Source organism: Mesorhizobium sp. WSM4935 (assembly GCF_029625735.1).
In the GTDB taxonomy this organism is placed as follows: Bacteria; Pseudomonadota; Alphaproteobacteria; order Rhizobiales; family Rhizobiaceae; genus Mesorhizobium.
The window spans coordinates 57,106-146,308 of sequence record NZ_JARTVR010000017.1 but is presented as its reverse complement, the minus strand read 5'-3'; the positions used below and the strand labels follow the sequence as shown (position 1 = coordinate 146,308).

Genomic DNA, 89,203 nt, shown 5'->3' with positions numbered 1-89,203 from the left:
TTGTCGCTCTTGATTGCCCTGCTTCAAATCCGGCCGAAGCCGGTCGCCGCTTAGGGCTCGGATTGTTCACGGTCGACGATTTGATGCGGTAGTCGCCTATGAGCGGTCAAAACGAACGCAGCTGGTTCGCCGATCGACCAAACGGCGAGCGCACTGTGCTTTGCTCAGACCGCCACCGAGTGCCTCGCCGTTCCCCCTTTGAAATATGTATCGAACTTGGCCGCGATGGTTCGAATGAAGGGGCGACTTTCAGTCCGTACGAGGAAACTGTCACCATCGAATTCAAGCGCTCGGGCAGGATCGTGGAGTGCGATGGACCTCGAGCGATGAAGGAGCTGCTCGCCGGCTTTGCCGAACCGCTCCACCAGGTCGACTGCCGAGAAGGCAAAATCACACATCAGCCGCTCGATGATCCAGCCACGGACGCGATCGTCGTCGGAAAGGGCAACGCCGCGGACGGCAGCCAACCCGCCATCCGCAACCATGCGCCCGTACCCGGCAGTCGAAGCCATGTTCTGCACGTAGCCTTGGCGAAAACGACCGATGGACGAAGGGCCAAGTCCGATCAGTGTCGGGCAGCGATCCTCAGTGTAGCCCTGAAAATTGCGATGCAAAACCCCTGCGCGGGCCGCTATGGCCAGCGCATCGTCGGGCTTCGCGAAATGATCGAGTCCTATTGCCTCATATCCCTTGGCGACAATTGCCCGCGCCGCGAGTTGAGATTGGGCGAAACGCTCAGTGGGACTCGGCAGCCATGCCTCGTCGATCATCGTCTGATGCTTCTTGAACCAGGGCACATGTGCGTAGCCGAACAGGGCCATCCGGTCTGGCTCCAAGGTCAGTGCCTGCGCCACCGTGGAACAGATCGTCTCGCGTGTCTGATTCGGGAGCCCGTAGAGCAGGTCCAGATTGACCGATTCGACGCCCCGCGAACGAACCCCGTCGACGACTGCCTTGGTCTGCAAAAAACTCTGCTCACGATTAATTGCTTTTTGCACTTGCGGATCGAAATCCTGCACGCCGAGGCTCGCCCGCGTTACGCCGATTTGAGCAAGTGCATCAAGGCGCGCCTTGTCCATGTCGTTGGTTTCGATTTCGATGCTGACCGTAGCATCCGGGAGAAGGTCGAAGCTGTCCCGCAAGGCCGCTCCAAGAGCAACCATATCATCGGGCCTCAGAATAGTTGGCGAACCGCCACCGAAGTGGATTGCACGGACATGTGCCTTGCCGCTCACCAGACCGGCAATCGTGACGATTTCGGCATTCAGCGAGCGCAGATAAGCGGCCACCGGCTCATATTGGTGCGTCTGCTTGGTGTGGCAGGCGCAGAACCAGCAGAGCTTGTCGCAGTAAGGAATGTGCAGGTACAGCGAGATTTCGTCGCCGCTTTCCAGCGTCTCCAACCAGCCACGGTAAATGGCAGCATCGATCCCCGAATGGAAATGCGGCGCCGTCGGATAGCTGGTGTAGCGTGGGACGTTCTCGCTGAGTTTGACAGCTATTTCCGATTGCATCTCGCGTTCACCGTGTTGCCCGCCGGAACACTGCACGCATCGCTGAAGCAGACCCTGATCTCGATCAGCCGCGCTCATGGACAAACCGCCGCAGGATTTCTCTACCCTGGATGGGTATCCTGCCGGCAGTTAGGATCGGGTAAGGCGAACGCATGACCTTTCGGCAAGACATTCATAGTTCCGGCATTCCTGTTCTTTGCTTCCCTTGCGAGGCACGGCGTCGCGGTGTCTGCGGTGCGCTCGATCCAGACAATTTGGTTGGGCTCGCCAAGACTTGCTCGCGTCGCCGGATCGAGTCAGGAATGGAGTTGACCGGCGAGGCACAGAACGTCGACAGCTACTCCAACGTGCTTTCAGGCGTGGTAAAGCTATCAAAGAGCCTGTCGGATGGGCGCCAGCAGATCGTCGGTCTCCAGTTTGCACCGGATTTTCTGGGACGTCCTTTCAAGGAGGAAAGCTCGATCAATGCGGAAGCGGCAACAGCAGTCACGCTGTGTTCGTTTCCGCGAGCGGCCGTCGAACGGATGATGAAGGCGTCACGGGAATTCGAGCATCGCCTGCTCAAACAGACGCTGAATGAACTCGATGAGGCGCGCGAGTGGATGGTGACGCTGGGGCGCAAGACAGCTCCGGAAAAGGTGGCGACTTTTCTCCTCATGATGGCCCGGAATATCGATTCCAGTCTCGATGCGGCTTCCGGGTCGGCCTCCTTCGATCTGCCGCTGACGCGTGCCGAAATGTCTGATTTCCTTGGAATCACCAGCGAGACCGTGAGCCGCCAACTGACGCGATTGCGGGCTGACGGGGTGATTCGGATTGAGAACGCACGCCATGTGACGGTGGACAGCATAAGCCGTCTGGAGAAGCGCTGTGGCGGCGGACGCGAGCGGCCCTAAGCGGCGAGGCCATGTCGCATGACTCCGGGGCGGGCCGTGTTTGCCTTTTAATGCGATGTCGCCGCGCCTTCGACGAAGCGGCGTCACGGTTGTCGAGACAAACAGCTTTCGGGCTTTGATAGGAACGTGACCAATCGCCAGGTGTGTTTCGGCACATACCGGCGAAGCATGGTCCTTAATCTGCCACGGCTCGGCGGAACGATCGCGTTCGTTTCCAATGGGATCCGAACAACGTTTGGCAGGGCATCGGCAATAGCATCCAACGCGCGCAGAGCCTCAGCTTTCGCCTCAGCGATCGCGTCTGCGCCCGCCCAACCCAGGGAACGCCTTCCATGAGGGAGTGAGCCCGCGCTGCGTTCCTCGTTCATTCGCCACCTGCTGATTGCGCCGCACAAAATCGTGCGGCCTGACATAGATCAGGGCGAGGGGGCGGCGGCTGCGCGATTAGTGCGCTGCGGATTTGGCATCCACCAGATTCGAGATCGGGATCTGCAATGAAATTCGGCACAGAGATCGTCCTTCTAAGCGTGTTCGCTTTTGCGGCCCTGGTGGCCGCCGGCTTCGGCGTGGATGAACCTTTCCGCCGACACATGTGGGTGTTGTTCTTCGCAGTGGCTGGTTTCACTGCGATCCTGTTGCGCAACACGGAGTTCAGGCCAGCAGCTCCGATTGACCCATCCGCTTACATGGATGGTCCGATCCGCTACGGCGCGATCGCCACCGTGTTCTGGGGTGTCGTCGGCATGCTGGTCGGCGTGGTGATCGCGCTGCAGCTCGCCTACCCCGATCTCAACATCCAGCCCTGGTTCAATTTCGGTCGTTTGCGGCCGTTGCACACATCCGGTGTCGTTTTCGCCTTCGGCGGCAACGCGCTGCTTTGCACGTCTCTGTATGTCGTGCAGCGCACCTGCCGCGCGCGCCTCTTCGGCCGTGATCTCGCCTGGTTCGTCTTCTGGGGCTACCAGCTGTTCATCGTCATGGCCGCGACCGGCTACCTGCTCGGCATCACCGAGGGCCGCGAGTACGCCGAACCCGAATGGTATGTGGATGTCTGGCTGACCATCGTCTGGGTCGCCTACCTCATTCTGTTCCTTGGCACGATCCTGAAGCGCAAGGAACCGCATATCTACGTGGCCAACTGGTTCTACCTGTCGTTCATCGTGACCATCGCGATGCTGCATGTGGTCAACAACCTGTCCATACCAGTCTCGTTCCCGGGCTCCAAGAGCTACTCCGCCTTTTCAGGGGTCCAGGACGCCTTGACGCAATGGTGGTACGGCCACAACGCGGTCGGCTTCTTTCTCACCGCCGGCTTCCTCGGCATGATGTATTATTTCGTGCCCAAGCAGGCGAACCGGCCAGTCTATTCGTACCGGCTGTCGATCGTCCATTTCTGGGCTATCATCTTTCTCTACATCTGGGCCGGGCCGCATCACCTGCACTACACCGCCTTGCCCGATTGGGCGCAGACGCTCGGCATGGTGTTCTCGATCATGCTGTGGATGCCGTCCTGGGGCGGCATGATCAACGGCCTGATGACGCTGTCCGGCGCCTGGGACAAGCTGCGCACCGATCCGATCATCCGCATGATGGTGATGGCCGTCGCCTTCTATGGCATGTCGACCTTCGAAGGCCCCATCATGGCGATCCGGGCGGTCAATTCGCTGTCGCATTATACCGACTGGACCATCGGGCACGTCCATTCGGGTGCGCTCGGCTGGGTCGGCATGATCTCGTTCGGCGCGATCTACTACATGGTCCCGAAGCTCTGGAACCGTCAACGGCTCTACTCGCTGAGGCTCGTCACCTGGCACTTCTGGCTGGCGACACTCGGGATCGTCGTCTACGCCGCGGTGATGTGGGTGTCCGGCATCATGCAGGGCCTGATGTGGCGCGAATATGGCGAGCAGGGCTTCCTGGTCTACTCCTTCGCCGAAACCGTCGCCGCCATGCACCCCTACTATGTCCTGCGCGCCATCGGCGGCGCCATGTACCTCTCCGGCGCCCTGATCATGGCCTGGAACATCACCAGGACCATCCTCGGCCACCAGCGCGAGGAGGAGCCGATGCCGAGCCCCGTCGCCATCCGACCTGCGCGATCAGGAGCCAGGTAATGGGCTTGATGGACAAACACGCAATCATCGAGAAGAACGCCACGCTTCTTCTCGTTGGCTCGCTGCTCGTGGTGACGGTCGGCGGCATCGTCGAGATCGCGCCTCTCTTCTATCTCGACAACACGATCGAGAAGGTGGAAGGCATGCGCCCCTATTCGCCGCTCGAACTTGTCGGGCGCAACATCTATATGCGCGAGGGCTGCTACCTCTGTCATAGCCAGATGATCAGGCCGTTCCGCGACGAAGTTGAGCGCTATGGCCACTACAGCCTGGCTGCCGAGTCCATGTACGATCACCCCTTCCAGTGGGGATCGAAGCGCACCGGGCCGGATCTCGCCAGAGTTGGCGACCGCTACTCGAATGCATGGCATGTCGCGCATCTTACCGACCCGCGCTCGGTGGTGCCGGAATCGATCATGCCGAGCTATGGGTTCCTGAAAGACACGCCGATCGACGTGAAGGATTTCTCGACGCATCTGGTCGCCAACAGGCTTGTAGCCGTCCCTTACACCGATGACATGATCGCCCACGCCAATGCGGATCTGGCGGCGCAGGCCGATCCCAATGCCGACACATCAGGCCTTGAGGCGCGTTACCCAAAAGCCAAGATCGGCGACTTCGACGGCAACCCGCAACAGGTCACCGAAATGGATGCCCTGCTCGCCTACCTGCAGATGCTTGGCACACTGGTCGACTTCAAAAATTACGACGAAGCCGCCGGCTACCGCTGAGGAGAACGCTGATGACCTACAATTTGATGCGGGCGTTTGCCGACAGCTGGGGCCTGGTTGCGATGGCGCTGTTCTTCGTGGGGTGCATCGCCTTTGCCCTACGCCCCGGCAGCCGAAGGCTGGCCGACGAAGCGGCCCGCATTCCGCTCGAGGACGAGTGATCATGAGCGACGAGCATATCGATGAAATCTCTGGCGTCTCGACCACCGGCCACGAATGGGATGGTATCCGGGAGCTGAACAACCCGCTTCCCAGATGGTGGGTTATCACTTTTTACGTCACCATTGTCTGGGCGATAGGCTACACCATTGCCTATCCAGCATGGCCTCTGTTGCACTCGGCGACAACGGGTGTGCTCGGCTATTCCAGCCGCAACGAGGTCAGGAACGAGCTGACCGCGGCTGAGGCCGCCAAGGGCAAATATATCTCGGCGGTGGAGTCCAAGAGCGTCTCGGAAATCGCCGCGGACGACGGCCTGCGCGAATTCGCAATCGCCGCCGGTGGCGCCGCTTTCAAGGTCAATTGCGTACAATGTCATGGCTCCGGCGCCCAGGGTTCCAAGGGCTTTCCCAATCTCAACGACGACGACTGGCTGTGGGGCGGCAAGGCCGAGCAGATCCAGCAGACGATTACGCACGGCATCCGCTTCGCATCCGATCCGGACACGCGCCTGTCGGAAATGCCGGCCTTCGGCGACATCATTACCGCCGACCAGATCGCACAAGTCAGCGCCTACGTGGCCAGCCTTTCCGGCAAGGTCCGCGATGCAAGTCTGATCCAACCCGGCGCCAAGGTCTTTGCCGAGAATTGCGTGGCCTGTCACGGCGACAATGCAAAAGGCAACAGGGAATTCGGCGCCCCCGACCTGACCGATGCGATCTGGCTCTATGGATCCGGTGAGACAGCCATCGCCGCACAGGTCCGTGCGCCAAAACAGGGCGTCATGCCGGCCTGGGTTGGCCGTCTCGGCGAGATCAAGGTCAAGGAACTTGCAGTTTATGTCCATTCGCTTGGCGGCGGAGAATAGGAATGGAAGGTCCTATTCTTCGGTCCCCCCTGCCAAGCGGACGAGGCCCGGCGTGAGCCGGGCCTCGACACCATCCCTAATGCGATCTGCACAACCCGGCAAGGCTATCCTACGGCGAGGCTTTACGACAGGTGCCCCTGACATTGGCTGGGAAAGTGGAGTTGCACATGCGTGACAAGACGCAGTTGACAGGGCTCGAAACAGAAACTGTCAATTCCGCCAAAACCCGCAAGCCGCTTTATGCCGCGCGTCAAAAGATCTTTCCGAAGCGCGCCTCGGGCAACTTTCGTCGCTTCAAATGGCTGGTGATGACGATCACACTTGGCATCTATTACCTGGCTGCGTGGCTGCCTTGGGCTCGCGGTCCATTTGCCCCGGACCAGGCAGTCCTGCTCGATCTCGCGAACCGGCGCTTCTACTTCTTCTTCATCGAGATATGGCCCCAGGAATTCTTCTATGTGGCCGGCCTCCTGGTCATGGCGGGCGTCGGTCTTTTCCTGATCACCTCGACTGTCGGCCGTGCCTGGTGCGGCTATGCATGCCCTCAGACGGTGTGGGTCGATCTGTTCCTCGTCGTCGAACGTGCGATAGAGGGCGACCGTAACGCTCGCATGAAACTCGATGCAGGCCCCTGGACCGCCCGCAAGCTGATGCTGCGCTTATCGAAGCACGCCGTCTGGCTGGTCATCGGTGCGGCGACCGGCGGCGCCTGGATTTTCTATTTTGCCGATGCGCCGACGCTGGTTGGCGAACTCTTCACCGGCACCGCGCCACCCGTCGCCTACATCACTGTCGCCGTGCTGACGGCTACCACCTACACGTTCGGCGGTCTGATGCGCGAGCAGGTCTGCACCTACATGTGCCCATGGCCGCGCATCCAGGCAGCGATGCTCGACGAAAGTTCTCTCACCGTCACCTACAATGACTGGCGCGGCGAACCGCGTTCTCGCCACGCCAAGAAGGTCCTTGCCGCAGGGCTGCCGGTCGGTGACTGCGTCGACTGCAATGCCTGCGTCGCGGTCTGCCCGATGGGGATCGACATCCGCGATGGCCAGCAGATGGAATGCATCACCTGCGCGCTGTGCATAGACGCCTGCGACGGGGTCATGGACAAGCTCGGCAAGGAGCGCGGGCTGATCTCCTATGCGACACTGTCCGACTACAACGCCAACATGATGCTGGCGACCGCGGGCGGCTCCAGTTCAGTCAACCCGTCGCAGGTCAGGACCGCTGATGGCCTGTTCTCCGACAAGGTGGCGCATTTCCATATCCGCAAGATCTTTCGGCCACGCACCTACGTCTACATGGGTATCTGGTCGCTGATCGGCCTGGGTCTGCTCTATTCGCTGCTGACGCGCGATCGGCTCGAAGTCAACGTGCTGCATGATCGCAATCCGCAATTTGTCACGCTGTCCGACGGCTCGATCCGCAACGGCTACACCGTCAAGCTGCTCAACATGATCCCCGAGCCAAGGACGATCGTTGTCGCGATTCAAGGCTTGCAGGGCGCCGAGATGAGCGTGGTCGGCGACGACATCCCGGAAGGCCGTTCTTTTGCCATTCCGGTCGAACCCGACCGCCTGAAAATGCTGAAGGTCTTCGTGCGCCAGCCGGCGGATCAAATCCAGGGCACAGCGCAGACCTTCAAGTTCCGTGTCGAGGACAAGGCGAGCTTCGAGGCGGACGAATACACCGCCACCTTCAACGCGCCGGAGACTGCCAGATGACCGCTAACGCTGAAAAACCCCGCGTATTCACCGGCAGGCACATGCTGGCCATCATCCTAGCCTTTTTCGGGGTGGTCATCGCGGTCAATCTGACGATGGCAACGCTCGCCAACACGAGCTGGACCGGCCTTGTCGTCGAAAACACCTATGTGGCGAGCCAGCAGTTCAACAAGAAGGCCGAGGAGGGGCGGGCGCAGGCAGCGCTCGGCTGGACCGGCAAGCTGACCATCGCATGGGGCGAGGTCCGCTATAGCCTTACCGACGCCGTCGGCAAGCCGATTGCCTTGCATGGCGTCAAGGTGCTGTTTCGCCATCCCGCCTACGAGAAAGAGGACAAGGCGGTCAACCTCGCCCTCGCCTCCGGCCAGGAATTCGCAGCCCAGCACATGCCGAAGGATGGCGTCTGGATCGTCGAAGTCGACGCTGACGCCGGTCTGGCCGAGCCCTACCGCGAAGTCCGCAGGATCATGATTTCCCATGGAGCGCTGAAATGAGTTGTTGTGCACCGGGCGCCGAAATGGCGCTTGATCTGGGCAGCACCACGTCGGTCCTGCCGTCTAGTCAAGAGATCAGGCTGGCGAGCCGATCGCTTGGAGATGATCTCCGCCAAACCGATCTTTCGGTGCCGAGCGTTCATTGCGCAGCTTGTATCCAGACGATCGAGACGGCGTTGGGAACGCTCGATCGCGTCGAGAGCGCCCGCGTCAACCTGTCGACGAAACGGGTCTCGGTCCGCTGGCGTGGCGACGAGGTTCCACCGTTCGTCGCCGCGCTTGGACGGCTCGGCTACCAGGCGCATCTCTTCGCCCCCGAGATTGATGAAAAGGACAGGACGCTTTCGGAGTTGATCCGCGCCGTCGCGGTTGCCGGGTTCGCGGCGGGCAATATCATGCTGCTTTCGGTCTCTGTCTGGTCCGGGGCCGAAGGGGCTACCCGCGACCTGTTTCACTGGGTCTCCGCATTGATCGCCATCCCAGCGCTCGCCTTCGCCGGCGGCATCTTCTTCCGCTCGGCCTGGAATGCACTGCGCCACGGCCGCATGAACATGGACGTGCCGATCGCGGTCGGAGTGTCGCTCGCTTACGCCATGAGCCTCTATGAGACGATCAACCATGGCGACCACGCCTATTTCGACGCGTCGGTTTCGCTGCTTTTTTTCCTTTTGATCGGCAGGACGCTGGATCACGTGATGCGCGAACGTGCCCGCACCGCGGTGAAAGGCCTGTCGCAGCTGGCCGCACGCGGCGCCATGGTGCTGCGCGGCGATGGCGCGCGCGACTATCTGCCGGTTGGCGAGATCGAACCGGGGATGCAGCTGCTGATCGCGGCCGGTGAAAGGATCCCCGTCGACGGCAAGATCATCCACGGAGCGTCTGATCTCGACTGCTCGCTGGCCTCAGGCGAAAGCGCGCCGAAAAACGTGGCGCCGGGCGAAGCCGTGCAGGCCGGCGTGCTCAATCTTACCGGCCCGCTGACGATCGAGGCGACCGCCGCCGCGAAGGATTCGTTCCTCGCCGAAATGGTTCGGCTGATGGAAGCCGCAGAGGGCGGTCGCGCGCACTATCGCCGCATCGCTGATCGCGTGTCGGCACTCTACGCGCCCGTGGTTCATCTCACCGCCTTCGTGACATTCCTGGGTTGGATGGCGGCGACGGGCGACTGGCACCGGGCGATGACGATCGCCATTGCCGTTCTGATCATCACCTGCCCGTGCGCGCTCGGCCTCGCCGTACCGATCGTTCAGGTGGTCGCCGCGCGGCGTCTGTTCGAGAACGGCATCATGGTCAAGGACGGTTCGGCCATGGAGCGCCTGGCGACGATTGATAACGCAGTGTTCGACAAGACCGGAACGCTCACGCTCGGACAACCCCGGCTCCTCAATGCATCGTCGATCGATCCGGCCATGCTGGCAATCGCGGCAGACATGGCCGCGCACTCGCGTCACCCGTTTTCAAAGGCCATAACCGGCTTTGCCGCTCCTGGCGGGCAACACAAATTCGATGCCGTCACAGAGCATCCGGGGTTCGGGATCGAAGCCACTGTCGCCGGAAGCATCTGGCGGCTGGGTCGACGCGGATGGGCTGGATGGAAGGCCCGGACCGGTGGTGAAGGCAACCATGGCTATGGCGGAACGGTGCTGACAAAAGACGGGTTCATTGTCGCGACCTTCGATTTCGAGGATGCGCTGCGCGCCGACGCGGCGGCGGCGATCAAGCGATTGAACGATACTGGGGTGTCGATGCAAATGCTGTCGGGCGATACCGCAGGTGCCTGCGGTGAAGTTGCAAGAATGCTGGGTGTCGAGGACTTCGTTCCGTGCCTGCTGCCGTCGGGCAAGGTCGAGCGCATCGAGACCCTGGCGAAAGACGGACACAAGGTTCTGATGGTTGGCGACGGCCTCAACGACACGCCGGCGCTGAGCGCGGCGCATGTCTCGATCGCTCCGGCCACCGCCGCCGACATTGGCCGCAATGCCGCCGACTTCGTATTCCTGCGCGAAAGCCTTCTGGCAGTGCCTCTCGCGCTGGACGTCTCGCGCAAGGCGGGACACCTGATCCGCCAGAACATCGCGATTGCGATCGTCTACAATGCCGTCGCCGTGCCGATCGCCATCCTGGGCCACGCCACGCCTTTGTTAGCGGCGATTGCCATGTCTGCCTCATCGGTGCTTGTTATTGGAAACGCATTGCGCTTGCACGGCTTCGGGGCGAATGCGACGCTGCAAGTTATTCAAAAAGTCGGACGCTCCGCAGTCAGCTATTCGGCATAATCCTCGTGACGACGTTGCTCTATCTCATACCAGTGGCCCTTTTTCTGGGTGCACTGGGTGTGTCCGGCTTCGTCTGGGCATTGCGAAGCGGTCAATACGAAGATCTCGACGGAGCCGCCGAGCGGATACTAATTGATCGGGACGACAAACCGGAACGCTGATTTCAATCCGCTGTGCATAAGATGCGCGGATCGCGCTCGTCAGTCGAGCCGGCTCGGTCGGGAACAAGCTGTCCATGCTCCATGCTCCATGCTCCATGCTCCATGCTCCATGACCATCTTGACCTAAGCTGCACACTACATTTGTGAAAAGCCTCTGTCGTGCGAAGGACTGCCTCCCATTGCACCCAGTATGAGGCGTGTGATGCCACGAGAGTACCTCGCGTGGCCGGACGAGAGCTTGGCAATGTGCGCACGGGTTCCAAAGTGGAACGTCACGGTCGATCACCTGACCGTGAACCGCCAGTGCCGATTGGTCATGTCTGGCTGATCCAGATCAGGGTCATACTCATCGGCGTGGTCTATTGACCAGTCTTCGACGGAGAAATGCATGACTTACGGAAAGATTGGTCGTCATTATCAGCACCTTCACGGTTCTGGGTTTTCTGTCGTGTGGTCGGCCATGCCTTGTGCTTACGGCGCAGCCATTAGCTGACCGGCGTCGTGTGTATCTCGCTTGCTGGCTGACCATCCGCGTGGCTTGCGCGGACAGGGGGCCGATCAACAGCTTTCGCCTTTGATGGGTTGTGTGCGTCGTTGCCGATCCATCCCGATTCCCGGCCCGCGCCTTGAGGCTATGCGACGGTACCGGAACCCAGCGCACGTCACGCGGTTCCGCGCGCGTGGTGTCCGCTCGTCACGACGATGAACGAACAAGCGGCTGGAGTACCATGAACACCGTACACATCATCGACTGCCACAATGCAAATGACTACTTCGCCGACAGGCAAGAGGGACCGATCGTGCAGCACTTGTTAAAGGCTGTCAACATCCGCGCGGAGCTCCAAATGGCGTTGAACCGAACGAAATTTGGTGAGGCTGTAGTACGAGCGATGGAGGCGGAGTGCGACGTGCTTCACATCGCCGGGCACGGCAATGGTGACGGGATCGCTTCGTCCAGTGGGCGAAGTGGCCTTCTTTGGGCTGACTTCGTAAAAATGTTCCAGGGCTCGCATCCAGCGCCGAAGATCCTCGTGATGTCAACGTGCTGCGGAGCATCATCGGGGTTGGGACGTGCGTTTTCGAAATCGATCAACCGTCCGAAGTTGATCATTGGTTCGAGTGACGCGCGCTATTTCGACGACTATGTCGCCGCGTGGGCTTTGCTCTATCGGCGACTGAATTGCAAGGACATCGACATCGAAGCCATGCAGCAGGTTCTTGATGAGATATGCGCGGTCGTGGATAAAAGTTTCCGCTACCTTGGCTGGGATGACGAGAGAGAGCGCTACGTTCGATACCCTCACCCTCGCAAGAGAGCCCGCTTCGACGTCGTGGAGCGTGAGTAGTATGCGCAAGGGTTCCAGGTGGAATGTGGCGATCGATGCGGCGCGGCCGTCGCTGACCAGCGTCGCGAGTGTCTCGCTTGCTGGCGGCGATCTGCGCGGCTGCGCGGCGAAAGGGCGGGATCGGTTAGCCGCATCCACCTCTGAGCGCTTTGAGTGCTTCGTTGCCGATCGATGCGAATCTCCCGGCCCAGCGCCTTTAGGCAATGCGGCGGGCACGGAGCTCATGTCACTCGGCTCAGTTCCACCGTTACACGAGGATAGGCGACCGGATGGCGGCACGCTGATGGGCTCTGACGATAATTTTGACATCGTTGTCGTTGGAGCCGGCCCGGTCGGCCTTTCGTTCGCTGCGTCGCTTGCCCAAAGCGAACTCAAGGTGGCAGTTGTTGAACAGAACACATTCGATAGTCTGGCGAATCCGGCTTTCGATGGTCGCGAAATCGCGCTGACCAACGCTTCGATCAGAACCCTTCGCGAGCTCGGCGCCTGGGATGTCATCCCGGCTTCGGACAAATCAGCACTTCAAGGCGCGCGCGTGCTCAACGGCTCGAGCGCATTCGCTCTTCGTTTCGATCCTCCCAGCAACTCTGGAGAACCGCTGGGGGTTTTGGTTCCAAATTGCCGGATCCGCGAGGCGCTGTTCAAAATCGTCCGCTTGCAGGATCGCGCCCGGCTGTTGTGCGGCCACTCGGTCGTCGATGCAACAAACAGCCAAGAAGGAGCAGTCGTAACGCTCTCTAATGGCGCGCGTTTAACTGCTCGGCTGGTTGTTGCCGCGGATTCGCGTTTGTCCGCCACGCGTGATCTGCTAGGCATCGGCGCCGATATCAACCGGCTTGGCCACTCGATGCTGATTTGCCGAGTGAGGCACGAGCGCGCCCACCACCAGATCGCCATCGAATGGTTCGATCACCATCAGACGATAGCGATATTGCCCCTCGCGGAGGGCATGTCGTCGCTGCTGCTCACATTGCGCTCAAACGAGGCCTATAGACTGCTTGCCTTCGATGATGATTTGTTCCTGTCGGAGTTGACGAAACGGTGTCGAGGGCGCCTTGGAAAAATGACCTTGGCAAGCAAGCGCCACACCTATCCGCTGGTCACGACCTGGGCGCACAAATTCCGGGCGCCGAGCGCCGCACTCATCGGCGACGCTGCCATCGGCATGCACCCGGTGACCGCTCACGGATTCAACATCGGTCTCAGCAGCCAGAAGCAACTCGCCCGTGGAATCATGACTGCGTGCCGCGACGGCCGCAATGTTGGCGACCCCGACATGCTGCATATATACGAAAGGCGGCTGCGCCTGTCGGCGGCGCCGCTCTACCATGCAACGAACATATTGGTTGGACTCTACTCCAGAGACCACCTGGCGGCACGGCTTGCAAGGCATCTGGGGCTTCGCTTTGCCCAACATGTTCCCCTTGTCCGGCATGGGATTTCGGCGGAGCTCCAGCGGTGATACTGCACCAGCAGTCGCATTTTTGCGCGTGCTGGGCGAGCGATGAGAGAGTGCATGATGCACCGGAGTAATCCTGCTCCCCGACGCTGATCTCCGATTGAAGAATTAACCCGTCCTTCAGGGGGGCTGCATAGGCTGCGGACAAGCAGGAGTAAGCAAGCTGACCCGTCCAGCCTTGGAAAAAGAAGATCCGCTGGAGGCGAGAATCCTTCAGGACCAGCTCGCTGATCTGAGGGCAGGCCTTTTCGTCTCAATGCCGATAAGCATTGTGCTGTCCGGGCTGATTTTGACCGTGCAGGCCCTTTCCGGGAACGGTCTTGCTGGCGCGGCCTGGTTTTCGGTCGTTAATGCGATAAATGCCGCCCGCCTTGCACTCGCCCGTCATCAGCTGAAGGAACCCGGAGTCCAGGATGATCTGACACGGGTTTGGCTGCGGCTTCGCTGGTTTGGCAGGCTTGCTCTTCTGGCGGGATTCACCTGGTCATTCCTTGCCGTCCTAACGGCTGGATACACGACGTCTCAAGCATCGCTGCATCTAATAATTCTGGCGGGCATTTCAGCTGGCGCGGTCACGTACGGCAGCTCATATGCTGCGGCAGCGATATGCTTCATCACACCGCCACTCCTCATTGCCGCCGCATGTTTGCTGACGAAGGGAGCCCCGGAAAACTACATTCTGGCTTTTGCCGTCCTGCTTTTCGAGGGCGGCCTGGTTCGATCCTCGTTCGTTGGACAAGCGCGCTTCCGTGACGCGAGCCGCCTGAGACATCAAGCCGAGCGGCTTGCCGCGGAAATGGAGCGCAATTCCAGGGAGGACCATCTTACCGCGCTCCTCAACAGGCGGGGCCTCGAACATGCAATCGATCAGTTTGAGAACACCGATGGACCCTTTGTGGCCATGCTGATTGATCTGGACGGGTTCAAATCTGTCAACGATACCTACGGTCACAGAACGGGTGACGAGCTGCTTGCCAGGATCGCCCGCCGAATAGAGGAAGAAGCACCGGAGGGCTCAACGCTCGCCCGCATCGGTGGGGATGAATTCGTGCTGGTTTTTTCTTCGCGAAAGAATTCTCCTTCTCCCACCAATCTCGCGTCCAATCTCATAGCCAAGCTTGCTCGCCCCTATCCTGGGATCGCATCAGTCCGCATTGGAGCGTCTATAGGAATCTACTTGGCTGAAAACCCCGGACTAACGGAAATGTTGTTGCGGGCCGACATCGCCCTTTACACAGCTAAGCGCCGCGGCAGGAATGAATTTTGTCTGTTCGATGCCGAGCTAGCCCGGGAGTTGCAACGCCGCCAGTCAATCGAACGCGATCTTCATTCGGCGATAACGATGAGAAGCTTGGTCGCTTGGTTTCAGCCAATCGTAAGACTCGAAACTGAAGCCGTCGTCAGTTTTGAAGCCTTGCTAAGATGGTCTCACCCGCTTCACGGTCCCATTTCTCCGCCCGAGATCATGACAGCGGCACGCGAAACTGGAATGCTTCAGCTGCTAACTCAAACGGTATTCGCCGACTGTTGCGCTCTTATCGAGGGCTTGGTCAAAGCTGACCGTCGTGATGTTCGTGTGGCGATGAATGTTTCACCGTGCGAGTTGGAAGCTGGCGATATTGACGAGATGATTCTTAATGGTCTGGCGGCAAAAGACCTCCCTGCAACGATGTTCGACATCGAGATTACCGAAGAAGCCCCAGTGGATCCGGACAGAGTGGATGAAAAGCTCGCCCGGCTTTCACATGCTGGCATTTCTATCGCGCTCGATGACTTCGGCACCGGTTTTTCGACGTTGGCATCGCTCAAGGACAGTCGGATCAGGAAGGTGAAAATAGATCAGGGCTTCGTTCGCGGCTTAGCCAAGTCCCGGGAGAATCGGCTGCTTGTCAAAGCGGTGATTGATCTTGGTAGGACGCTCGGGATCGAGGTCATGGCCGAGGGCGTTGAAACAGAGGCAGATCGGCAAACTCTGTACAAGCTTGGCTGCAGAACCGCGCAGGGCTTCCTGTTCTCTAAGGCAGTGCCTCTCCATTTGGCACTTGATTCGGTAGTAAAAGAGCACGCGAAGGAGTTGTGACCGGCCTCTCCGTCCGTGCTGCTCGCGGAACTTTCATGTGGGGTGGACCTGACGCGCGAAAGCCGTTTCGGACGGTAGAGTTATTACGGGGGCGAAACTGAGCACGTGGTTTGGATAGCAGCAATCCGGTCCACCGGCGCACATGCAGCGGCTTCATACAAGCGTTCAAGTTGCGAGATGAGCTTGAGTGAACGACGTCGGAGAATTGCGTCCTTTGGACGCTGGTTTCGCGGTTCCCGTAGGATTCGATTACGGGAAGCGTTCTTGGCTGCTTCTCGGCTCAGCGCTCATCGGGATGAACAACGTACCCGCGGTCAAGGTCTTCGCGACCTCAACCCAGTCACCATCCCGCAACAGCAGCGGTCGGGTCCTGATCAAGCGCTCAGCCTCAGCACAGGTGCTGGAGCAACGGTAGAGCGCGGAAAACGTGTATCGGAATGCGCTGGCTCACCATAGGAAGCTGCCACGGCATGTCGAATGTCCCCAGGGGGCGGACCGTTCCCTTGCATTTGTCTCGATGACGGGCTCTCAAAGCTAAAGCCAAGAGAGCTTTATAAAAATCGCACCCGATCGGCTGCGCAACGACGACCAGCTGAGGCCCGATCGGGTGCTAAGGTCGTGCCAAAAAAGGCGCGTCACTGTCGCATTTCTAGCCGGCTTGCGATCGGACGTCATCTCTTGGCGATCGCTGCCCCTTCTCTCAAATGCGCTTAGCGGCGCCGATGGCGAATAGCGCAAGCTTTTCCACCCGTTTCTACTCCACTACCGAGACTCGTCACCAACCTCCTTTTATTCGCTTCCATATGGCCCATCCTGTCTCCAATCGAGGAGGAGCGCGAACATGGGCCAAGCCGTAGAACGTCTCAGTCTCGGGAATTCTTCTGCTCGCCAAACTGCCGTTGTCGCCGGCACCATATTTGGCAGGGTGACAGTGCACGACAAGATATCAGGCGTTCTTGTCTGGGCTGAACTATGCTTGCAAGCCATAACCCAAAAATCGCCGATCCCTTTGAATTCGAGCCGGATGAATGGGTGTTTCAAAATTTTTGGCGGTTTTAGGCAGAACCCTCCGATGGCCCGCGTACCGGTCAAGCTTCGTGAGCACTTTAGGTTCGTCGATCAGGCATAGGTTTCTTTCCCATGCCACATGCTGGCCGTTTGCCTAGTTCGGAAGCCCTCGAGAGGCGTTGCTCGTCTTGGTATGGCGTCGCCCCTTTTTCCGATCCATCGGCCACGGAGCTAGAATGGTGTCTAGCTGTTGCCGCCTACTTGGTCATCCGGCATGGAGATGCCTATATACCGACCTTCGAAAGGCTGGAATACGAGGTCGAACAAATGCGGCGGAAGCTCGGAAATCGCGAGCGAGCGCAGCGCGTGCTGGCCACGCTCAACCTAAATGGCTCGGACAGCTGGAGCCGTGAGGTTGGTTCTCAAGGCCTGGATGGCGCCGCAATCACATTCGCCCGGGCGGGGTAAAAGCGATTTTTTGGAGCCACTCGCGCTTTTGCGCTAACGAAGGTCCCGCGCCGTATTTGGGCCGGATCCATTTGTGGCCCATCAGAGAAGCAATTACCTTCTCCGGCGCCTCAACTGCCGTCAGCCGGTCCTCGAAAGTGTGTCGCAGGCTATAAAGACTATGCTCGGAAGTCGGCAGAAGTTCCTTGCTGGCGAGCACCTTGTTGACGAGCGCTGAAAGTGACGCGGCCTTGTCGCGATAACGAGGAAAGCCGTCCGGATGGAGCTTGATGGCTGCAAGTGCGCCGCCAACCAAGGGAATGTCACGGGCTGAATGACCGGTCTTCAAGCGACGGCCATTGGGGCGCACCCGCACATGCGGGATTTCTCGATCGAGGTGGATTGTTTCGGTGGTGAGGTTTGCCGCTTCAGAAAGCCTGAGTCCGGTATCGGCAATCACATAGATTAGATGGCGGGCTTCGTCATTGAGTCCGTCGAGCGCGCCTTCAGCGAGTATCTTCTCCTGAATGAACTCCGCTGTGAACGCAGCGCGTTGCCCGGGGACGGCGCCGGAAAGACGCAGGTTTCGAAAAACCGGCTCCAGCTTGAGCTGGTGAGTCAGATCGACGACGCGCAGCATTTTCGAAACATGGCCGATGTCCTTGTTGGCCGTACCGATATCAAGTCCATCCTCAACGATCCGCTTTTGCCACCACTCGCGGAACGCGATTGCGTCGTCCCGAGTGAGGCTTGCGATCTCCTTGTCGCCAATGACTCCAACCAGATTGGCAACTGCGCGCTTTTTGGGGTTACGCCATTTCTTGATTTGGTTGGGCGACATGGTCAGCAAGTTCTGTTGCTCGATCGTCTCGAATTCCTTGATAAGACCGCTCAGGCGGACCGCTGGCCGCTTCTCCCCACCCATGACGGCCGAGACGTCCTGCGCGTCCTCGATCGATTTTTTGTCGAGGAGCAGCTTGATACGGGCCATGAGTTCGTCGAGCGGCCCCGCTGCTAGTTCCTCGTTAGTGCGATAGGCCAATCCAAATGACCGCGCGCGCTTCCTCGCGGCTTCGAAACGCAGCCCCGCCTCGGCGGATTGGCCTTCCCGCAGTCTACGCCAATACGCCTCCAGCCCCGCGCCGAGGCTTTGCACTGCATCTCGCGCCCGTACACCGCGGGGATCGTCAGCCACGGCGACGCCCGTGGAAATGCGTACTAGGCAGCGGCGATCAAACGCCGCGAATTCCTTCGGCACCCTGCGGACGAGATACCAGATGCCTTCACGTTTATGCGGCTTTGGCGCTGCGGAACGTCGCATTATCTTTCTCTAATGTTACACAGTTTGTTACACAGTCTAAGATATGTTTCGCTTCGTGCTGGTCAAGCGCAACAAGGAAGCTTTTGAAAGGAAAGGATTTTTATGGAAGCTAAATGGCGGAGAGGGAGGGATTCGAACCCCCGATACCCTTGCGAGTATGCCGCATTTCGAGTGCGGTGCATTCGACCACTCTGCCACCTCTCCGCGAGGTCATGGTCGGCCGTTGCCGGCGCGGCGCACTAGATAACGGCTGACCGCTCCGGTTACAAGGCCCTATTCGAGCGATTTCCAGCTTCCGCGAAAGCGATCGCGACGCGACGGACCGATATTTGCCGGCAACGTCGCTCGCCGCCCTTCCAAGGACAAGACCGCTTGCCTTGACTCCGGCGCAACCTTCGGTTAGGGACAGCCCGCATTCGGCGTGGAGGCTCTTCCGCGCCGCTTGTTTTTTGAACCCGCAGACTGACAAAAAGACGGCCGAACCGCCAGAGGCGGTTCATCGAGGCCGACCGAACAGCGAAAGGCAAAAAATGTTCGCAGTCATCAAAACGGGCGGCAAGCAGTATCGCGTCGCCGCCAACGATCTCCTGAAGATCGAGAAACTCGAAGCCAAGGTCGGCGATATCGTCGAGATCGGCAATGTGCTCGCGCATGGCGAGGGCGAGAATGTCACCTTCGGCGCGCCGTTCGTCGATGGCGCCATGGTCACGGCGGAAGTCGTCGAGCAGGGCAAGAACCGCACCGTCATCGCTTTCAAGAAGCGCCGCCGCCAGAATTCGCGCCGCAAGATCGGCCATCGCCAGCTTCTGACCACCGTCCGGATCGCCGAAATCCTGCTGGGCGGCGCCAAGCCGTCAAAGAAGGCCGCCGCCAAGCCGGAAGCCAAGGCGCCCGAGGCCAAGGCGCCCGAGGCCAAGGCGGAAGTCGCCGCCGAGGCAAAGGCGGAAGCCGCTCCGAAGGAGCCGAAGGCCAAGAAGGAAGCTGCTCCGAAGGCGGAAGCCGCTTCCGGCGGAGAGGCCAAGGCCGCGCCGCTGTTCAAGGCGCCGAAGGGCGAGCCGGACGACCTGACCGTGATCAAGGGCATCGGCCCGGTCGCGGCGAAGGACCTCGCAGAGCAGGGCATCGTCACCTTCGCGCAGCTCGCCAAGCTCACCGACAAGGACGTCGCCAAGATCGACGAGCACATGCCGTTCAGCACCGACCAGATCAAGGACTGGCGCGAGCAGGCCAAGGAACTGGCGAAGAAGTAATTTTCCGGCGACGATCGTCGCCGGTACGGACTTGAAACGGAACGCGAACGCGTTCATAAGACCATTCAAGCGCCTCAGGGCGCATCGGAGTTAGTCAAATGGCACACAAGAAAGCTGGCGGTTCGTCGCGCAATGGTCGCGATTCGCACTCCAAGCGTCTGGGCGTGAAGAAGTTCGGCGGCGAAGCCGTCGTGGCCGGCAACATCATCATTCGTCAGCGCGGCACGCAATGGCATCCGGGCACCAATGTTGGCATGGGCACGGACCACACCCTTTTTGCGCTCGAGGCCGGCGCAGTCACCTTCAACAAGAAAGCCAACGGCCGAACCTACGTATCGGTGAACCCGATTACCAAAGCAGCGGAGTAGCCGGTTCCGCACCATAACACCGGCGCCCATCTCGGGAACCGGTGTCTGGCCAGGCCAGGAAAAGGATCAGGAGAGATGGGTTTGCCCTCTCTCCTTTTTTCATTTTTTCTTGCCCTGGAGGACTAAAATGGTTGCCGAAGCGGAAGACACCGAAGACGAAAGTTACGCGATCGATTGCCCGGTGCTGGCCACCGAGCGGCTGGTCATGCGCGCCCCGCGCGAAAGCGATCTCGAGCAGCTCGTCACGCTTGCCGACAACCGACATGTCGCCGAAATGCTCGCCCGCATGCCGCATCCCTATGGCGAAGCCGAAGGCCGCGCCTTCCTTGCCATGGCGGCGTCGCGGCGCGCCGGCATCGTCTATGCGCTGACGCTCAAGGACACCGGGACCTTCGTCGGCTGCGCCGGCCTGAACACCACCGATCGCGGCCTGGAACTGGGTTACTGGATCGGCGAGCCCTATTGGAAGCGCGGCTATGCCACCGAGGCGGCGCACGCGCTCGTCGACCTCGCCTTCCAGCGCACCTCGATCCAGGTGCTGCATGCCTCGACCAGGGTGATCAATCCGGCCTCGCGGCGGGTCATCCACAAATGCGGCTTCCAGTATGCCGGCCAGGGCATGCTGAACTCGATCGTCGCCGGCCAGGTGCCGGTCGAGCGCTACCGGCTCGACAGGAAAACGTGGACCAGCCTCAGAAACTGGGTGCACTTTTGATGATTGCCTTCAGGATCTGATCAGTGCCCCCTCACCCAGATTGCCAGCCGAATTGCGAAGGGCAATTCGGGGCGATCCGACCTCTCCCCAAGGGGAGAGGAGCAGGTAGAGCTCAGCTGAGCTCGGCCCAGAGCGGCAGGTGGTCGGAGCCGGCGGCGTCCCGGTCGGACCACAGGCGCTGCAGCGATTTGGCGAGCGATGCGCTGGTGAAGATGTAGTCGATGCATTTGTGCCGGCTTTTGTCGCCGGGCCGATCGGGATCGACCCAGGTGATGAGGTCGGCGACGGCAAGACGCTGGGCGACATCGACGGCGAGATCGGCGGTCAGCGGCATGCCGAACTCATGGTCCGGGCGGCCGGCGAGCTCGACATATTCGGGGGAGCCCGGCAGCATGTTGAAGTCGCCCATGACGATGAAGGCTTCCGGATAGGGCAGGTCCGGCAAACCGATCTCGGGAATGCCCGACAGGCCGCCGCCTTCCAGCGCGTAGTTCAGGAGGCGCTGGCGCAGGAAGCGGATCTGGCCCTGGCGCTCGACCGGGCTGCGATGGTCGAGATGGGTGGAGTAGAAGCGGATGAAGCCGAGCGGCGTTTCGATCAGCGCCTCGAGCGCGCCGCGCTGGAAGTTCATGGTCTCGAGGCTGCGGCTGCGCGGCAGAAGGAGATTGCGCGACAGATGAATGGGCGTCTTCGACAGCACCATGTTGCCGAGTTGGAAGGAGGTCGAGATGGCGCGGCCGTTCTCCAGGCGCGAGCCGATATTGACCTCGAAATTGCTGCCATAGGCGGCAAAATAGTCGGGCAGCGCCTCACCGATCTCGGCCACCATATCGCGGTCGCCGTTGCGCGGGTTGTTGCGGGTCACTTCCTGCAGCGCGATGACATCGGCGCCGCGCACCGCGTCGGCGATGCGGCCGACATCGTATTTGCCGTCGAGGCCGATGCCGTATTGGATGTTGTAGGTGACGATCTTCATTTCCGCGCCCCCCGGTCACGCCCCTGCCTACCGCGTCGCTGGCGAAAGGACACCCGACGCTTTAGTCGCAAATCGGCCTCGCCCTCGGCCCTGCCTTGGTTTAGAGCAATCCCGCAAGTGCAATAACAGAAATTCGAAAATCCGATGAAATTCCTCGATCAGGCCAAGGTATACATACGATCTGGCGACGGCGGCGCCGGATCGATGTCGTTCCGACGCGAGAAATTCATCGAGTTCGGCGGCCCGGACGGCGGCGACGGCGGACGCGGCGGCGATGTCTGGGTGGAAGCGGTCGACGGGCTGAACACGCTGATCGACTACCGCTACCAGCAGCATTTCAAGGCCAAGACCGGCATGCACGGCATGGGCCGCAACATGACCGGCGCCAAGGGCGCCGACGTAACACTGAAAGTCCCGGCCGGCACGCAGGTCTTTGCCGAGGACAATGAGACGCTGATCTGCGATCTCACTGTGGTCGGCCAGCGCTTCCTGCTGGCCAAGGGTGGCAATGGCGGCTTCGGCAACCAGCATTTCAAGACCTCGACCAACCAGGCGCCGCGGCGCGCCAATCCCGGCCAGCCCGGTGAGGAGCTGAGCATCTGGCTCCGGCTCAAGCTGATCGCCGATGCCGGCCTGGTCGGCATGCCCAACGCCGGCAAATCGACCTTCCTTGCGGCCGTCACCGCCGCCAAGCCGAAGATCGCCGACTATCCATTCACCACGCTCCATCCTTGCCTTGGCGTCGCCCGCATCGACGGCCGCGAATTCGTGCTGGCCGACATTCCCGGCCTGATCGAGGGCGCGCATGAGGGGGTGGGCATCGGCGACCGTTTCCTCGGCCATGTCGAGCGCACGCGCGTGCTGCTTCACCTGATCTCGGCGCAGGAGGAAAATCCCGGCAAGGCCTACAAGACCGTGCGCGCCGAGCTCGAAGCCTATGGCCATGGGCTGACCGACAAGGTCGAGATCGTCGCGCTCAGCCAGGTCGACATCCTCGACGCCGAAGCCCGCAAGAAGAAGGCGGCCTCGCTGAAGCGCGCGGCCGGCCGCGCGCCGATGCTGCTGTCGGCCGTCACCGGAGAAGGCGTCGAGGCGGTGCTGCGCGCGCTGATGGCGGTGGTCGCCGAATCGCGCGATGCTGTTCCGGCCCCCGTCGAGACGCGCTGGCAGCAAAACCCATGAAATCGCTGAAATCATACCGGCGCATCACCGTGAAGATCGGTTCGGCGCTGCTCGTCGACCGCGCGACAGGCTTGAAGCGCGACTGGCTGACCTCGCTTGCCGGCGACATCGCGGTGCTTGCCGCGGCCGGCGCGGAAGTGCTCGTCGTCTCGTCCGGCGCGATCGCTCTCGGCCGCACCATTCTCGGCCTCGGCAAGCGCGCGCTGAAGCTCGAGGAAAGCCAGGCGGCGGCCGCCGTCGGCCAGATCGCGCTGGCCGGCGCCTGGTCGGACGCGCTCGGCAAGGACGGGCTGAAATCGGGTCAGATCCTTTTGACGCTCGGCGACACCGAGGAACGCCGCCGCTACCTCAACGCGCGGGCGACGATCTCGACGCTGCTCAAAATGAAGGCGGTGCCGGTGATCAACGAGAACGACACGGTGGCGACGTCCGAAATCCGCTACGGCGACAATGACCGGCTGGCGGCTCGGGTGGCAACGATGATGGGCGCCGATCTTCTGGTGCTGCTTTCCGACATCGACGGGCTCTATACGGCCCCGCCGGCCAAGGACCCGGGAGCAAAATTCATCCCCGTCGTCGATCGCATCACGCCGGACGTCGAGGCGATGGCCGGCGCGGCCGCGTCCGAATTGTCGCGCGGCGGAATGCGCACGAAGCTCGACGCCGGCAAGATCGCCAATGCCGCCGGCACCGCCATGATCATCACCTCGGGCACCAGGCTTTCGCCGCTGATGGCGATCGAGCGCGGCGAGCGCGCGACCTTCTTCAAACCGAGCGCCAGCCCGGTGAAGGGCTACAAGACCTGGATCGCCGGACAGCTCGAGCCGGCCGGCCGGCTCACCGTCGATGCCGGCGCCGTCGGGGCGCTGAAATCCGGCAAGTCTTTGCTGCCGGCCGGGGTAAAGGTGGTCAGTGGCAATTTCGCGCGCGGTGACACGGTGGCGATCCTGTCGCCGGAGGGGCGCGAGATCGCGCGCGGGCTGGTTGCCTATGATGCCGCCGATGCCGTAAGGATCGCAGGTCTGAAGACGGCCGAGATCGAAAACGTGCTCGGCTACGAGGCGCGTTCGGCGATGATCCATCGCGACGACCTTGTGGTAAGCCTTGCCGGCGACCAAGCGGAGGGATGATCCATGCTGAAGCTGCATGAAAAATCCGGCGAAGACACCGTAGCGCTGATGGCCGATATTGGCCGCCGCGCCCGTGCTGCAGCCCGACCGTTAGCGGTCGCTTCAACCAAAGCCAAGGACGATGCGCTTATCGCAATGGCGGACGCCATCCTGCGCAACGAGCAGGCGATCCTCGAGGCCAACGCCATCGACATGTCGAACGGCGAGGAGGCCGGTTTGTCCGGCTCCTTCATGGATCGCCTCAAACTCACCCCATCGCGCGTCAAGGCGATGGCCGACGGCATTCGCGAGATCGCCGCTCTCAAGGATCCGGTCGGCGACGTCATCGCCGAGTGGGACCGGCCGAACGGCCTCCACATCGAGCGCGTGCGCACGCCGCTCGGCGTGATCGGCGTCATCTATGAGAGCAGGCCGAATGTGACGGCGGATGCCGGCGCGCTTTGCCTGAAGGCCGGCAATCCGGTGATCCTGCGCGGCGGGTCCGACTCGCTCAATTCGTCGGCCGCCATCCATGCCTGCATGGTCGAAGGGCTGAAGGCGGCCGGCCTGCTTGAGGATGCCATCCAGCTGGTTCCGACCACGGACCGCGCCGCTGTCGGCGAGATGCTCAAGGGCTTGAGCGGCAATCTCGACGTCATCATCCCGCGCGGCGGCAGGAGCCTGGTCGGGCGCGTGCAGACCGAGGCGCGGGTGCCGGTCTTCGCGCATCTGGAAGGCATCTGCCATCTCTTTATCGACCGCTCGGCCGATCTCGACATGGCGGTCAAGATCGCGGTCAACGCCAAGATGCGGCGCACCGGCGTTTGCGGCGCCGCCGAGACCTTGCTGGTCGACCGCGCGGTGGCCGCCACGCATCTTGTGCCGGTCGTGGAAGCGCTGCGCGCCGCCGGCTGCGAGATCCGTGCCGATGCCGAGGTGATGAAAGCCTTCGCCGATGCCAGCCCGGCAACCGACGCCGACTGGGTGACGGAATATCTCGACGCCATCATCGCGGTGAAGCTGGTAGACGGCGTCGCCGGCGCGATCGAGCATATCGAGACCTTCTCGTCGCACCACACCGAAGCGATCATCGCGGAGGACGCGCAGGCGGTCGAAAAATTCTTCAACGAGATCGACTCGGCGATCCTCTTGCACAACGCCTCGACGCAGTTCGCCGATGGCGGCGAGTTCGGCATGGGCGCCGAGATCGGCATCGCCACCGGCAAGATGCATGCGCGCGGGCCGGTCGGCGTCGAGCAGCTCACCTCGTTCAAATACCGCGTGTGCGGATCGGGGCAGGTGAGGCCTTGACCTTTTTCGCCCGGAAGGCCTGAGGGAGGCCAAGGCGAATGCTTTCCCAGCCCGAACAGCCCGTCCCGGCCCGCTACTTTCGCATGCCGCACGCCGCCAAGGGCCTGACCGTCGGCCTGTTCGGCGGTTCGTTCAACCCGCCGCATGCCGGCCATGCGCTGGTCGCCGAGATCGCGCTGAGACGGCTTGCGCTCGACCAGCTGTGGTGGGTGGTGACGCCCGGCAATCCGCTGAAAAACGCGGGCGAACTGGCGACGCTCGCCGAGCGTATCGAGCTTTCGGAAAAGATCGCCAGGAATCCGAAGATCAAGGTCACTGCCTTCGAGGCGGCACATCATGTTCGCTACACCGCCGACACGCTGGCGCTGGTCAAGGCGCGCAATCCGGGTGTCGATTTCGTCTGGATCATGGGCGCCGACAGCCTGCGCGACTTCCACCGCTGGCAGCGCTGGCGCGAGATCGTGCTGACCTTCCCGATCGCCGTCATCGACCGTCCGGGCGCCACGCTCTCCTTCCTGTCGTCGGTGGTCGCCAAGACCTTCGACTATGCTCGCATCGACGAGGGAGACGCGCCGCTGCTTGCCCGCATGCAGGCCCCGGCCTGGACCTTCATCCACGGGCCGCGCTCGTCGCTGTCGTCCACCGCGATCCGCAAGGCGGCGAAGGGATAGACTTGCGCGGACTTCCCTTCTCCCCTTGTGGGCCTGTTCTTGCTGACTGCGCAACAGGGCCCACAAGGGGAGAAGGGCAAGGCGGGCCATGTCGCTTTTACGGCTGCTTTTCGCCTGAGGGCAGGAGATGCTAGAGCATGCTGCAGCAGGACCAAGCCACAACCGATCGGATACAGGACGCGCAACCGGCGCCGCTGATCGCCATTGCCAGCGTCATCGTGTCGATGGCGCTGATCGCGATCGGCAATGGGCTGATGTTCGCCTATATCCCGGTGCGTCTCGGCGCCGACGGCTTCGATCCCACCTGGGCCGGGCTGATCGTCACCGGCCTTTCGGCCGGCGGGCTGGCCGGCTGCATCCTGACGGGGCCGCTGGTGAGGCGCGTCGGGCACGCCCGCGCCTTCATGGTGCTGTCGGCGCTGATCGCGCTTTCCAACGCGGCTATCGGCGCCGGGCCAATCCCGTTGCTGTGGATCGCCGCGCGGGCGCTCTACGGCTTCGCCATCTGCGGGCTGTTCATCGTCGCGCAGAGCTGGCTGAACGATGCCTTGCCGAATTCGATCCGCGGCCGGGTGATGGCGGTGTTCTATGTCGCCTATATCGCCGGGCTGGGCGTCGGATATGCAACGCTCGCCGCAGTCGACATCCACACGGCAGCGGCAGCGCTGATCGGCATCACCTTCACGGCGCTTTCCATCCTGCCTGTCGGCATGACGCGGCTTGCCCAGCCGCCGGCGCCGCAGGCCGCATCGGTGGCGCTGCGCCGCGCCTGGCGCATCTCGCCGGTCGGCGTCGCCGGCATGCTCGCCGTCGGCGGCCTGTCGATGATCGTTTCCGGCTTTGCGCCGATCCATGCCACCGCCAAGGGCTACAGCCAGGCCGATGTGGCGCTGCTTTTGTCGGCAATGCCGGTCGGCACGCTGATCCTGCAGATCCCGCTCGGCTGGATTTCGGACCGCACCGACCGGCGCTATGTGCTGGCGGGCGCGGCGGCGCTGGCGGTCGTCGCCAGCGTGCTTGCCATTGCCTTCGACGGCGGCGCGCTGATGGCGCTGGTGGTGATCTATCTCATTTGGGACGGAGCCTCGGAATCGATCTATGCGCTCTCCAGCGCGCATGCCGCCGACCGCGCCGCCAAGGACGAGCTTCTGGCGCTGTCGAGCTCGATGCTGTTCGCCTGGTCGCTGGCCGGCTTCATCGTGCCGGGCCTCGTCACCGCGCTTTCCGCCGTTTTCGGCACGGCGACCTTCATCTATGTCGGCATCGTCATCGCATCGGCCTTCTGCCTGTTCGTGCTGTGGCGCGTAATGGCGGGCCGGCCGACGCCAGCGCCCACAAGCAGCAGTTTCGCGCCGATGTCGGCGCAGGCGCCCCTGCCGGTGGAGCTTGCCTTCGCGCCGGACGAGACGGCACCCAAGCACTAATCGGGCTACTGCTTGCGTGCCTCCGGCGCCGGCACTTCCGGCGGCGGCAGCGGGATCGAGATGCCTTCCCTGTCGAAAGCCTGCTTGGCGCGCTTGATCATGTCGATCTGGGTCGAGAAATAGTCGGCGGCGGATGTCCAGTAGCGCAAGGTGAGCGAGACGGTCGCGTCGCCGAGACTGGCCACGAAGGCGATCGGCGCCGGTTCGCGGCGGATGCGCTTTTCGGCCCCGGCGATGGCAAGCAGCGTCTTTTGCGCGCGGTCGATATCGTTCCAGGAGCCGATGCTCAAGCTCACGTCGGTGCGGCGCAAGCCATTGCGGGTGAAATTGCGCACCGGCTGGTTCCACAGCGTCGAATTAGGCGCCAATATATAGACGCCTTCCACGGTGCGCAGCTTGGTGGCGAACAGGCCGATCTCCTCGACCTTGCCGGCTATCGGGCCGACCTCGACATTTTCGCCGATGCGGAAGGGTCTCAGCGCAAGCAGCATGATGCCGGCGGCAATGTTCTGCAGCGTGCCCTGCAATGCCAGCCCGATAGCCAGGCCGGCAGCGCCGATCGCGGCAATGATGGAGGCCGTCTGCACGCCGAACTGGCCGAGCACCATGATGACGACGAGGATCAGGATGGCGTAGCGCACGACCTGCGAGAAAAAGTGCCGCAAGGTCTCGTCGAAGCCGTGGATGTGGCCAAGGCCGGCATAAATCGACCGTTCGGCAAGACCGGCAACGAGATAGCCGACGACGAGGAGGATGACGGCGCCGACTGCCGAGAAAGAGTACGAAACGATCAGCGTGCTCAACTGCGCGAGCCCGGCCTGGATGGTGAGCAAGGCGTTTTGCGGATCAAGCGGCATGGCGGGCGTCCCCTTTTGGTCGTTGAGCCGATAACCCCCGCGATGCAGCGATAGTTCCGATATTTCGGCTCCCGAAGCTCAGGCAAATCGCGGCGTGGAGAGCCCGTCGTCTTGAAACTGCAATGGAACTCTGCCTATCTAAGTGGTGTCGCCCGATTTGCCGGGTGATTTGGTTGTTCTTGTTGGGAAAGGAAACACACTGAGAACAGCACTGCGGAAGAAGGCTGACATCATGCCTTCGCCGGCCGGGATCAGCGGAAACGATGCTGCCTCCCTCGCCATCGACACAGTCCTTGCCAGTCTGGAAGACTCCAAGGCCGAAAACATCGTCTCAATCGACATCCAGGGAAAATCGAGCCTCGGCGACTATATGGTCATCGCCTCGGGCCGATCGCACCGTCATGTCTCGGCTGTCGCCGACCATCTTCTCAAGGCGCTGAAGGATGCCGGCCTTGGCACCGCGCGCGTCGAGGGGCTGGCCAGCGCCGACTGGGTCCTGATCGATTCGGGCGACATCATCGTCCATGTCTTCCGTCCCGAAGTCCGCGAATTCTACAATCTCGAAAAGATGTGGCAGGCGCCGGACCTCGAGGAAGAGACCTTGCACTGAGGCTTGATCCGCCTGCCGTGAGCCGTCACGGTATGCATTAGGATAAGCTCGCCGGGGCGAGGATGAAGATCACTGTCCATGCCGTGGGCCGGATGAAGACCGGCCCCGAGAGAGAGCTCGCCGACCGCTATTTCGAGCGCTTCGCCAAAAGCGGGCCCGCGGTCGGGCTGGAATTTGCGGGCATCGTCGAGGTCCCCGAGAGCCGCGGACAGGGCGCCGACGAGCGCCGCCGCGAGGAAGCCCAGAAACTGCAGGCCCAGTTGCAGGCCGGTAGCGTTCTCATCCTGCTCGACGAGCGCGGCAAGTCGCTTTCCTCGGAGGATCTTGCCGCCCGCATCGGCCAATTGCGCGACGGCGGCCGCAAGGCGCTGGTCGTCGCCATCGGCGGCGCCGACGGCCATGACAAATCCTTGCGCGAGCAGGCGGACCTGGTGCTGTCCTTCGGCGCGCTGACCTGGCCGCACCAGCTGGTGCGGGTGATGCTGGGCGAGCAGCTTTACCGGATCGCGACCATCCTAGCGGGGCACCCCTACCATCGATCGTGAACGGCGTCTGCGATCTACAAAAGCTTGTCGATGCCCGGATTTTCGCCTTAAACGCTGACCATCCCAAGCTTGAGCGGGCGCTTCCAACATGGTTGATGGTTCGTTAACGAAGCGGCGGATAGGTTAGAGGCCTGATGTCTGAAGGCTGGTACCTGATTACGCGCGCCTGGCGCAGCCGCTGCGGCTTGACCCTTGTCGCCGCCCTGGCGGCGCTCGGCCCGGTCCGGGCGGCCGAGAACTCGCTCGACATGGCGCCCGATCCGGATCAGAGCCGGGCCGAATATGAGCAGGTTTCCAAGGAGATCACGCTTTCGTCGGAGCGGCTGGCTAAGCTCGCCGCCGACATTGCCTCGGTGCGGAAGGATTATGCCTCGATCACCGCGGCGCTGATCCAATCGGCGATGACGGAGCAGAAGCTTGGCCAGGACATCGAGGATATCGGCGCCAAGCTCGAGGGGCTGAAGGCCGAGGAAAAGAAGCTCCGCGCCTCGCTCATGGCGCGGCGCGACGTGCTGGCCGAAGTATTGGGGGCGCTGCAGCGCATGGGTCTCAACCCGCCGCCGGCGATCCTGGTCAAGCCCGAGGATGCGCTGTCGTCGGTGCGCAGCGCCATCCTGCTCGGCGCGGTGGTGCCGGAACTGCGCCAGCAGACCGACCGGCTGATGGCCGACCTCAAGGAGCAGACGCGCGTGACGGCCTCGATCGAGGCCGAGCGGGCGAGACTCACCACCGCCGTCACCGACCAGACGGCGGAGAAGAAGCGGCTCACCATGCTGCTCGAGGCCAAGAAGAAGCTGCAGGCCGATACTCAGGCGGCGATCGCGGCCGAGCAGCAGCATTCGCAGCAGCTGGCGGCGAAGGCGAGCAGCCTCAAGGACCTGATCGCCTCGCTCGAAGCCGACAAGGCGCGCAAGGCGCAGGATCAGGTCAAGGCGGGCGAGCGCAAATCGACCGACGCCGACACGACGGCCTCGACCGCCGAGCTCGCCGCGCTGCCGGTGCCGGAGGCCAACCGCCTCACCGGGTCGGCGCCGTTTTCGGCCTTGCAAGGCCAGATCGCGCTGCCGGTCATCGGCAAGATAAAGTTGCGTTTCGGCGCCGATGACGGCAATGGCGCGGCGATGCAGGGTGACATGGTTGCGACACAATCGGGGGCCATCGTCACCGCGCCGGCGGATGGAAACGTGCTTTATGCGGGGCCGTTTCGCTCCTATGGTCAACTCTTGATCCTCAATGCGGGCGACGGGTATCATGTCGTCCTGGCGGGGATGAGCAGAATCAGCGTCGCGACGGGACAGTCGGTGCTCGCGGGAGAGCCGATCGGCGCGATGGGAGAGGCTCGGGTGGCAAGCACCTCGGCCTCGCGGAATGGAAATGCGACGCCGGAACTCTATGTCGAGTTCCGCAAGGATGGAAAACCCGTCGATCCGGCCCCATGGTGGGCGGACCGATTCTCTGGAAGGACGTGAAATGATGCGGAAACTGTCGCTTCTTTTTGCCGGCGCGCTGATGGGCGCATCGGCAATGAGCCTGGTCTACGGCGCACCGGGTTCGGCGGCGAACGCTGCGGGCTCGGAAACCTACAAGCAGCTGGCGATCTTCGGCGATATCTTCGAGCGCGTGCGCGCGAATTACGTGACGCCGCCTGACGACAAGTCGCTGGTCGAGAACGCGATCAACGGCATGTTGTCCTCGCTCGACCCGCACTCTTCCTACATGAATGCCGAGCAGGCGCAGGATATGCGCGTGCAGACCAAGGGCGAGTTCGGCGGCCTCGGCATCGAGGTCACCATGGAAAACGATCTCGTCAAGGTGATCACGCCGATCGACGACACGCCGGCCGCCAAGGCAGGCGTGCTGGCCGGTGACTACATCGCCAAGATCGACGGCGAGGAGGTTCGCGGCCTCACCCTCAACGACGCGGTCGAGAAGATGCGCGGGCCGGTCAACACGCCGATCAAGCTCACCATCCTGCGCCAGGGCGCCGACAAGCCGATCGAGCTGACGGTGGTGCGCGACATCATCAAGGTCAAGGCGGTGAAGTACCGGGTCGAGAACGACATCGGCTACATGAAGATCACTTCCTTCACCGAAAAGACCTATGACGATCTCGAGAACGCTATCGAGAACATCAAGAAGCAGGTGCCGAACGACAAGCTGAAGGGCTATGTGCTCGATCTGCGCCTCAATCCGGGCGGCCTGCTCGACCAGGCGGTGAGCGTGTCGGACGCGTTCCTCAAGCGTGGCGAGATCGTCTCGACGCGCGGCCGCGACCCGAAGGACGTCACCCGCTTCGATGCCAAGCCGAAGCAGAACGACGACATCAACGGCAAGCCGCTGATCGTGCTGGTCAATGGCGGTTCGGCGAGTGCCTCGGAGATCGTCGCCGGCGCACTGCAGGATCTGCGCCGCGCCACCGTGGTCGGCACGCAGTCCTTCGGCAAGGGCTCGGTGCAGACCATCATCCCGCTCGGCGAGAATGGCGCGCTCAGGCTCACCACGGCGCTCTATTACACGCCGTCGGGCAAGTCGATCCAGGGCAAGGGCATCACGCCCGACATCAAGGTCGACCAGCCGCTGCCGCCAGATCTGCAGGGTCGCGACCTGACCCGCGGCGAATCCGACCTCAAGGGCCACATCAAGGGCGCCGACGAGAACGCCAGCGGCTCCGGCTCGGCCGCCTATGTGCCGCCGGAACCCAAGGACGACCTGCAGCTGATCTATGCCGAGCAGCTGCTGCGCGGCGAAAAGACCGACCCGTCCTTCCCGCCGAACCCGGACAAGGCTGTGTTGAACCAGTAACGCGGTTCGGAGCGGGGCTCTGGCCGATCAAGCCAAGCAATGCAATGCTGCCGGGACCGCGAGGTTCCGGCAGTTTGATTCGGGCACAGGGGTTGGGGCGCCACGCGTCTGGGGTATAGCGCCGAAGATTGCGCAGGATTTCACGTTTAACGTGACGTTCACGGGGGGCGGGGTGCTGGGAACTTAACTTGGCAGACATCGGCAAAGATATCGAACGCCCGCTCGGACAGTCGCTGCCGGCCAAGCGCTCCGCGCGCCGCGGCATCGGCGGCGGCACCCTTGCCGCCGCGGTCGCCGTGCTTGCCGTGATCGGCGTCTCCGGCGCGATCGCGCTGCGTGAAAAGCCGTTCCGCAAGCCGGAAGAGGTCGCGGTCTCGACGCCGAAGGTCGTCGCCGCTCCCGCCACACCCGCGCCGCCTCCCGCACCGGCTCCGGTCGCGGCGACGACGCCACAGGCCAGCACGCCGATGAAGAGCGGCGGGCCGCAGATCATCCACGTCCAGACCGAGGAGGGCGACGGGCCACCGAAGGCGGCGATCGTCATCCGCGATCCCTCGACACTCGGGCAGAATCTCAAAATCGCCCACATTCCGGATAGGGCGCTGATCGAGGCCAGCGACACCGGTCCGCTGCCGATGCGGTCCGCTGACGGCAGGCGGCCCTTCGACGTCTATGCGCGGCCGTGGTCGGGGGCGCGCGGGGCGCGTGTTGCGATCGTCATCGGCGGACTCGCCGTGTCGCAGACCGGTACGCAAGCGGCGATCGCCAAGCTGCCAGCCGAGGTGACGCTGGCCTTCGCGCCGCAAGGCAACAGCATTGGCCGCTGGATGCAGGCGGCAAGGCAGAGCGGGCACGAGATCGTCATGCAGGTGCCGCTCGAGCCGTTCGATTATCCCAATGTCAACCCCGGTCGCAACACGCTGACGGTGTCGGCCAGCCCGGACGAGAACCTGAAGAGCCTGCGCTGGGCGCTGTCCAGGACCACGAATTATGCCGGGGTCATGAACTATATGGGCGCGCGCTTTTCAGCCGACACGAAGGCGATGGAACCGTTCATGGCCGAGCTCGGCAAGCGGGGACTTGCCTATGTCGACGACGGGTCTTCCGCGCGCAGCGTCGCGCCTGAGCTTGCCTTGAAGGACGGCGTGCCGTTCGTCGCCGGCGACATGGCGATCGATGCCGTGCAGGATCGCGGCGAAATCCTGAAGAAGCTGGACAGCCTTGAGGCGACGGCTCGGGCCAAGGGCAGCGCGGTCGGCATCGGTTCGGCGTTCGACATCACCGTCGACACGGTGACGTCCTGGATCGCGGAAGCGAAGAAGCGCGGCATCGAGATCGTGCCGATCTCGGCGGTGGCGATCGATCCGCAAAAGGGGTAACAGCCGTCTTGATAATTCTACTCCGGCGGGCATCTGGCGGCGTTTTCTGCGCTTCCGGTGCTCGCGTACTTTAAGTACGCTCCGCTCCGGTTCTCGAAACCACTCGCCACCTGCCTCGCCGGAGCGAATTCTCAAAACGGCTGTATAATCCAATGACTAAGAAGATCGATCCCGAAACGCTGCCTTACCGTCCCTGCGTCGGGCTGATGATCCTCAACAAGGCCGGCCTGGTCTGGGTCGGGCACCGCATCGCCGAGGCGGACAGCGAATTCGCCGGCACGACGCAGCTTTGGCAGATGCCGCAAGGCGGCATCGACAAGGGCGAAGAGCCGATCGAGGCCGCCGGGCGCGAACTCTACGAGGAAACCGGCATGCGCAGCGTGTCGCTGCTTGCCGAAGCGCCGCATTGGATCAATTACGACCTGCCGCCGCATCTGGTCGGCGTCGCCTTCAAGGGCCGCTATCGCGGCCAGACGCAGAAATGGTTCGCCTATCGCTTCGAGGGCGACGAGAGCGAGATCGCGATCAACCCGCCGCCCGGCGGCCACACGGCCGAATTCGACGAATGGGCGTGGCGGCCGATGCGGGAGCTGCCCGAACTGATCGTGCCGTTCAAGCGCAAGGTCTATGAGCAGGTGGTGGCGGCGTTCGAGCACCTGGCTTCCTGACTGGCCTCATCCAGCCCGGTTGTCGCGGCGGCTCCATGGCCGTATTGATGGCCGATGCAATGAGCGGGGGTCGCCATGAGCGACGACACCGGACGCGGTTTTCCGGCACATGACGCAAACAGCGGTTCGACGGTCAGCGAGGCGGCCGCCGGCGGGATCCTGACGATCGACCTTGGCGCCATCCGGGAAAACTACCGCCGGCTGAAGGCGCGGCTGAGCGGCGCCCGCTGCGCCGGCGTGCTCAAGGCCGACGGCTATGGGCTCGGCGCCGCCCAAGTGGCTTCGGCGCTGGCGAAAGAGGGCTGCGACATCTTCTTCGTCGCGCTGCTCGGCGAGGGCATCGCGCTGCGCAAGGCGATCGGCCACGGGCCGGACATCTTCGTGCTGAACGGACTGCCTCCGGGTTCGGAAGCGGAAGCCCTGGCGGCCGGGCTTTGCCCGGTCATCAACAGCGCCGTTCAACTGAAGGCCTGGCGCGAGACGGCGCGGGGCGCAGGGCGGAGCCTGCCGGCCGCCATCCAGGTCGATAGCGGCATGGCCCGACTCGGCATGGCGCCGGCGGAGGTCGAGACGGTCGCGTGCGAGGCCGGCGCCTTCGACGGCATCGACATCCGTTTCGTGATGAGCCATCTCGCCCGCGCCGATGAGCCGCAGCAGGGGGCGAACGAGAAGCAGCGGCTGGAATTCGAGCGGCTGCGCAAGCTGCTGCCCCTGGCGCCCGCCTCCCTGGCCAATTCGTCCGGCATCTTTCTCGGGCCGGAATATCATTACGACCTCGCCCGCCCGGGGGCCGCGCTCTACGGCGTCAACCCGACGCCTCACGCGCCCAACCCGATGCTCCCGGTGATACGCCTGCAGGCCAAGGTGGCGCAAACGCGCGAGATCGGTGCCGGAACCGGCATCGGCTACGGCCACACCCACCAGGCGGACGGACCGCTCAGGCTGGCGACCATCTCGCTGGGCTATGGCGACGGCTGGCACCGGCGCGCCGCTTCGGCCGCCTGGTTCGAGGGCGTGCGGTTGCCCTTCGTCGGCCGCGTGTCGATGGACTCGATCATCCTCGATATTTCGGCGCTCCCGGCCGGCCGGCTCGGCGAGGGCGATCTCGTCGAGCTCATCGGCCCGTCGCAAAGCGTCGACGACGCGGCTGGCCACGCCGGCACGATCGGCTACGAGGTGCTGACCAGCCTGGGTGCGCGCTTTCACCGCCGTTACATCGGCGGTTGAGACAAGGCGCCTTGCTTGACAAGCCGAGGCTTCTCAGCAAGGTTCGGGGCATGAGCAACCTCGCTTACATCAAAACCTGCTTCAGGGTTTGCCCCATCGCGGGAGCGTAGCCCCGGCGTGGCCGCCAATGCCGGCAGCCGCGTGAACCGGGGCGTTTAATTCCAGACATTTTCATCGAGCCCGCGGCCCTTGCGGCCGGGCTTTGTTTGCCGCCTTCAACGTGGCGGCTTGCGCGCATTCGGGCAACCGATGCGCCAGCATATGAGGTATGCCATGCATGCAGCAACGCAATCGCGTTCGCGAAACACCATCCTTGTCAGCGCGGCGGACCACGACCGGCTGAGCAGCCTCGCCAGGGCCTTTCTCGACCGCGTGCCCGATATGGCTGAGGACCTGCTTGCCGAGATGGATCGCGCCAGGGTCGCCACTGAGGCGGCAATGCCTGCCGACGTGGTGCGGATGGGCTCGACGGTGACGCTTCAGCATCCGGAGGGAGGCATTCAGACGGTGACGCTGGTCTATCCGGCGGAGGCCGACATCGCCGAAAGACGCATATCGGTGCTGACGCCGCTTGGAACGGCGCTGATCGGCGCGCGGGCCGGCGGCACGGTTTCCTGGCGCAGCCGCGACAGCCGGGTTCTCTCGGCAACGATCGACGCCGTCGAGCCATCGGGGAGGGTGCCATGACCAGGATCGTCTACCGCCTGACGGCCAAGGACTTCGCGGTGATCGAGGCGATGCTGATGCGCCGTCGCGCGTTTGCCGATCCGATCGCACCGATGCTCGAACGCAAGCTCGCCGAAAGCCGGGTCATTGCGACGGGGGCCGTCGAGCCCGACCTTGCGACGCTGAACAGCCGGGTGATCTTCCGTGTCGACGGCGGTTCATCGCAAACGCGCACGCTGGTGCAGGCCGAAGCATCCGCTCCCGTCGGCTCCGGCCTGCCGGTCGCCACATGGCACGGCCTCTGCCTGCTTGGCATGAAGGCGGGCCAATCGGTATTGGCCGAGCGGCCCGACGGCCCTGCCGAGGAGGTCCTTCTCGAGGACGTGGCCTATCAGCCGGAAGCGGCGCGGCGGGAAGCACAGGAGCGCGCAGCCGAACGCCCTCATCATGTCCTCAAGCTGGTCCACAGCGCACCCGCCAATGACTGGCCACTTGGCGGGCGCGGCAAAATCCGGCAGACAAATGGGGACGATCCGGGCCCTTCCGCGGCATGATCGGCCTTTGAGGGAACCTAGAATGAAAGTCATCGTGCTGGGCGGCGGCGTGATCGGGGTCACCACCGCCTATTTCCTCACCGAGGCCGGTCATGAAGTGACCGTCTACGATCGACAGCCGGGACCGGCGCTCGAAACCAGCTTCGCCAATGCCGGCGAAGTGTCGCCCGGCTATGCCTCGCCCTGGGCCGGGCCGGGCATCCCGGTGAAAGCCGTCAAATGGCTGTTGATGAAATACGGGCCGCTGGTGGTGCGACCGGCTTTCGACCCGAATATGTGGACGTGGCTGCTCAAGATGCTGCGCAACTGCACGGCCGAGCGCTACGCGCTCAACAAATCGCGCATGGTGCCGCTTGCCGAATACAGCCGCGACACACTGAAAGCGCTGCGCGAAGCGACCGGCATCACCTACGACGAACGGGCCAAAGGCACGCTACAGCTCTTCCGCAAGCAGAAGCAGCTCGACGGCACCGGCGGCGATGTCGAGGTGCTGAAGAAATACGGCGTGCCCTACGAGATCCTCGACCGCGATGGCTGTGTCGCCGCCGAGCCGGCGCTTGCGGCGGTGCGCGACAAATTCGTCGGCGGACTCAGGCTTCCGGGCGACGAGACCGGCGACTGCAAGATGTTCACCGACAAGCTTGCCGAGCTGTGCGTGGCGCGCGGCGTGACCTTCGAATTCGGCTCGACCATCCGGCGCATCGTCAGGAACCGCAATCGCCTCACCAATGTGCTTACCGACAACGGATGGAGAACCGCGGACGCGTTCGTGATGGCGATGGGCAGCTATTCGGCACAATTCATGCGCTCGCTGGGGCGGCCGATTCCGGTCTATCCGGTGAAGGGCTATTCGATCACCGTGCCGATCAGCAATGCCGAGGCCGCGCCGGTGTCGACCGTCATGGACGAGACCTACAAGGTGGCGATCACCAGGCTCGGCGACCGCATCCGCGTCGGCGGCACGGCGGAGATTTCGGGCTATGATCTTCGCCTGCATGAATCGCGCCGCCGCACGCTCGAACACTCGGTCGGCGATCTCTTCCCCGGCGGCGGCGACCTCAAGGCGGCGAGCTTCTGGTGCGGCTTGCGGCCGATGACACCCGACGGACCGCCCTTGGTCGGACTGAGCGAGGTTGCCAACCTCTACCTCAACACCGGCCACGGCACGCTCGGCTGGACCATGGCCTGCGGCTCGGCCAAGGTGCTGGCCGACATCATGTCGAACCGGGTGCCGGAGATCAACGCGCGCGATCTGAGCCCGGAGCGGTATCTGAAGCCTATCTAACCGCGTCGCGTCGGTGCGGACTGAAGGCGCGCTTCAATCCCTCAGAACGCCTCCTGGACCCATTTGTTGCTGAACAGCAGCCGGTAGGCCCAGCCGATCGTGACATCGGTGGCGACCGGGCGCGAATGGGCGAGGTAATCGTCATAGACCGGCTTCATGCGGCGATAGAATGCCGGATCGAGCACGACCATGCCGTTCTCCGAGTCATGGAAGAAGCTGCGGTTGTTGAGGTTGACCGAGGAGATGGCGACCAGCCTCTCATCGATCATCATGATCTTGGAATGCAGCACGACATCCGGCGCCTTGAACTCGCGGATGTTGATGCGGTCGCCATATTTCTCGACGAACAGCTTGTTGAGCGCGGTGAGGAACCGGCCGCCGATATCGCCCTTGAGATCGATGCGGCCGACGACGTCGATCTTCACGCCCCTGGCCAGCGCCCGGTCGAAGGCCCGGGCGATATCGGGTGTCAGGTTAAGGTAGGGATTGACGATCTCGATGCTATGCTCGGCGTTGTCGATCAATTCGACGAAATAGGCCTCCAGCGCGTGCCCGTCCTCATAGGGCACGGAAATGAAATGCCGCGCCACGCCGCGCGGGGCCGCGCCGGAACGAACCGGGACGGAGAACGGCCGCGACAGGTTGGTGTTGGCATCGCGCAGCCAGACGGTCGACAAATGCGCGGCCAGCGTCTCGACGGTCGCCGGGTCGGCGATCTCTATGTCGAAGTCGCTCCAGTTGGAATAGTAATTCAGCGAGAGGCCGTCGGTCTTGCCGTATTGTTCCAGCTCCGGGTAGCGGGTCAGGTCGACCGGTTTGTGGAACAGAAAACCGTCATGGATGTTGCGGCCGCCGATGATGACGCGGGACCGGCTGGGGTCTTCGGCCAAAGTCGCCAGCATCTTGACATGATGGACCCTGTGCAGTTGTGCGATCTGCTCGTCAAAGGGCGCGCCGTGATCGGCCTGCCAGCGATATTCCTGCAGCTCGACATTGGGGAATTCGGCTGCCAGCCGGTGCAGCATGGCGTCGTCCTTCTCCCGCTCCAGCACGTCGGTGACCAGGATGCGCACCTTGGTGCCCCGCGCCGCGTGATGGCGGATCAGCCGCTCCATCACGCGACCGGAGAAATCCGCTTTGAATTCCAGCGACGACAGATAGATCAGCCTGAGCTTCGGCGCGTTGGAGAAATCGAGCGGCAGCTCGGGATCGGCCTTCTCGAAGGCGCTGTCCGGCAGCGTCCTGCCGAGCAAGGCTTCGACCTTGGCGTTGAAGCCGTCGCGCGATTTGCGAAGCAAGGTCGGCGACCCCAATGGCAGCGCGCAGGTCTGCGACAGCCAGCGGCCGGCATAAAAGGCGCGGTCGAGCTCCTCCATCCCCGCCGGATCGGGCACCGGACAGCGGTCGTAGCGGCTGTCGAGCTTCGCGATCCATGGATCGGCGGTCTCCTCCCGCAGCAGGATCAGCGGCGCGCCGGCCGGTGCCAGCGCCGAGGTGACGCGAAGATCGCAGCGGGTCAGCGCTTCGGCGGGAAACAGGCTGACCGAGGTTTCCGCGGCCGGCAGCCTCAGATGAAACGGCGAGGCCTTGGCGACCGTGGTGGACCGGCCCGATGCCCGGATCGCGAGCGGGCCGTTGCAGGTGCCGCCGATGTCGACAGGCTGTTGGCCTGCCTGGCGCAGCACGATCTCGACCGAACGCGCCTGCAGGCCGGAGAAACTGAAGGTCTTGGGCGACAAAGGCCGCGCGGCGGCATCGAGATAGAGCGTCTGCCGCGACATGCGCCAGCGGCCGGTGAACCGGCCTTCGCCCGGCTTGCCTTGTGTCGGCGTGAGCTCGGGGTCGCCGAGCGGTCGGGCCAACCGTTGCAGCGCCGCATAGGTAGCATGGAAGCCGCTGTTCTGGACATCGCGCCAGTCGCGGCCGAAGCGGCCTGTGCCGTTGGCGCGGTCGAGCGCATCGAGGCGGCTCTGGGCGAGCAGCGCCTGGAATTGCTTCTCGTAGGCACTGTTGCCGTCGCTCGCGAAATAGTGCGGCGCGGCGATCTGGGCGCCGCTGCCGTCCGCCGAGACGGGCAGGCGGCCGCAGGCGTCGTCGCCCGGAAAGAAGGCGCAGGCCGAATGTCCAGGCATGCCGGCGCAACCGGCAAGTGCCGCCAGCGCCAGTCCAAGCAATGGCTTGGTGAGAGCCGATTTGAGGCTCATCCAGCCGCTCCGTTCATGGCCTTGAGCTCGGCAGGATCGCGCGGCGGCAGGAACCCTTGCGGAAAGATCCTGCAGACGGGAAAGGCGAAGGTGGCGATCAGCAGCTCAGCCTCGCTGCGCATCTTGCGCGGCGCCGTCCTGTCGTCGCGGATCTTCCTGGCGGAGGCGACGAGCGCGCCGTCGCAGTCGCAATGATTATGCCGGGCAATGTAGCAGGCGTCGTGGACCCGGCAGGCGGCATCGAGACGATCGACCGGCTTTGCCGAAAGATCGCCGGTGCGCGTGCCAGGGCCGCAATAATTGCCGATGACGAAAGGCGAGGGGCGCGACATGGCATAGCGGATCGGCTTCGGCAGCTCGGCTTGCGGAAGCTTCGCCCAGGGGTTGGCGCAGCCCGACAGGAAAAGCAGCGGCAGAATGGCAAGAACGGCTCGCATTTCTCCGCCGGCGTTCCGAAGATGTCCCCAGAGCGTTTCACCTTTCACGGAAACGGCGAACAGCTCTATCCCTTTGGTTTGGCGCAATTCCTGGAATTGCTCCAGCGCTCCATCGTGGCATGGCGAAGCGCGCCGGTGCCACAGTCGCCGAATTTGTGGCGCAGGCAAGGCGGCAACGACCAACTGCCTGTGATAGGATCGGCGGCAGCGAGGGGATTTTGGATGCGTCTTTTTCTTTTGACGACGGCGGCCGCATATCTGACCTGCGCCTCGGCGGCGTTTGCCGCGGACAAGACCGTTCACGATAGGGAGCACGGCTTTTCACTGGCCTATCCCGAGGAATGGGCGAGCGAAACCGCCTTTGACAATACCATTCGGCTCAAGGTCAAATCCGGCGAAGGAGGACTCACCTGCCGCGTGTCGGAAAGTGCCTACGATCCGACCGCTCCCGACAATCCACCCGACGTCAGGGCGTTCATGGAGGAAGATTGGCAGGTGAGCAACTGGCAGACCATAGTCGGTGTCGCCTATCAGTCGGCAGCCTTCCGCCAGGACAGGTTGGCGCATTTCCCGGACGGCTATCCGGTGCGGATCGCCGACATGGATTTCCACTATGCTGACGAAAATGTCAGCTTCTACGGCCATTCCCGCATAGCGCTGACGCTGCGCAGCTCGCATTACGGCTTCGTCGATTGCGGGGTCGCGGGCGACAATTCCGAAGAGGTAGAGCGGAAATGGGCGCCGCTTGCGGATGAGGCCGAGAAGATCGTGAGCTCGTTCGTGCTCGACGCGGATTAAACAAACAGGCTGCGTTCCCGCTCCACCGCCTTGGTTATGAAGTTGGCGACCAGCTGGACGCGGCGCAGCGGCCTGACCGATTCATGATAGACCAGCCAGTAGGCGCGGCGGATGGGCGCGACGATGTCGACCGGCACCAGCTCCGGCATCGAACGGGCGACGAAAGTGTGCAGGATACCGATGCCGGCGCCGGAGCGCACCGCTTCGGCCTGGCCGAGTGCCGAGGAGATGGCGAAGCTGGTGCGCCATTCGGGACTGAACTCGGCGGCATAGTCGAGCGAGGGGCTGACGATGAGGTCCGGCACGTAGCCGATCAGCGTGTGCCGGCCGAGCTCGGCCGGCACTTTCGGCAGGCCATTGGCTTCGGCATAGCTGCGGGAGGCGAAGAGGCCCAGCGTATAGTCGACCAGCTTGCCGGCCACCAGCCGCCCTTCGGTCGGCCGCTCGACGGTGATCGCGATATCGGCTTCGCGTCTGGACAGCGAGAAGGAACGCGGCACCGGCACCAGCTGGATGGTGAGCTCGCGGTGCAAAGCGGTCAGTTCGCCCAGCCGCTTTGCCAGGAAAGCGACGCCGAAGCCGTCCGGCGCGCCGATGCGAACCGTGCCCGAAACGTCGTCGCCCTCGCCGGCAATGGTCGAGCGCGCGGCGATCATGTCGCCTTCCATGCGCTCGGCAATGTCGAGGAAGCGCTCGCCGGCCGGCGTCAGCTCGCTGCCGGTGGTCAAGCGGCGGAAGAGCTTTGTGCGCAGCGCCTCCTCGAGCGCGGCGATGCGGCGCGAGACGGTGGCGTGGTTGAGCTCCAGGCGCTTGGCCGCGCCGAGGATCTGGCCAGCGCGCGCCACGGCGAGAAAGATGCGGACGTCATCCCAGTTCATGGGGGTGGTCCTGATTAGGAGCGGGCGCTGCGTTCCCGCCAACCCCCCTCTGGCCTGCCGGCCATCTCCCCCGCAAGGGGGGAGATTGGCAGCTTCCTCGACGGCGCGTCCTCTCAAGCGTTGGTAATTGGCGAAAGCGGGCGTGACGGCCGATCTCCCCCCTTACGGGGGAGATGTCCGGCAGGACAGAGGGGGGTGTGAAGGAACTCAACCTTCGATCCTTTCGACATGTCGCCATTTGCGACAATTAATGCACACGCCCCGGTCGATGTCTATTTTCCGCACAACGGTTGCGATCTTCCTCGCGTTGCCATCGCCGCCGCAAAGGCGGACAATGCGATCATCACCAAGACAGGGAGAGAAGGCATGATCGAATACGGTCATTTCATCGGCGGCAAGCGTGTCGCCGGCACCAGCGGCCGCAAGCAGGATGTGATGCAGCCGATGGACGGCTCCGTGCGCGGCACGGTGGCGCTCGCCTCGCAGGCGGAGCTGCGCGCCGCGGTCGAGAATGCCAAGGCGGCGCAGCCGAAATGGGCCGCCACCAACCCGCAGCGCCGCGTGCGCGTGCTGATGAAGTTCCTCGAGCTGGTCCAGCGCGACTATGACGAGCTGGCCGACATTCTGGCGCGCGAGCACGGCAAGACGATCGCCGATGCGCGCGGCGACATCCAGCGCGGCCTCGAAGTGGTCGAGGTCTGCATCGGCGCGCCGCATATGATGAAGGGCGAGTTCACCGACGGGGCAGGCCCCGGCATCGACACCTATTCGATGCGCCAGCCGCTCGGCGTCGTCGCCGGCATCACGCCGTTCAATTTCCCGGCCATGATCCCGCTGTGGAAGATCGCCCCGGCGATCGCCTGCGGCAACGCCTTCATCCTGAAGCCTTCGGAGCGCGATCCGGGCGTGCCGCTCCGCATCGCCGAGCTGTTCATCGAGGCCGGCCTGCCGGAAGGCGTGCTCAACGTCGTCAACGGCGACAAGGAAGTTGTCGACGCCATCCTCGACGATCCCGACATCAAGGCCGTCGGCTTTGTCGGCTCGACGCCGATCGCCCAGTACATCTATGCGCGCGGCTGCGCGGCCGGTAAGCGCGTGCAGTGCTTCGGCGGTGCCAAGAACCACATGATCATCATGCCCGACGCCGATATGGACCAGACCGTCGACGCCCTGGTCGGCGCCGGCTACGGGTCGGCCGGCGAGCGCTGCATGGCGATCTCGGTGGCAGTCCCGGTCGGCAACGACACCGCCAACCGGCTGATGGAAAAGCTGGTGCCGCGCGTCGAAAGCCTGAAGGTCGGCCCCTCGACGGATTCTTCCGCCGATTTCGGCCCGCTGGTGACGGCACAGGCGCTGGAGCGCGTGAAGGGCTATGTCGATATCGGAGTCAAGGAAGGCGCCAAGCTCGTCGTCGACGGCCGCGGCTTCAAGATGCAGGGCTACGAGAACGGCTACTATATGGGCGGCTGCCTGTTCGACAACGTGACCGCCGACATGCGCATCTACAAGGAAGAGATCTTCGGGCCGGTGCTCTCGGTGGTGCGCGCGCCGCGCTACGAGGACGCCATCAAGCTCGCCAACGACCACGAAATGGGCAACGGCGTCGCCATCTTCACCCGCGACGGCGACGCCGCGCGTGACTTCGCCTCGCGCGTCCAGGTCGGCATGGTCGGCATCAACGTGCCGATCCCGGTTCCGATCGCCTATTACACGTTCGGCGGCTGGAAGGCGTCATCCTTCGGCGATCTCAACCAGCACGGCCCGGACGCGTTCCGCTTCTACACCAAGACCAAGACGGTCACCTCGCGCTGGCCGTCCGGCATCAAGGACGGGGCGGAATTCGTCATCCCGACGATGAACTAGCCGGGCGATTTTCCAATCGACTCTAAGGAAGCGCGGTGCAAACCGCGCTTCTTTTTTGAGTCATCCGCGTTCCGGACGTGGCGCTCCGACTGCCGCTTTTGCTGGTTCGCAGCCCAGCCGGATAAATGATCTACGTCACGGCACGTCGACAGAACATCCGCACCTTCTAATAATTTCCATCGCCGTGTGATGGAACCAACAGACCACCATCCGCCTTAGGCTGTATTCCTGCCATGCGTGCAGGCAACCAAGCAGCGCCGGTTCAAGCCGGGGTTCTCGTCTGGCGCGAGGAGGTGTCAGATGACACGATTTGTTGTGGCAATGTTGGCAGCGGCGGCGATGACTGCTGGAGCCGCGCCGGCGAGCGCGGCGGCGCAATGCGCGGCGCGCGCCGACATCATCAAGGCCCTTGGCGACAAGTTCCACGAAACCGAGGCCGGGCGCGGCCTGATCAATCCGAACGTCGTGCTCGAGATCTTCGTCTCGGAACAGGGCAGCTGGACGGTGCTCGCTTCCGACACCAAGGGCCAGAGCTGCGTGCTCTCCGTCGGCGAGGGCTGGGACAGCCCGACGATCACGGCGGCGATGCCGGGCGCCTGAGGGGCCAGGAACTGGGCTGAGCGCCGCAACGGCCCTGCTGTCGAGTGCCAAGCTGCACCAGGAAAACGCTTTGCGCGGCACCGCTTGTTTGCGGAGCGGGGCTTCACCATATCGAATCCAGGGAGTCATGATCTCCCGACGACAGACCGGAAACCCAGAAGGAGTGACGTGATGAAGACGTCCAATCCGGCCTGGAGCCTTCCGGCACACTGAGGCGGCCGAATGTGCCTCCCTTGCCGGAATGCGAAGGCGAAGGAGGTGCCCCATGGCACGCGAATTTTCGTTTCGATGGATCAAGCTGGCAGCCGCTGGCGCCATGATGGCGCTGCCGGCCGTTCCAGCGCGGGCGCAAGTCATCTGCGGCGGCCATGATTATCTGGTCGCGAGGCTGGCGGAGGCATTCGAAGAGAAGCGGCTGGGCTATGGCGTGGCCGGACAAGCCGCCATCTTCGAGGTGTTCGTCTCGGCAAGCGGAAGCTGGACCATCCTGATGACCGACGTCAAAAACCAGAGCTGCATCCTGGCCGCCGGCGAGGGGTGGGAAGATACGCTGGCCACTCCGGTCTGGCAGCCGGGCGGCTGAGGACGCTTGCTCAGCGCGTCGCGGCGACCTCGGCGTGGCCGCGCAGCAGCGCCATCAGTTTCTTGGCGTCCTTGGCGGCTGCCTCCTCGTCGCCGTCGAGGATGGAACGGATCAGCGCGACGTGGTGCTCGGCCGATTCAGCGAGGCCGGTGTCGGCCTTGTAGCGATACCAGAAGCGGCGGCTGTGGGTCTGCAAGGGGGCGGCGACACGCGCCGCGAAGGGGTTGTCGGCGGCGATGGCCAGCGCCTCGTCGAGCGCCTTGTCGGCCTGGATGAAGGCAAGCACGTTGCCCGAGATCACCGCCTTTTGCATCGCCAGAGCCGCCTCATGGAACAGGTCGGCGGCCTCGCGGGTGACGAAGCGGGCGGCCGAGCGGGCGAGCACGACTTCAATGCCGCGCCGCGCATCCAGCACCCGGAGCCAGTCGCCGGCGTGCAGCGGCGCGACGGCTATGCCCGCGCGGGGCCTGATGTCGAGAAGCCCTTCCCAGGCCAGCCGCTGGATCGCTTCGCGCACCGGCGTGCGTCCGAGACCCAGCCGGTCGATCAGCGCGCCTTCGGTGACGAAGCTCGACGGCGCAAGCTCGAGCGTGACAATCATGTGCTCCAGCGTGCGATAGGCCTTGGTCGCGGCCGGCTCGAACGTCGCGTTCGCGTCAGCGGATATCAGCGGGGAGATCAATGGCAGGCTCCTGATATATTTTTCATATATCATAACGGATTCAGCGTTGACGAGCCAGCTCTTAATAGATATACGGCTGATATATCAATTGGAGAGACTGCCATGTGGAGCGGAGTTTTCCCTGCCGTCACGACCAAATTCACTGCTGACGACCGCCTCGACCACGCCGAGATGGAGCGCTGCTATTCCCTGCAGATGGAGGCCGGCTGCGACGGTATCATCGTCTGCGGCTCGCTCGGCGAGGGGCCGATGCTGTCGCCAGACGAGAAGATCGAGGTGCTGCAGACGGCGCAGAAAGTCGCAGGCAAGAAGCCGGTGCTTTTGACCGTCAACGAGCCCGGCACGCGCGAGGCGGCTGCTATCGCCAGGCGCGCCGCCAAGGAAGGCGCCGACGGGCTGATGGTGGTGCCGAGCCCGATCTACCACACCGACCCGCAAGAGACGGTCGCGGCGCTCCGCGCCGTGGCGGAAGCCGGCGATCTGCCGGTGATGATCTATTCCAACCGGCTCGCCTATCGCGTCGACGTGACCGTCGAGCTGATGGAGGAGCTGGCGTCCGACAAGCGCTTCGTCGCCATCAAGGAATCCTCCGACGACATCCGCCGTTCGACCGAGATCATCAACCGATTGGGCGACCGCTACGACCTCTTCACCGGCGTCGACAATCTCGCCTTCGAGGCGCTGTCGGTCGGCGCCATCGGCTGGGTCGCCGGCCTGGTCACCGCCTTCCCGAGCGAGACGGTCGCAATTTACCAACTGATGCGGCAAGGTCGTCGAGAGGAGGCGCTGGCGATCTATCGCTGGTTCCGGCCCTTGCTCGACCTCGATGTCTCGACCCATCTGGTCCAAAATATCAAGCTTGCCGAAGTGCTGGCGATCGGTACGAATGACCGCGTGCGCATGCCGCGCCAGCCGCTGTCGGGCGAACGCCGCAAGGCGGTCGAAAAGATCGTCCGGGATGCGCTGGCGGTGCAGCCGAAGCTGCCGTCGCTGCAGACGTCTCCCCGATCGACGGACAAGTTGGTGGCGGCCGAATAAGAGGTAGCATTCTCGTGCAGGGAAATTCCGAGGAGGAGAGCGGCCCGTCATCCGCCCTTCGAGCACCTTCTCCCCGTTCGCAGGGAGAAGCGGAAGACATCGCCATCATCGGCGGCGGCATCATCGGCATCTGCGCCGCGACCCTGCTCTCGGAAGCGGGGTGCAGCGTCACCGTCTTCGACCGCACCGGCATTTGCGAGGAGACGAGTTCCGGCAATGCCGCCGCCTTCGCCTTCTCCGACGTGCTGCCGCTGGCGCATAAGGGAATGATCAGGCAATTGCCGAAATGGCTCGCCGACCCGCTCGGGCCGTTGGCCATTCCGCCGGCCTATCTGCCCAAACTCCTGCCCTGGCTGATCCGCTTCTGGCGGGCGGGCGCGGCGAAGCACTATGAGACCAGCCTTGCCACGCAGGCCGGCATGATGAAGCTCGCCGAGACCGAATGGATGGGGCTGCTCGACCGCTCCGGCACGCGGCCGATGCTGCGCGAGGATGGTTCGCTGGAATTTTATGAGAGCGAGGCCGAGTTTCGCGCCTCGCTGCCCGGTTGGGCCGAGCGCCAGCGTTTCGGCATCGGCTTCCGCCATGTCGAGGGCGATGAGATGGCCGCGCTCCAGCCGGGTCTTTCGCCGCGCTTCGTCAAGGGCACGTTCGTGCCGGGTTGGAAGACGGTCGCCGATCCGAAGCTGCTCGGCAAGGCGGTCTGGGCCTATGCGGAAAAACTCGGCGCCCGGTTCGAGCACGCGCGGGTCGAGCGCGTCGAGCCTGGCGCAAACGGCGCCACGATCGTGCTCGCCGACGGCACCAGGCGCAAGGCAAGGAAGCTCCTGATCGCCGCGGGAGCCTGGTCGCATCTTCTGGCAAAACATCTCGGCGACCGCATCCCGCTCGAAACCGAGCGCGGCTACAACACGACGCTGCCGGCATCGGCCTTCGATGTGAAGCGGCAGCTGATCTTTTCCGGACATGGCTTCGTCATCACGCCGCTCCAAACGGGCCTGCGCGTCGGTGGCGCCGTCGAGCTCGGCGGCATCGAGCGGCCGCCGAATTTCGCCCGTTCGAAGGCGATGCTTGAGAAGGCGAAGCGTTTCCTGCCGGGGCTCGACCCGTCGGGCGGCCGCGAGTGGATGGGTTTTCGTCCGTCACTGCCGGATTCCCTGCCGGTGATCGGCGCGGCGCGGGCGCCGAACGTCTACTATGCTTTCGGCCACGGCCATCTCGGCTTGACCCAGTCGGCGGCAACCGGCCGCTTGATCCGCGATCTCGTTCTCGGGCAGACTCCGCCGCTCGATCTCACCCCTTTCCGTCCGCAACGGTTCTGATAGTCAGGAAGCATCATGGCCAAAAAATCCTTCTTCTGCATCGACGGCCACACCTGCGGCAATCCGGTGCGTCTGGTCGCCGGCGGCGGGCCGCCGCTCGAGGGCGCGACGATGATGGAGCGGCGAGCGCATTTCCTCGCCGAATATGACTGGATCCGCACCGGGCTGATGTTCGAGCCGCGCGGCCATGACGTGATGTCGGGCTCGATCCTCTATCCGCCGACGCGCGAGGATTGCGACATCGCCATCCTGTTCATCGAGACGTCGGGTTGCCTGCCGATGTGCGGCCATGGCACGATCGGCACCGTCACGATGGCCATCGAGCACGGGCTGGTGAAGCCGAAGACGCCGGGCGTGCTGAGGCTGGACACGCCGGCCGGCCTGGTTGTCGCCGAATACAGCCAGGTCGGCGAATATGTCGAGGAGGTGCGCATCACCAACGTGCCGTCCTTCCTCTATGCCGAAGGCCTGACCGTAGAATGCCCGGTGCTTGGCGAGATCAGCGTCGACGTCGCCTATGGCGGCAATTTCTACGCCATCGTCGAGCCGCAGAAGAATTACCGGGACATGGCAGACCATTCAGCCGGCGACCTCATCGCCTGGAGCCCGGTGGTACGGCAGCGCCTCAATGAGAAATACTCCTTCGTGCATCCGGAGAACCCCGGCATCAACCGGCTGTCGCATATGCTGTGGACCGGCAAGCCGAAACATGCCGAAGCCGACGCCCGCAATGCCGTGTTCTATGGCGACAAGGCGATCGACCGCTCGCCTTGCGGCACCGGCACCTCGGCGCGCATGGCGCAACTTCATGCCAAGGGCAAGCTCAAGCCCGGCGACAATTTCGTGCATGAATCGATCATCGGCTCGCTGTTCAAGGGCAGGGTCGAAAGAGAGGTCAGCGTGGCGGGCAAGCCGGCGATCATTCCCTCGATCGGCGGCTGGGCACGGATGACGGGGCTCAACACCATCTTCATCGACGACCGAGATCCGTTCGCGCATGGGTTCATCGTGACGTGATCGTCAGCCGGAATATCCAATCGGCTGCGGTCAGGCCTCGGTTTTGACCGAGACCTGATCGCGGAACCATTCGGCGAACCTGGCCTCGGCAGACGAGGGTTGCGCCGACATCGTCAGGAAATAACCCTTGTCGTCGTCGGTCGAAATATCGGAGAGGACAACGAGGTCGCCGCGCCTCAGCTCTTCGCGAAAAACCTCGACCGGGCACAACGCTATACCGTGCCCGGCAATGACCGCCGTCGCCAGTATGTTGAAATCGGCAAAAACCGGGCCGCTCCCAACATCGCGCCCTTTGACCCCGGCCTTGGAAAACCATTCCTGCCAGCCCTGGCGCGTCTCGTCATGCAACAGGTCGGCCGCCGCGATCGCCGCCGCCGTTTCCAGCCGCCCCTTCCGCGCAAGATAGTGCGGGCTGCAGGCAGGCCGGCTTATGCGGGAAAACAGCTTGAGGCTCATGACATGCGGCGAGGGATCTGCGCCGAGGGTGATCAGGACGTCGTTGTCGTCATCGAGCCGATCTTCGGCCTTGGCGTAAGCCACCCGATCGCGATCTCGGGATGGCGCGCCGTGAAGTCCGACAGGCGCGGCACCAGCCAGCGGCTGGCGATCGAGGGAATGCAGCCCACCGACAGCGATGCCTGGGCGGCGTTTCTGCGAATGCGGCGGCAGGTCGCGCCCAATTCCGTCAGCGCCGCGCTCGCGGACGCCTGCAGGATCAGCCCGGCCTCCGTCAGGCGCACCTTGCGGGCGTCGCGTTGAAACAATGCGACGCCGAGCCATTCCTCCAGCCGCCTTATCTGGTGGCTAATGGCAGGGTGGGTGACGTGGAGCTCTTCGCCGGCAGCCGAGAAACTAAGATGGCGAGCGGTCGCCTCAAAGGCTCGGATCGCGTTCAGCGGCAGATAATCCATCTGTAAAATTCTCTAACAGGAAAAGCCAAAATCCGTCATTTGAAGCACGACCTGACCTGAGTCATTGATTAGGGGGCGGCAGCATAAAATCTAGGCGGGCTGGACCAAGAAGTCGATGCCTGTCGGCGAATTCGAGGCGCGCCGCTGCTTCTCAAACCTGATTTCATGGAAGACCACAATGTTCACCAGACAATTGGCTGATGTAGAAAAAACTGACTTCTTCGTCGATTGGGGCAATGGCACCAGCCATCGGCTGCTGACACAGCAGGACGGCATGGGCTTCACCATATGTCACACGGTGGTGCGAGCCGGCAGCGAATCGCGGCTGCAGTATCGGCGGCACCTGGAGGCCTGCTACTGTATCGCCGGCAGCGGCGAAGTCGAGGACATGACCGGCACCGTCCATCGCGTCGAGCCGGGCACGGTCTACGTGCTCAATGCCCATGACGATCATTTCCTGCGGGCCGACGGCGCCGGCGACATGGTGCTGGTGAGTGTCTTCAATCCGCCGCTCAAAGGCACTGAGAGGCACACTCTCAATGGAGAGGGAGGCTCTGCTTACTGAGGCTTCGCTTCAAGGTTTTCTATTGTGGCGCGGCGCCCTCGACCGAAGGCGCGGCGCCGTCACATGCCCGTCGCAGACGAGGGAATCCTGACCTTGCGGAAGGCGCGGTGGCGCGAAACCGAGCGCTTCGGTTCATGCAAGGATTCATCTCATCAATTTATTTTGACGCTGGTTTCTTCGACACGAGGCCCATCATAAGGTTGAATCGTCAAAGACATTGCGTTGTGCCAATGATAGGGTCCGCGATAGTCCAGGGGTCGGGCGCGATAAAACGGGCAATCGGGCGGCGTGCTTCCAAACCGCGCGGAGCGATTGAAAAATCACGTTGCAATCCGGGCTCGAAACTTTACGACTAGGGGAAATACGAAAAGGAATGCGTCCTGAAAGGCGACATTCCAGGGGAGCCGCATAAATATGCAATATTTCGTCCAGCAGCTTATCAACGGGCTGACGCTGGGATCGATCTATGGGCTGATCGCGATCGGCTATACGATGGTCTACGGCATCATCGGCATGATCAATTTCGCCCATGGCGACATCTTCATGGTCGGCGCCTTCACGGCGCTCATCGTCTTCCTGATCCTTGGCGCGATGTTCTACTCGGTGCCGGTCGTGGTGGCGCTTCTGATCATGATGATCGTGGCGATGCTTCTCACCAGCCTCTACAACTGGACGATCGAGAAGGTTGCCTACCGTCCGCTGCGCGGGTCGTTCCGCCTGGCGCCGCTGATCACCGCCATCGGCATGTCGATCGCGCTGTCCAACTTCGTGCAGGTGACGCAAGGTCCGCGCAACAAGCCGATCCCGCCGCTGGTCAGCCAGGTCTATACGATCGACGGCATCAGCGTCTCGCTGAAGCAGATCCTCATCGTGATCGTCACCATCGTGCTGCTGGCGATCTTCTGGTACCTCGTCAACCGGACCGCGCTGGGGCGGGCGCAACGCGCCTGCGAGCAGGACCGCAAGATGGCGGCGCTGCTCGGCATCGACGTCGACCGCACCATCTCCATCACCTTCATCATGGGCGCGGCCCTTGCCGCCGTCGCCGGCACGCTGTTCCTGATGTATTATGGCGTCGTGGTGTTCTCAGACGGCTTCGTGCCGGGCGTGAAGGCCTTCACGGCGGCCGTGCTCGGCGGCATCGGCTCGCTGCCTGGCGCCGTGCTCGGAGGACTGCTGATCGGCTTCATCGAGAGCATGTGGTCGGCCTATTTCTCGATCGACTACAAGGACGTCGCCGCCTTCTCGATCCTGGCGATCGTGCTGATCTTCCTGCCCTCCGGCATCCTCGGCCGGCCTGAAGTCGAAAAGGTCTGATCCTCATGGCCGCTACCGTGTCTTCGGAGCGCGACGCCGTCGCTACTCCTATCCAACGTGCTTTCCGCGAGGCGCTTTACGCGGGCGCCATTTCGCTTGGCCTGTTCGTGCTGTTCATCGGTCTGAGGACCGACCAGAACATCAGCAACGAACTGATCCTGGTGCAGCGCTGGGGCCTGCTGGCCATCGTGGTCGCTGCCGTGACCGTCGGCCGTTTCCTCTATATGGCTTACGCCGTTCCGGCCATGGAGCGGTCGAGGGCCGAGAAGGCCGCGGCGCCCGCCGTCGTCGCCGAGCCCGGCTTCGTCAGGCAGAACTTCAACAAGATCGGCGCTACCTTGCTGATCCTCTACCCGATTGCCATGGTGCTGCTCTTCGGCTTCCAGGGCTCGTTGAAATGGGTCGACAATTTCGGCATCCAGATCCTCATCTATGTGATGCTGGCCTGGGGCCTGAACATCGTCATCGGGCTGGCCGGCCTGCTCGATCTCGGCTATGTCGCCTTTTATGCCGTCGGCGCCTACGCCTACGCGCTGCTCGGCACGCATTACGGGCTGTCTTTCTGGATTCTGCTGCCGGCGGCCGGCGCCATGGCCGCTTTTTGGGGCGTCATGCTCGGCTTCCCGGTGCTGAGGCTGCGCGGCGACTATCTGGCGATTGTTACGCTCGCCTTCGGTGAGATCATCCGCCTGGTCCTGATCAACTGGCGCGAAGTGACCAACGGTTCGGCCGGCATCTCCGGCATCCCGAAAGTGTCTTTCTTCGGCCTGATGTCGTTCAATGTCTCCGACCCGAACTACATCGCCAAGGTGCTGCACATCACCCAATCGGGCGCTTACTACAAGATCTTCCTCTATTACCTGATCCTGGCGCTCTGCTTCCTGACCGCCTTCGTTACCATCAGGCTTCGCCGGCTGCCTGTCGGCCGCGCCTGGGAAGCCCTGCGCGAGGACGAGATCGCCTGCCGCTCGCTCGGCATCAACACCACCACCACCAAGCTGACGGCCTTTGCCACCGGCGCCATGTTCGGCGGCTTCGCCGGCTCGTTCTTCGCTGCCCGGCAAGGTTTCGTCAGCCCCGAATCCTTCGTCTTCCTGGAATCGGCGATCATCCTCGCCATCGTCGTGCTCGGCGGCATGGGATCGCTGGGCGGCATCGCGGTGGCGGCGCTGGTGATGATCGGCGGCACGGAAATCCTGCGCGAACTCGACTTCCTCAAGGCGGTGTTCGGGCCGGATTTCACGCCCGAACTTTACCGCATGCTTCTGTTCGGCATGGCCATGGTCATCGTCATGCTGTGGAAGCCGCGCGGCTTCGTCGGCAGCCGCGAGCCCACGGCCTTCCTCAAGGAGCGAAGAGCGGTCTCAGCCTCCTTCACCAAGGAGGGCCACGGCTGATGAACGCGACTCCTTCCTCGAACGACTTCATCCTGCAGGTCGAGCATCTGTCGATGAAGTTCGGCGGCCTGGTCGCCATCGGCGACCTGACGTTCCAGGCCAGGCGCGGCGAGATCACCGCGCTGATCGGCCCGAACGGCGCAGGCAAGACCACGGTGTTCAACTGCATCACCGGCTTCTACAAGCCCACCGAGGGCATGATCACGCTCAACAAGCGTGACGGCTCGACCTATCTGCTCGAACGCCTGCCCAACCATGAGATCCCGGCGCGCGCCAATGTGGCGCGCACGTTCCAGAACATTCGCCTGTTCTCCGGCATGACGCTGCTCGAGAACCTTCTGGTCGCGCAGCACAACAAGCTGATGAAGGCTTCTGGCTACACCTTCCTCGGCCTGTTCGGCTTCCCAAGCTATCGCCAGGCCTCGGCCGAATCGATCGAGCTCGCCAGGCACTGGCTGGAGAAGGCCGACCTCGTCGACCGCGCCGACGATCCGGCCGGCGACCTGCCCTATGGCGCGCAGCGGCGCCTTGAGATCGCGCGCGCCATGTGCACGGGACCGGAGCTTCTGTGCCTGGACGAGCCGGCCGCCGGCCTCAATCCGAAGGAATCGGCCGCGCTCAACGAACTCCTGATGGACATCAAGAACAACACCGGCACGTCGATTCTGCTGATCGAGCACGACATGTCGGTGGTGATGCAGATCTCCGACCATGTCGTGGTGCTCGAATATGGCCGCAAAATCTCCGACGGCAATCCGGAATCGGTGCGCACCGATCCGCGCGTCATCGCCGCCTATCTCGGCGTCGACGACGAGGAAGTGCAGGAAGTGCTCACCGAAGTCGGCGACGAGGATGTCATCGAGCAGCTCGATACCGGCCCGGATGCGGCGCACGGGCCGGGAAATTCCGCTTCGATGATGGCCGGGCCGGTTTCCGACAGCGTCGAGCATGCCGACGAGGGCGAGCGAGTCACCGTATCGAAGGGCGCCTCGAAAGCGGCCCAGATCGACGCGCGCGCCACGTCAGTTGCCAGCAAACCCACTCCGGCCGCCAAGCCGGCCGCAAAGTCCAGCGCCGCGAAGGCGGAGCCGAAAAAGGCTGCCGCCAAGAGTCCAGCCGCGAAAGCGAGCGGCCCTTCGAAGGGCAAGGAAGCTGCGCCCAAACCCGCAGCGGGCAAGCGTGGAGGGCGTAAGTAATGGCCGGCACAACGCTGCTCGACATCAAGGGCGTCGAGACCTACTACGGCAACATCCGCGCGCTGAACGGCGTCAATGTGCAGGTCAACCAGGGTGAGATCGTGGCGCTTATCGGCGCCAACGGCGCCGGCAAGTCGACCTTGATGATGACCATCTTCGGCGCTCCGCGAGCCCGCGCCGGCACCATCACCTTTGCCGGCACCGACATCACCCAGCTGCCGACGCACGAGATCGCCCGACTGCGCATTGCCCAGTCGCCGGAAGGACGCCGCATCTTCCCGCGCATGACGGTGATGGAAAACCTGCAGATGGGCGCCAGCCTCGACAACCTCAAACATTATGACGAGGACGTCGAGAAGGTGTTCACGCTGTTCCCGCGACTGAAAGAGCGCATCGCCCAGCGCGGCGGCACGCTGTCGGGCGGCGAGCAGCAGATGCTGTCGATCGGGCGCGCGCTGATGGCGCGGCCGAAGCTTTTGCTGCTCGACGAGCCGTCGCTGGGCTTGGCGCCCTTGATCGTCAAGCAGATCTTCGACGCCATCCGCGAGCTCAACAAGACGCAGGGGCTGACCGTATTCCTGGTCGAGCAGAACGCCTTCGGCGCGCTCAAGCTCGCCACGCGCGGCTATGTCATGGTCAACGGCAATGTGACGATGAGCGGCACCGGCAAGGAACTGCTCGCCAATCCGGAAGTGCGCGCCGCCTATCTCGAAGGCGGACATCACTGAGATCGGGGGAGATCAATCATGGGTATTCTCTACGAAGAAGCCTCGATCTGGCAGTTCCTGTTCGTCACCTGCCTGCTCGGCGGCTGGGCGGCGTGGATGACCGGCAAGGCGGCGGCGCAGACCTGGAGCAGCCACTTGCAGCTGTTCTTCTACATGCTCGGCCTCGGCATCGGCGTCAGGTTCATCCATCACGCGCTGTTCGAGGGCACGATGTTCTCGCTGCATTACTATATCGTCGACACCATCGTGCTGATGATCTTGGGCTTCCTCGGCTATCAATACACGCGCACCAACCAAATGGTCACGCAGTATAACTGGCTCTATGAAAGAGCTTCCTTGTTAAGCTGGAAACCGAAGGGTTGACGTTCACCATTACGCCGTTTCGGGACATGAATCGGCGTGACAAGTGCCTGAAAATCGGCATTCTATGCTTTCTGCGATAAGGGTGGGCATCGCATGAAAGTATCATCCACGCCCACTCCGTAAATGGGAGCGTTTCAATGAAAAAATCACTTTTGTCCGCCGTGGCGCTGACCGCGTTCGTCGCGTTCAGCGGCAGCGCGTGGGCCGACATCCTGATCGGCGTCGCCGGTCCGATCACCGGTCCGAACGCCGCCTTCGGCGCGCAGTTGCAGAAGGGCGCGGAACAGGCGGTCGCCGACATCAACGCGGCGGGTGGCATCCTCGGCCAGCAGCTCAAGCTCGAGATCGGCGACGACGTCTCCGACCCCAAGCAGGGCATCTCGGTCGCCAACAAGTTCGTCGCTGACGGCGTCAAGTTCGTCGACGGCCACTTCAATTCGGGCGTCTCGATCCCGGCTTCGGAAGTCTATCAGGAGAACGGTATCCTTGAGATCACGCCCGCGGCGACCAATCCGAAGTTCACCGAGCGCGGCATGTGGAACACCTTCCGCACCTGCGGCCGTGACGACCAGCAGGGCAAGGTGGCCGGTGACTATATCGCCAAGAACTTCAAGGATGCCAAGATCGCCATCATCCACGACAAGACGCCTTATGGCCAGGGCCTTGCCGACGAGACCAAGAAGAACCTGAACGCCAACGGCATCAAGGAAGTGTTGTACGAAGGCGTGAATGTCGGCGATAAGGACTTCTCGGCCCTCATCGCCAAGATGAAGGAAAACGGCGTCACGCTCATCTACTGGGGCGGCCTGCACACCGAAGCCGGCCTGATCATCCGTCAGTCGGCCGACCAGGGCCTGAAGGCGCCGCTGTTCTCGGGCGACGGCATCGTCTCCAACGAACTGGCCTCGATCGCGGGTGATGCCGTTGCCGGCACACTCAACACCTTCGCTCCGGATCCGCGCAAGAATCCGGCCGCCAAGGAAGTGGTCGAGAAGTTCCGCGCCGCCGGCTTCGAGCCGGAAGCCTACACGCTCTACTCCTATGCCGCCGTGCAGATCATCGCCCAGGCCATTGCCAAGACCGGCTCGGCCGACGATGCGCAGAAGGTTGCCGAGACGATCCGGGCCAACACCTGGAAGACGGCCATCGGCGACATCGGCTACGACGCCAAGGGCGATATCACCCGTCCGGACTATGTCGTCTACGAGTGGAAGAAGGGCGACGACGGCAAGTACAGCTACTTCGAGAAATAAGCCGGCAAGTTCAAGCCGACTTTTCGGGGATGCCCGGCGTACGCGCCGGGCATTTTCGTTTTGCGGGTTTGCGGCACTGCCGAAAGCTCCGCGCCGCGCTCGGAATACCCGTCCACCTCCGATCGCCGATGTTCAGAGAACGGCAATGACGGTTTGGCGCAAACAAGCGAGTTAAATCGTTTTAGCTGTCGCGCAAATTTGTTTGCGCTGCAGCATTTTCACGCTAATCATTGCGCCGGTTCATCTCCCTTACGCTGCTGGAGCCCAGTCCTTGGCCATCACGAAGATCCTCGTCGCCAACCGGTCCGAAATCGCCATCCGCGTGTTCCGCGCGGCCAACGAGCTCGGTCTCAAAACCGTGGCGATCTGGGCGGAGGAGGACAAATATTCGCTGCACCGCTTCAAGGCCGACGAGAGCTATCAGGTCGGCCGCGGACCGCATCTCACCAAGGATATGGGCCCGATCGAGAGCTATCTGTCGATCGAGGAGGTGATCCGGGTCGCCAGGCTGTCGGGCGCCGACGCCATCCATCCCGGTTACGGCCTGCTCTCGGAAAGCCCCGAATTCGCCGAGGCGTGTGCCGCGGCCGGCATCACCTTCATTGGCCCGAAGCCGGAAACGATGCGCAGGCTGGGCAACAAGGTCGCCGCGCGCAATTTGGCGATCGAGGTCGGCGTGCCGGTGGTCCCGGCGACCGATCCACTGCCCGACGACATGGACGAGGTGAAGAAGCTCGCCGCGCAAATCGGCTATCCGGTGATGCTGAAGGCATCCTGGGGCGGCGGCGGCCGCGGCATGCGGGCCATCCGTTCCGAAGCCGACCTCGCGCGCGAGGTGATGGAAGGCAAGCGCGAAGCCAAGGCCGCCTTCGGCAAGGACGAGGTCTATCTCGAAAAGCTGATCGAGCGCGCCCGCCATGTCGAGGTGCAAGTGCTGGGCGACACCCACGGCAATGCGGTGCATCTGTTCGAACGCGACTGCTCGATCCAGCGCCGCAATCAGAAGGTCGTGGAACGCGCCCCGGCGCCCTATCTCAGCGAGGCGCTGCGCCAGGAGCTCTGCGGCTATGCGCTCAAGATCGCGCGTGAGACCAGCTATATCGGTGCCGGCACGGTCGAGTTCCTGCAGGATGCCGACACCGGCAAGTTCTACTTCATCGAGGTCAATCCGCGCATCCAGGTGGAGCACACCGTCACCGAGCAGGTGACCGGCATCGACATCGTCAAGGCGCAGATCCATATCCTCGACGGCTTCGCCATCGGCACCAAGCAATCGGGCGTGCCGGCGCAGAAAGACATCAGGCTCAACGGCCACGCGCTGCAGTGCCGCATCACCACGGAGGATCCGGAGCACAATTTCATCCCGGACTATGGCCGCATCACCGCCTATCGCGAGGCGGCCGGCTTCGGCATCCGGCTCGATGGCGGCACCGCCTATTCAGGCGCGGTCATCACCCGCTTCTACGATCCGCTCTTGGAAAAGGTGACGGCCTGGGCGCCGACGCCCGGCGAGGCGATCTCGCGCATGAACCGGGCGCTGCGCGAGTTCCGCATCCGTGGCGTCGCCACCAACCTCACCTTTCTCGAAGCGATCATCAATCACCCGCGCTTCGCCGACAATTCCTACACGACCAAGTTCATCGACACGACGCCGGAACTGTTCGAGCAGGTGAAGCGGCAGGACCGCGCCACCAAGCTGCTCACCTATCTGGCTGATGTCAGCGTCAACGGCCACCCCGAAACGCGTGGCCGGCCGATGCCGAAGGCGCAGGCGGCCGCCCCCGTGGTGCCCTATCTCAACGGCCATATCCCGGACGGCAGCAAGCAGAGGCTCGATGCGCTCGGTCCCGAGAAATTCGCGGCCTGGATGCGTGGAGAACGCCAGGTGCTGGTTACCGACACGACGATGCGCGACGGCCACCAGTCGCTGCTCGCCACGCGCATGCGCACCTATGACATCGTCGGCATCGCCGGCACCTATGCACGCGCGCTGCCGCAACTGTTGTCACTGGAATGCTGGGGCGGCGCCACCTTCGACGTCGCCATGCGCTTTCTCACCGAGGACCCTTGGGAGCGGCTGAGCAAGGTGCGCGAGGCGGCGCCCAATCTTCTGCTGCAAATGCTTTTGCGCGGCGCCAACGGCGTCGGCTACACCAATTATCCCGACAATGTCGTCCAGCATTTCGTCAAGCAGGCGGCGAGCGGCGGCGTCGACCTGTTCCGCGTCTTCGACTGCCTGAACTGGGTCGAGAACATGCGGGTCGCCATGGATGCCGTCGGCGCCGAGGGCAAGCTGGTCGAAGCGGCGATGTGCTACACCGGCGACATCCTCGATCCGGCGCGCGCCAAATACGACCTCAAATATTATGTCGGGCTGGCCAAGGAGCTGGAGGCCGCCGGCGCGCACATCATCGCCGTCAAGGACATGGCGGGCCTGTTGAAGCCGGCCGCGGCGCGCGCGCTGTTCAAGGCGCTGCGCGAGGCGACCGACCTGCCGATCCATTTCCACACGCATGATACGTCGGGCCTGTCGGCGGCGACGGTGCTGGCGGCGGTGGAGAGCGGCGTGGATGCCATCGACGCGGCGATGGATTCCTTTTCGGGCAACACCTCGCAGCCATGCCTCGGCTCGATCGTCGAGGCGCTGAAGGGCACCGAACGCGATCCCGGCCTCGACCCTCAATGGATCCGCCGCATCTCCTTCTATTGGGAAGCGGTGCGCAACCAGTACGCGGCCTTCGAGAGCGACCTGAAGGGACCCGCCTCGGAAGTCTATCTGCACGAAATGCCGGGCGGCCAGTTCACCAACCTCAAGGAACAGGCGCGCTCGCTCGGGCTGGAGACGCGCTGGCATGAGGTCGCGCAAGCCTATCACGACGTCAATCTGATGTTCGGCGACATCGTCAAGGTGACGCCGTCGTCCAAGGTAGTGGGCGACATGGCGCTGATGATGATCAGCCAGGACCTCACCGTCGCCGATGTCGAGAATCCGGCCAAGGACATCGCCTTCCCGGACTCCGTCGTGTCGATGCTGCGCGGCGATCTCGGCCAGTCGCCCGGCGGCTGGCCGGCGGCGCTGCAGAAGAAAGCGCTGAAGGGCGAGAAGCCGATCACCGTGCGGCCCGGCTCGCTCCTGAAGCCCGCTGACCTCAAGGCCAGCCGCAAGGATATCGAGGGCAAGCTCGACCGCAAGCTCTCGGAATACGAGTTCGCCTCCTGGCTGATGTATCCGAAAGTGTTCACCGACTTCGCCGCGGCGCAGGAGACCTACGGGCCGGTGAGCGTGCTGCCGACGCCGGCCTATTTCTACGGCATGAAGCCGGAAGACGAGATCTTCGTCGACATCGAGAAGGGCAAGACCCTGGTGGTTCGCTGCCAGGCGTTCGGCGAAGTCGACGACAAGGGCATGGTCACCGTCTTCTTCGAGCTCAACGGCCAGCCGCGCCGCGTCAAGGTGCCGGACAGGGCGCATGGCGCTTCCGCCGCCAAGGCGCGCCGCAAGGCCGAGCCCGGCAATGAGGGGCATGTCGGCGCGCCGATGCCCGGCGTCGTGTCGGCGCTTGCCGTGGCCGCCGGACAGGCGGTCAAGGCGGGCGACGTGCTCTTGTCGATCGAGGCGATGAAGATGGAGACCGCGCTGCATGCCGAGCGCGACGGCGAGATCGCCGAGGTGCTGGTCAAGGCCGGCGACCAGATCGATGCGAAGGATCTGCTGATCGCTTTCAAATGACGGTCGGAGCGCGATGCCTCACGGGCGGCTGACAGCAGCCGTCCACAGCCGCTCGACAAGTGTCTTGACCCGCCGCGCCCGCTCGGGCAGGGAACCCGCTCCAATTCGCCGTGGCGGGAATCGCCACGGCTTCAAGAAGACGCGGAGAAAAAAATGGCCGACGAAATCACCGAGACCAGCCAGACTGTAGCCGCCGGCCAGCTGCGCACCATCATCGAGCGTATCGAGCGGCTCGAGGAAGAGAAGAAGACCATCTCCGACGATATCAAGGACGTCTATGCCGAGGCCAAGGGCACCGGCTTCGACACCAAGGCGATCCGCACCATCGTGCGGCTGCGCAAGAAGGACCAGGCCGAGCGCCAGGAGGAGGAGTCCATTCTGGATCTCTACAAGGCCGCTCTCGGCATGGTGTAAGCCTCATGGCCGGAGGACGGCCATGAACGAATTCGACTTCGGCGGCCGCCGGGCCTCGGAGTTCCGCCATCGCGGCTTCTGGGCGCTGTTCGCCGAGCGGCACCCGGAGGAAAGGGCAAGGATGGCGCGACGCGGACCGTGGTTCTGGCAGCGCGGATTGCCGGATTTCGCCCTGGTGCTTTCGATGTATGTCGCGCCGGCGCAGAACCATGTCGGCGTCTTCTTCGGGCGCAACGAGAAGTTTGGGGCCACGCAATCCTGGTCGAGGCTGAAGCCGTTCCAGCCGGCGATCGAATCCAGGCTGAAGCTCAGGCCCGAGCAGAGCGTGCAAGACCTCGGCATCAATTCACTATGGCACGTGAACTGCTACGCCGAAGACAATTGGCCGGCCATGACCGACTGGCTGGTGACGGAATGCTCACGCTTCGAAGAAGCTGTGACCGACATTCTGGGGCAAAGATAGGTCGCCGGCGATGACGGGCTTTTTCTCCAAGCGCTGGAGGGGCGAAGCGCCGCTCGACCGGCTGTTCTGGCGCGACATGCTGCTGGTGGGCACGATCTTGAACGTCGCCTCTTCGGCGCTGGCGCTGATCCTGCTCGGGTTGAAGCTGCCGCTCTGGCTGGTGCTGGCGGTGCATTTCCTCCCCGTTCCCTACAACATCTTCCTGACGATCGCCGTCTGGCGAACGGCTGAGAAAACCGGTGGGCTCAAGGGACAGCTGACGATGCTGGGCTCGGCGCTCTGGCTGATCGCGACGGTCGTCGTTTGAGAATCTTCTCTATTGAGCAATTCCGAACGGAAAACCGCGTCACACTTTTCCTGGAATTGCTCCATGCAAAAAAGGGCGGCCGAAGCCGCCCTTTGCGAAGTCATTTCCGAGGCATCAAGCGGCCGGCTCGAAGCGCAGCGCCACGCCGTTGATGCAGTAGCGCAAGCCGGTCGGCGGCGGGCCGTCCTCGAAGACATGGCCGAGATGGCTGCCGCAGCGCGAGCAATGGCATTCGGTGCGGACCATGCCGTAGCTGCGGTCGACGGTGGTTTCGATCGAGCCCGGGACCGGATCGTTGAAGCTCGGCCAGCCGGTGCCGCTCTCGAATTTCAGCTTGGATTCGAACAGCGGCTGGTCGCAGCCGACGCAATAGAAGGTGCCGGCGCGCTTCTCGTAGAGCAGGGCACAGCTGCCGGGGCGCTCGGTGCCGTGATTGCGCATGACGGCATACTGCTCCGGCGTCAGCCGGGCGCGCCACTCGGCATCAGTGCGGGTGACGGGATAGGCGTGGGTGTCCATGGAATCTCCTCGGCCTTGGCGGCTCGTTGTTGCTTGCAATGGGTATTCGCCGAAACATAGGCGTTTGTTACAGGTGCTGCCAGCGAAAGCGTTCAGTGCTTGCGTGACAACTGCCTTGTCGCAGCTTCGAGACCGGCCAATGTCAGCGGGAACATGCGGCCGCCGAAGATCTCGCCGATCATGGCGATCGAATGCGTGTAGCGCCAGTTCTTCTCGGCTTCGGGATTGAGCCATATCGCGTTCGGCCATTGCTGCAACAGGCGCGCCAGCCACACATTGCCAGCCTCCGGATTCCAGTGCTCGACCGAGCCGCCGGGATGCATGATCTCGTAAGGGCTCATCGATGCGTCGCCGACGACGATCACCTTGTAGTCCGGTCCGTATTTGTGGATCAGGTCGAAGGTCGGGATGGTCTCGGCAAGGCGGCGGCGATTGTCCTTCCAGACGCGCTCGTAAAGGCAATTGTGAAAGTAGAAATATTCGAGCTGGCGGAACTCGGCGCGCGCGGCGGAAAACAGCTCCTCGACCCCGCGTATATGGTCATCCATCGAGCCACCGACATCGAAGAACATCAGGAGCTTCACGGCATTGCGCCGCTCTGGCCTGGTCTTGACGTCGAGATAGCCGTGCTCGGCGGTGGCGTGGATGGTGCCGGGCAGGTCGAACTCCTCCTCGGCACCCTCGCGCACCCACCGGCGCAGCCGCTTAAGCGCCACCTTGATGTTGCGGGTGCCGAGCTCGACGGTGTCGTCGAAATTCCTGAATTCGCGCTTGTCCCAGACCTTCACCGCGCGGCGATGCCGGCTTTCATGCTGGCCGATGCGAACCCCTTCGGGGTTGTAGCCATAGGCGCCGAAGGGCGAGGTGCCTCCGGTGCCGATCCATTTCGAGCCGCCCTGATGCCGGCCCTTCTGTTCCTCCAGCCGCTTCTTCAAGGTCTCCATCAGCTTGTCGAAGCCGCCCAAAGCCTCGACCAGCTTCCTTTCCTCCTCGGTCAGGTGCTTTTCGGCGAGCCTGCGCAGCCACTCCTCCGGGATGTTGGCGACCTCCACGGCATCCGGGCCGCCAAGCGTCTCGACGCCCTTGAAGACATGCGCGAAGACCTGGTCGAAACGGTCGATATGGCGCTCGTCCTTCACCAGGGACGAGCGCGCGAGGTAATAGAAGGCCTCGACGTCATAGTCGACCAGCCCGGCCTCCAGTCCTTCCAGCAGCGACAGATATTCCCTGAGCGAAACAGGGACCCGCGCGGCCTTCAGTTCGAGGAAGAAGGGGATGAACATCGCCGGACGCTATCGGTGCCCCTCGATCTTCTCGCGAGCGGCACTTGCAATGAAGGCCGAGCGCGTCAGGCCTCGGCGGCTGGCTTCGGCATCGATCGCCGCAAGCAGACCTGAGTCCAACGACAGATTGGCTCGGACTGGCCGACCGGAGTCGATCAGCAGCGGGATCATGACGGCAGACTCGCCTGCGGCGCTATCGATCTCACCCGATCTTAGCAGGTTCGCCACCGTTCGTGCTTCGGGCAGCGAGACGTGCTTTGCCAACCGGGTTTCAGCCCACTCGCGAACCGCCGCTGTTGCATCGGCGATCGCCTCCTCGGGGCTGGCGCCGCCGCCATGGCAGCCCGGGAGGTCAGGGATCCGAACCCCCCAGACATCGTCAACGCCATCCAGAATTCCGACATAGTGCGTCATGTGATCAGACCTCAAATCCATCCGGCGAGCTTGGCGATCGAGCGTGCAACGCCTGGAGACTGCTCGCGGTGCCGCGGCACGACAATCGTGACATCCGGTTTTCAGTATGCTCGTATTTATCGTGCTTGCCGCCACCGATGTTCGTCCAGCCGTCGCGTAACAGCCTCGCTATGATCTGAGCGGTTTCAACCGATGCCGCCTTATAGCAGGTCGTACTCGATAAAGCCTGTCCGCCTTGCTACGTGTTCGTAGAGCCGGCGCGCGGTGGCGTTGGTTTCGTGCGTCATCCAGTAGACGTTCTTCACGCCGATCTTGCCGGCCTCATCCTGCACCGCCTTGATCAGCGCCGCGCCCACGCCTTTGCCGCGCACCTCCGGGTCGGCGAACAGGTCCTGCAGATAGCAGTTATTTTGCCCGGACCAGCAGGAGCGGTGATAGAGATAGTGAGTGAGGCCGACGGCCTTGCCGTCGAGCGTGGCGATGAAACCCTTCGGCTCGAACTCGCCATCCGTGAAGAGCCGCTTCCAGGTGATCGCATAGACCTCTTCCGGCAGCTTCGTCTCGTAGAAGGTCAGATAGGCGGTCCACAGCCGGCGCCAGTCGGCGTGGTCGGACTGAGCGAGCGGGCGGATGGTGATCTCGGACATTTTTTCCTCCAATATTTTGGCCCGAAGCTGCGGCAGCGGCAGCTTGCCGGCAACGGTCCACGGAAGGGGAAAGCGCTATTGCTGCCGTCTCGCCATAAAGGCCAGGCGCTCGAACAGGTGCACGTCCTGCTCGTTCTTCAGCAGCGCGCCATGCAGTTTCGGCAGCATGTGCTTCGGATCGGCGCGCAAATCCTCGGGCGCTATGTCGTCGGCGACCAAAAGCCGGATCCAGTCGAGCGCTTCGGAGGTCGAAGGCTTCTTCTTCAGGCCCGGCACCTCACGGATTTCGTAGAACTGGGTGAGGGCCGCCCGCACCAGGTTCTGCTTGATGCCCGGATAATGCACCTCGACGATGCGGTGCAGCGTCTCGATGTCGGGGAAGCGGATATAATGGAAGAAGCAGCGGCGCAGGAAGGCGTCCGGCAGCTCCTTCTCATTGTTTGAGGTGATGATGACGATCGGCCGGAACGCGGCGCGGATCGTCTCGTCGGTCTCGTAGACGAAGAACTCCATCCGGTCGAGCTCCTGCAGGAGGTCGTTGGGGAACTCGATGTCGGCCTTGTCGATCTCGTCGATCAACAGCACGACCTTCTTTTGTGCCGCGAAGGCGTCCCACAGCTTACCGCGCTTGATGTAGTTGGCGATGTCGTTGAAGCGCTCGTCGCCGAGCTGGCTGTCCCGGAGCCGCGAGACGGCATCATATTCGTAAAGGCCCTGCTGCGCCTTGGTGGTCGACTTGACGTTCCACTCGATGAAATCGAGCCCAAGTGCGGCCGCCACCTGGCGGGCAAGCTCGGTCTTGCCGGTGCCGGGCTCGCCCTTGACCAGCAAGGGCCGCTCCAGCGCGATCGCCGCGTTGACCGCGACCATCAGATCCTTGTCGGCGACATAGGCCGCTGTGCCTTCGAAACGCATCTTTTCTCCTGGCCGTTTTGCGGCGACCGTAAGGACGCCGGACGGGCCGCGCAAGGGCGGTTGCCGAAGAGCGTCTGATCGGGATGGCCTGCAAGACGAATTACGCGCAAATGGTCGCTCGTTTCTCTGGCGCACGGCCTACCATCCGCCTATATTTGCTCTCGGCGGTCTGCGCTTCCCGGCAGGAGAAACTTATCCCCGGGGCCTTATCGATCCTTAGGGAGCTGTCCCTGGGAAGACCCGTGGGTTTTCTCACACGGCGCCCACCTACTTTGTAGGCACCCGGGATCGACCTCTCCACCGGTTGTGTGGATCGCCACTCTCCCGTTCCTGGGAGACATGCGCTAGAAAAACGTCGCTCCTAAGCCTCCATCCAAATCTGACCTTTTCTAACGTCTCGCGCATGTCACCTTCCAAAGACCTGAAAAAACAGCTTCGCAAGGAAGCGCTGGCGCGACGCGATGCGCTCGACGAGTTCTGGCGCGTGGAAATCGCGCTCGAAATGGCTGAGACCGCGAAGGAAAAGATAGACTTCGAGCCGGGCCGCGTCGTCTCCGGCTTCTGGCCGATGCGCTCGGAAGTGGATGTGCGGCCGCTGATGTTCGCGCTGCGCGAGAAGGGCGCCAGGCTCTGCCTGCCTGCGATCCTCGACAAGACTACGATCGTCTTCCGCGAGCTGGTGCGCGGCGCGCCGATGGTCGAGATGGGCTTCGGCACGGTCGGGCCGCATGACGAGGCGGAGGAGCTCGACCCGACGCTGATGCTGGTGCCGCTCGCCGCCTTCGACGCTCGTGGCCACCGCATAGGCTACGGCGCCGGTTATTATGATCGCGCCATAGCTAGGCTCGCCGACAAGGGCATCACCCCCAGGCTGATCGGCATCGCCTTCGACTGCCAGGAAGTCGAGCGGGTGCCGGAAGAGAACCATGACGTCGTCATTCCGGAAATACTGACCGAGAGCGGGTTGCGCCGGTTCACGCCCCAATTGTAGATAGTCCTTTGGGCTCATGGTCTTTTGCGGAAGTCATGCAGCTTTGGCAGGCTTCAGCTCGGGATCGCATGAGACTTCTCTTCCTCGGCGACATGGTTGGCAAAACAGGACGCACGGCAGTCTGGGAACAGCTGCCGGGGCTGATTTCCGACTTCAAGCTCGATTTCGTCATCGTCAACGGCGAGAACGCGGCCGGCGGTTTCGGCATCACCGAGGAGATCTTCCGCGAGACGCTCGCGGCGGGCGCGGATGTCGTCACCACCGGCAACCATGTCTGGGACCAGCGCGACGCGTTGATCTTCGCGCCGCGCGAGGAGCGCTTCCTGCGCCCTTCGAATTTTCCCAAGGGCACGCCGGGGCGCGGCTCGGGCGTCTACATCGCCCGCAATGGCGCGCGCGTGCTGGTCGCCAACATCATGGGGCGCGTCTTCATGCACCCGGAGCTCGACGATCCCTTCCAGGCCGGCGAGCGGGAGCTTGCCGCCTGTCCGCTCGGCGAGCAGGCGGATGCAGCGGTGATCGATTTCCACGCCGAGGCGACCTCTGAGAAAATGTGTTTCGCGCATTTCGTCGACGGCCGCGCCAGCCTGGTGGTCGGCACGCACACGCATCAGCCGACCGCCGACCATCAGATACTCAATGGCGGCACCGCCTATATTTCCGATGCCGGCATGTGCGGCGATTATGATTCCTCGCTCGGCATGGACAAGGAAGAGCCGCTCAACCGGTTCCTTTCCAAGGTGCCGAAGGGCCGTTTCGAGGCGGCGTCCGGACCCGCGACGCTCTGCGGCGTCGGCGTCAATATTTCAGACCGCACCGGCCTCGCCGAAAAAATCGCGCCGTTTCGTCGCGGGCCGCGGCTGGAAGAAACGGCGCCGTCCTTCTGGTCGTGACATTGATATAAGCGTGCAAAGTACCTAATTGCCGGCAACACTGCTCTAGATCGTAGAGGGGACGACCTCCATGCAGCTTGTCGAATTCCTGGCGCCGCACTTTCACTTTGTTTCCGATCCGACCGCGTGGGTCGCGCTTTTGACCCTGGTGGTGCTCGAGGTCGTGCTCGGCATCGACAATCTGATCTTCATCTCGATCCTGACCAACAAGCTGCCGGAGGCGCAGCGCGCCCGGGCCCGCCGGCTGGGCATCTCGGCGGCGCTGATCATGCGGCTCATCCTGCTCGCCACCATCTCGATCATCGTGCAATTGACGACGCCGGTGTTCACCGCCTTCGGCCACGGCTTTTCCTGGCGCGACCTGATCCTGATCGCCGGCGGCCTGTTCCTGGTCTGGAAAGCGACCAAGGAAATCCACCACACGGTCGACCCGCAGGACCATCAGGACACGATCGTCGGCGGCACGCTGCAGATGAGCCTCGCCGGGGCGATCTTTCAGATCTTGTTGCTCGACCTCGTCTTCTCGATCGATTCCATCATCACCGCCGTCGGTATGACCGACGAGATCGCCATCATGTATATCGCGGTGATCGTGGCGGTAAGCGTGATGATGCTGGCGGCGACGCCGCTCGCCAACTTCATCGCCAGGAACCCTTCTATCGTCATGCTGGCGCTGGGCTTCCTCTTGATGATCGGCATGACGCTGATCGCCGACGGCATGGGCTACCATGTGCCCAAGGGCTACATCTACGCCGCCATGGGCTTTTCGGCGCTGGTCGAAGGCCTCAACATGCTGGCAAGGCATCGCAAGAAGCAGCGGTCGGGCGGCGGGCACTGAGGCTGGCATAGCTTCGTCATTCTAGGGTCTGCGCGTCGCTTCGCTCCTTGCTCCGCCCTAGCATGACGAATTCATTTTATGCCCTTCGGGTGACGGTCGCCGATCAGGCCGAGCGTCAGGCCCTGTTCCAGCCAGGCTTTGGCGCCGGCGAGCACCAGCGAGAAGCCGCCGGTCGAATCCACCGCCTGTTTGACCTGCTCGTCGCCGGAACCGGCGAAGCCGAAATTGCGGACTTCGAGGAAGGTCGCCTCATCCGGCATGTTGGTGAAGGTCCAGACGACGGTGGTCGGCGGACCGCTCCAGCGCATGACGATTTTCTCGTTGGGGACGATCTCGCTCACCTCGACCTTGGTCGAGACGCCGTACATGCGCCACTCCCACTGAACCAGCTTGCCTTCGTCCAGCCGGCCGCTCGAATGCGTGAACCAGAATTTCGTGGTGACCGCCGGATCGACGATCGCCTCGAAGACCTCGGCGACGGGCCGACGGATCAGCATCGCGGCTTCAGCGGTGGGAGATTGCTTGAGTTCCATGCGGTTCTCCTTTCCCTGGCAGGCTTCACCAAGCATCTGGTTCCCGCACGAGGTGAATGATGTTGGCCGGGTTGGTGATCCAGCCGCCACGAAAACCTTCACCCAAAGGCTCTATCGTGTCGCAGCGCACGACACCGGCCCTGGCAAGATGGGAGGCCGCGGTCTTGAAGTCCGGCGTGAAAAGCTCCAGCCAAATTTCAGCCTGACTCATCATCGGAGCCTCGTCGATCCAGAGGCGATTGGGGCCGAGTTCGAAACCGATCGCCGGCGCCTTGGCCGTAAACGGCTTCAACCGCACAACATCGCGATAGAAGGCGATCGTTGCCTCGTATTGGTGCGAGGGCACCTTCATGGCGATGTTGATGCCGCCGGTGATCTCAGTGTCCATTGCTGATCCCCTGGATTGCGTTTGCTGTCGTTACGGCAGGTTGATCTGCCAGGAGACGCCGAAGCGGTCGTTGAGCCAGGCGAAGCGACGGCTGAAGCCGTAGTCGCCGGTCGGCATCAGGAAGCCACCGTCCCTGGAAAGAACGCCGACGATATGCTCAAGCTCCTCTTGCGAAGAACAGTCGACGAAGAAGGAGAAGGATGGCGTGAAGGTGAAGGCGTGGTGCACGGGGCTGTTGTAGATCCTGACCTCGACGCCGCCGATCAAAGCGCGCGCCAGCTTGAGCGTTCCTTCCGTCCCATCCTCGCCCGCGCTGTAGCGCGTGATGTCGAGAACCTGGCTACCCGGGATGGTGTCGCAATAGAGGGTCATGGCCTCCTCGGCCTTTCCCTCGAACATCAGGAATGGCGTTGCTTTCGTCATCGGGCGACCTCCTCCTGCCGGTTATCGAGACTTGAATGTCAGGCTCAGATGTTGGTCTCGTTGGCGGGCTCGCCTCGCAGCTCGCTGCGGTAGTAGCCGTCGCGCAGGTTGATGCCGTATTCGAGATAGGCCTTCATGCAGGCGAGCATCTGCGACCAGCCCCTCGCAGTTGAGGTATGATTTCTTCAGGCCGACCTCGCCTTCGCGCCAGCCTTGCTCGGCGATGGTGACGAACGTGCCGCCATCCTGCAGCGGCTCGAAATTCATCTCGATGCGGGTCTTGTAGGCGGGCTTGCCGTCGGCGTCTGTCGCGTCCCAGCGCAGCACGATGCGCTTGTCCTTCCTCACTTCGTCGACCTCGACCGGTACGGACTTCCACCAGGTCACGGTGGTGCCCGCGACAAGCGGAGCCGAGGCGCCGCCGATGGTGGTGAAATAACCGCTGAGCTTCGTCGGGTTGACGACGGCGTCGAAGACCTCGCCGACCGGCTTGCCGATGCGCCCGGAAATCCTGAATCCAAGGGACATATCCACAGCTCCTTCCTTGCTGCGCGAAACGATATGTTATAGAAACATAACATGTCAAGCCAAACCGTAGACGACCATGTTTTCAAGGCCTTGGCGCATCCGCGCCGGCGCGAATTGCTGGACCGCTTGAAGGATCAGCCGCAGACCACCGGCGCGCTTTGCGAGGCTTTCCCGGACATGGATCGCTGCACGGTGATGATGCACCTGAAAGTGCTGGAGGAGGCCGATCTGGTGGTGGCGAAGCGCGAGGGGCGCGAGCGCTGGAACCATCTCAACGCCTTGCCGATCAAGCAGATCCACGACCGCTGGATCAGCCAGTATGCCGGCCATGCGATCAGCATTCTCGACCGGCTGAAGTCCGATCTCGAGGAGTGAGAGGCCCAGCTTGACGCCGGAGTGACGGCGCGTCTGGACGAATTGAGCCGATTTATCTATAAGCCAGCCATTCCGACAAAGAGCGCCGCGTGCCTTCCCAGGCATGCTTGGGGCGTTCTAAAAAGATTGAATTCGAGCATTTTGCCGAAGACGCGGTGACGACACCTCGCTTCGAGATGCTCTAGCCGAACACGACAGGGGTGCCATGGCTGGCCATTCGCAGTTCAAGAACATCATGCACCGCAAGGGCCGTCAGGACGCGGTGCGGTCGAAAATGTTTTCCAAGCTGGCACGCGAAATCACCGTCGCGGCCAAGACCGGCACGCCGGACCCGGCGATGAACCCGCGCCTGCGCCTTGCGGTGCAGAACGCCAAGGCGGTGTCGATGCCGAAGGACAACATCCAGCGCGCCATCAACAAGGCGTCCGCGGGCGATGCCGAAAACTACGAGGCCGTGCGCTACGAAGGCTATGGTCCCGGCGGCGTGGCGCTGATCGTGGAAGTGCTGACCGACAACCGCAACCGCTCGGCCTCCAATGTGCGCGCCGCCTTCACCAAGGCCGGCGGAGCGCTCGGCGAAACCGGCTCGGTGTCGTTCATGTGGAACCGTGTCGGCGAAATCTATTACCCGGCCTCGGTCGGCAGCGCCGACAAGGTGATGGAAGCCGCGATCGAAGCCGGCGCCGACGATGTGGAATCGGACGAGGAAGGCCACACCATCTATTGCGCCTTCGAAAATCTCGGCGAGGTATCGAAGTCGCTGGAAGCGGCGCTCGGCGAGGCGGAATCGGTCAAGCCGATCTGGCAGCCGCAGAACAATGTCCCGGTTGACGAAGAACGGGCGCAGTCGCTGATGAAGCTGGTCGCCACCCTCGAGGACGATGACGACGTGCAGAGCGTCTACGCTAATTTCGAGGTCGACGACGAGACGATGGCCAAGCTCAGCGCGGCCTGACCGGCCACGCGATCCGCTATGAGCGAGAAGCCGCTGCCCGTCATCCGCATTACCTACTGCACGCAATGCCAATGGTTGCTGCGGGCCGGCTGGATGGCGCAGGAACTGCTCTCGACCTTCGGCACCGATCTCGGCGAGGTGGTACTGGTGCCGGGCACCGGCGGCATCTTCACCATTGCCTGCAACGATCAGCTCATCTGGGAGCGCAAGCGCGACGGCGGCTTTCCGGACGCGGCGAAGCTGAAGCAGCTGGTCCGCGACGTCATCGATCCGGAGCGGGATCTGGGGCATGCCGATCGCAAGGGACACAAGACGAAAGACCCGGCATGAAGCCGGGTCTTTTCGCGTTGAGTCAGAGGCTTTTCAAATCAGCGCCATGATGAAGCAGGCCATCGCTACGATGGCAGTGATGGTGCGGACGTGGTTCCACATCACCCATTGATTCAGATGGTTCGCCCACACGGCGGCGCCGTTGGCGCTCTCCGGATCGACGGCGGCCAAAGCATCGTTGAGCGGCACATTGAAGACCATGGTCACGACCGGATTGCCGACGAAATAGATCACGGCGCCGGCGAGCAGCCAGTATGAGCCGGACTGGCTCCAGCCGAAGAAGACGGCCGCAATCAACGCCAGGCAGATGAGGCCGGTGCCGAACAGCGCCGTCATGAAGGTCGGCGTGATCACCGTGACATTGATCGAATTCATCGCCGCGATGCCGCTTGGGACGGGCAGCCGGGCAAGCGCTGCCATGACGAAGTTGGAAAAGGCGAAGAACACGCCGCCGACGACGCCGGAGCCGATCGCGGCGAGGAAGGTGAGAGTGGGAAGAAGTTTCATCATCTTGGTGCTCCAGGTGCCGGTTTGCCGCAAAATATGATAAATCCTCATGTTTGCAAAACGTGATAAACCCTCGTATTTTGCGAGTCAAGCCCGGTTTCGGAAATCGCCTGGAGAGCGCCATGGATGGGAAAGCCACCACCAAGCCGGATCAGGCGGCCATCGCTTCGCCGCGCCGGTCGCCGAGCCAGCAGCGCAGCCGCGAGCGGGTCGAGCGCATGCTTGCCGCCGCCTCGGCCTTGATTGCCGAGCAGGGCAGCGATGCGGTGCGAATGGGCGAGGTGGCGGAAAGGGCAGGCGTTTCGATCGGCTCGCTCTACCAGTTCTTTCCGGACAAGCGGGCGATCGTCTGGGCGCTGGCCGAGCGTTACACGGCCGAAAGCCAGGCCTGCATTTCGGCGGCGCTGAAGGATGTCAGCGATGCCGAAGGCCTGAAGCAGGCATTTTCGGAGCTGGTCGATATCTATTACCGGCTGTTCCTGGCCGAGCCGGTGATGCGCGACATCTGGTCGGGCACGCAGGCGGATAAAGCGCTGCGCGAACTGGAATTGGCCGACAGCCGCGCCAATGCCGAATTTCTGGTCGCGGTGCTGAAGCGGCTCAGGCCGGATGCCGATCCGGTCGAACTGGAGACGACGGCATTCCTGGTCTGGCAGATGGGCGAGGCGGCCGTGCGGCTAGCGATCTCGGTCGATCGCGACGAGGGCGACAGGCTGGTCGCGACCTACAAGCGCATGGCGCTGAGGGAGCTGGTGGGCGCATAATGGCGCCCACCCTCCCCTCGTGGGGAGGGGTCACTGCGCAACAGCGGGGGGACAGCGCCAGTCCCCCACCCGGACCTTCGGTCCGACCTCCCCACAAGGGGAGATAGGGGCAGGCGCAGCCAAGAAAAAACCCGCCTCGAAGGCGGGTTTTTCAAATCTGCCGATGTATCCGGCTTAGAGGCCGAAACCTTCGAAACGCTTCTTGAACTTCGACAGGCGGCCGCCGCGGTCGAGCAGGGTCTGCTGGCCGCCGGTCCAGGCCGGGTGCGTGGTCGGGTCGATGTCGAGGTTCATCGTGTCGCCTTCCTTGCCCCAGGTCGAACGGGTCAGATACTCGGTGCCGTCGGTCATGACGACCTTGATGGTGTGGTAGTCGGGATGGATATCGGCCTTCATTGTCTTATTTCCTGGCTTGCCGGCGCTGGTGACGGGCCTATGGCCTGCGTCGATGCGCCCCTTTTTAAAACTCGAAGCCGCAGCTAATGAAAAGCCACGGCTTCTAAAACGGTCGGCGAGCCTATACATCAGCCGGAATTGAATCACAAGGCCGCGGCGGGCGCATATTGAAGCGCGGTCCAGCCAAACGGCCAGAGGAAACGCTCATGGCGGAAATCGGTGCCAGTGCAGGCGAGCGCAGACGCTCGGTCCGGCCGCTCCGCAGCCTTTTTCCCTACATCACCCGCTACCGGAAACTGGCGGTTGGCGCCATCATTTCGCTGATCGTAGCGGCGGTGACGACGCTTGCCTTGCCGATGGCCGTGCGGCGCATGATCGACCACGGTTTCCAGGCCTCGGGCTCCACCTTCATCGCCGAATATTTCGCGGCGCTCGTGGCAATGGCGGCACTGCTCGCGGCCGCCTCGGCCAGCCGCTACTATTTCGTCATCACGCTCGGCGAGCGGGTCGTCGCCGACATCCGCCGCGACGTTTTTTCCCATGTCACGACACTGTCGCCCGCCTTTTTCGATCGCGCGCATTCGGGCGAGATCGTCTCGCGGCTTGCCGCCGACACCACGCAGGTGAAGTCGGCGGTCGGCGCAACCGCCTCGGTCGCGCTGCGCAACCTCATCCTCGGCCTCGGCGCGGTGGCGATGATGGTCGTCACCAGTCCGAAACTCTCCGGCCTCGTGCTCGTGGCGATCCCGGTGATCGTGCTGCCGTTGGTCGCTTTCGGCCGTTCGGTGCGGCGCAAGTCGCGGCAAGCACAGGATACGCTCGCCGACGCCACCGCCTATGCCAGCGAGCAGATCGGCGCGGTGCGCACGCTGCAGGCCTTCACCAACGAGAAACTGGTCACCGGACGTTTTGCGGACGCCGTCGACGCTGCCTTCGAGGCGGCGCGGGCCTCGGTGTTCGCGCGATCGTTCCTCACCTTCTTCGCCATCTTCATGATCTTCTCCTCGGTGGTGGCGGTGCTGTGGTTCGGCTCGCGCGACGTGCTTGCCGGCACGCTGTCGCCGGGCACGCTCAGCCAGTTCCTGCTCTATTCGGTCTTCGCCGCCGGCGCGCTCGGCGCGCTGTCGGAGGTCTGGAGCGAGCTGTCGCAGGCGGCGGGCGCCGCCGAGCGGCTGACCGAGATCCTGGCCGAGACACCGACGATCCGGCGGCCGACCAACCCCGTTCCGTTGCCGGCCACGGCCAAGGGCACGATCAGCTTCGACGACGTCTCCTTCTCCTATCCGGCGCGGCCGGACCGCGCCGCCGTGCATGGCCTGAGCTTCCAGGTGAAGCCCGGCGAGACGGTGGCGATCGTCGGGCCTTCGGGCGCCGGCAAAAGCACCGTCTTCTCGCTGATCCTGCGCTTCTACGATCCCGAGAGCGGTCGCGTCGTCATCGACGGCGTCGATCTGCGCGAGGCCGATCCGGCCGCCATCCGCCAGCGCATCGCGATCGTGCCGCAGGACGTCACCATCTTCGCGGCGAGCGCTGCCGACAATATCGGCTTCGGCCGGCAAGGCGCCAGCGACGCCGAGATCGAGGCCGCGGCCAAGGCGGCCCTTGCCGACGAATTCATCGCAAAGCTCGACAAGGGCTATGACAGCCAGGTCGGCGAGCGCGGCGTGACGCTGTCGGGCGGACAGCGCCAGCGCATCGCGATCGCCCGCGCCATCCTGCGCGACGCGCCGATCCTTCTTCTCGACGAAGCGACCTCGGCGCTCGACGCCGAGAGCGAAACGCTGGTGCAAAGGGCGCTGGAGCGGCTGATGCGCGGCCGCACCACCATCGTCATCGCGCACCGGCTGGCGACGGTGCTCAAGGCCGACCGGATCCTCGTCATGGAAGGCGGGCGCATCGTCGAGGAAGGCACGCATCAGAGCCTTGTCGCGAAAGGCGGCACCTATGCGCGGCTCGCCAAGCTGCAGTTCGAGACGGGTGCCGACGCCTTCAAGGGCGCGGCGGAGTAGCCACGCCGCACCCGGCTGGTTTCGAACCGCCTTGCATCAGTTGCCGTAGCGCTTGCGCAGGTGCTCCGTGAAGTAAACGGCGTTGAGCTTCTCGCCGGTGGCGCGCTCGAGCAGGTCCGGCGTCGACCAGCGCGAGCCCTGCGACCAGATCTTTGCGCGGCGCCACTCGTTGACGGCGCTGAAATCGCCTTTGGCAAGATCGTCGTCGGCGGAAGGATGTTCCCTGGTCAGTGCCGCCCATTGCTGCGCCGCCATCATGGCGCCCAGCGTGTAGGAGGGGAAATAGCCAAAGGCGGCGCCCGGCCAGTGCACGTCCTGCATCGGCCCGTCGGCCGGGTTGTCGATGGTCGTGAGCCCAAGATAGTCGCGCATCTTGGCGTCCCATGCCTCGGGCAGGTCGGCGACCTCCAGCCGGCCGGCGACGAGCTCCTGCTCAAGCTCGTAACGCAGGATGACATGCAGCGGATAGGTGACTTCGTCGGCGTCGACGCGGATCAGGCCGCGCTCCACATGGTGGACATGCGGCAGGATGTCGGCGAGCGACCAGGCTTCGCCGAGATGTTTTTCGATCACCGGCAGCGCCCAGTGCCAGAAGGCGGGGTTGCGGCCGATCTGCTTTTCGACGAACAGGCTCTGGCTCTCATGCACGGCCATGCCGCGCGCCTTGCCGAGCGGCCAATGCGACCAGGCTTTCGGCAGGTTCTGCTCGTAGAGCGCGTGGCCGGTCTCGTGCAGCACGCCCATCAGCGCCGACAAAAAGTCGGAGGTCTTGTAGCGGGTGGTGATGCGCACGTCGGTCGGCACGCCGCCGCAGAAGGGATGGTGCGACACCGACAGCGAGCCATGGGTGAGGTCGAAGCCGACGGCCGCCATCATGGCAAGGCCGAGCTCGCGCTGCTTCTCGACGGCATAGCTGCCCGACAGCGGCTTCAACGGGTGTTTTGCCAGCCGCGCATCCTGCACGGCCAGCGCATTCGGCAGGAAGTCCCTGAGGAAAGCCTTCAGCTCGGCAAACACCGGCGTGATATCGGCGGCGCGGTTACCGGGATCATACTGCTCCATCAGCGCGTCATAGGGAGCGAGGCGGAGCGCATCGGCACGCATGGCGGCTTCCTCGCGCACCAGGGCCACGACACCTTCCAGCGCCGGCAGGAAGCCCGCCCAATCGTTCTTGGCGCGCAGGTCGCGCCAGAGCTGTTCGGAGCGCATGCGCGCCACGGTCTGGCGCTCGACGAACTCGGCCGGCAGGCAGGTGAGGTTGGTGTATTGGCGGCGGAGTTCCCTGACCGCCGCCTGCTGCTCGTCGCTCAGCGGCTCGGCTTCGGCCGCGGCGATCCAGTCGCCGATCTCCGGCGCGGTTGCCTGGCGATGCAGCATGCCGGCAAGCGAGGACATCGCCTCGGCGCGCTTTTCGCCGCCGCCGACCGCCATATGCGTCGCCTCGTCGGCGCCGAGGATGGCCAAAGCGTGCTCCAGCGCTTCGAGCTTGTGGCCGAGGTCGTCGAGTTTCTGGAAGGACATGATGGATTCCGAGCTTCAATTTGGCTGGCGCGAAAAGATACCAAGGCGTCGAGCTTGGCAACCCTGACCAGCCGACAATGGATCAGCCGTCGAGGGATCGGGCCGTCTTGCCTTGTGAGGCGACTGCGTGATCAATGCCTGAAACGAACTGCCGGAGGGGATGATGATCGGCAATATCCTCGTCGGGCTGGTGGCGCTGATCCATTGCTATATCGTCTATCTGGAGATGGTGCTTTGGGACACGCCGCGCGGCCAAAAGGCGTTCGGCCTGACGCCGGAATTCGCCAGCGCCTCGAAAGTGCTTGCCGCCAATCAGGGGCTCTATAACGGCTTCCTCGCCGCCGGGCTGCTCTGGGGTCTCTATCTCGGCGCCGGCGGATTCCAGATCGAGATGTTCTTCCTGCTCTGCGTCGCGATAGCCGGCCTCTACGGCGCCGCGACCGTGGGCCGCAAGATCCTCTTCATCCAGACGGTGCCGGCAGCGCTCGCCATCGTCGCGCTTTGGCTTGGCCTTTGAGACAAAAAGGACGCCCTCGGGGCCAGGTGCCGCGGGCGCCAATTGGTCCCTTCCTCTGTGATCAGAGCAAATGCTCTAGCCGTTCGGATAATTGCCGCCGTCGGAGCCGTCGCCCATCATGAAGCCGCTGCCGGTGTCGTTCATCAGCTTCTGGTCGACATTGTCGAGGCGGCGCAGCAGCTCATGGTATTGCGCGGACGGGATCCTGCCGTGATCGGAAGCGGCGACACGCTCCGCGGCCTGGCTGATGCGCGCGGCGCGCATATGCAGCTGCTGCGCTTCGGCAGCCGAAATGTTGTTTGCCTGCCGGGCGTCGGTGATGCCCTGATCCACGCCCTTGACCTGATCGAGCAGGCCGATCACACGCGGTCCGGTCATGTCGGTCGGATCGGGCGTGTCGAGAGCACCGCCCCTGTGATGTCCGGCCGCATAGGCGCCGGCGAGGGGGGCCGCAATCAGTGCGGCAGCCAGGGTTACAGTCTTGAGAGATGTTGAAGCGCGCATGACGGCGCATCCTCCTGCCAAGGAAGGAAGCGGTCGCGCCGCTAACCTTCCGACGTTCAGGGGCCGTCCAGTTCCGTCGCGTCGCGATGGGAGGCATCGCCGGCGGTTCCCGGCCCTGCGCAGCAAATTAGGTGCTTCGATTTGCGATGTGTAATTAAAAAAAGATAATGTTTTCAGGCCTTGTCGATGGGACTTGGCATTCTAAGTATTCAGCCGACGAACAACTTCCCGTGACCTGCCGTGATCCTAAAGCGCGTCGCGCTCTTTCAGATTCGCTCCCTGCGCTTTAGGACTTTGATTCTACGCATGTCTTTGTCCCGAAACCGGTTCCCACTTTCGAGAGACATGCTTCAATCACCGTTCGGTGAGCTTCAGTTCGATGCGGCGGTTCTTGCTGCGCGCCTCGTCTGTGTCGGCCGGATCGAGCGGCTGGAACTCGCCGAAGCCGGCGGCCACCAGCCGGTTGGCCGGCACGCCGTTCTCGATCAGGAATTTCACCACCGAGGTGGCGCGCGCGGTCGACAGTTCCCAGTTGTCGCGATAGCGGCCGGTGCCGGACAGCGGTTTGTTGTCGGTGTGGCCGTCGACGCGCAGCACCCAGTTGATCTCGGGCGGGATTTCCTTCTGCAATTCGATGATGGCGTCGGCGAGCTTCTTCATCTCGACCTTGCCGGCGTCGTTGATCACGTCGGAGCCGGTCGGGAACAGCACTTCCGACTGGAAGACGAAACGGTCGCCGACGATACGGATGTTCTCGCGGTCGGCGAGGATCTCGCGCAGCCGGCCGAAGAAGTCGGAGCGGTAGCGGTTGAGCTCCTGGACGCGCTGCGCCAGCGCGACATTCAGGCGGCGGCCGAGGTCGGCGATCTTGGTGTTGGACTCCTGGTCACGCTGCTCGGAGACGTTGAGCGCGTCCTCGAGCGCCGCGATCTGCTTGCGCAGCGCTGCGATCTGCTGGTTGAGGATCTCGACCTGGCTCAGCGCCTGCTGGCTGATCTGGCGCTGGTTGCTGAGCTCGCCGGAAAGCTGGTCCGCCCGCTTGTTGGCCGCGTCGCCCGCGCCGGCGCCCTGCGCCAGCAATTGTTCGAGGCGGCTCTTTTCGGCTTGCGCGGCCGACAGCGACGCCTGCAGGTTGGCGAGCGAATCCTCCTTGTCCTGGCTGTTCGTGCGTTCCAGCGCGAGGAGCTGGGTCAGTTCGTTGATCTGCGAGTTGAGGCGGTTCAGCACCGCGTCCTTGCCGGAGATCTCGCGGCTGAGCAGGAACTGCGCCAGCACGAAGACGGTGAGCAGGAACATGATGGCAAGCAGCAGCGTCGACAAGGCGTCGACAAAGCCCGGCCAGTAGTCGATGCGGCGGTCGGCGCGTCGTCTTGCCAGCGCCACGTCAGTGGACTCCTTGCTTCTTCAGCGCGTCGGCGATCTTTTCCAACGTGTTGCGCATGGCCTTCTGCTCGTCGGACTGGGCCTCGACCCAGTCGCGCATGATCTGCTGCTCGGAGCGCATGTTCTTCACCAGTCCGGAGATGCCGTCGGCGAGATTGGCCATGGCGGTGGCGACGCGCGGATTGGAGCCGCCATTCTCCTGCAGGCTGCGCAGCCGCTCCGATAAGAGACGGATGTCCTCGGAGGATTCGGCGGCCTTCGAGGTCTCGGACACGACGATGTCCGACGACAGGTCGGTGACCGAGGACAGCCAGTTCTCGAGCTCCGTGTAGAAGCGGGTCTGGGCGCGGCCGGCCTGCAGGTCGAGGAAGCCGAGCACGAGCGAGCCGGAAAGGCCGAACAGCGAGGACGAAAACGCGGTGCCCATACCGGCGAGCGGCGCCGACAGGCCCTGCTTCAGCGCATCGAGCACGGCGGCGGCGTCGCCGGTGCCCGGGTCCAGCGCCTCGATCGTCTCGCGGATCGAGGCGATGGTGTTGAGCAGACCCCAGAAGGTGCCGAGCAGGCCGAGGAACACAAGCAGGCCGACCAGATAGCGCGAGGTGTCGCGGCTCTCGTCGAGGCGGGTGGCGATGGAATCGAGCATCGTGCGCATCGATGAGGTCGAAAACGCGATCGTCGACGAGCGGCCGATCATCGCCTTCATCGGCGCCAAGAGCACCGGCTCGGTGGTTTCGGAGCCGGCGCGGAAGGAGTTGACCCAGCGCACTTCCCGGAAAAGCCGGCCGACCTGGGCAAAGGCGAGCAGGATGCCCACCGCGAGCACGCCGATGATCAGGCCGTTGAGGCCCGGATTGCTGGAGAAGGCGGTCGAGATCTGGCGGGTGAGGATAGCGGCAATGAAGGCGACGATGATCAGGAAGATCACCATGCTGAGCAGGAAGACCTGCGGGCTGGACAGCTTGTGCGGATCGTAAACCAGGACGTCCGATCGCCTGCCGAAGGATCTGAGAAAAGCCATCCGTGCCCCGTTTCCGATGCCACCGCCGCAGAATTGCCGCGACTCTAAACGGAATTGTGACCAAATTGAATGGCGCTTGGCAATATTGCCCGCGCCCCTGCTTTGGTGCACTTCCGGACGGAAGGCGCCGGACCTAAAGCGCGTCGCGATCGTTCAGATTCGCTCCATGCGCTTTAGGTTTTTGATTTTACGCATATCCCGAAACCGGTTCCCACTTTCGGGAGACATGCATTAGCCGCTCTAGAACCGGTTGACGACCAGGCAATCGACCATGGCGGCCAAATGCAGGCCGGCGCCGGTGACGACGAAGCCGTGCCAGACGGCGTTGTGGAAGCGAAGTCCCTTCCAGGCAAAGAAGATGACGCCCAAGGAATAGACGATGCCGCCGGCGACGAGCAGCGCCACCGAGGTCGTCGGCAGCGTCCGGACCAGCGGTCCGGCGAGCACCACGCCGCTCCAGCCGATTGCGAGATAAAAGACGATGGCCAGCCGGTCGTAGCGGCCGGGCAGGAACATTTTGATGGCGATGCCCGCCGCCGCCGCGCTCCACACGGTGACGATCATGGACAACGCCAGGGGCGAGTTGTCGAGCTGGGCGAGGAAGGGGGTGTAGGTGGCGGCGATCAGCAGATAGATCGCGGCATGGTCGAAACGGCGCAGGATCCATTTCGCCGGCCAGGACACCGGCCACAGATTATAGGCCAGCGAAACCGAGAGCACGGTGAGCAGCGACACCACATAGAACACCGCGGCGACATATTCGCCGGGGCCGGAATGGAAGGCGGCCAAGGCCAGAAAAGCCGAGCCGGCGGCGATCGCCAGCACGATGCCCACCGCGTGAACGATGCCGTCGGCGATCATTTCGGCGCGCGAATAGTGCCAGCGCCCCACAAAGGGGATTTCGAGGGGAATTTCAAGCTGGGTATCCGGCCGGGCGTCGTTCATGAATGGTCCTGCAACGCCTAATCTGGGCGCTTGCGGACCATTATTTCAAGCTTCAGTTGCGGTTTTGCGACCAAAGCCGCGCGTCCTTTCGACGCGCAAAGGGCGCCTGAAAGCGCGTCGCGCTGAACCCGTTCAGGCGACGCGCTTTAAGTCTTCGTTTTATGCATGTCGTTGTCTCAGAACCGCTGCACACTTCTGGGCGACTGCGTTGGTCAGCGAGCGGCCAACGGCTTCTTCACGGTCTTAAGCAGCGCGCGCTGGATAATCTCGTTGCCGGCGACGACCTCGCCGCTGTCCAGCATGCCCTGTGCGCCATCCATGTCCGAAACGAACCCGCCGGCCTCGCGGACCAGAAGGATGCCGGCGGCGATGTCCCAGGACGACAGGCCGGTTTCCCAGAAACCATCCATGCGCCCGGCCGCGACATAGGCGAGATCGAGCGCGGCGGAGCCCAGGCGGCGAACGCCGGAGACTTCAGCCATGACGTTGCGCAGCTCGATCAGGAAATTGCCATGCAGGCTGCGGCCGAGATGCGGCACGCCGCAGCCGATCACCGCGTCGGTCAGCTTGGAGCGCCCGGCAACGCGCAGGCGACGGTCGTTCATGAAGGCGCCGCCGCCGCGCTCGGCCGTGTAGAGCTCGTCCATCGCCGGATTGTAGACGACGCCGGCGACGATCTGGCCCTGGCGCTCGAGCGCGATCGACACGGAAAAGAGCGGGATGCCGTGCAGGAAGTTGGTGGTGCCGTCGAGCGGATCGACGATCCAGCGGTGCTGGGCGTCCTCGCCTTCGACGGCGCCGCGCTCTTCCATCAGGAAGGCGTAGCCCGGCCGCGCCTTCGAAAGCTCGGCGAAGACGATCTCTTCGGCCTTGCGGTCGGCCTGGCTGACATAGTCGCCCGGTCCCTTCATCGAGACCTGCAGGTTCTGCACCTCGCCGAAGTCGCGCGACAGCGAGCGGCCGGCCTTCATCGCGGCCTGGACCATGACGTTGAGGAGAGCGGAACGCGCCATTTTTTCTTCCTGGCTTTGTCTTCCTACCGGCCGGCTATCTTTCTTGAAGCATGATCTTTTCCGAAAAGTCGGCAACTTTTCGGGATCATGCTCAGTCCGCGCGGCGCATATAGGTGATTTCGTTGGTGTCGACGACGATGCGCTCGCCGGCCGAGATGAAGGGCGGCACCAGCACGCGGATGCCGTTCTCCAGCACCGCCGGCTTGTAGGACGAGGCTGCCGTCTGGCCCCGCACCACCGGGTCGGCCTCGGTGACGGTCAGCGTCACCTGGTCGGGCAGCGAAATGCCGATCGGCCGCTCTTCATAGAGTTGCACCGTCACCATCATGCCGTCCTGCAGGAAGGCGGCGCGCTCGCCGACGAAGTCCTTCGCCAATTCGAGCTGCTCGTAGGTTTCGGTGTCCATGAAGACCAGCGCGTCGCCCTGTTCGTAGAGGAACGAGAAATCCTTCAGGTCGAGCCGGATCTGCTCGACGGTCTCGGCCGAGCGGAAGCGCTCGTTGAGCTTGGTGCCGCTGATCAGGTTCTTCAGTTCGACCTGGTTGTAGGCGCCGCCCTTGCCGGGTTTGACGGTGTTGGTCTTGACCGCCACCCACAGGCCGCCATCGTGCTCGATGACATAGCCGGGACGGATTTCGCTGCCACTGATCTTGGCCATGATGAATTGATCCGAGTGAGATTTTTCGCGCGCGGGTCGCGCTTTGGCGCCTCCAAGACCACAAATCGCGCATAGTGGCAAGGGAGGGAACCCAAGGCGGCCCGGGCGTGCCGTCCGCGGCGCCACGCGTCAAGGCAGGCGATTTGCCTTCTGCAGCGCCTGCTTGGTCTGATCGTCGTCGAGGCCCTGCAGGAAATCGTCCATCTGAGGGTCGATCAGTCCGGCGCGGCGAGCGACGATGTACCAGGCGCCGGCGAGGACCAGGTCCGGGTCGGTGCCGATGCCGCCCATATAGAGCTTGGCCAGGCGGTTCTGGGCGGCGACATTGCCGCCTTGCGCCGCCCGCTTCATCCAGGCGAAGCCCGATTTCAGGTCGCGCCCGCCGCCACGTCCCTCGATCATCCAGGTGGCGAGGTCGATCTGCGCGGTGTCGTAGTTCTGTCTCGCTGCCTGCGCCAGCAGGGCGCGCGCCTGGGCGTCGTCATGCGGCTTGCCGCCGGCGCCGTTGGCGTAGAGCTGCGCCATCGCGTATTGGGCGTCGGCAAGGCCGGTGGCCGCCGCGCGCTCATAGTAGACGGCGGCCTTGGCAAGGCCGGCATCGCCGGGATCCTGCTGGACGAGCAACTGGGCGAAGTTGAACTGCGCAAGCCGGTTGCCGGCCTCGGCCGAGGCCTGCATCAGTGCGAAGGCGCCCTTTTCGTCCTTCTTCACATAACGGCCGTCCAATAGCATCAGCGCATATTGGAACTGCGCTTCCGGCACGCCCTGTTCGGCCGCCAGCGCATACCATTTCGCGGCCTCGGCGGGATTGAGCGGCACACCCAGTCCGCGCGACAGGATTTCGGCCACCAGCGTCTCGGCCGCCGGGTCGCCGTTCTTGGCGCGCTCCATCGCAAGGTTGTAGGCGGTCTTGTAAAGACCGCGCTGGAAGGCGCCGTAAGCGGCGTCCGGCTGCTTGGCGCCGAAGCGGTCGGGATTGATGGTATCGGCCGATGGCGGCGTCAAGGTGGCCGGCTGCGGCAAGGTATTCTGGATCGGCTTGTCGATATGCGGACCGCCGCCGAACCTGCTCGGATCCGGGGCGCCGGTGGCCGGCGCGGCTGTGTCCGGTTTGCCCGTATCCGGCGTGCCAGGACCCGGCGTGTCTGTATCCGGCTCGGCTGCGTTGGGCGCGCTCTTGTCCGGCGCACTCGTCTCGGGCCGCGGCTGCGGCAGCGGGGCGGTCTCGGCCGCCATCGCGGCCTGCGCAAACAAGCCGGCCAGGACCACCAGGCAAAGGCCACGCAGGCGCATGTCAGTCCTCGAAACGCGGCGCGGTTTCATCGAGCAGCGCGTTGGCGGCGGCGATCGCCGCGCGCGGGTCGCGACCGTCGGCAAAGACGGCGCTGGACAGCGCCACGAACTCGGCGCCGGTCGCGGCGACCGTCTCGACGGAAGCAAGCTCGGAGCCACCCATCACGATGCAGGGGATCGAGATCATCTCCGCCCACCACTCGCCGAGGGCGAGGTTGCGATGGTGCGGCTCCGGCTTGTTGTCATAGCCGAAGCGGCCGAAGAACATGTAGTCGGGCCGCTCCTCGCCGAGCTCAAGCGCCTCGTCGCGGGTCTTGGCGCCGCCGGCGCCGACCATCATCTTGCCGGCCAGGCGCTCGATCGTCTCGGCGAGCTCATTGGGCTTTGCTTCGATATGGATGCCGTCGGCCTGGACGCGCCCGGCGATGCGGCTGTCGCCGGCGATGATGACGGCGACGCCGGCACCTTGAGCGATCGGCACGATTCTCTCGGCAAAGGCCTGGAAGGACGCGTCGTCCATGCCATTGTCGGGCAGGATCAGCGAGGCGATGTCGCCACCCTCGAATGCCGCGCAGATCTGCTCCGCCGGCACGAGCGGCGGCGCGATCAGCACGATGCGGCAGCGATTGGGCGGGTTTAAATCGTTCATTGGCCTTCGATCCCGGTTTCGCCTATGCCGGGCGAAGATGGTTGCATTGCGGCATAGAGCAAAGGGAGCGGCTTGAACAGTCGGCTATGCAGCGGACGGGGATCGGCCCGCGCGAGCATCGTCACGCCGGGTCTTCATGATGAGGTCGAACACGCGCCGCGGCTGCTCTATACCGAGAAATTGCGGCACCGGATCGAAAGCCGGAAACCATCCGTTCATCCGCGAGAACGGATATGGCGACGCGGAGGCTCCGAAGCGCAAAGTCCCCCTCGTCGCGGTCTCGCCGGTCAACTGAACATCGGGAACGCGTTCGAGATCGATCGAGGTGAAATTGGCCGATGGGGCGCGGCGCAGGATCAGGATGCGCCTGTTCGTGACCGCGTAGTATATCCGCTGCCTCAACCAGGCGTCGGCCTTGCCGTCGAACTGCAGCGGGTGCATGCACAGGGCAGGACCAGGCACATGGCGCAAACATCTACGACCGTCCCGAATTCTTCGCCGAATGTCGGGATCAGGCGCCAGGTCGGCGCATTCCCTGGCGACTCCCGCGGGCTCCTTGAACTAAGCTGTTCTTGCTGCCTCAAGGAGGTTTCGCATGCGTGGTCGTTGTCTATGCGGCGCTATTGCCTTTGAAGTCGACGGTCCGGCGCAGGCCTGCGTGGTCTGTCATTGTGAGAGCTGCCGGCGGCAATGTTCCGCGCCGATGACCGCCTACATTGGCGTCCTGGACGGTCAATGGCGATGGCTGGGCAAGCCACCGAAGGTGTTCAACTCTTCTCCCGGTGTAGAAAGAACATTTTGCGATCACTGCGGCTCGCCGCTTTCCTTCCGCTCGAAGAACATGTCCGGTGTCATGCACTTTTTTGCCGCGGCGATGGCGGAGCCGGAAAGATTTGCGCCGACGCTGCATGTCGCTTTCGAGGAGAAGCTCCCTTGGTTGAAACTCGCCGACGGCCTGCCGACACGTATCGGGCCTGACTATACGAAAGGCTAGTGTGCAGTCCCTAAGTGTGATGGGGCATCATCAGAGCTGAAATCGTCAGGATGCCCAAGGTCGGGCCGGCATAGCGGATGCCCGCATTAATGACTATCCCGGCGGCGCTGTTCTGCGCTATGGCTGGGTTCCCCGCCTTCTCAACCCTCCTTTGCCGATGTCAGGCCTGCTCAGCGATCCGTGGTTCTATGCCGCCGCCATTCCGGCGGTGATCCTTGTGGGCCTGTCGAAAGGGGGCTTCGGCGGGGCCGTCGGCTTCGTCGGTGTGCCGCTGATGGCGCTGACCATCCCGCCGGTTCAGGCGGCCGCCATCCTGCTGCCGATCCTGTGCCTGATGGACATCGTTTCCGTGTGGACCTGGTGGGGCGTCTACGACCGCAAGATGCTGGTCGACATGATGCCGGGCGCCGTCATCGGCATCGGGCTCGGCTGGCTTACCGCGGCTCTGGTCACCGAGGAGATGGTGCGGCTGATCGTCGGCGCCGTCGCGCTCGTCTTCGTGCTGCGCTGGATCTACCTGCAGTTCCGCCACGGCGCCGATCATGCGGCGGAGCCGAACCGCGTTGCTGGCGCTTTCTGGGGCACGGTCGCCGGCTTCACCAGCTTCGTCGCCCATGTCGGCGGCCCGCCCTTCCAGGTCTATGCGCTGCCGATCCGGCTCGACCCGAAGGTGCTGTCGGGAACCGCGGCGATCTTCTTTGCCGCCACCAACGCGCTGAAGCTCGTCCCCTATTTCGCGCTCGGCCAGTTCGACACCACAAACCTTACGGCCTCGGCGGTGCTGATGCCGCTGGCGCCGCTGTCGACCATTGCCGGCGCCTGGCTGGTGCGCCGCATGCGGCCGGAGATCTTCTATCCGTTCACCTACGCCACCGTCGCGGTGGTCGCCGTCAAGCTGCTGTGGGACGGCGTGGCTGGCCTGTGGTGAGGGCGGCCGTCGGGCCGACCTCACCACGAAGGTTCAGGCGGCGCTCGGCACCATCTGGCGGCTGCCGCCGAAGGCAAGCGCGGCGCCCAGGGCTACCACCATCGCCATGCCGGCAAGAATGCCGATGTCGTGCAGAGTGGGCTTCAGCACCATGTCGGCGATGATCACCAGCATCACCGCATAGTCGAGGCGCGCCCATCTCATCATGCGCTGGCCGATGGAGAGAACGGCGGGCGTTACGCCGTCCTTGGCGATCATCGCGCCTATGCGCTCGCCGGTCGGCTTGAAGACCAGCATGCCGATCGAGAAGGTCGTGGCATAGCCGACGAGGCCGATGACGATCCAGAGTTCGGTAAAGCCGACCCAGAAGCCGCACATGACGAGGCCGAAGACCAGCGTCAGCATCGACATCGGCGCGAAGAACCTGCCGCCGAGCTCTCCGCTTGCGCGCATTGCCTGCAGCTTGTCCTCGATGCTGCCGGCGCGCTCGGCCAGCACGCCGAGCAGGAACAGCACGAAGCCGCCGCCGACCCACAAAATAGCCGAAAGGACGTGAAGGAATTTGACGATCGAATACCAATCCATGGTTTGCTCCCGGATATCCTGCCTGATTTCGAGCGGCGCGGATTTACGCGCCGCTTCAGAGGAGCGGGCTTTTGCGCGGCGCGTGTTTCGGGCCGATGTCGCGGCAGCAGCCAATATGTTACGGCCGCCACGATCGGCGTCGAAAATCCGGGTTTCAGACGATCCCCGGCGGTGAGGCCGCTGTCCTGTTCCGGCACAGGAAAGCGCACTCGCTTAAAAAATCGCCGCCGCGTTAAGGATTCATTAAGCTTTACGGGCGTTTACTATGCGCATCCAGTTTTGCTGGATTCTTACCGAGTGGTTGGAGCCACTTTGTTTGACGCCTCCCTGTTAAACTCCTGAGAGCCGCCTTATCCGCGGCTCTTTTTTTGTCCGCTCGCGGCCGGCTGGCGCCATCCGCTTGCGGATGGCTTGAACGAAGCCGGCGTTAACCGTTTGTTAAACATGCGCTTGCCTTCATGGGCTTCGAAGCGCATTTTCAAGCCTCAGTCATTTAAGGGTGCGGCCATGTCGGCAAGGATGCCGAATCGGCTGGCGGAAGTGCAGGGGCGTATCGATGAACGAGCCTTCGAAGGGCAGCGCGAAAACCATCAAATTGGCGGAGCGCCGGGTTTTCTCCCAATCCTTCAAGCCGCTCTACCAGGAAGGCATGGGGCTGGTCGAGCAGGCCGCCGAATATCTCGATGGCAAGGGCAGGCTCGAAGCCAAGAAATTGTCGCGTACGGCGGCGACGCTCTATGCGGCCGAATCGATGCGGCTGACCACGAGGCTGATGCAGGTTGCCTCCTGGCTGCTTTTGCAGCGGGCGGCGAATTCCGGCGAGATGACGCGCGACCAGGTGGCCTCGGAGAAATCCAAGGTGCGGCTCGACACCGCGTCCGCGCATGACGAAGCGCTTGGCTGGAACGAGCTGCCCAAGGATTTTCTGGACCTCGTCACGCGCTCGCTGCGCCTGCAGTCGCTGGTGCGGCGCATGGACGAGGAAATCTATGGCGGCGTCGTCAGCGACACGCATGCACCCAGCCGGCGGGCCAACCCGGTTTCCGACCAGATCAGCCTTTTGAACACGGCGTTCGCGCGCGGCTGACACCGCGTTCGCAACAAAGGCCGGGACGGCGGCGCGGACGAGGAACCGGCATTTCCTTGATCGGGCCCCAATTGGCGAGCTTTGGTTTCGGCCGCAAGTCGAACGCCCGCGATGCCGGCCGCTCTTCGATA

Annotated in this window: 88 protein-coding genes, 1 tRNA gene, 1 other RNA gene and 3 pseudogenes; 61 read left to right on the top strand and 32 right to left on the bottom strand. The window is 63.3% G+C overall.

Annotation, left to right across the window (positions count from 1 at the left end):
* Positions 1-164: 164 nt before the first annotated feature.
* Positions 165-1,514: an oxygen-independent coproporphyrinogen III oxidase gene (gene hemN / locus P9273_RS28145; protein ID WP_063169226.1), complete on the bottom strand. Its 1,350-nt coding sequence runs from the start codon at positions 1,512-1,514 to the stop codon at positions 165-167.
* A 152-nt stretch (positions 1,515-1,666) separates the two neighbouring features.
* On the opposite strand from hemN, the gene P9273_RS28140 reads away from it, so the two are divergent.
* The 12 genes from P9273_RS28140 (at position 1,667) to P9273_RS28085 (ending at position 15,825) form a co-directional block, all read left to right on the top strand.
* Entirely contained in the window at positions 1,667-2,410 is a 744-nt protein-coding gene (locus P9273_RS28140) for a Crp/Fnr family transcriptional regulator (protein WP_024502861.1), read from the top strand.
* 494 nt (positions 2,411-2,904) lie between these two features.
* Complete coding sequence (ccoN, locus tag P9273_RS28135; protein WP_063169225.1) at positions 2,905-4,524, top strand: cytochrome-c oxidase, cbb3-type subunit I; 1,620 nt, start codon at positions 2,905-2,907, stop codon at positions 4,522-4,524.
* Positions 4,524-5,255 (top strand): cytochrome-c oxidase, cbb3-type subunit II, encoded by a 732-nt coding sequence (gene ccoO, locus P9273_RS28130; protein ID WP_063169224.1) that lies wholly within the window; start codon positions 4,524-4,526, stop codon positions 5,253-5,255. Before ccoN ends, ccoO begins: the two co-directional genes overlap by 1 nt.
* Positions 5,256-5,266: 11 nt before the next feature.
* Complete coding sequence (locus P9273_RS28125) at positions 5,267-5,416, top strand: cbb3-type cytochrome c oxidase subunit 3 (protein WP_024502864.1); 150 nt, start codon at positions 5,267-5,269, stop codon at positions 5,414-5,416.
* A 2-nt stretch (positions 5,417-5,418) separates the two neighbouring features.
* Positions 5,419-6,282, top strand: coding sequence for a cytochrome-c oxidase, cbb3-type subunit III (ccoP, locus tag P9273_RS28120; protein ID WP_063169223.1), 864 nt, complete (start codon positions 5,419-5,421; stop codon positions 6,280-6,282).
* 167 nt (positions 6,283-6,449) lie between these two features.
* Complete coding sequence (gene ccoG, locus P9273_RS28115) at positions 6,450-8,009, top strand: cytochrome c oxidase accessory protein CcoG (RefSeq protein WP_063169222.1); 1,560 nt, start codon at positions 6,450-6,452, stop codon at positions 8,007-8,009.
* Positions 8,006-8,503, top strand: coding sequence for a FixH family protein (locus P9273_RS28110; RefSeq protein WP_063169221.1), 498 nt, complete (start codon positions 8,006-8,008; stop codon positions 8,501-8,503). Before ccoG ends, P9273_RS28110 begins: the two co-directional genes overlap by 4 nt.
* Positions 8,500-10,779 (top strand): cation-translocating P-type ATPase, encoded by a 2,280-nt coding sequence (locus P9273_RS28105; RefSeq protein WP_063169220.1) that lies wholly within the window; start codon positions 8,500-8,502, stop codon positions 10,777-10,779. The genes P9273_RS28110 and P9273_RS28105 overlap by 4 nt, the downstream gene beginning before the upstream one ends.
* A gap of 5 nt (positions 10,780-10,784) precedes the next feature.
* A complete protein-coding gene (ccoS, locus tag P9273_RS28100) occupies positions 10,785-10,940 on the top strand; it encodes a cbb3-type cytochrome oxidase assembly protein CcoS (protein WP_081714250.1) in 156 nt (51 codons plus the stop codon).
* A 728-nt stretch (positions 10,941-11,668) separates the two neighbouring features.
* Positions 11,669-12,286 carry a hypothetical protein gene (locus P9273_RS28095; RefSeq protein ID WP_063169219.1) on the top strand — a complete coding sequence of 206 codons (618 nt, stop codon included), beginning with the start codon at positions 11,669-11,671 and terminating at the stop codon, positions 12,284-12,286.
* Between the two features lie 283 nt (positions 12,287-12,569).
* The gene (gene ubiM / locus P9273_RS28090) at positions 12,570-13,748 is read left to right on the top strand and encodes a 5-demethoxyubiquinol-8 5-hydroxylase UbiM (protein ID WP_032899078.1); all 1,179 of its coding nucleotides are present in this window, start codon (positions 12,570-12,572) and stop codon (positions 13,746-13,748) included.
* A 175-nt stretch (positions 13,749-13,923) separates the two neighbouring features.
* Complete coding sequence (locus P9273_RS28085) at positions 13,924-15,825, top strand: putative bifunctional diguanylate cyclase/phosphodiesterase (RefSeq protein WP_082826564.1); 1,902 nt, start codon at positions 13,924-13,926, stop codon at positions 15,823-15,825.
* A 1,453-nt stretch (positions 15,826-17,278) separates the two neighbouring features.
* On the opposite strand, the gene P9273_RS28080 is transcribed toward P9273_RS28085, so the two are convergent.
* Together P9273_RS28080 and P9273_RS28075 are read right to left on the bottom strand one after the other, a co-directional pair.
* Complete coding sequence (locus P9273_RS28080) at positions 17,279-18,601, bottom strand: tyrosine-type recombinase/integrase (RefSeq protein ID WP_063169217.1); 1,323 nt, start codon at positions 18,599-18,601, stop codon at positions 17,279-17,281.
* 114 nt (positions 18,602-18,715) lie between these two features.
* Positions 18,716-18,805 (bottom strand) — tRNA-Ser (locus P9273_RS28075).
* A 326-nt stretch (positions 18,806-19,131) separates the two neighbouring features.
* On the opposite strand from P9273_RS28075, the gene P9273_RS28070 reads away from it, so the two are divergent.
* From P9273_RS28070 to P9273_RS28060, 3 genes are all read left to right on the top strand, one after another.
* On the top strand, positions 19,132-19,851 hold the full coding sequence (locus P9273_RS28070) for a 50S ribosomal protein L21 (RefSeq protein WP_278051685.1): 720 nt from the start codon (positions 19,132-19,134) through the stop codon (positions 19,849-19,851).
* A 98-nt stretch (positions 19,852-19,949) separates the two neighbouring features.
* Positions 19,950-20,219, top strand: coding sequence for a 50S ribosomal protein L27 (gene rpmA, locus P9273_RS28065; RefSeq protein ID WP_040991608.1), 270 nt, complete (start codon positions 19,950-19,952; stop codon positions 20,217-20,219).
* 127 nt (positions 20,220-20,346) lie between these two features.
* Positions 20,347-20,934: a GNAT family N-acetyltransferase gene (locus P9273_RS28060; protein ID WP_041004553.1), complete on the top strand. Its 588-nt coding sequence runs from the start codon at positions 20,347-20,349 to the stop codon at positions 20,932-20,934.
* Between the two features lie 112 nt (positions 20,935-21,046).
* Here the strand turns inward: P9273_RS28060 and P9273_RS28055 are convergent, their stop codons facing one another.
* A complete protein-coding gene (locus tag P9273_RS28055) occupies positions 21,047-21,910 on the bottom strand; it encodes an endonuclease/exonuclease/phosphatase family protein (protein WP_278051680.1) in 864 nt (287 codons plus the stop codon).
* Between the two features lie 144 nt (positions 21,911-22,054).
* On the opposite strand from P9273_RS28055, the gene obgE reads away from it, so the two are divergent.
* From obgE to P9273_RS28030, 5 genes are all read left to right on the top strand, one after another.
* Positions 22,055-23,092: a GTPase ObgE gene (gene obgE, locus P9273_RS28050; RefSeq protein WP_278051679.1), complete on the top strand. Its 1,038-nt coding sequence runs from the start codon at positions 22,055-22,057 to the stop codon at positions 23,090-23,092.
* Positions 23,089-24,222 carry a glutamate 5-kinase gene (gene proB, locus P9273_RS28045; protein WP_278051678.1) on the top strand — a complete coding sequence of 378 codons (1,134 nt, stop codon included), beginning with the start codon at positions 23,089-23,091 and terminating at the stop codon, positions 24,220-24,222. Before obgE ends, proB begins: the two co-directional genes overlap by 4 nt.
* Before the next feature lie 3 nt (positions 24,223-24,225).
* The gene (locus P9273_RS28040) at positions 24,226-25,512 is read left to right on the top strand and encodes a glutamate-5-semialdehyde dehydrogenase (RefSeq protein WP_278051677.1); all 1,287 of its coding nucleotides are present in this window, start codon (positions 24,226-24,228) and stop codon (positions 25,510-25,512) included.
* An 83-nt stretch (positions 25,513-25,595) separates the two neighbouring features.
* Positions 25,596-26,183 (top strand): nicotinate-nucleotide adenylyltransferase, encoded by a 588-nt coding sequence (locus tag P9273_RS28035; protein ID WP_278051711.1) that lies wholly within the window; start codon positions 25,596-25,598, stop codon positions 26,181-26,183.
* Between the two features lie 137 nt (positions 26,184-26,320).
* On the top strand, positions 26,321-27,607 hold the full coding sequence (locus tag P9273_RS28030; RefSeq protein WP_278051676.1) for an MFS transporter: 1,287 nt from the start codon (positions 26,321-26,323) through the stop codon (positions 27,605-27,607).
* 5 nt (positions 27,608-27,612) lie between these two features.
* Here the strand turns inward: P9273_RS28030 and P9273_RS28025 are convergent, their stop codons facing one another.
* Positions 27,613-28,464: a mechanosensitive ion channel family protein gene (locus P9273_RS28025; protein ID WP_278051674.1), complete on the bottom strand. Its 852-nt coding sequence runs from the start codon at positions 28,462-28,464 to the stop codon at positions 27,613-27,615.
* Between the two features lie 232 nt (positions 28,465-28,696).
* Between P9273_RS28025 and rsfS the strand changes: the two genes are divergently transcribed.
* The 10 genes from rsfS (at position 28,697) to P9273_RS27975 (ending at position 38,200) form a co-directional block, all read left to right on the top strand.
* Complete coding sequence (gene rsfS / locus P9273_RS28020; protein ID WP_041004571.1) at positions 28,697-29,074, top strand: ribosome silencing factor; 378 nt, start codon at positions 28,697-28,699, stop codon at positions 29,072-29,074.
* A 62-nt stretch (positions 29,075-29,136) separates the two neighbouring features.
* Positions 29,137-29,619: a 23S rRNA (pseudouridine(1915)-N(3))-methyltransferase RlmH gene (rlmH, locus tag P9273_RS28015; protein WP_278051673.1), complete on the top strand. Its 483-nt coding sequence runs from the start codon at positions 29,137-29,139 to the stop codon at positions 29,617-29,619.
* Between the two features lie 134 nt (positions 29,620-29,753).
* Positions 29,754-31,088, top strand: coding sequence for a murein hydrolase activator EnvC family protein (locus P9273_RS28010; protein ID WP_278051672.1), 1,335 nt, complete (start codon positions 29,754-29,756; stop codon positions 31,086-31,088).
* A 1-nt stretch (position 31,089) separates the two neighbouring features.
* Positions 31,090-32,421 (top strand): S41 family peptidase, encoded by a 1,332-nt coding sequence (locus P9273_RS28005; protein WP_041004577.1) that lies wholly within the window; start codon positions 31,090-31,092, stop codon positions 32,419-32,421.
* 188 nt (positions 32,422-32,609) lie between these two features.
* Positions 32,610-33,800, top strand: coding sequence for a divergent polysaccharide deacetylase family protein (locus tag P9273_RS28000; protein ID WP_278051671.1), 1,191 nt, complete (start codon positions 32,610-32,612; stop codon positions 33,798-33,800).
* Positions 33,801-33,952: 152 nt separating this feature from the next.
* Positions 33,953-34,468: an RNA pyrophosphohydrolase gene (locus P9273_RS27995; protein ID WP_041004581.1), complete on the top strand. Its 516-nt coding sequence runs from the start codon at positions 33,953-33,955 to the stop codon at positions 34,466-34,468.
* Positions 34,469-34,543: 75 nt separating this feature from the next.
* The gene (alr, locus tag P9273_RS27990; protein ID WP_278051670.1) at positions 34,544-35,695 is read left to right on the top strand and encodes an alanine racemase; all 1,152 of its coding nucleotides are present in this window, start codon (positions 34,544-34,546) and stop codon (positions 35,693-35,695) included.
* Between the two features lie 273 nt (positions 35,696-35,968).
* On the top strand, positions 35,969-36,382 hold the full coding sequence (gene rnk / locus P9273_RS27985; protein ID WP_278051669.1) for a nucleoside diphosphate kinase regulator: 414 nt from the start codon (positions 35,969-35,971) through the stop codon (positions 36,380-36,382).
* The gene (locus tag P9273_RS27980; RefSeq protein ID WP_278051667.1) at positions 36,379-36,915 is read left to right on the top strand and encodes a nucleoside-diphosphate kinase; all 537 of its coding nucleotides are present in this window, start codon (positions 36,379-36,381) and stop codon (positions 36,913-36,915) included. Before rnk ends, P9273_RS27980 begins: the two co-directional genes overlap by 4 nt.
* Positions 36,809-38,200, top strand: coding sequence for a D-amino acid dehydrogenase (locus P9273_RS27975; RefSeq protein WP_278051666.1), 1,392 nt, complete (start codon positions 36,809-36,811; stop codon positions 38,198-38,200). Before P9273_RS27980 ends, P9273_RS27975 begins: the two co-directional genes overlap by 107 nt.
* Positions 38,201-38,241: 41 nt before the next feature.
* Here the strand turns inward: P9273_RS27975 and P9273_RS27970 are convergent, their stop codons facing one another.
* Entirely contained in the window at positions 38,242-40,404 is a 2,163-nt protein-coding gene (locus P9273_RS27970) for a phospholipase D-like domain-containing protein (protein ID WP_278051665.1), read from the bottom strand.
* The gene (locus tag P9273_RS27965) at positions 40,401-40,841 is read right to left on the bottom strand and encodes a hypothetical protein (RefSeq protein ID WP_278051664.1); all 441 of its coding nucleotides are present in this window, start codon (positions 40,839-40,841) and stop codon (positions 40,401-40,403) included. The genes P9273_RS27970 and P9273_RS27965 overlap by 4 nt, the downstream gene beginning before the upstream one ends.
* Before the next feature lie 222 nt (positions 40,842-41,063).
* Between P9273_RS27965 and P9273_RS27960 the strand changes: the two genes are divergently transcribed.
* A complete protein-coding gene (locus tag P9273_RS27960; protein ID WP_278051663.1) occupies positions 41,064-41,639 on the top strand; it encodes a hypothetical protein in 576 nt (191 codons plus the stop codon).
* On the opposite strand, the gene P9273_RS27955 is transcribed toward P9273_RS27960, so the two are convergent.
* On the bottom strand, positions 41,636-42,517 hold the full coding sequence (locus P9273_RS27955) for a LysR family transcriptional regulator (RefSeq protein ID WP_041004595.1): 882 nt from the start codon (positions 42,515-42,517) through the stop codon (positions 41,636-41,638). The two genes, P9273_RS27960 and P9273_RS27955, sit on opposite strands and share 4 nt — an antisense overlap.
* A 366-nt stretch (positions 42,518-42,883) precedes the next feature.
* Between P9273_RS27955 and P9273_RS27950 the strand changes: the two genes are divergently transcribed.
* The 3 genes from P9273_RS27950 (at position 42,884) to P9273_RS27940 (ending at position 45,563) form a co-directional block, all read left to right on the top strand.
* A complete protein-coding gene (locus tag P9273_RS27950; RefSeq protein WP_041004793.1) occupies positions 42,884-44,380 on the top strand; it encodes a CoA-acylating methylmalonate-semialdehyde dehydrogenase in 1,497 nt (498 codons plus the stop codon).
* Between the two features lie 300 nt (positions 44,381-44,680).
* Positions 44,681-44,980 carry a hypothetical protein gene (locus P9273_RS27945; RefSeq protein WP_278051662.1) on the top strand — a complete coding sequence of 100 codons (300 nt, stop codon included), beginning with the start codon at positions 44,681-44,683 and terminating at the stop codon, positions 44,978-44,980.
* A 265-nt stretch (positions 44,981-45,245) separates the two neighbouring features.
* Positions 45,246-45,563, top strand: a complete 318-nt coding sequence (locus tag P9273_RS27940) for a hypothetical protein (RefSeq protein WP_278051661.1) — start codon at positions 45,246-45,248, stop codon at positions 45,561-45,563.
* Positions 45,564-45,573: 10 nt separating this feature from the next.
* Here P9273_RS27940 and P9273_RS27935 read toward each other — a convergent pair whose 3' ends face one another.
* Positions 45,574-46,278, bottom strand: coding sequence for a GntR family transcriptional regulator (locus P9273_RS27935; RefSeq protein WP_278051660.1), 705 nt, complete (start codon positions 46,276-46,278; stop codon positions 45,574-45,576).
* A 69-nt stretch (positions 46,279-46,347) separates the two neighbouring features.
* Here P9273_RS27935 and P9273_RS27930 point away from each other — a divergent pair, with 69 nt between their 5' ends.
* Genes P9273_RS27930 through P9273_RS27920 form a run of 3 tightly spaced genes read left to right on the top strand, consistent with a single transcriptional unit; the run spans position 46,348 to position 49,622 of the window.
* Positions 46,348-47,283 carry a dihydrodipicolinate synthase family protein gene (locus P9273_RS27930; RefSeq protein WP_278051659.1) on the top strand — a complete coding sequence of 312 codons (936 nt, stop codon included), beginning with the start codon at positions 46,348-46,350 and terminating at the stop codon, positions 47,281-47,283.
* Positions 47,284-47,297: 14 nt separating this feature from the next.
* Complete coding sequence (locus P9273_RS27925; RefSeq protein WP_278051658.1) at positions 47,298-48,605, top strand: NAD(P)/FAD-dependent oxidoreductase; 1,308 nt, start codon at positions 47,298-47,300, stop codon at positions 48,603-48,605.
* A 15-nt stretch (positions 48,606-48,620) separates the two neighbouring features.
* Positions 48,621-49,622: a 4-hydroxyproline epimerase gene (locus P9273_RS27920; protein WP_278051656.1), complete on the top strand. Its 1,002-nt coding sequence runs from the start codon at positions 48,621-48,623 to the stop codon at positions 49,620-49,622.
* Positions 49,623-49,652: 30 nt separating this feature from the next.
* Here the strand turns inward: P9273_RS27920 and P9273_RS32440 are convergent.
* Positions 49,653-50,533: pseudogene (locus P9273_RS32440) on the bottom strand (LysR substrate-binding domain-containing protein).
* Between the two features lie 178 nt (positions 50,534-50,711).
* Here P9273_RS32440 and P9273_RS27905 point away from each other — a divergent pair.
* The 11 genes and pseudogenes from P9273_RS27905 to P9273_RS27855 all read left to right on the top strand — a co-directional run bounded on the left by P9273_RS27905 (position 50,712) and on the right by P9273_RS27855 (position 62,266).
* The gene (locus tag P9273_RS27905) at positions 50,712-51,098 is read left to right on the top strand and encodes an ectoine synthase (RefSeq protein ID WP_278051710.1); all 387 of its coding nucleotides are present in this window, start codon (positions 50,712-50,714) and stop codon (positions 51,096-51,098) included.
* Positions 51,099-51,512: 414 nt separating this feature from the next.
* Positions 51,513-52,415: a branched-chain amino acid ABC transporter permease gene (locus P9273_RS27900; protein WP_041004611.1), complete on the top strand. Its 903-nt coding sequence runs from the start codon at positions 51,513-51,515 to the stop codon at positions 52,413-52,415.
* Positions 52,416-52,420: 5 nt separating this feature from the next.
* On the top strand, positions 52,421-53,812 hold the full coding sequence (livM, locus tag P9273_RS27895; protein WP_278051651.1) for a high-affinity branched-chain amino acid ABC transporter permease LivM: 1,392 nt from the start codon (positions 52,421-52,423) through the stop codon (positions 53,810-53,812).
* Positions 53,812-54,975 (top strand): annotated as a pseudogene (locus P9273_RS27890) (ABC transporter ATP-binding protein); the annotation flags it as partial. The gene livM and the pseudogene P9273_RS27890, both read left to right, overlap by 1 nt.
* A 32-nt stretch (positions 54,976-55,007) precedes the next feature.
* Positions 55,008-55,736 (top strand): ABC transporter ATP-binding protein, encoded by a 729-nt coding sequence (locus P9273_RS27885; RefSeq protein WP_201412215.1) that lies wholly within the window; start codon positions 55,008-55,010, stop codon positions 55,734-55,736.
* Positions 55,737-55,751: 15 nt separating this feature from the next.
* On the top strand, positions 55,752-56,099 hold the full coding sequence (locus P9273_RS27880; RefSeq protein ID WP_041004617.1) for a DUF6867 family protein: 348 nt from the start codon (positions 55,752-55,754) through the stop codon (positions 56,097-56,099).
* A gap of 137 nt (positions 56,100-56,236) precedes the next feature.
* Entirely contained in the window at positions 56,237-57,352 is a 1,116-nt protein-coding gene (locus tag P9273_RS27875) for a branched-chain amino acid ABC transporter substrate-binding protein (RefSeq protein ID WP_041004619.1), read from the top strand.
* Between the two features lie 271 nt (positions 57,353-57,623).
* Positions 57,624-61,082, top strand: coding sequence for a pyruvate carboxylase (gene pyc / locus P9273_RS27870; RefSeq protein ID WP_278051650.1), 3,459 nt, complete (start codon positions 57,624-57,626; stop codon positions 61,080-61,082).
* Between the two features lie 153 nt (positions 61,083-61,235).
* Positions 61,236-61,496, top strand: a complete 261-nt coding sequence (locus tag P9273_RS27865) for a DUF2312 domain-containing protein (RefSeq protein ID WP_040991643.1) — start codon at positions 61,236-61,238, stop codon at positions 61,494-61,496.
* A 22-nt stretch (positions 61,497-61,518) separates the two neighbouring features.
* Entirely contained in the window at positions 61,519-61,959 is a 441-nt protein-coding gene (locus P9273_RS27860) for a hypothetical protein (protein WP_041004623.1), read from the top strand.
* A gap of 10 nt (positions 61,960-61,969) precedes the next feature.
* Positions 61,970-62,266 carry a hypothetical protein gene (locus tag P9273_RS27855; protein ID WP_041004625.1) on the top strand — a complete coding sequence of 99 codons (297 nt, stop codon included), beginning with the start codon at positions 61,970-61,972 and terminating at the stop codon, positions 62,264-62,266.
* Between the two features lie 114 nt (positions 62,267-62,380).
* On the opposite strand, the gene msrB is transcribed toward P9273_RS27855, so the two are convergent.
* The 5 genes from msrB to P9273_RS27830 form a co-directional block, all read right to left on the bottom strand.
* A complete protein-coding gene (gene msrB / locus P9273_RS27850) occupies positions 62,381-62,785 on the bottom strand; it encodes a peptide-methionine (R)-S-oxide reductase MsrB (RefSeq protein ID WP_041004627.1) in 405 nt (134 codons plus the stop codon).
* Between the two features lie 92 nt (positions 62,786-62,877).
* Positions 62,878-64,068: a vWA domain-containing protein gene (locus P9273_RS27845; protein WP_278051649.1), complete on the bottom strand. Its 1,191-nt coding sequence runs from the start codon at positions 64,066-64,068 to the stop codon at positions 62,878-62,880.
* Positions 64,069-64,077: 9 nt separating this feature from the next.
* Complete coding sequence (locus tag P9273_RS27840; protein ID WP_278051648.1) at positions 64,078-64,482, bottom strand: type II toxin-antitoxin system HicB family antitoxin; 405 nt, start codon at positions 64,480-64,482, stop codon at positions 64,078-64,080.
* Between the two features lie 200 nt (positions 64,483-64,682).
* Complete coding sequence (locus tag P9273_RS27835) at positions 64,683-65,129, bottom strand: GNAT family N-acetyltransferase (RefSeq protein ID WP_278051647.1); 447 nt, start codon at positions 65,127-65,129, stop codon at positions 64,683-64,685.
* A gap of 75 nt (positions 65,130-65,204) precedes the next feature.
* Positions 65,205-66,044, bottom strand: a complete 840-nt coding sequence (locus tag P9273_RS27830) for an AAA family ATPase (RefSeq protein ID WP_278051646.1) — start codon at positions 66,042-66,044, stop codon at positions 65,205-65,207.
* Between the two features lie 163 nt (positions 66,045-66,207).
* Here P9273_RS27830 and ssrS point away from each other — a divergent pair.
* The 4 genes from ssrS to P9273_RS27810 all read left to right on the top strand — a co-directional run bounded on the left by ssrS (position 66,208) and on the right by P9273_RS27810 (position 68,766).
* Positions 66,208-66,363: non-coding RNA, 6S RNA (gene ssrS / locus P9273_RS27825), on the top strand.
* 84 nt (positions 66,364-66,447) lie between these two features.
* Positions 66,448-67,035, top strand: a complete 588-nt coding sequence (locus P9273_RS27820; protein ID WP_278051644.1) for a 5-formyltetrahydrofolate cyclo-ligase — start codon at positions 66,448-66,450, stop codon at positions 67,033-67,035.
* A gap of 68 nt (positions 67,036-67,103) precedes the next feature.
* A complete protein-coding gene (locus P9273_RS27815; RefSeq protein ID WP_278051643.1) occupies positions 67,104-67,928 on the top strand; it encodes a TIGR00282 family metallophosphoesterase in 825 nt (274 codons plus the stop codon).
* Positions 67,929-67,998: 70 nt separating this feature from the next.
* Positions 67,999-68,766 carry a TerC family protein gene (locus P9273_RS27810; protein ID WP_041004638.1) on the top strand — a complete coding sequence of 256 codons (768 nt, stop codon included), beginning with the start codon at positions 67,999-68,001 and terminating at the stop codon, positions 68,764-68,766.
* A gap of 71 nt (positions 68,767-68,837) precedes the next feature.
* Here the strand turns inward: P9273_RS27810 and P9273_RS27805 are convergent, their stop codons facing one another.
* From P9273_RS27805 to P9273_RS27790, 4 genes and pseudogenes are all read right to left on the bottom strand, one after another.
* Positions 68,838-69,299: an SRPBCC family protein gene (locus P9273_RS27805; protein ID WP_278051642.1), complete on the bottom strand. Its 462-nt coding sequence runs from the start codon at positions 69,297-69,299 to the stop codon at positions 68,838-68,840.
* Between the two features lie 25 nt (positions 69,300-69,324).
* Positions 69,325-69,687, bottom strand: coding sequence for a hypothetical protein (locus P9273_RS27800; RefSeq protein ID WP_278051640.1), 363 nt, complete (start codon positions 69,685-69,687; stop codon positions 69,325-69,327).
* A gap of 30 nt (positions 69,688-69,717) precedes the next feature.
* A complete protein-coding gene (locus P9273_RS27795; RefSeq protein WP_278051639.1) occupies positions 69,718-70,110 on the bottom strand; it encodes a VOC family protein in 393 nt (130 codons plus the stop codon).
* A 44-nt stretch (positions 70,111-70,154) separates the two neighbouring features.
* Positions 70,155-70,638 (bottom strand): annotated as a pseudogene (locus P9273_RS27790) (SRPBCC domain-containing protein).
* A gap of 51 nt (positions 70,639-70,689) precedes the next feature.
* On the opposite strand from P9273_RS27790, the gene P9273_RS27785 reads away from it, so the two are divergent.
* From P9273_RS27785 to P9273_RS27775, 3 genes are all read left to right on the top strand, one after another.
* Positions 70,690-71,013: an ArsR/SmtB family transcription factor gene (locus P9273_RS27785; protein WP_278051638.1), complete on the top strand. Its 324-nt coding sequence runs from the start codon at positions 70,690-70,692 to the stop codon at positions 71,011-71,013.
* A 205-nt stretch (positions 71,014-71,218) separates the two neighbouring features.
* A complete protein-coding gene (locus P9273_RS27780; protein ID WP_041004649.1) occupies positions 71,219-71,968 on the top strand; it encodes a YebC/PmpR family DNA-binding transcriptional regulator in 750 nt (249 codons plus the stop codon).
* Between the two features lie 18 nt (positions 71,969-71,986).
* Positions 71,987-72,298 (top strand): SelT/SelW/SelH family protein, encoded by a 312-nt coding sequence (locus tag P9273_RS27775; protein WP_278051637.1) that lies wholly within the window; start codon positions 71,987-71,989, stop codon positions 72,296-72,298.
* 33 nt (positions 72,299-72,331) lie between these two features.
* On the opposite strand, the gene P9273_RS27770 is transcribed toward P9273_RS27775, so the two are convergent.
* Positions 72,332-72,808 carry an anthrone oxygenase family protein gene (locus tag P9273_RS27770; protein WP_278051634.1) on the bottom strand — a complete coding sequence of 159 codons (477 nt, stop codon included), beginning with the start codon at positions 72,806-72,808 and terminating at the stop codon, positions 72,332-72,334.
* A 119-nt stretch (positions 72,809-72,927) separates the two neighbouring features.
* Between P9273_RS27770 and P9273_RS27765 the strand changes: the two genes are divergently transcribed.
* A complete protein-coding gene (locus P9273_RS27765) occupies positions 72,928-73,569 on the top strand; it encodes a TetR/AcrR family transcriptional regulator (protein ID WP_278051632.1) in 642 nt (213 codons plus the stop codon).
* A 174-nt stretch (positions 73,570-73,743) separates the two neighbouring features.
* Here P9273_RS27765 and rpmE read toward each other — a convergent pair whose 3' ends face one another.
* On the bottom strand, positions 73,744-73,965 hold the full coding sequence (rpmE, locus tag P9273_RS27760) for a 50S ribosomal protein L31 (protein WP_040974396.1): 222 nt from the start codon (positions 73,963-73,965) through the stop codon (positions 73,744-73,746).
* 206 nt (positions 73,966-74,171) lie between these two features.
* On the opposite strand from rpmE, the gene P9273_RS27755 reads away from it, so the two are divergent.
* Complete coding sequence (locus tag P9273_RS27755; RefSeq protein WP_278051626.1) at positions 74,172-75,974, top strand: ABC transporter transmembrane domain-containing protein; 1,803 nt, start codon at positions 74,172-74,174, stop codon at positions 75,972-75,974.
* Between the two features lie 36 nt (positions 75,975-76,010).
* Here P9273_RS27755 and P9273_RS27750 read toward each other — a convergent pair whose 3' ends face one another.
* A complete protein-coding gene (locus P9273_RS27750; RefSeq protein WP_278051625.1) occupies positions 76,011-77,495 on the bottom strand; it encodes a carboxypeptidase M32 in 1,485 nt (494 codons plus the stop codon).
* A gap of 163 nt (positions 77,496-77,658) precedes the next feature.
* Between P9273_RS27750 and P9273_RS27745 the strand changes: the two genes are divergently transcribed.
* A complete protein-coding gene (locus tag P9273_RS27745; RefSeq protein ID WP_278051622.1) occupies positions 77,659-78,012 on the top strand; it encodes a DUF1304 domain-containing protein in 354 nt (117 codons plus the stop codon).
* Between the two features lie 75 nt (positions 78,013-78,087).
* Here the strand turns inward: P9273_RS27745 and P9273_RS27740 are convergent, their stop codons facing one another.
* The 9 genes from P9273_RS27740 to P9273_RS27700 form a co-directional block, all read right to left on the bottom strand.
* A complete protein-coding gene (locus tag P9273_RS27740) occupies positions 78,088-78,516 on the bottom strand; it encodes a hypothetical protein (RefSeq protein ID WP_278051621.1) in 429 nt (142 codons plus the stop codon).
* A gap of 354 nt (positions 78,517-78,870) precedes the next feature.
* Positions 78,871-79,899, bottom strand: a complete 1,029-nt coding sequence (locus tag P9273_RS27735; protein WP_041004663.1) for a peptidoglycan -binding protein — start codon at positions 79,897-79,899, stop codon at positions 78,871-78,873.
* A 1-nt stretch (position 79,900) separates the two neighbouring features.
* A complete protein-coding gene (locus tag P9273_RS27730) occupies positions 79,901-80,920 on the bottom strand; it encodes a MotA/TolQ/ExbB proton channel family protein (RefSeq protein ID WP_041004665.1) in 1,020 nt (339 codons plus the stop codon).
* Between the two features lie 240 nt (positions 80,921-81,160).
* Positions 81,161-81,865, bottom strand: a complete 705-nt coding sequence (gene trhA, locus P9273_RS27725; RefSeq protein ID WP_278051617.1) for a PAQR family membrane homeostasis protein TrhA — start codon at positions 81,863-81,865, stop codon at positions 81,161-81,163.
* 212 nt (positions 81,866-82,077) lie between these two features.
* A complete protein-coding gene (locus P9273_RS27720; protein WP_041004670.1) occupies positions 82,078-82,878 on the bottom strand; it encodes an inositol monophosphatase family protein in 801 nt (266 codons plus the stop codon).
* 91 nt (positions 82,879-82,969) lie between these two features.
* Positions 82,970-83,536, bottom strand: coding sequence for an elongation factor P (efp, locus tag P9273_RS27715; RefSeq protein ID WP_278051616.1), 567 nt, complete (start codon positions 83,534-83,536; stop codon positions 82,970-82,972).
* Positions 83,537-83,665: 129 nt separating this feature from the next.
* Positions 83,666-84,829, bottom strand: a complete 1,164-nt coding sequence (locus tag P9273_RS27710; RefSeq protein WP_278051615.1) for a tetratricopeptide repeat protein — start codon at positions 84,827-84,829, stop codon at positions 83,666-83,668.
* A 1-nt stretch (position 84,830) separates the two neighbouring features.
* Positions 84,831-85,478 carry a thiamine phosphate synthase gene (locus tag P9273_RS27705; protein ID WP_278051614.1) on the bottom strand — a complete coding sequence of 216 codons (648 nt, stop codon included), beginning with the start codon at positions 85,476-85,478 and terminating at the stop codon, positions 84,831-84,833.
* A gap of 84 nt (positions 85,479-85,562) precedes the next feature.
* A complete protein-coding gene (locus tag P9273_RS27700) occupies positions 85,563-85,919 on the bottom strand; it encodes a hypothetical protein (protein WP_041004677.1) in 357 nt (118 codons plus the stop codon).
* Positions 85,920-86,073: 154 nt separating this feature from the next.
* On the opposite strand from P9273_RS27700, the gene P9273_RS27695 reads away from it, so the two are divergent.
* Both P9273_RS27695 and P9273_RS27690 read left to right on the top strand, forming a co-directional pair.
* Positions 86,074-86,472: a GFA family protein gene (locus tag P9273_RS27695; protein ID WP_041004679.1), complete on the top strand. Its 399-nt coding sequence runs from the start codon at positions 86,074-86,076 to the stop codon at positions 86,470-86,472.
* A 157-nt stretch (positions 86,473-86,629) separates the two neighbouring features.
* Positions 86,630-87,400, top strand: a complete 771-nt coding sequence (locus P9273_RS27690; protein ID WP_278051613.1) for a sulfite exporter TauE/SafE family protein — start codon at positions 86,630-86,632, stop codon at positions 87,398-87,400.
* Between the two features lie 33 nt (positions 87,401-87,433).
* Here P9273_RS27690 and P9273_RS27685 read toward each other — a convergent pair whose 3' ends face one another.
* Positions 87,434-87,985, bottom strand: coding sequence for a DUF2269 family protein (locus tag P9273_RS27685; protein WP_041004683.1), 552 nt, complete (start codon positions 87,983-87,985; stop codon positions 87,434-87,436).
* Between the two features lie 556 nt (positions 87,986-88,541).
* Here P9273_RS27685 and rcdA point away from each other — a divergent pair.
* Positions 88,542-89,072, top strand: coding sequence for a protease adaptor protein RcdA (gene rcdA / locus P9273_RS27680; RefSeq protein ID WP_041004685.1), 531 nt, complete (start codon positions 88,542-88,544; stop codon positions 89,070-89,072).
* The last annotated feature ends 131 nt before the right edge of the window (positions 89,073-89,203 follow it).

What these genes read in the sequence shown, in the direction of transcription:
- P9273_RS27765 (WP_278051632.1), top strand. Translation starts at nt 72,928, where the DNA reads ATGGATGGGAAAGCCACCACCAAGCCGGATCAGGCGGCCATCGCTTCG.
- P9273_RS28070 (WP_278051685.1), top strand. Translation starts at nt 19,132, where the DNA reads ATGTTCGCAGTCATCAAAACGGGCGGCAAGCAGTATCGCGTCGCCGCC.
- P9273_RS28110 (WP_063169221.1), top strand. Translation starts at nt 8,006, where the DNA reads ATGACCGCTAACGCTGAAAAACCCCGCGTATTCACCGGCAGGCACATG.
- P9273_RS27755 (WP_278051626.1), top strand. Translation starts at nt 74,172, where the DNA reads ATGGCGGAAATCGGTGCCAGTGCAGGCGAGCGCAGACGCTCGGTCCGG.
- ubiM (WP_032899078.1), top strand. Translation starts at nt 12,570, where the DNA reads ATGGGCTCTGACGATAATTTTGACATCGTTGTCGTTGGAGCCGGCCCG.
- P9273_RS28040 (WP_278051677.1), top strand. Translation starts at nt 24,226, where the DNA reads ATGCTGAAGCTGCATGAAAAATCCGGCGAAGACACCGTAGCGCTGATG.
- P9273_RS27785 (WP_278051638.1), top strand. Translation starts at nt 70,690, where the DNA reads ATGTCAAGCCAAACCGTAGACGACCATGTTTTCAAGGCCTTGGCGCAT.
- P9273_RS27815 (WP_278051643.1), top strand. Translation starts at nt 67,104, where the DNA reads ATGAGACTTCTCTTCCTCGGCGACATGGTTGGCAAAACAGGACGCACG.
- P9273_RS27820 (WP_278051644.1), top strand. Translation starts at nt 66,448, where the DNA reads ATGTCACCTTCCAAAGACCTGAAAAAACAGCTTCGCAAGGAAGCGCTG.
- P9273_RS28105 (WP_063169220.1), top strand. Translation starts at nt 8,500, where the DNA reads ATGAGTTGTTGTGCACCGGGCGCCGAAATGGCGCTTGATCTGGGCAGC.
- P9273_RS27775 (WP_278051637.1), top strand. Translation starts at nt 71,987, where the DNA reads ATGAGCGAGAAGCCGCTGCCCGTCATCCGCATTACCTACTGCACGCAA.
- P9273_RS27750 (WP_278051625.1), bottom strand. Translation starts at nt 77,495, where the DNA reads ATGTCCTTCCAGAAACTCGACGACCTCGGCCACAAGCTCGAAGCGCTG.
- P9273_RS27705 (WP_278051614.1), bottom strand. Translation starts at nt 85,478, where the DNA reads ATGAACGATTTAAACCCGCCCAATCGCTGCCGCATCGTGCTGATCGCG.
- P9273_RS28140 (WP_024502861.1), top strand. Translation starts at nt 1,667, where the DNA reads ATGACCTTTCGGCAAGACATTCATAGTTCCGGCATTCCTGTTCTTTGC.
- efp (WP_278051616.1), bottom strand. Translation starts at nt 83,536, where the DNA reads ATGGCCAAGATCAGTGGCAGCGAAATCCGTCCCGGCTATGTCATCGAG.
- P9273_RS28055 (WP_278051680.1), bottom strand. Translation starts at nt 21,910, where the DNA reads ATGAAGATCGTCACCTACAACATCCAATACGGCATCGGCCTCGACGGC.
- P9273_RS28025 (WP_278051674.1), bottom strand. Translation starts at nt 28,464, where the DNA reads ATGCCGCTTGATCCGCAAAACGCCTTGCTCACCATCCAGGCCGGGCTC.
- P9273_RS28095 (WP_063169219.1), top strand. Translation starts at nt 11,669, where the DNA reads ATGAACACCGTACACATCATCGACTGCCACAATGCAAATGACTACTTC.
- P9273_RS27710 (WP_278051615.1), bottom strand. Translation starts at nt 84,829, where the DNA reads ATGCGCCTGCGTGGCCTTTGCCTGGTGGTCCTGGCCGGCTTGTTTGCG.
- P9273_RS27860 (WP_041004623.1), top strand. Translation starts at nt 61,519, where the DNA reads ATGAACGAATTCGACTTCGGCGGCCGCCGGGCCTCGGAGTTCCGCCAT.
- alr (WP_278051670.1), top strand. Translation starts at nt 34,544, where the DNA reads ATGAGCGACGACACCGGACGCGGTTTTCCGGCACATGACGCAAACAGC.
- P9273_RS27845 (WP_278051649.1), bottom strand. Translation starts at nt 64,068, where the DNA reads ATGTTCATCCCCTTCTTCCTCGAACTGAAGGCCGCGCGGGTCCCTGTT.
- P9273_RS27745 (WP_278051622.1), top strand. Translation starts at nt 77,659, where the DNA reads ATGATCGGCAATATCCTCGTCGGGCTGGTGGCGCTGATCCATTGCTAT.
- rpmE (WP_040974396.1), bottom strand. Translation starts at nt 73,965, where the DNA reads ATGAAGGCCGATATCCATCCCGACTACCACACCATCAAGGTCGTCATG.
- P9273_RS27900 (WP_041004611.1), top strand. Translation starts at nt 51,513, where the DNA reads ATGCAATATTTCGTCCAGCAGCTTATCAACGGGCTGACGCTGGGATCG.
- P9273_RS28030 (WP_278051676.1), top strand. Translation starts at nt 26,321, where the DNA reads ATGCTGCAGCAGGACCAAGCCACAACCGATCGGATACAGGACGCGCAA.
- rsfS (WP_041004571.1), top strand. Translation starts at nt 28,697, where the DNA reads ATGCCTTCGCCGGCCGGGATCAGCGGAAACGATGCTGCCTCCCTCGCC.
- ccoO (WP_063169224.1), top strand. Translation starts at nt 4,524, where the DNA reads ATGGGCTTGATGGACAAACACGCAATCATCGAGAAGAACGCCACGCTT.
- P9273_RS27945 (WP_278051662.1), top strand. Translation starts at nt 44,681, where the DNA reads ATGACACGATTTGTTGTGGCAATGTTGGCAGCGGCGGCGATGACTGCT.
- P9273_RS27835 (WP_278051647.1), bottom strand. Translation starts at nt 65,129, where the DNA reads ATGTCCGAGATCACCATCCGCCCGCTCGCTCAGTCCGACCACGCCGAC.
- P9273_RS27840 (WP_278051648.1), bottom strand. Translation starts at nt 64,482, where the DNA reads ATGACGCACTATGTCGGAATTCTGGATGGCGTTGACGATGTCTGGGGG.
- P9273_RS27885 (WP_201412215.1), top strand. Translation starts at nt 55,008, where the DNA reads ATGGCCGGCACAACGCTGCTCGACATCAAGGGCGTCGAGACCTACTAC.
- P9273_RS28035 (WP_278051711.1), top strand. Translation starts at nt 25,596, where the DNA reads ATGCCGCACGCCGCCAAGGGCCTGACCGTCGGCCTGTTCGGCGGTTCG.
- rlmH (WP_278051673.1), top strand. Translation starts at nt 29,137, where the DNA reads ATGAAGATCACTGTCCATGCCGTGGGCCGGATGAAGACCGGCCCCGAG.
- P9273_RS27875 (WP_041004619.1), top strand. Translation starts at nt 56,237, where the DNA reads ATGAAAAAATCACTTTTGTCCGCCGTGGCGCTGACCGCGTTCGTCGCG.
- P9273_RS27770 (WP_278051634.1), bottom strand. Translation starts at nt 72,808, where the DNA reads ATGATGAAACTTCTTCCCACTCTCACCTTCCTCGCCGCGATCGGCTCC.
- P9273_RS27830 (WP_278051646.1), bottom strand. Translation starts at nt 66,044, where the DNA reads ATGCGTTTCGAAGGCACAGCGGCCTATGTCGCCGACAAGGATCTGATG.
- P9273_RS27960 (WP_278051663.1), top strand. Translation starts at nt 41,064, where the DNA reads ATGCGTCTTTTTCTTTTGACGACGGCGGCCGCATATCTGACCTGCGCC.
- trhA (WP_278051617.1), bottom strand. Translation starts at nt 81,865, where the DNA reads ATGAACGACGCCCGGCCGGATACCCAGCTTGAAATTCCCCTCGAAATC.
- P9273_RS27805 (WP_278051642.1), bottom strand. Translation starts at nt 69,299, where the DNA reads ATGGAACTCAAGCAATCTCCCACCGCTGAAGCCGCGATGCTGATCCGT.
- P9273_RS27695 (WP_041004679.1), top strand. Translation starts at nt 86,074, where the DNA reads ATGCGTGGTCGTTGTCTATGCGGCGCTATTGCCTTTGAAGTCGACGGT.
- msrB (WP_041004627.1), bottom strand. Translation starts at nt 62,785, where the DNA reads ATGGACACCCACGCCTATCCCGTCACCCGCACTGATGCCGAGTGGCGC.
- P9273_RS27965 (WP_278051664.1), bottom strand. Translation starts at nt 40,841, where the DNA reads ATGCGAGCCGTTCTTGCCATTCTGCCGCTGCTTTTCCTGTCGGGCTGC.
- P9273_RS27855 (WP_041004625.1), top strand. Translation starts at nt 61,970, where the DNA reads ATGACGGGCTTTTTCTCCAAGCGCTGGAGGGGCGAAGCGCCGCTCGAC.
- P9273_RS27730 (WP_041004665.1), bottom strand. Translation starts at nt 80,920, where the DNA reads ATGGCTTTTCTCAGATCCTTCGGCAGGCGATCGGACGTCCTGGTTTAC.
- P9273_RS27905 (WP_278051710.1), top strand. Translation starts at nt 50,712, where the DNA reads ATGTTCACCAGACAATTGGCTGATGTAGAAAAAACTGACTTCTTCGTC.
- P9273_RS27700 (WP_041004677.1), bottom strand. Translation starts at nt 85,919, where the DNA reads ATGCACCCGCTGCAGTTCGACGGCAAGGCCGACGCCTGGTTGAGGCAG.
- P9273_RS28010 (WP_278051672.1), top strand. Translation starts at nt 29,754, where the DNA reads ATGTCTGAAGGCTGGTACCTGATTACGCGCGCCTGGCGCAGCCGCTGC.
- P9273_RS27970 (WP_278051665.1), bottom strand. Translation starts at nt 40,404, where the DNA reads ATGAGCCTCAAATCGGCTCTCACCAAGCCATTGCTTGGACTGGCGCTG.
- P9273_RS27975 (WP_278051666.1), top strand. Translation starts at nt 36,809, where the DNA reads ATGTCCTCAAGCTGGTCCACAGCGCACCCGCCAATGACTGGCCACTTG.
- P9273_RS27995 (WP_041004581.1), top strand. Translation starts at nt 33,953, where the DNA reads ATGACTAAGAAGATCGATCCCGAAACGCTGCCTTACCGTCCCTGCGTC.
- P9273_RS27865 (WP_040991643.1), top strand. Translation starts at nt 61,236, where the DNA reads ATGGCCGACGAAATCACCGAGACCAGCCAGACTGTAGCCGCCGGCCAG.
- P9273_RS27935 (WP_278051660.1), bottom strand. Translation starts at nt 46,278, where the DNA reads ATGATATATGAAAAATATATCAGGAGCCTGCCATTGATCTCCCCGCTG.
- rnk (WP_278051669.1), top strand. Translation starts at nt 35,969, where the DNA reads ATGCATGCAGCAACGCAATCGCGTTCGCGAAACACCATCCTTGTCAGC.
- livM (WP_278051651.1), top strand. Translation starts at nt 52,421, where the DNA reads ATGGCCGCTACCGTGTCTTCGGAGCGCGACGCCGTCGCTACTCCTATC.
- P9273_RS27795 (WP_278051639.1), bottom strand. Translation starts at nt 70,110, where the DNA reads ATGACGAAAGCAACGCCATTCCTGATGTTCGAGGGAAAGGCCGAGGAG.
- P9273_RS28125 (WP_024502864.1), top strand. Translation starts at nt 5,267, where the DNA reads ATGACCTACAATTTGATGCGGGCGTTTGCCGACAGCTGGGGCCTGGTT.
- rpmA (WP_040991608.1), top strand. Translation starts at nt 19,950, where the DNA reads ATGGCACACAAGAAAGCTGGCGGTTCGTCGCGCAATGGTCGCGATTCG.
- P9273_RS27685 (WP_041004683.1), bottom strand. Translation starts at nt 87,985, where the DNA reads ATGGATTGGTATTCGATCGTCAAATTCCTTCACGTCCTTTCGGCTATT.
- ccoG (WP_063169222.1), top strand. Translation starts at nt 6,450, where the DNA reads ATGCGTGACAAGACGCAGTTGACAGGGCTCGAAACAGAAACTGTCAAT.
- P9273_RS27800 (WP_278051640.1), bottom strand. Translation starts at nt 69,687, where the DNA reads ATGGACACTGAGATCACCGGCGGCATCAACATCGCCATGAAGGTGCCC.
- P9273_RS27980 (WP_278051667.1), top strand. Translation starts at nt 36,379, where the DNA reads ATGACCAGGATCGTCTACCGCCTGACGGCCAAGGACTTCGCGGTGATC.
- P9273_RS27780 (WP_041004649.1), top strand. Translation starts at nt 71,219, where the DNA reads ATGGCTGGCCATTCGCAGTTCAAGAACATCATGCACCGCAAGGGCCGT.
- P9273_RS28060 (WP_041004553.1), top strand. Translation starts at nt 20,347, where the DNA reads ATGGTTGCCGAAGCGGAAGACACCGAAGACGAAAGTTACGCGATCGAT.
- P9273_RS27950 (WP_041004793.1), top strand. Translation starts at nt 42,884, where the DNA reads ATGATCGAATACGGTCATTTCATCGGCGGCAAGCGTGTCGCCGGCACC.
- rcdA (WP_041004685.1), top strand. Translation starts at nt 88,542, where the DNA reads ATGAACGAGCCTTCGAAGGGCAGCGCGAAAACCATCAAATTGGCGGAG.
- P9273_RS28080 (WP_063169217.1), bottom strand. Translation starts at nt 18,601, where the DNA reads ATGCGACGTTCCGCAGCGCCAAAGCCGCATAAACGTGAAGGCATCTGG.
- P9273_RS27810 (WP_041004638.1), top strand. Translation starts at nt 67,999, where the DNA reads ATGCAGCTTGTCGAATTCCTGGCGCCGCACTTTCACTTTGTTTCCGAT.
- P9273_RS27740 (WP_278051621.1), bottom strand. Translation starts at nt 78,516, where the DNA reads ATGCGCGCTTCAACATCTCTCAAGACTGTAACCCTGGCTGCCGCACTG.
- P9273_RS27930 (WP_278051659.1), top strand. Translation starts at nt 46,348, where the DNA reads ATGTGGAGCGGAGTTTTCCCTGCCGTCACGACCAAATTCACTGCTGAC.
- P9273_RS27940 (WP_278051661.1), top strand. Translation starts at nt 45,246, where the DNA reads ATGGCACGCGAATTTTCGTTTCGATGGATCAAGCTGGCAGCCGCTGGC.
- P9273_RS27720 (WP_041004670.1), bottom strand. Translation starts at nt 82,878, where the DNA reads ATGGCGCGTTCCGCTCTCCTCAACGTCATGGTCCAGGCCGCGATGAAG.
- P9273_RS27690 (WP_278051613.1), top strand. Translation starts at nt 86,630, where the DNA reads ATGTCAGGCCTGCTCAGCGATCCGTGGTTCTATGCCGCCGCCATTCCG.
- proB (WP_278051678.1), top strand. Translation starts at nt 23,089, where the DNA reads ATGAAATCGCTGAAATCATACCGGCGCATCACCGTGAAGATCGGTTCG.
- ccoP (WP_063169223.1), top strand. Translation starts at nt 5,419, where the DNA reads ATGAGCGACGAGCATATCGATGAAATCTCTGGCGTCTCGACCACCGGC.
- ccoN (WP_063169225.1), top strand. Translation starts at nt 2,905, where the DNA reads ATGAAATTCGGCACAGAGATCGTCCTTCTAAGCGTGTTCGCTTTTGCG.
- obgE (WP_278051679.1), top strand. Translation starts at nt 22,055, where the DNA reads ATGAAATTCCTCGATCAGGCCAAGGTATACATACGATCTGGCGACGGC.
- P9273_RS28005 (WP_041004577.1), top strand. Translation starts at nt 31,090, where the DNA reads ATGATGCGGAAACTGTCGCTTCTTTTTGCCGGCGCGCTGATGGGCGCA.
- P9273_RS27955 (WP_041004595.1), bottom strand. Translation starts at nt 42,517, where the DNA reads ATGAACTGGGATGACGTCCGCATCTTTCTCGCCGTGGCGCGCGCTGGC.
- P9273_RS27920 (WP_278051656.1), top strand. Translation starts at nt 48,621, where the DNA reads ATGGCCAAAAAATCCTTCTTCTGCATCGACGGCCACACCTGCGGCAAT.
- hemN (WP_063169226.1), bottom strand. Translation starts at nt 1,514, where the DNA reads ATGCAATCGGAAATAGCTGTCAAACTCAGCGAGAACGTCCCACGCTAC.